The sequence below is a fragment of the Nocardia sp. GCM10030253 genome (assembly GCF_042675075.1).
In the GTDB taxonomy this organism is placed as follows: domain Bacteria; phylum Actinomycetota; class Actinomycetes; order Mycobacteriales; family Mycobacteriaceae; genus Nocardia.
In genome coordinates this window covers 509,197-624,539 of sequence record NZ_JBHTDL010000012.1, presented here as the reverse complement: position 1 = coordinate 624,539, position 115,343 = coordinate 509,197, and the positions used below count along the sequence as shown (strand labels likewise).

The window sequence follows — 115,343 nt, the reverse complement described above, 5'->3', positions numbered from 1 at the left end:
ACGTCCGGCAATGGGTGTCCGACGCGCTGGTCAATGTAAAAGCCCAGCTCGAGCAGCGAGTGGCGACCGCGCTGGTGGAATCGGAGACCGCGCTCGCCGATCGCGTCGTGCGCGCGAGCACTGCGCGAATGGTCGAAATAGATCGCCGAGTGGCCGAATTGGAGGCGCGTTTGCGCCGCACCGCGGCCGAACAACCCGGACAACTCGCCGCGTGTGAACGCGATATCGAGATCATCGATCGACGGATTTCGCCAGCGTGAATCGGTAACCGTTGGGTACTCCACGAGGAACCCGATCTGTACCCGATTCCGTACTGGTCGTCACATCGCGTTAACCTCTAATCAGGAACCTGGGCGTCCGCTTCGTCCATGTACGCCGTCCAGCCGGGACGCGCATTCGACTGGTCGTAGCGGGTGCCTTCCCGCCAATGGTGGCGCTCGGTGTGTTCGCGCTGGTCATGGGCCTAAGGGCCAGACGGAAGCATCGTAGAACCGCCCATCTCAGGAGAGTTTTCATGACCTCAGCGACCATTCCTGGTCTTCGTGGATCCGACGGCAAAACGCCGACCGAGCACAGCGAACTACTCGCCTGGGTACAGGAAGTCGCAGAACTCACTCAGCCGGAGCGAGTGGTCTGGGCGGACGGTTCCGATGACGAATGGGATCGGCTGACCAACCAACTCGTCGAGGCTGGCACGTTCAAGCGACTCGACGAGAAGAAGAAGCCGAACTCCTTCCTCGCACTCTCCGACCCCTCCGATGTGGCGCGCGTCGAGTCGCGCACCTACATCTGTTCGAAGACCGAAGCCGACGCCGGCCCGACCAATAACTGGGTCGACCCCGCCGAGATGCGCGCCACCATGACCGAGCTGTACCGCGGCTCGATGAAGGGCCGCACCATGTACGTGGTGCCCTTCTGCATGGGCCCGCTCGGCGCTGAGGACCCCAAGCTCGGCGTCGAAATCACCGACTCCGAGTACGTCGTGGTGTCGATGCGCGTGATGACCCGCATGGGTGCTCCCGCACTGGAGAAGCTCGGCACCGACCGCCCGTTCGTGAAGGCACTGCACTCCGTCGGCGCACCGCTGGCCGAAGGCCAGGCTGACGTGCCGTGGCCGTGCAATGACACCAAGTACATCACCCACTACCCCGAGGACCGCGAGATCTGGAGCTACGGCTCCGGCTACGGCGGCAACGCGCTGCTCGGCAAGAAGTGCTACTCGCTACGCATCGCCTCGGCCATGGCCCATGACGAGGGCTGGCTGGCCGAGCACATGCTGATCCTCAAGCTGATCTCCCCGGAGAACAAGGCCTACTACATCGCCGCCGCGTTCCCGAGCGCCTGCGGCAAGACCAACCTCGCGATGATCCAGCCGACGATTCCCGGCTGGCGCGCGGAGACCCTCGGTGACGACATCGCCTGGATGCGCTTCGGCAAGGACGGCCGCCTGTACGCGGTGAACCCGGAATTCGGCTTCTTCGGCGTCGCGCCGGGCACCAACTACAGCTCGAATCCGAATGCCATGGCCACCATGAATGCGGGCAACACGGTCTACACCAACGTCGCGCTGACCGACCACAACGATGTGTGGTGGGAAGGCCTGGAGGGCGAGCCCGATCACCTGATCGACTGGAAGGGCAACGACTGGCATCTCCGGGAGACCGAGACGCTTGCCGCCCACCCGAACTCGCGTTACTGCACGCCGATGTCGCAGTGCCCGATCCTGGCGCCGGAGTGGGACGACCCTCAGGGCGTGCCGATCTCGGCGATTCTGTTCGGCGGTCGCCGCAAGACCACGGTCCCGCTGGTGACCGAGTCCTTCGACTGGCAGCACGGCGTTTTCATGGGCGCCACCCTTTCCTCGGAGCAGACCGCTGCGGCCGAGGGCAAGGTCGGCACCGTGCGCCGCGACCCGATGGCCATGATCCCGTTCATGGGCTACCACGTCGGCGACTACCTGAACCACTGGATCAACGTCGGCAAGAACGCCGACGCGAACAAGTTGCCGAAGATCTTCTACGTCAACTGGTTCCGTCGCGGCGCCGACGGTCGCTTCCTGTGGCCCGGATTCGGTGAGAACTCCCGCGTGCTGGAGTGGATCGTCGGCCGCATCGAGGGCAGCGCGGGCGCCGAGAGCACCGCGATCGGCCATGTGCCGACCGCCGCGCAGCTCGACCTCGATGGTCTGAAGGTCGAGGCCGACGATGTCGACGAGGCGCTGAAGGTCGACGCGGACGAGTGGCGCAAGGAGATTCCGCTGATCGAGGAGTGGTTCGAGTTCGTCGGCGACAAGCTGCCTTCCGGTGTGCGTGACGAGTTCGAGGCACTGAAAGAACGTCTGGGCTGAGTTTTTTTGGCAGCGCCTTCGGCGCTGCGTGTTCGCGGCCCCCTTGGGCTCGCGTCCGAGCCGTCGAGACTCGCGCCTGCGGCGCATGCGCTTCGACGACTCGGACGCGAGCCGGGCCGCGAACTCTAGTGCTCGGTCTCGCTTCGCTCGAAAGGCGTTGTCGTGGCGAGTGGCCGGGTCGGTGGCGGTGCTTTCGACGTTGTTGGACGCGTCCGTCTCGCGCGAGGCGGACGTGAACGTCACTCGTCGTGAACGTCACTCGTAAGACTTGGTTCGTGGGGTCAGTGATGAATAGGCTGCCCGCACCGTGAATGGTGCGGGCAGTTTCTTTGTTCGGCGGTCCTATTCGGTGAACGGTGCCATCCGGAGCAGTTGGAGAAATCCGGTGCTGATCAGGAGTTCCATCCTGCCGTGCGGTACCGCCTCGGCGTCCGCTCGGAATGCGGCGGCCGCATGTCGCTTGAAGTCGTGCCGTGGGTGGCGGCGCAACAGCTCCTCGACCCAGGACGGATCGAGCTCGGACAGGCGGGCACCGATCACGTCCACCGAGGCGCCCGCGGAGACGAAGCCGCCCAGGTCGCCGAGATCGTTCATGACACCCGGCGTGATGTGCGCGGCGATGGCCGCACCGATGGCCTGAGCCTGTTCCGGCGCTGCGCCCGACCTGGCGGCGAACTCGGCGGCGCGCTCACCGCCGGTCACCGCGAAACAGCGGCCCGGAGTGGGGTGTTCGAGCTGTAGGTCGTGCAGTAGGCAGGAAACATAGGCCAGTTCGTCGTCGTAGTCGGCGCCGTCGAGGTCAGCGAGTACCCGGCCGAAGAAGTAACTCCGATACGAGTGCTCCAGCACGTGGATCGAAAGCGATTCGCGGGCTTCGGTTTCCGCCGCGCGGGCGAGTTTCGAGTCGGGCAATGGCAGGCCTGCGAACTCGAGTCGGCCGCGACCCCGGCGGCCGAGCGCGACCTTGACGCGGTTGGGCAGCACGCTCGGCACGGCGCGCGCGAGTTCGACGGAGAGTCTGCGGCGTTGTCTCTTGGTCAGCGTCCCACCGGTGCGGGTCGCCCATTCCCAGTCGATGCCTGTCGGCGCACCCACGGTGGTCTCCTTCGTCTCGGTTATGTCATCGAGTGAATCGTGCGGCCGGTGATCCGGCGAGTGGCGGAAATGCCAGTAATGCTCGGATTCATGCCAAACTGTTCGGGTGAAGAAGGTTGTCGCACTCGCGCTCGACGGCATCATCACCTATGACCTCGGGTGCATCGTGCAGGCGTTCCGGTACGGGCCGGGAAAGTTCGGTGCGCCGGTCGGATTCGAGCTGGAGACGTGCGGGGTGCGGCCGGGGCCGGTATGGACGCCGAGCGGATTCGACCTGACCGTGGCGCACGGGCTGGAAGCGATGGCGGACGCCGACATCGTTGTGGTGCCTGGCATCGGCTTGCCGACCTTGCCGCCGCCGGATGCGGCGCTTGATGCGCTGCGTGCCGCGGCGGCGCGCGGTGCGACCATGGTCAGTGTCTGTGTCGGTGCGTTCGTTCTGGCCAGAGCAGGACTGCTGGACGGGCGGCCTGCCACCACGCACTGGGCATATTGCGACACCTTCGCTGAGTTGTTTCCGGCGGTAAAGCTCGACCCTGCGGCGCTGTATATCGACGACGGTGATGTGCTCACCTCCGCCGGTTTATCCGCCAGCCTCGATCTGTGTCTGCATATCGTGCGCCGCGAGCTGGGCGCGGCCGCCGCGGCGGAGCTGGCTCGATGGAACGTGACACCGCCGCATCGGGAGGGCGGGCAGGCCCAATACATCCCGGATACCGTGAGCGACAACGGCTTCGATGGTGGATTGGCCGCGACGATGGCCTGGGCAGCGGCGAATCCGGCAGCCGCGCCAGATGTTTCGGCGCTGGCCGCGCACGCGTTGATGAGCGAGCGCACCTTTATCCGCCGGTTCAAGGCGGCGGTCGGCACTACACCTCGACGCTGGCTGGAGGCACAGCGCACGGCGCGTGCTCGCGAATTGCTGGAAGCCACCGAACTGCCGGTCGAAGTCGTTGCTGCGCATTCCGGATTCGGTAGCGTCACCGCGATGCGGGTACATCTGCGCGCGGCAACGGGCACGACGCCCGCTGGGTATCGCAGGTCGTTGCGTCGATGATCCGGCTCGGCCGCCGCGGTGCCGCACCAGTATTTACGAGCCTGCGCAATACAGGCGGGCGTCCTATGCGGATGCGCTAATGTCCGACTAGAAGTCGGCGATCGAGATCGCGCAGCAGGTCGAACTACCGCTGCGCGCGCTCGCGATCGTTCCGCTTGGTCGCGATGGCGATCTCTGGCTTATGCTGTGTGTGTTCTCCGTCTCATGTCTGATCGACTGAACTTCTTCCCTAATCGACTCGTGACTACGCGATACCCGCGGCGAACGATGAGATCGAAGCGCGAGAGGTGGTTGGAGCATGACCGATCTGGAAACCGGTGGGCCGGTGCCCCAGGTTGCCGGAATCGAGCTGGCGACCGTGAGCACGCCGCTGCGGCGGGCCTCGGGCCGGCTGCAGGCGGCGCTGCCCCCGGGCTGGCGCGTCGAGATCGTCGACGCGCCGGGTGCCAGGGGGAGCGTTCACCAGCCTGTCCTGCGGGTGGTCATGCCCAGGGCGTGATTACCCCGTCCAGCCGAGCGGCATGAGCACCGACTTTTGCTCGCAGAAGGAGTCGAGACCTTCGGGGCCGTTCTCCCGGCCGAGGCCGGAGCTCTTGTATCCGCCGAAGGGCGAGCTGGGATCGAACGCATACCAATTGATCGCGTAGGTGCCGGTGCGCACCCGTGCGGCGATCTCGGCGCCGTGCTCGACATCGCTGGTCCACACCGAGCCCGCCAGGCCGTAGACGGAGTCGTTGGCGATGGCGATGGCCTCGTCCTCGGTGTCGTAGGGGATCACCGACAGCACGGGGCCGAAGATTTCCTCCTGGGCGATGGTCGAGGAGTTGTCCACGTCGGCGAAGATCGTCGGCTCGACGAACCAGCCGCGATCCAGGTCGGCGGGGCGGCCGCCGCCGAGCACCAGCCGTGCGCCCTCTTCCTTGCCCTTGGCGATATAGCCCTCGACGCGCTCACGCTGCCGCTCCGAAATCAGTGGGCCGAGTATCACCGTCGGGTCGGTCGGGTCGCCGACCTTCATCGTCTTAACGTGCTCGACCAGTGCCTCGAGGATTTCGTCGTATCGGCTGCGCGGCGCGAGGATGCGGGTCTGCGCGACGCAGCCCTGGCCGCTGTTCATCAGGCCGGAGAAGGCGAGTACCGGGATGTTCGCGGCAACGTCCATGTCGGGCAACAGGATCGCGGCGGATTTGCCGCCGAGCTCCAGTGACACGCTCTTGAGCTGACCGGTCGCAATCGCGCCGATCTTACGGCCGACCGCGGTGCTTCCCGTGAAGGTGACCTTGTCGACGCCGGGGTGCGAGACCAGGTACTCGGCGGCATCCGCCTCGGCGGGCAGTACCGAAAGCACGCCCTCGGGCAGGCCCGCTTCGGTGAAGATATCGGCGATCTTGTTGGCGGTCAGCGGGGTCAGCGGCGCGGGCTTGAGCACCACCGTGCAGCCGGCGAGCAGCGCGGGGGCGAGCTTGTTGGCCGCGAGGAAAAGCGGGACGTTCCATGCGGTGACAGCCGCGACGACGCCACGCGGCTCACGGGAGACCCGGGAGGTGCCGAACACGCCGGTGCGAGTTTCGTTCCAGGGGAAGGACTTTGCCAGTCCGGCGTAGGCATCGAGCGCGGCGACCGCGGGGATCTGGTTGAGCGTCATGGCGATCATCGCCGGTGCGCCCATTTCCGCGGTGAGCGTGGCGAGCAGATCAGCGGATCGCTCCTCGATGAGGCGCGCGGCGCGGCTGAGCACCTGGGCGCGCTCCTCCGGCGGGGTGGCCGGCCATGGGCCGGAGTCGAAGGCGCGGCGTGCGGCGGCAACCGCGGCGTCGACGTCGTCACGAACGACCACCGGGACGCTGCCCACCGTCTCGACCGTGGCGGGCGAGATGACCTGGAGGCGCTCGGTGCCGGCTGGCGCGGTCCATTGGCCGCCGATGAACAAGCTGTCGTAGTGCATGAGAACACGTTACAGTTTTGTGGCCCACTTGTCTGTAACCTGTTCCAGTTTTCTGTTCGGCCGCCGCTCTGAGCAGCGTGAATTCCAACCTGTCGGTTCGCTTTTCAGAGAACGCACTATTGCGTTCTGTTGCTGGAAAGGGGATGCTGTAGCTACTGATCAGCTCGCTCGATTCATAGACCGATATCGCAGTTGGGGAGTCAGAGTCATGGCGGTGCAAGTGATCGGTCGGTCGCTGATGACGAGCGATCAGACCGAGCATCAAGCTAAGAGTGTGGGCGCAGGCGGGTGGGTCGTCTCTTTCCTGCCGGGGCGCACGCTGACAATCGAGCAAGCCACCGCAGCCATGCAGGCAGCAGAGGCCGTGGCAACCGTGGGGATGCTGGCCGACCTACTCGCACTCACCACCCTCGAGACTGTTGGCCTCGCCATTCAGGAATCGCCGTGGGTCGAATCGTCGTACGGATCGTGCGGCAGGCGCAGCTGGCGTCGGGGTTGGCTGGAGCGGCAGCCCTAAGTGCTCTTGGTGGCGACGACCACCAGGTTGCTCACCAAAATCTCGCGCAGCAATGGGATGCGGACCAGCCACCAGGCCCAGCGCGGGTGATACCGCGGGAAAATCGTTCGGACGTCGGCGGAAGTGCTTGCCGCCCAGCGCAATCCGTCCACCGCCGTGACGGCGAACATCGACTCGCCGAATCGGTTCTTCGGTTCCCGCCCGTGCTTGCGCCGATATCGGCGTGCCGCGTACTCCCCGCCCAGGTAGTGCCACGGCCCGGTCTCGTGCCCGCCGAACGGCCCGAGCCACACCGTGTACGAGAGCACGATCAACCCGCCCGGCCGAGTCACCCGCACCATTTCGTCGGCCATGACCCACGGGTGCGGCACATGCTCGGCGACATTCGAGGAGAAGCAGATGTCCACCGCGTCATCTCGAAACGGCAGCGCCATCCCCGACCCGCGGACCGCACCCGGCACCGACAACCCGGCGGCATGCATCTCCGACGGATCCGGCTCCACCGGGATATACCGGGCGCCGGTTCGGATGAACTCGTCGGCGAAATAGCCGGGACCGCCGCCGACATCGAGAATTGTCGCGCCCCGCAACCCGCGCCCGGTGACGTCGGCATAGAAGTCACCGATCATCGCCGCACTGTCGGCGGCCAACTCGCCGTAGAACAGCGCGGGATCGGTCTGCTCGAATCGGAAGCTGCCGAGTAACCGCGTCGACCGCCGCAGCGTGGCCCGCCGCGCGAATCGGGACAGGGCGCGCCCGCCCGGCTTACTTTCAGCTCTCGGCACGGCGGAGAGTCTCGCATAACGCCCGCAACTCACTCCAGCCGCTGTTGCCACCGGATGCGGTAATACGCCATAACGGGACCGGTGGGCAGCTTATGGACGCGCGCGCAGGTTAGGGTGTTGGGCGATATCCGACGTCCCTGATCGGGACATGCCGACCGAGAGAAGCTCCACCGTGCGCGAAGTCCTCCTGCTGTGCTGGCGCGACACCGGGCACCCGCAGGGCGGCGGCAGTGAACGGTATCTGGAGCAGGTCGGCGCCCAGCTCGCCGCGCGCGGCGTCAAGGTCACGCTGCGGACCGCCCGCTACCCGGGGGCGCCCAAGCGGGAAAGCATCGACGGTATCGACATCAGCCGGGCCGGTGGGCGCTACTCCGTGTATCCGCGGGCCTTGGCCGTGATCGCGCTCGGCAGGCTCGGTGTCGGACCCCTGCGCGGGCTGCGGCCCGACGCGGTGATCGATACGCAGAACGGGATCCCGTTCTTCGCGGCCGCCGCGACCAAGGCGCCATCCGTGGTGCTCGTGCATCACGGGCATCGCGAACAGTGGCCGGTCGCCGGTCGCCTGGTCGGCCGGATCGGTTGGTGGATCGAGTCGCGCCTGTCGCCGCGGGCGCACCGTCGCAACCAATACCTGACCGTCTCGCTGCCCTCGGCCGAGGAACTCGCCACGCTCGGGGTCGACCGGTCGCGAATCGCGGTGGTCCGCAACGGCGCGGAGCCGGTTCCGGCGGACGTTCCCACCGGCGCCGCGGCGACGCGCACACCGGACCCGCGCATCGTGGTGCTCTCCCGGCTGGTACCGCACAAGCAGATCGAAGACGCGCTCGCCGTCGTCGCGCGGCTGCGGACCCGCATTCCCGGCCTGCACCTGGACGTGATCGGCGACGGCTGGTGGGCCGACAACCTGAAGACCAGCGCGGGTGATCTCGGCATCGCCGACGCGGTCACCTTCCACGGCCACGTCGACGAACGCCGCAAGCACGAACTACTCGCCCGCGCCTGGGTGCACGTCCTGCCCTCCCGCAAGGAGGGCTGGGGCCTCGCCGTCATCGAAGCCGCCCAGCACGGCGTCCCCACCATCGGCTACCGCAGTTCCCGCGGCCTCACCGACTCCATCGTCGACGGCGTCACCGGCCTGCTGGTCGACGATGTCGCCCAACTCGCCGACTCCGTCGGCGACCTCATCGACGACACGGAAGCTCGCACCGTCATGGGCGAAAAAGCCCGCGCCCGCGCCAACGAATTCTCCTGGGAACAAACAGGAAACGGTGTCTATCAAGTCCTCGCCGCAGCCGCCCGAGGCCAGCACACTTCCGGCCTCATCCCGCCCGGCCCTTGACGATGCCCGGCCGGCGAGGGTATCGCGGCCGAGTGCTAGGCGATGTGCACGTGGTATCGCGCGAACCACGCGTCGAGTTCCAGCAAGTAGCTGACATGCTGCGTTGGTGTCCAGTCTGAGAGATCACCGTCGTGGCGGTCGAGGAATGCCGTCACTGCTGCGGCGTCGACAATGTTGCGCACGGCCGACCCTGGGTCAGTGAGCACCTCTCGTGCGCGTTGCCACAACGCGCGGTGGTAGCTCATTGTGATCGATGCCGGGTATCCGCTCTTGCGGCGCCACGCAATCTCATTCGGCAGGAGGTCCGCGATCGCGGTACGCAGTACACCTTTCTCGATTCCGCCGACCTGTTTCATCGACGGTGGGATGTTCCAGGTGTATTCGACAAGTCGATGGTCGAGATACGGAACCCGCACTTCGACTCCCGCCGCCATCGATGTCCTGTCCGCACGTCTGAGCAGGAATGGCAGATAATAGTCGTTGGTCAGTTTCGCCACCTCGCGTAGCCGTCGATCGTTGGTGGATTCTCCACCGGGCGGCAGCTTTTCGAGGGTTTCCCGGTAACGCGCAGCGCTGTACTCCATTGGCTTTATGTGGTCGACGGCGGTCTTGCTCATCAGATCGACAATCGGCCGGTAGGTGCGATGCCAAGGGAAGTTGTCCTGCGCATAGTCGGCGGGCTGGTGGTACCACCGGTAGCCGTGGAACAGCTCGTCGGCGCCCTCCCCGCTCAGGGCTACCGTGGCGTCACGACGTATCCGGTGAAAAAGCAGGCCGAGGGAAGCGTTGAGGGTGCTGTACGAAGGCAGGTCCATTGCCTCGAGCGTCGCGTCATGAGCGTTGAGCAGATCTTCGGTGCTGACTATCAGCGTATCGTGCTGTGAACCAACATGTTTGGCGATCAACAACGCATAAGCGTTGTCGCGTTCGACATGCAGTGCGGATGCTGAATGCGCGACCACGTCCGCGCCCTCCATGGCATGGTCGATGTCGAATGTGAGCAGGTTATGTGTTGAGTCCGAGATCTCGCGGGCGACGATGGCAGTCATCGCTGCCGAGTCGACTCCTCCGGAGTTCAGGGTGCAGAGCGGGACATCGGCTACGACTTGACCTTTGATGCTGTCGGCCAGCAAATCGCGGATTCGCTCGACGGTGGTGGCGAGGTCGTCTTCGTGGCGTCGCTCTTTCAGTTCCCAGTACCGGTGGATGCTCATGCCGCCGCGGTCGATCAGTGCCGTCGATGCCGGCACGAGCTCGTTGACATTGCGCAGCACGGCGCAGCCCGGTGAGGTCATCGGGACCAGCGCGGTCAGCTCGGCGAGACCATTCGCGTCGACTACCGCGTCGACGGCCGGATGCGCGAGAACCGCTTTGAGCTCCGAACCGAACACCAGGCCATTCGGCAACTGGGCGTAGTAGAGCGGTTTGATGCCGACCCGGTCGCGTGCGAGCAACAGCGACTGTTCGCTGGAGTCCCAGATTGCGAAGGCGAACATACCGTTGAACTCCTCCACACACCTTGGGCCCCACCGTAAGTACGCCTGCAGCACTACTTCGGTGTCGGAGCGGGTTGTGAATTCGTGGCCGAGTGCGGAGAGCTGTCGCCGTAACTCTGCATGGTTGTATATTTCGCCACCGTAAGTCAGTACCAGCGGTGCGCTGTTTCGATAAGCAAGCATGGGCTGCTTGCCGCCGGCCGGGTCGATTACGGCCAATCGAGTGTGCCCCAACGCGACATGAGTGTCTGTCCATACGGCCGAAGCATCGGGTCCACGGGGCTGCAAGGTTCTCGTCATTGCCGAGATTGTGTCGGTGTCCGGCACCCGTGTCGACCAATCAACATAGCCGGCAATTCCACACATTTAGTTGTGTCCCTTCAGCGCATCCGCATGAGGCGGTTCAATCAGCGCGGGCGGCGGTGTGCCCGCCCGTATGCGGTGTCGGGATGACGGCGATGCCTGCGGGATCAGGCTAAGCTGTTGCCGCGACTGGGAAGCGTGCTGAAAATCGCAGATGGACATGTGACGGCTTTATGCCGAAGCCATATTTGCCCGGTCGTGCCGCGCTCGGGCGATTGATTTCGTGAATGCGCCTGTGGGATAAACGATTACAAGACATTGGGCGACTCGGAGAATTCGGTCTGCATCGCCGCCTTTTTCGTATCGCCGCAAGTGCATATCGCTCTGCGGTTGCGGACCGCAGATCCGGCTACCGGTCCTTCTGGGGCAGAGGTGACGGGGCGGCGATCAGGAGGCCGCCGAGGAGTAGGGCGGCCCAAATGAGGTGGGCGCCTGCGGAGATGGCGCGACGGCGTGCGGTGTGGGATTCGTTTGCTCGGTCGGCGACGCCGGGAACTCGGTACAGAGCGAACTGAGTGTCGCTATATGTCGGATGCAGCTGGGCAAGAGTAGTTTTCGAATCGCCGAGCGGGCCCGGTGTTGTGCGCTCTACGAAGACCCAGCCAACGCCCAGCTCCGCCAGTTCCGTTGCCGACCCTCCGCGCAGCAGCAGGCTTTCCACCTCCCGCGCGCGGGCACCCTCACCGGCGACCGTCCGGCCGTGCACCGGAAGTTCGCCGGTTTGCAAGACATCACGAGGCAGCATTCGTGGCGCCGGATCCAAGACCGGCGCCCGACCGCTGTACGGGAACTTCCGGAACATCCCACCCGGCAGCACCGCCACGTCGCCGGGCCCATCGATACGCTGAGCGACCTGCTGCCACCCGATCGGGTAGTGCACCGGCCGCACCGCGCCGCCCACACCCCACGCGAGATCGAACAGCGGCAGCATCAGTAGTGCGATGAACACTGTTGCGGTCACCGACATTACGGCCGCAGTTACCTTGTTGTTCGATGTGAACCGCAGGGCGACAGCATGGCATCCGGCTGCGGCGCACAGCGCGTAGGCGGGCATCGCGAGCGCCACGTATTTCTGGGTGTCGCGGAGTAGGCCTGCGCCAGGTACCGAGATGACGAGCCACTCCAGCACATCCTTGCCCCACGGGGTCGCACCCAGCGCAGGTAGCGCGATGGCAATGACGGCCAAGACCAGCAGCCGCCGTCGAGTCTGCAGGCCAGCGCGTTCGACCTCGGCTCCGGTGCCGATGAACTGGGTGCCCGCAGCGGTGGTCCTGGTGGCGACGGCGCGGACGCCTGTTGCGACAAGCGCGAGTAGGAGACCGGTTCCGACTACGGCGAGCAGGGTGGTGCGGGAGTCGGGGACGGCATCGGAATTCCAGATGCCGCCGAGCCCGGCCAGGCTGCCCAGGGTGCCGAGGCCGGGTTCGGCACGGGCGGCGAATGCGGCGATCCCGGCTGGGTCGGAGGGTTCGGAACCGACATCGGACAATGCGGTTGCCGTCAACCACGGCGCGGACGCGGCCAGCAGGAGCATCAGCGTCCCCAGGATGTTCCGGCGACCGACCAATATCAGTGCGGTGCACCCGGCCAGTAGTGCACCGGTTGGCGTGAGCCCCGCAGCGGCGAAGCTCGCGGCCAACGCCGCCCATCGGCCCGCTGTGCCGAGCCGCGCGCTCACGGCACCCGAAGAGGTCCAGCCGACGACATCGGCCACCCGGCGGGGATCGCCTTGCCTACTGGGATTGTCGGGGTGGCTGGGATTGTCGGGGTGGCTGGGATTGTCGGGGCGACCGGGATCGCTGTGACGGTGGGGATCGCCCTGGTGCTGGGGATCGCGCTCGGGTCGAGGGTCGGTGGGGTGGCGATCGGCGCGGCGGTGGGGTCCGCGTGGTCGGCGCAGATTGGTGGCTGCTCGTATTCGGTAGGCGGCCAACGCGGTCCAGGGGAGGGCGGCATATCCGGCCAGCAGGCTCCAATGGCCTTGCAGCAGGCGCTCGGCTACGTAGGGGTTCCATAATGCGACTGTGGTGGCTACCAGTTGCGGCCCAGTTGTCAGCCGCAGCAGTTCGCGGGCCAGCATCGCCGCGCCGTATCCAGCTGCCCACAGCGCAACCAGCAGGATCGCTTTGACGACCAGTCCGCCATCGATGACCGGTGACAGCACCGCGATGAGCGCGTCCTGTGGTACTGCCCTCGGGGCGGCGTCGCCGAGACCTAGGGCGGAATCGGTCAGGTAGGAGCGCGGCGTGCTCACAGCATCGCGCAGGAGCAAGTACCCGGAGCCGAGCAGCGGACCGGCGATCAGCAGCGCCAATATCGCGCTGTAGCCGACAGGGACGATCGCCGCCCACCGGTCGCGCCGAGCCTGCCCGTCACTCACGCCTGTCGACCCTACGTTCCTATCGCAGAGTTGGGCGTTGCCGGGGGCAACTGGCCGCGAACCTCGCCGAGGGGCTTGCCTGTCTATGGACAAGCGACGAGCAGGGCCGTGCATAGGGAGCAGCGTGACTGGCAGTGCAGCGCCTCGTTCACGCTGGAAGGTGTTCTCGGTCTACCAACCCCAGCGCACGCTGCCCAGTTTTGGCTGCACCCCGTGGTTTTGTCGGGGGCAGTGCTGGGCGCGTCGGGTGCCGTACCCGGCTTGGTCTTCCGCGGCTTTTGCAGGCAGGCACACGGCTTCCAGCGTGAGGACTGGCTGTGGTTGCGCCTCGGGCGGTAGAGAAATCGTCCTGACACCCCTTCTTGTAGCTGTGCTCGGTCTATGAATTCGAGGGTGTGCACCCCAGTTTTGGTTGCAGCCCGGTGGTTTTGCCGGGGGCAGTGCTGGGCGCGTCGGGTGCCGTACCCGACTTGGTCTTCCGCAGCTTTGCAGGCAGGCACACAGCTTCCAGCGTGAAGACTGGCTGTGGTTGCGTTCTCCAGCGGTAAAGAAATCCGTCCTCACACCCCGTGTCGTAGCTGCACACCCCCCGTACAGCGTCCTCACACCCCGTGTTGTGACTGCACACCCCGTATACGGGGTGTGCAGCTGTGACGCGGGGTGTTCGGACGACAGGTTGGTCTTCGACCCCTACAGCTCTGGCTTACTCCGATGAGTTCCAGCGGGGCACCTCAGGCAGGCAAGCTCGGTTTACTGAACCCAGGGCGCGCACCCCAGTTTTGGTTGCCCCCGTGGTTTTGCCGGGGGCAGTGCTGGGCACGTCGTGTGCCGTACCCGACCTGGTCTTCCGCAGCTCTTCGAGGCAGGCACACAGCTTCCAGCGTGAAGACTGGCTGTGGCTGTGGCTGCGTCTCGAGCGGTAGAGAAATCCGTCCTCACACCCCGTGTGGTAGCTGTGCTCGGTCTATGAATCCGAGGGTGTGCACCCCAGTTTTGGTTGCAGCCCGGTGGTTTTGCCGGGGGCAGTGCTGGGCGCGTCGGGTGCCGTACCCGACTTGGTCTTCCGCGGCTTTTGCAGGCAGGCACACAGCTTCCAGCGTGAGGACTGGCTGTGGTTGCGTCTCGAGCGGTAGAGAAATCAGTCCTCACACCCCGTGTTGTAACCGCACACCCCGTATACCGGGTGTGCGGTTGTGGCGCGGGGTGTTCGGTTGGCTGATGGGTTGGCGGGGGGAGGACTGGCTGTGGTTGCGTTCTCGGGCGGTCGAGAGATCGGTCCTCACACCCCGTGTTGTAACCGCACACCCCGTATACGGGGTGTGCGGCTGGGACAAGAGGTGTTCGGTTGCGCTACTCGGTTTTTTGCGGTCGGTTAGGCCGCGTCAAGGGTCGACGGCTTCGGAGGTTTCGGTCAGAGCTGGTTGCTTCGGGGAGTTCTGGGCAGCTACGTGCTGGGCCGCTCGTAAGGAGCGGTGTTGGGTACTGGTCGTTTGCCGTCGCTTGTGGTCATGTCGGCGGGGCATCGCAGCGAATGGTTGGTGGGTGCGATGTTGTGGGTGGCTGGGTTGTTTGGTCTGGATGAGCTGGTCGGTCCGATTGGTATGGCGTGTGGGTGCGGCGGCGTGATGTGGGCTGGGAGGGGGTGTTGGGGTGAATGGATATGGTGTTGGACCCAGGCGCGGGCGGTCAGGTGGGGGCATCGGCCGATCTCGACGCGTTCGTCTGTCTCGGGGCGGGAACCGAAGGAGTAGATGGCGGGGCGGGGCGGGGGGATGGCTGGTGAGGTGGGATTATGGCTGCGTGCCTGATGTTCGTCGTCTTCCCGTGGTGGCGGATCTGACGTTGGTGACGGCGGGGGCGATGACCGCGAATGTGGCGGGGTATCTGCTGCAGTTGCTGGCGGGGCGGTGGCTGGGGGTTACCGGGTACAGCGAGTTCGCGAGTCTGCTCGCGGTGCAGTTGTTGTGTGCGGTGCCCGCGCTGGCGTTGCAGAACGTGGTGGCGCGGGAGTTGGTGCGGGGCGTCGGCGTTACCGCGCTGCGGGGGCTGCAGTGGCGGTGTGCGGTGATTGTCGCGGTGGTCGCGGCGGTGCTGGTGCCCTTGGTGACGGTGGCACTGAATGTTGGAATCGCGGCGTCGGCCGCCGCGCTCGGGGCGGCGCCTGCCTTGGTGGTGCTGTCCGGCGAACAAGGAATCCTGCAGGGCGGCAGACGGTTTCGGGCGTTGGCGGTTGTTCTCGGTACGGCGGGGGTGGCGCGGGTTACGCCTGCGCTCGCGGTGCTCGGGATGGGTGGCGGCGCGGCTGCCGCCTTGTGCGCGGCGGCGATCGGGATCGCCGTGGCCGCGGTTTTCGCGCGGTGCGTGGCCGGGTCACCGCTCGTGCGGTTGCGCAGTCACCACGATGTCGACCGCGATGCCGCCGCCGACGGCGCGAATTTCGTCGGCGTGCTTCCGGTTCTGCGGGCCGCACAGGCACAGGCGGCATTGATGGCGCTGTCGTCGGCGGATCTGATCGTCGCGCGGATCGTCTTGGGCGAGGAGGACGCGAGCCGGTACGCGCTCGGCGCTATTGCCGCGAAGATCGCGTTCTGGCTGCCGCAGGCGGTCGGCGTTGTGCTATATCCGCGGATGGCGCAGCCGACGCATTCGGCGCGTGCGATCAGGGACGCGCTCGCGGTGTTGTCCGGTATCGGCGTCGTCGCGGTGTGCGGCGCGGCGGTCGCGGCCCCGCTTGCCCCATTGTTCGCTGGGCAGGACTATGCGCCGATCGAGGGTCTGCTGTGGGTTTTCGCGCTGCAGGGCGCCATCCTCGCGGTGCTGCAAGGCGCGCTGTTGTCGGCGATCGCGGTTGACCGCACCGCTCTCGCCGCGGTGACCTGGGTGGGTCTCGCGGTCGAGGTGACGCTCATGCTGTCGCTGGCTCGCTCTGTACCGTCGCTGATCACCACCGCGGTATCCGTCGCGGCCGCGACTACTGTCGTGGTCGCGGTCGTCGTGCTGCGCACCGCCGACCACTCGGGACGGGCCGAGCCGCAGCACCTCGCTGGTTGAGCCGTAGGCGTGCCGCACTGCGCCGCCTCGAGCTCGACCCGACGCAACTGTCCCGCCACATAGCGTCCGATCGACGCTGCGTTCACCTACGATCGCCCCATGATCACCGCTGTGCACACCCTGGTCCATGCGGAAGATCCGGACGCGGCACGCGCGTTCTTCCGCGACGTTCTGCGCTGGCCGAATGTGGATGCCCATGATGGCTGGCTCATCTTCGGGACCGGGCCGAGCGAGCTCGGGGTGCATCCGGCCGATGGTCCACCGAGGCACGAGATTTCGCTCATGTGCGACGACCTGGACCACACTATTGCCGAATTGTCAGAGCGCGGAGTGCGATTCGAGGGCGATGTCGCGGAGCGGGGCTTCGGGCGTTGCATCGACATGCGGATTCCCGGAGCCGGGACGATGCTGCTCTATCAACCTCGGCATCCGGTTGCCTACCCCTTGGGCTCGCCGCTGCCCTGAATCCGAAACGAACTCGGCCCCCCGGTGGAATACCGGGGGGCCGAGTTCGAAGATGCTCGCTGTCAGCTACTTCCGCTGTCAGGGGCGCTTGTTGATATTGATCTGCTCGGTAGGTGCATCGTCGCCGCCGCGACGCGCGCCAGCACCGGTCGGTGCTGCACCGCCGCCACGCTGAGCCGGGCCGCCGCGCGGGGCGGTGGCGGGGCTCGAGCTGCCGCGGATGCCGAGGATCACGCCGACGATCAGGGCGATCGCACCGAGGATGCCGAGGATGATCGGCATGATGCGGCCGAACAGCGACAGCTTGTCGATGTTCTCCTTGGCAACGGAGATCTGCGACTCGACGGTGTTCTCGTCGAAGACGATGTTGCCCTTCAGTGCGGTGACTTCAGGCTTGTCGCCGCTGCGCGCGTAGTACAGGTGGAGCTGCTCGGCACCCTTGATCACGGTGCCGGTCTCCGGCTCGACCCACACATCGCGGGTGTTGGTGTACCACCGGGTCATGGTGACCGGCGCTTCACCGCCCTCGACGCCCCACTTGGCCGCCGGCAGGCTCAGCCTGTTGGTCGGTGACTGCACCACATCCCACATGTTCGTCACCGGGACGCGCTGCTGGAAGTGGTAGACCTTCATGCTGTTGATCTCGGTTTCTTCGACGAAGTTGATGTCGAAGGTCTTGCGCGCATTGATGTCGAAGTACGGGTAGGTCTTCTGCTCGGTACCGATCGGGAATCGGTACTGCAGACCGGTGTGCTGAACCGGGTCCGCGATGCTCTCGCCGTCCTTGTTGACCGCGACCGCGATGGAGCCGTTGGGCTCCTTGTCGACCGGCATGCCGGTCTTGCGGTCGATGGTGACCCGGTCGACCGTCGCGGTGAGCAGCCCGGTGTCGGCCTGCCTATCGATGCGACGCAGCGTCTGACCGGCCTGAATGGTCATCTCCGTGGCATCGGACGGCTCTTCGACTGTGAGAAACCGCTGCGAAACGAGCGGCACATTGGAGTCGACCTTTGCCGAGCCCTCCGGCGCTGTAAGCGACTTGGAGTCGAGTACAAGACTTTCCGAGCCAGGTTGGCTGGTCGCGATAGTCGTGATCTCGAGGTCGAGCGGAGTCTTCGCCAGTTTACTGACGGTGTACGTCGGGATCATCACCGCTGCGACAATCAGCAACGCGCCGAGACCCACGAGCAGGCAGGCCACCGTCCTTCTGGTTCCGGCACTCAGTGCCATGCAAACTCTCCTCGTCGTAGAACACCGGTCATTCCGGCGAGTACTGCGGGCGCGCCACGGCACTCGTGAGCCCCGACACTAACAGTCCGATGTCGTACCATGCGGTGCCGAGGCCGGAATCGACCAAGAAATCGCCTGAGTCTAGCGCGAAGTGTGAAACATGGGGTTCTCACCTGATTGAGTGGACAAGGCAGACTGGAACCTGATGACCACCACCATGCCCGCGCCGACCGCCGCCATCGCGACGGCCGCGCCCACCCGAACGCGTGGCTTCGTGCACGCGCTCGAAGGCATGCGCGGCATGGCGGCGTTGGGAGTCATCGTCACCCATGTCGCCTTCCAGACCGGCACCGCGGGAACGCCGGTACTCGGCCGGATCTTGGAACGCTTCGATATGGCGGTCGCGGTGTTCTTCGCGCTCTCCGGTTTTCTGCTGTGGCGTCCGCATGCCACGGCGGCGCGCGGTCTCGGCGACGCACCCTCCGTCGGCTACTACCTGCGACATCGCGCCGCGCGGATCCTGCCCGCGTACTGGGTGGTGGTGTGCGCGGCATTGGTGCTTCTGCCGAGTGCGGCCAGCACCGCGGGCCTGCGGGTGTGGGTATCGAACCTCGGCTTGCTGCAGGTGTTCGTGCCGCTGACGCTCACCGACGGACTCACCCAGATGTGGAGTCTGTCGGTGGAGGTCGCCTTCTATCTCGTGCTGCCGTTGCTGGCGTTCGCGATGGTCCGATTGCGCGGCGCCGCCGCCCGCTGGCGCGTGCCCGCGATCGCCGGTTTGGCGGTGGTGACGTTGAGTTGGAACTTCATTCCGGTACCGACTCCCGACGCGATTCACTCCGACAACTGGCTGCCCGCGTACCTGCCGTGGTTCGCGGCGGGCATGCTGCTCGCCGAACTCGCCGATAATACGAATTCGCTATCACTCTGGCGTCGGATCGCGGGCAATCAACCGGTGATGTGGGCTGTCGCCCTCACCGCTTTTCTGTTCTCCGCCACCGATCTCGGCGGCCCCGCCGGCCTGACCCACGCCGAGCCCTGGCAGTACGCGGCGAAAATGGCCCTCGGCGCCATCATCGGCTTCGGCCTGCTCGCACCGCTGGTGCTGCGCCCGCCGACCGCACGGCCGCACCGCTGGCTGGAATCCCGCCCCGCCGCGACCATCGGCCGCTGGTCCTACGGGATCTTCCTCTGGCATCTCGTCATGCTTTCGATTGTCTTTCCTGTTTTCGGAATCCTCCCCTTCCGCGGCAATTTCGCCTACGTCCTCGTCCTCACCGTCGCCCTCACCCTGCCCGTCGCCGCGGCGAGCTACGCCCTGGTCGAAGAACCGGTCCGCCGTTTCGCCCGTAGTCGGGATCGGGCCCGAGCAGCGGCTGATGCGGACAACCCTGGGGCCGGGGGCAATGCAGCCGAAGCCAGCGCGGCCGACGACACGGCTGGAGCCGACAGCGTGGTTGGAGCCGACAGCGTGGTTGGAGCCGACAGCGTGGCTGAAGCCGATAACGTGGTTGGAGCCGACAGCGTGGTTGGAGCCGACAGCGTGGCTGGAGCCGACAGCGTGGCTGGAGCCGACAGCGTGGCTGAAGCCGATAACGCGGTTGGAGCCGACAATGCGGTTGGAGCCGACAGCGTGGTTGGAGCCGACAGTGCGGTTGGAGCCGACAGTGCGGTTGGAGCCGACAGCGTGGTTGGAGCCGACAGCGTGGTTGGAGCCGACAGCGTGGTTGGAGCCGACAGTGCGGCTGAAGCCGATAACGCGGCCGATGCCGAGCGCAAACCGGCGTCTCAGTTCTCGAGTTGACGGCGCATGTCGAGCAGATGGTGGCGTAGTTCGTGCAGCGTGTGCATGGCGACCCAGCGCAATGAACGTTCCTGTGGCTCCGGGAAGAGGTAGATGATCGTGCGATCCCAGTCGTCGGTTGGCAGCCGGTCGAGCACGTTGGCGAACAGCAGCGCCGCGTCGGCGAGTTGGCGGGCCACGTCCGACGGTTGCTGATCGGCGTAGCCCTCGTGCTCGACGCGCTCGTCTCTGCCCATGTTCTGTGCCGTCGGCGTGTCCTCTCGGCGCGTGAGAAGCACCCGTTCGCGTTGTGCGAGAAGGACATCTCGCATGTGGCAGGCGTATTCCAGCGGTGACCACACCTCGGGCGCCGATCGTCGCCTGAGCTCCTCGCAGTCGGCGCGCAGCAAGGCGGCGTACTCCGCGGCATGGCCACGAGCCAGTTCCGGCACCTCGCAGGCCATGGTGAGGTCGTACACGAAGCCGCATTCCGCACAGTCGGTCACGCTGTCGAAATTAGCAACTGCTTACGTCATCCGCCCGAAGCACAAACGGGCGCAGGGACTGATGAGGTAGCCCGGGCCCGGCCCCGCCCGGCCCGATCCGGATCGGATCGGTCCGGATCGGCCCCGGCATGGTAGGGGGCCGTGCACCTCCCGAGCACCTCACGCGAGGTGCAATCGCGTGAGGGTGGGAAAGTTCCGCTGGTCTTATCGGTTTGCCCTGGGTTGACCACTCTTGCGTGGCGCAAGGGCGGCGACCCCCACTGCGATCACGGCGATCAGCGCGGGCAGCTGTACCCACAGTGAGCCGCCCATGTAGCCACCGGGTGCTCGCCACGGTCCGGTGGATAGTGCGGCAGCAGCGATGATGGTGCCCAGACCCGCCACGGGCGCAAGATATTTCGACACCACGCGGGGAGCGAAATGGACGCCTGCAAGGGCGGCGATGGTCAATACCGTTCCGACAGGTCCCGCGATCACGGTGGTGGCGGCGGTCAGCCCGACTGCCCCGAGGATGCGGTTTCTCCAGGTAACGGGACTGGCGTCGGAGGTGGGCCTGTCCTCGATGCGTGGAGTGCGGTCAGCCGAGGGGTCGCTGACGTCGATATCCGAGTCTGTGCGGTCGGTCGCGGAGTCGGTGGAGTCGATATCCGAGTCTGTGCGGTCGGCCGTGGAGTCGGTGGAGTCGGAGTGGTCTGCTGCGCTGGACGTGCCGAGGCATACATCGGAATCTGGCTGTGTACCAGAGGCTTTCGACCTCCGGCGCTTGCGCCATGGGATCGGGATCGCGAGGGCGGCGAGCGGAATCAGGAGCAGGAGCCCGCCGAAGATCCCGAGGCGATACCAGCGGTCTGCGGGGAATTCGATCGTGACCGGGCCCTTGGCGTCTGGAGGGAGAAGCCAGGCCTGCTGCCAGCCGTCGACGACTATGGGGTCGAGGACGCGTCCGTCCGCTGTCGTTGCCCGCCAGCCGACGTTGTTGCTCAGCGGCAGTACCAGTAGACGAGTACCGGGCATCGACGCTTCTCGACGTTGTGGGTCGGGCAGCGTATCGGTGTCGGTTTGCTGGGGGGTGGGCGGCTGCGGTGGGGTGCCGGTTTCGGTCTGCGAGGGGGTTTGGGCGTCGGGCGTTGCGGCGTTGGCGAGGTCCGTCCGGTCCAGCCGTAGTCGGTCGACGTAGAAGAGTTCGGTGGGCGCGACGGTTATGTCCGCTCGGCCGGGTGCGACCGCGATGTCCGAGGACTCGGAATCGAGCTGGGGTACTTCGGAATTCGCGCACACCTTGGCGGGAATCGGTGCGCCGGAGCGTAGTTCGTCGGCGGTAGCGGTGAGGGTGGTGTGGACGACGTGTCCGCCGAGGGCGATCGTGGGACCTTCCGCGCACGCGATGGTGAGCTGCCGATCGGGGGCGGCGGGTGCGGGGTAGTCCGGTCCGAGCACCGCGACCTCCGCGAGACCGGGTGGCTGGGTGACGGCGAAGCCGAGGGCCGTGCGGTCGAGCACCTGCTTCCAAGTCCGCACACTGAGTTCGATCCGGTCGGTGACGCTGGGGTGCAGCGAGATTCGGACAGGTGCGCCCGGCTCCTCCTGCTCGACCGCACGCACCTGCGGCCCGTCGCCCAGGTTCACCACCACCGAAGTGGGTGCGGCGGGCAGTCCACCCAGCGAGGGGGTCAGTTCCAGCCCGGTAACGAGGGCGGGCTCCGGCAGCTCGATCGTCAGGGTCGGCTTGCCTGCTGCCAGGTTGCGGACCGCGTCCTCCGATGCGGTCCAGCTGGTGCGCGGGTCACCGTCGGTGGCGGCGAATGCGGAGCCCCGCAGGTCGCCGACATCGGCTCGGCCGCGAGCCACCGGCCGCGTGTGGTCGGTGAGCAGTGCCTCCAGTGCGGGACCCTGCCGAGTGCGGACGGTCAGTTGCGGGGTGAGTGTCATGGGTTCGGGGACTGACAGCGTGCGTTCGAAGGTGCCGGGTTCCTCCGGGGCAAGGGCGAGCCCCTTGCTGCACCGCACCCGATCCGGCGCGTCGAAACAGGCGCTGCGGCCAGGGAATTCCTGCCCCAGGTCCCAGGCCTCGACCCGCGCGCCTGGCGGTGTCGCCGGTAGCACGGTCCGATGCCGGATATCGACACGCACTGGTTTGTCACGGACCGTGTAGTCGTCCAGGGTGAGTTCGCTGATGCCGAATTGTCCGCCCCACGTGCCGGTTTCGGTGCGGATAGCGGTGATGGTCAGCCAACTGGTCGGCCCGGCGGGCAGTGAGATAGACACCGGCGCACCGGGTTCGGGTATCCGAGCCGAGACGCTGCCGTTTGCGGTGCGCACCTCCACCCACTTCACCGTGTCGCCGATCGCGGCCGTACTGGTGGACAGGCGCAGCAGCCCGGAGCTGATCGGCTGGTCGAGGTCGAGTCGAAGCCATTGCCCCAGTGCGCGTTCGGTGCCATTGCTGATCCACGCCGTCGACGGATCGCCGTCGACCGCCGCCGCGGTGGAACTGCCCGGCGCGGCGCCGCCGAGCTGGGTGGCGTCGGCTGCCGAGCTGGAAGCGGTGATCGTTGCGCCCGACCATTCGCCACGCACCAACTCCGCGCCGGGTACCGGATAGTCGGGTACCAGATTGTGGGTGCGACGGGCGTCCTCGGGGGCGCGCAGCGCGGAATTGTGGTTGTCGACCCGGCCGAAATCAGCTTCCCGATCCATGGGAGTGTCCGTGACGGTCAACGGGCCGATCGGCAGCCCGGCCTTAGTCGCGTCGGATGCGAGAAGCGCGGGCGTATCGGCCTTTCCGCTATCGCGGCGCAGCCGTTCCAGCACCTCGGGCCCGCCCTGGACAACCGGCACCGCCTCCAACGGCACGGTGTAGGCGCCGGGAAACGATCGCGGTGCACCTGACCCGCCGCGGACCTCCGCGGGCGTTCCCGGTGGCCGCACGTCGACCCGGTAGATCTCGATCGCCGGATACGCGGGCCGCAGGTCGCCGTCCGCGACCAGGTCCTCGGCGATGACGGCCGCCTCGATGGAGTCGCCGAACTCGGCGACCTTCGTCAGCCCCGGCGAGCCGTCGAGCGCTTGGTGCGCCAGCATCGGCCGGGTCGAGCGTGAGGTCTCCGGGTCGAGATCGTTGCGCAGCACCAGGATTCCGATGCCCTGATCGGCCAGTGTCGCGGCCAGTCCGGTCGAGGGCCTGCCGTCGGCGATCAGTCGCTGCACCGAATCCATCGCGCGGATAGTGCCCGGCGGATTCAGCGGCACCGAATCCCGCACCGCCCACGGCGTGCTCGCGAGCGCCTGCAGTGGTTCGTCGCGGGTCAGTCCCCAGACCTGGCTACCGAACGGCGCGCCCGGCACGACAAGCGCGCGGGTATCGGAGGCGTTGTGCGCCAACCAGTCCGCGGTCTGCTGCCAATACGCGGGGACGTGGTCGTAGGAGCCGCGCGGCGCCAATTTCCCGGTCCATGCCAGCGAGGTGGACAGCGCCAACGCGGTGAGGATCAACGCGGCGACCGCCACCAGCCGATCGCGCTCGGGATGCTCGAAGGCGCTGCGCCACACCGGCATCGGCACCGAGGCCGGTAACGGCACCCTGGCAAGCAGGTGCGCGAGGCCGAGCACCAAGGGGAGCCGGATCAAAGGCTCCAACTTGTGCACATTGCGCAGCGGCGCGCCGCCGGAATCCAGGAAGGTCCGCACCGACTCCGCGAACGGGCCACTCAGCTCGCCCGCGTAACCGGCGCAGATCCCGACCAGGCCGACGAGCAGGATGAGCGCGAGCCGCCCCCGATACGGCATCGACCGCATCGCCAGCCCCGCCATCCCCGCAGCCGCGAGCAGTCCGGTGGCAAGCACGGCCGCGGGCTGAGTGACCAGCACCGCGCCCGCGATACGTTCCGGTGACACGAACGGCGTCCAGCTGTCGGTGCCGCGCAGTACCTCGCCGAGGGACGCCCACTGCGTGGTCACCCCGGAGGATTCGATGTAGTCGAGGAATGGCGGACTCACCTTGCCGAGCAGCAGTAGCGGCACCGCCCACCAGAACGTAGCGAGCATCAGCAGTGGAATCCACGCTCTGGTGAACCGCCACCAGTCCCCATCCGGCCGATCGGACGCCGGTCGCGCGCGGCCGAACGGAGCCCGCCCAGAGCCTTGCGCTTGGCTGAGAGGGGATGACGCAGGTGCAGATGGCGCGCTTTCGGACGCAGCGCGTCCAGAGCGCCGCTCCGGGTTGAACGCAGGAGAGGCCGCCGCCCACCACAACAGGGCGGGCAGGAATGCGGCGACGGTCGCCACCGCATTGACCGAACCCATCAGTGCGAGTGCGAGCGCGCTGCCCGCAGGAGAGGCCGCGCCGCGCCGCCGTCGGTATGCGGTGCCGAGTGCGGCGGGGCCGAGCAATACCCACGGTGCGAGCATCATCGGCAGCGTCTCCGAGGAGATCGAGCCGAGTGTGGTCAGTACTCGTGGCGACAGCGCGAATGCGACCGCCGCGACAATGCGAGATCCGCGGCTGCCGATGCCGAGCATCTCGCAGAGCCGGATGATGCCCCAGAACCCGGCGAGCAGCAGCAGCGCCCACCAGATCCGTTGTGTCACCCAGGCGGGCAGACCGAGTACATGCCCGGCGGAGAAGAACGCGCCGTGCGGAAAGAAGTACCCGTACGCCTGGTTCTGCACCTGACCCATCGGGGCCTGGCTGCTCCACAGATGAGCGGCGCGTTCGAGGAAACCCAGCGGATTCTGGGCCAGGTCGTACTTGGTGTCGGCGACCGTGCGGCCGGGCGCCTGCAGAAAAGTCAGCAGGAACGCCGCGACCACGGTCCCGGCGAACCACCGTCTACCGAGTGGGGCGGCACTGATCTCCATCTGAGCCGCGCCGCGACTACGAAAGTGCGACTGGCCGTGCGGCCCGCCGCGACCCGAGCCGCGCGGCCCGCCGCCATCGCGGCTCGTCGCCGCTGCGGAGGAACCGAGCGAGTCGGCGGATGAAGCGGAGGTCAGCGGCTGCCGTACTCAACGTTGTTGAGCAGCGAGGAGTCGGAATCACCGCTGCGGTCGATGTCCGGCCGCGAGTTCTGCTGCACAGCCACGGTGATGATCAACACCGCGATCGCGCCCAGCACGGCGCCGGCGACCGCACTCGCAACACCAGGGACAGCAAACTTCATCGCGGTACTCCAAATCATCGATGCAGGCACATTCTGGGTCAACCTAGCAGTAAGACCGCGCTCCGCGTGCGCTCAGCCCGCCGATTGCCCATATCGACAGCCGATCCCACCGAGATTCGCCGAGTGGGCCGCCTTCGAATGAGCCCATTTCCCGTGCAGGTATCACCGTGTTGGCCGCCTCGACTTTGTCTCGTCTGGTCTGGGCGCGACGTGACGTGTAGGTCGCGATGCCTATCGCACTGGTGTCGGGCGCGGTCGGGAAATGCGGCCGATGATGCGGGATCGCGCTTCGTTGCCTCACCCGTTGCGCCCGGTCGTCGTGGTTCGTGGACCTGCCGGTAGTGCGAGATCGCGCCAGGCCGCCGATGACAGCGAGCTACCTGCGCTGGAACCGGCTCAGCGTTCGGGGATCGCGCAGTGCAGGCTGCCGAGCAGGGTGCGGAGTTTGGCGGTGGTCTCGTCGAGTTCGGCGTGCGGATCGGAGGCGGCGACGATGCCACCGCCCGCGAAGGCACGCACCGAGCGGCCGTCGGCCGACAGTTCCGCGCAACGGATCGCGACCACCCATTCGCCGTCGCCGTTGCTGTCGCACCAGCCCACCGCGCCGCCGTAGAAGCCACGGTCCTCTTCCAGGTGGGTGATCGTGTCGAGCGCCAGGTCGGTCGGCGTCCCGCAGACCGCGGGCGTGGGGTGCAGCAGCAGCGCCAGGTCGAGCGCGGTCGTCGCGGAATCGCGGAGTCGACCGGTGATCGGCGTCGCGAGGTGCCAGACCTCGTGGGTGTTGATCAGCTCCGGTCCGTCGGGGATGCTCAGCTCCGCGCAGACGGGGGTGAGGATCTCCCGGATCCATTCGACGACGAAGGCGTGTTCGTCGCGATTCTTGGTGCTGGCCAACAGTTCTCGTGCTTGCGCCGCGTCCGCCTCCGGATCGGCGACCCGAGGCAGAGTTCCCGCGAGCGGGCGCAGTGTGACGGTGTTGCCGTGCCGCGCGACCAGCACTTCCGGCGTCGCGCCGACCAATGTCACGCCTGCTCGTCCCGCGGGCGTCAGATCGACCGCGAACACATTGGCGTGCGGGTGCCTGGTGAGCAGATGTCCGGCGACGAGCTCCGGATCGAGCACGCTATCTGCCTCGGCGAGTACCGATCTGGCGGCGACGACCTTGCGTAGCCGCTGCCCCGGATCCTGCAACTGCTCGACCAGCTTCGTCACCCGCGCGACATGCTCTGCCGGACTGGGTATCTCGGTAACCGCCGACACCGCGGGCAGTTCGGGGAGCGCGGCGGGCCGCCATGGTCCCGCAGTGTGCCGCGCCCGTTCGGGCACGCTCAGCGCGGTGGGCCGGCGCGGATCGAACGGCAACGCACCGACGACCAACTCCGCGGTTCCGTCGCGCAACGCCGCCACTGCCCGCGGCGCCTCGTCGAACGCCATCCGACTACCGGACGCACGAACAACTCCACCTGGCTGAGCGAGCAGAAAACCGTCCATGATCCCTCGACCCTAACCCCGCCACCCCGCACCGCACGCCCATCAGCGACCCAAATCTCACCCCTCGACTCCCGTCGGCCGTGCGGCGCGTGGACGCGGCAAAGGTCCACCGCCATGTGCCACTCGTCGAGCTATCGGCGGGGTTCCTTGCCTGGAGGCACCATGAGGACGGGGCGGTGGCAGTGCTTGAGGACGGCGTCGGCGACGCTGCTGTGCAGCAGGGCACGGATGCCGGTGGCGCCGCGGGTGCCTGCGACGATGATGTCGACGTCGAGATCGTCGGCGCATTCGACGATGGCGTTCCATATCGTTGTCGTGCACTCGGCGGTGCGCGCCTCGGCATTCAGACCGGCGAGTTTCGCCAGCCGGACACCCTCGGTATTGACGTTGCGGGCATCGACATAGGCGATGTCCTCGATCTCCTCGTCGGGCGCCCACTCCGGTTGCATCACTCCGGACAGGCCGGACAAGCGGGCGGCTTGGCGCACCATCGGCTCCCATGCGGTCAGCACCACGGCCCGGTTCGCGGAAAGGAACCGTCCGGCGTATTCGATGGCCCGCTTGGCATTCTCGGAACCGTCGTAAGCAATCAGCATCAGATCGCAGGGCACGATGACCTCCTGCTGGGAGTCACATGGCTACGAACTCAGGTTACTCCGGGCGAGCCGACCCCGTAGGTGTCGGCGCGCGCGGATAATCGGGCGCAAAGAGCGGATGAGCAGCGGAAACCAGACTGTGCGGGAGCGCCGATGGACGAAGCGATCGAATCAGTGTTCTTCGCCGAGCTCGAGGTCGACCCGCGAGCGCTGTTGTTCTTCGAATGGCGGCAACGACTCGAATCGGGCTATGCCGTGGGTGCATTCGAGTCCGAGGTCCGAGCGCTCGCGACAACCGAACGAGCCGACCCTGCCGAATGCCTGGCCTTGTTCGACCAACTGGAACGCGCACCACGCGATGTCGCGTGGGACTACGTCGAACCCGATCCGCCTGGCCCGCCCGCGCCGCTGCCGCAAACGGCCGGCTCCGGCGATTCGGATATGGCGAGTGCCGCGCGGTTTCTGTCCGACGCCGATCTCTTCGACCGCATCCATGGGGGTTGGCTGGGGCGGTGTGTGGGTTGCACGCTCGGCAAGCCGCTGGAGGACGGGTTCGTCTGGACGATCGAGCGCATCCGCGCCTATCTCGAGCGAGCACACGCGTATCCGCTGGCCGATTATGTGCCCGCATTGCTGCCACCGTCGCGCGCGTATCCGCTGAATCCGACCTGGACCGAGTCGGCCCGTGGCCGCATCGACGGCTGCCCGCGCGATGACGACGTCGACTACACGGTGCTCGGCCTGCATCTGCTGGAAAAGTGCGGAACGAATTTCACCACCGCCGATGTGGCCACCGCGTGGCTCGAGCACCTGCCGTTCCGGCAGACCTACACCGCCGAACGGGTCGCGTACCGCAATTTGGTCGACGGTCTGCAGCCACGGCACACGGCCCGATACCGAAACCCGTACCGCGAGTGGATCGGTGCGATGATCCGTGCCGACATCTACGGCTATGTCGATCCGGGCAACCCGCAGCGCGCCGCCGAACTCGCGGCCAGGGACGCGAGCCTTTCGCACACGACCAATGGTGTGTACGCGGCGATGTGGGCGGCGAGCCTGGTCGCCGCGGCATTCACTGCCGACGGCCCGCGTGCGGCCCTCGCCACCGCGCAGCAGTGCGTACCCGAGCGCTCTCGGTTGCGGGTCGCGGTCGCCGAGGTGATCGCCGACCACGAAGGTGGCCTGTCGTGGGAGGCAGCGGTAGCCGGCGTCCATAGCCGCCACAACCGGTACAACTGGATCCACGCCATCCCCAACGCCTGTCTGGTCACCGCTGGCTTACTCTGGGGCGCAGGCGATTTCACCCGCACTATCGGCTTGACCGTGCAAAGCGGTTGCGACACAGACTCGAACGGTGCCACCGCAGGCTCGGTCGCCGGAATCCTTTGTGGCGCCAACGCAATTCCCGCTCACTGGACCGAACCTCTACACGACCGTCTACATACGGCCGTCTTCGGCTACGACGGCAGCAAAATCTCCGACCTGGCCCACAGAACCCAAGCGTTGGCCAACCGCAACACATAGGCGGTGCCCTCGCCCGCGCTAGTCCAGCTCGAGATTGTCGGCGGACTCCGTCCGGCCGCGCCCGTTACGCGGTGTCCTCGGCTGCGCTCGTCCAGGCGCGAGATTGTCGACGGATTGTGTCCGGCCGCGCCCTTCGCACCTAGCACCCGAGCGCATCCGGGTCGGCCGCGCGCACTACCGTTGGCAACCATGCGGAAGACGCCTCTCGTCGTGCTCGCTGTCCTCGCCGCCGTTGCGACCTCGTGTTCCAACGGCGACACCAACACCGCTGCGACATCTCGGGCCCAGACGCCCGACGCATCGCAGGCATCGGGGTCTGCCGTGCCGCCCACCGCGGCACAGCGGGATTGTGGTGCGGAGTATCTCGCGCAATTCACGCCCCGGCAGAAGCTGGCGCAAATGTTGACCGTGGGAGTCACCGGCGCCGCCGATGCGGAGAACGTGGTACGTACCGAGCAGGTGGGCGGCATCTTCGTCGGCGGTTGGACCGAGCGGGCGCTGTTGGCCGACGGTCAGATCGGCCAGGTCACGGCCGCCGCCAAAGTCCCGCTGATGGTGACCATCGACGAAGAGGGCGGCCGCGTCTCGCGAGTCAAGGACCTGATCGGCGTCGCGCCGTCGGCCAGGGCCACCGCGCAGACCATGACATCCGAGCAGTTCCACGACGCCACGCTGACCAGGGGTAAAGCACTGAAGGACCTCGGTGTGACGGTGGATTTCGCCCCCGACGTCGACGTCAGCAGCCAGCCGGACGATTCCGTCATCGGCGACCGGTCGTTCTCCGATGATCCCGCGGTGGTGACCCGATACGCGGACGCCTACATCCGCGCCATGCATGAGGTCGGTGTCGGCACGGTGATGAAGCATTTCCCCGGCCATGGTTCGGGCTCCGGTGACTCGCACACCGGCGCGGTCCGTACCCCGCCGCTGGACCAGCTCCAGTCCGTCGATCTGGCACCGTTCCGCGACCTGATCGATTCCGGCGCCGCCGTCATGGTCGGCCACCTCGATGTGCCGGGGCTGACAACGCCTGGCGTGCCCGCGAGCATCAGTCCTCAGGCCATGTCCCTGCTGCGGGACGGCAGCGGATACGGTGCGGCACCGTTCCAGGGCGTCATCTTCACCGATGACTTGGGCGGCATGGCCGCCATCACCAGCCGCATGAGCATCGAGGAGGCGGTGGAAGCCGCGCTCGTCGCCGGCGCCGACAACGCCCTGTGGATAACCACCGACGCTGTGCCGCAAGTGCTCGATCGCCTCGAACAGGCGGTGGCGAGCGGCCGTCTCCCCGCTGCCGGCGTCGACGCTTCCGTGCTGCGTATCGCCCGCTACAAGGGTGCGTTGACCTGCTGATCAGCGGCCTCAGCGCTGTCGTCGCTCGCCGCCGTCCAGGCGCGTTCGGAGCTCTGGTCACGGCGTGCTGCGGTTTCCCGGACTCGATCCTGGATCGTGCCGGTGCCAACAGCGATGTACAGAGTCAAGTGACGGGACGCACCGCTTCCGGCATGATCACCGGGCCGACCAACTCCGGGTCGGTGGATCGCCCTGCTGTTGTGACAAATCACCACTTCTAATCGGGCGACTGGTGAGCAAATCCAACCCACGGAACTTACCTTGGAGTAATATAGGACCTTCACCATGTGGTAGGAGAGTGGATGGCTGGCGGAACGAAGCGACTTCCTCGGGCGGTTCGTGAGCAGCAAATGCTCGATGCCGCAGTCGAGGTCTTCTCGCGCAAGGGGTTCCACGACACCTCGATGGATGCGATCGCCGCCGAGGCGAAGATCTCCAAGCCGATGCTCTATCTCTATTACGGCTCCAAGGACGAATTGTTCCGCGCTTGCATCCAGCGTGAGGGACTGCGGTTCATCGAATCGGTTGCGCCTGCGGGCAACCCGCAGCTCTCCCCGCACGAGCAGGTCCGCACCGCCCTAGAGGGTTTCCTCGGTTTCGTCGACAGCAACCGCCGCTCCTGGCAGGTGCTCTACCGGCAGGCGATCGGGCAGCAAGCCTTCGCCTCGGAGATCGAGAACGCCCGCGAACGCGTCATAGAGCTGACCGCCAAACTCCTCGAGTCCAGCGCCAAACACTCCGAGCCAGGCACCAACTTCGACGTCGTCGCCGTCGCCGTGATCGGCGCGGGCGAGGCGATCGCCGACCGAGTAGCCAGCGGCCGCATCGAGGTCTCCGAAGCCGTAGACCTCCTTGACGACCTGGCCTGGCGCGGCCTAGCCGGCCGCAAAAAAACCGAGTAGCCCAACGGGCACGCCAAACCACCGAGCGCAGTGAAATGGCCCCCCAAACGGCCCTCCACAGCCACCATTTCACCACCGCCGACAACCATTTCGCTCGCATTGCCGTCCGAACCCGGCCCGATCTTCCGCAACCTGAGCAGGAAGGCACACGGCTTCCGGGGGTGGGGACTGGTTGTGGTTGCGTTTCAGGCACTTCGGCAACGAGGTGGATGTCACTTGGGCTTTGCTGGGGGTGCTCGGCTTGCCACGTTGTTAACGGGCTGAGAGAGTTCGAGAGATCACGAGGTATGGACCGGCTGATTTGGAACAGTCGGGGGAACGGGGCGGATTTGTTCGGGATGCTGCGGCCGTGTTCGCACGGTGCTGAGAAGTATGGGATCGATGCGGCTGAGTGGCGCACCCATATGTGCGGGTTGTGTTTGGGGTTGCGGGATGGGCATGGTCAGCTGGCGCGTGCCGCGACCAATACCGACGCGATTGTGCTGAGTGTGCTTACCGAGGCGCAGTTGTCGGCGCCGATGGAGCGGACCGAGGCGGGGCCGTGCGCGTTGCGTGGCATGCGGCGGGCGACAGTCGCTGCCGCCAACTCGCCAGGGGTGCTGCTTGCCTCGACCGCGTCACTGTTGTTGGGATCGGCGAAGATTCGCGATCACGTAGACGATGGTGACGGCTCCGTGCTGACCAGGCGTCCGATGGCAAGGGTGTCGAGCCGTTGGGCCGACCGGGCGCGGTCGCAAGCGAATCTGATCGGTCTGAACGTGGAACCGCTTGTCGCGGCGATAGATTCACAGACCGAACTCGAACGTCTCGCGGGTGCGTACAGTTCACCTCGGCAGGTCGAGGCGTCAGCGGTCGAAGGACTGACGCTGGACGAACTGACCGCGCCCACCCAGATCTGTGCGGCGGAATTGTTCGCGCACACCGCGGTATTGGCCGACCGCCCGGAGAACATCACCGCATTGCGTGAGGCAGGTAGGCATTTCGGCCGCATCGCACATCTCGCCGACGCTGTCGAGGACTTCGACGACGACCGGACCCGCGGCCGCTTCAACCCCCTCGCGGCCACCGGAACCACCATGCCGCAGGCGTACGACCTATTGCGGCAATCCGACTCGCACCTGCGCAAGGCGGTCACCGAGGCGGGGCTGGATCAAGTACCCACCATCCGCTGGATGCTTCTCGACCCGCTACACGCCCTGGTGCGGAAGGTCGGCCGCGGCGTCGGCGCAACCGCCCACGCCTGCAACGTATCCCGCGACAGCGCAACGATGCAGTACCCCGGCCCGCCGCACACCGGGCACCGTCCCCCGACGCGCCGCCCCGGCGTAGGTGAAGCACTCACCTTGATCCTGGGCGTCTACTGCACCGGTTACGCCTGCTGTGCCGACCACACCAGTCCCTGCTCCGGTCAGCGTAAGGATGCCTGGATCAAGAACTGTGATTGCAGCGGTTGCTGTGACGGCTGCAGTTGCTGTGGTGATTGCGGTGATTGCTGCGGCTGCTGCGATTGCAGCTGCTGACTCCGTCATTCTGGCGAGCGACGGATGCCAGGACGGCCGCACGTCAGGACCCGAAAAGACCGAAGCCGCACCCCGATCCGAGGTGCGGCTCGCGGTTGTCAGCTCGTGTCGGCGTCAGCGCAGTGTTGCCGTCAGGTGCGGGTAACCCTTCTTCGGGTTGAGCAGCGCCAGATCCCAGCCGCTCTCGACCTGATCCGCGTACACGTTCACCGTGGAAGGCAGCAGGATCGGCTTGCCGAACTTGACCGAGTAGGCCGCCTGCTCCGGGATGCGACCCTCGATATTGCCGAGGATGTTCGCCGCCGACCACATGCCGTGCGCGATCGCCTTCGGGAATCCGAAAGCCTTGGCGCCCAACGCGGAGGTGTGGATCGGGTTGTGGTCACCGGATGCGGCCGCGTACCGGGTGATCGTCTTCTGATCCACCCGCATCGTGCGCAGCGGTGGCGGCGGAACCTCGTCCGGCTTCGGCTCCGGCTTCGGGCCGCCCGACAGCGAGGTGCGCTGCTGGTGCAGGAAGGTGGTGACCTGGCGCCACACCAGCTCCCGGCCGACCTTGACTTCGGTCACCGCGTCGACGAGCAGACCCTTCGGGTGCTCGCGCAGGTTCTCGATGTGTGTCGTGAAGTCCAGCGGCTCGCTCACCGAGATCTCGCGGGTGCGCTCGATCAGGTTCTGCGCGTGCACCGCACCCACCGCGACGAACGGGAAGTCGCGGGCCACCACCAGCTGCATGGCAAGCGGGAAGCTCAGGATGAACGGGTAGGTCAGCGGCAGCGAGTCGTTGAACCGCAACCCGGTCGCCCGGCAGTACGCGGCAAGGTGGTCCGGGTCGACCTTGAAGCCGTCGAGCCGAACGGCCCGGTCCGGCAGGGTGGACTTGCGTGCCGAGACCAGTGGCACCGCGCCGAGCGCGGCCTTGAGGAACAGGCTGCTGTTCTTCGGCGGTTCGGTGAGCGTGATCATCTGCGTCATCATGCTCCGATCAGGCTCTGCCCGCAGACCCGAACAATGTTGCCGCTCACCGCATTCGACGCCGGGCTCGCGAAGTAGGCGATGGTCTCGGCCACGTCGACGGTTTGGCCGCCCTGTAGCAGCGAGCTCATCAGACGACCCGCCTCACGGGTGGCAAGCGGGATAGCGGCCGTCATCGCGGTCTCGATGAAACCGGGCGCGACGGCATTGATGGTGATGCCCTTCTCGGCCAGCTTCGGCGCCTCGGCGTTGACCATGCCGATGACACCGGCCTTGGATGCGCCATAGTTGGTCTGGCCGCGGTTGCCCGCAATACCGGCGATGGAGGACACATCGATCACACGGCCGCCCTCCTTCAGCGCACCACGAGCCACCAAGCCCTCGGTGATGCGGTGCGGTGCGGCAAGGTTCACGTTGATGACCGAGTTCCAGCGACCCTCATCCATATTCGCGAGCAGCTTGTCACGGGTGATGCCCGCGTTGTGCACGACGATGTCGATGCCGCCGAAACGCTCGGTGGCGAACTCGGCCAGCTTCTCCGCGGCATCGGGCGCGGTGACGTCGAGCGCGAGCGCGGTGCCGCCGACCTTGTTGGCGGTGACCGACAGCGCCTCGCCCGCGGCGGGGATGTCGGCGACGATCACGGTGGCGCCGTCACGGGCGAACACCTCGGCAATGGTCGCGCCGATGCCGCGGGCCGCCCCGGTGACCACGGCCACCTTGCCCTCGAGCGGGCGATCCCAGCTGGCAGGCGCGGCCGCGTCGTCCTTGCCGACCCGGATGACCTGGCCGTCGACGAACGCCGACTTGGCCGAAAGCAGGAAGCGCAGTGTGGATTCCAGACCGGTCGCAGTCGCGGCGGCTTCCGGGTGCAGGTACACCAGCTGGGCGGTGGCGCCGCGCAGCAGCTCCTTGGCCACGCTGCGGGTAAAGCCCTCGAGCGCGCGCTGGGCGATCTGCTCGTCGACGCTCGCGGTGAGCTCGGGGGTAGTGCCGATCACCACGATGCGACCGGACCCGGCGACGCTGCGCATGGCCGGCTGGAAGAACTCGAACAGCTGCGACAGATCCTCGATCGACCCGATGCCGGTCGCGTCGAAGACCAGCGCGCCGTACTTCGTGCCCTGGCTCGGGGCGTCGGCGAAGGTGTAGTCCGACAGCAGAGTGCGCACCGGCTCGGCGACTCGGCCCTTGCCGCCGAGCAGTACCGGGCCGGGCAGCGGCGGCTCGCCCTTGCGGTAGCGGCGCAGGTTCTCCGGCTGCGGCAGGCCGAGCTTACTCGCCAGGAACTGGCCGGGGGCGGAGTGTACGAACGATCCGTAGAGGTTGGGAGCACCCTTGCTCTTGTTCGCTGCCACTGTTTCTCCCTTTTCTGTGTCTCGTGAATGGACTCGACTCACCGGTGGTTGCGGCCGACCGGTTCTGCTCGTTCACCGCACGTCCCGAGGCGAATTACGCACTTGCGCGGGGTACTGTGTCGACAACAAACTTACTCCAGAGTAAGTTTAATGTAAACCAACGCGACGGAGCGCCGTTCCGCGCGGAGATTTCCGTGCGGGTACCGGAGCGCCGGACAACCCCCCGACGAGACCTGGAGACTCGAGTGACAACCAAAGCCCGTTCGGCGAAGAACACGGCCAAGAAGGCTCCCCGCCCGGTTGCGATTGTGGGCGGCAACCGGATTCCGTTCGCCCGCTCCGACAAGGCCTACGCCCACGCCTCCAATCAGGACATGTTCACCGCGGCGCTCGACGGTCTCGTCAGCAGGTTCAACCTGCAGGGCGAGCGCCTCGGCATGGTCGTCGGCGGCGCGGTGCTCAAGCGGGTCGGCGAGCACGGCATGATCCGCGAGAGCGTGCTCGGCAGCAAGCTCAGCCCTTACACCCCGGCCCACGACCTGCAGCTCGCCTGCGGCACCGGCCTGCAGGCGATCGTCACCGTCGGTGACGCGATCGCGGCGGGCCGCATCGAGGCGGGCGTCGGCGGCGGCACCGACACCACCTCGGACGCGCCGATCGGCGTCAGCGAGGGCATGCGCGAATGGATGCTCGACGCCAACCGCGCCAAGACCAACAAGGACCGCCTCAAGCTGGTCGGCCAGCTGCGTCCCGGCATGCTCGGTATCGAGATCCCGCGCAACGCCGAGCCGCGCACCGGACTGTCCATGGGTGAGCACGCCGCCATCACCGCAAAGGAATTCGGTGTTGCCCGCGAGGCCCAGGACGAGCTGGCCTACCTGTCGCACAAGAACATGGCGGCCGCCTACGACCGCGGTTTCTTCGATGACCTGATCACCCCGTTCCTGGGTCTGACCCGCGACGACAACCTGCGTCCCGGTTCGACTGTCGAGAAGCTGGCCACGCTGAAGCCGGTCTTCGGCGTGAAGGCGGGCGACGCCACCATGACCGCGGGTAACTCCACCCCGCTGACCGACGGCGCCTCCGCGGTGCTGCTGTCCAGCGCGGAATGGGCCGCCGAGCGCAACCTGCCGGTGCTGGCCAACCTGGTGGACTCCGAGGTCGCCGCGGTCGATTACATCCACGGCCCCGACGGCCTGCTGATGGCCCCGACCTACGCGGTGCCGCGCATGCTCGCCCGTAATGGCCTGACCCTGCAGGACTTCGACTACTACGAGATCCACGAGGCCTTCGCCTCCGTGGTGCTCGCGACCCTGCAGGCGTGGGAGTCCGACGCCTACTGCAAGGAGCGCCTCGGCCTGGACGGCGCGCTCGGCTCGATCGATCGCAGCAAGCTCAACGTCAACGGCTCCTCCCTCGCGGCGGGCCACCCGTTCGCCGCGACCGGCGGCCGCATTGTCGCCTCCGCCGCGAAGATGCTGGCGGAGAAGGGATCCGGCCGCGCGCTGATCTCGATCTGTGCCGCGGGCGGCCAGGGCGTCGTAGCGATCCTGGAGCGCTAGAGCTCTCCCGCCTCGCTCTCCCGCCTCTCCGCGTCTTCAGGCCGGACTGGGGTGCCGCAACGGTGGCGTTGGCGACCGGCGGTGAGGTGGCGGGTGAGTTAGCCGGTACCCGGTGAGTTACCCATGTGCTGTCGAAATCAGTTGTCGTGTAGACGACTGAAGCGGGCACACAACGGGGTATTCGGTCGTTTGTGCGACCGAATACCCCTCGTGTCGGTTTGATTCGAACCCTCAGCGGAATCGGCGGCGTCAGCGCACCAGATTGGCGCGTGCGGCGACGAAGCGGACAAGGCCGGGCGCGAGTCGCCCGAATATGTACTGCAGCCGCGCCTCTGGTGTCACCGGAACGACTTGCCGGTCCTTCCGCACCGCGCGCACGATCTGCCGTGCCACCTTCTCCGGGCCGTAGCCACGCAACTGGTAGAGCCGGTCGTAGCGCTCCTGCCTGCGTGCCTCCTCCTCGGCCGAGACGCCCGACATCCTGGTGTTGCGAACGATATTGGTGTGCACGACGCCAGGGCAGATCGTGCTGACTCCGATGCTGTGTTCGGCGAGTTCGGCGCGCAGGCAGTCGGAGAACATGAAAACCGCTGCCTTGCTGGTGGAGTAGGCGCTGAGTCCCTGTTGCGGCATGTATCCGGCCATGCTGGAGAGGTTCACGATGTGCCCGCCGAGTCCGCGTTCGACCATATGACCGGCAAAAGCGCGGCAGCCATAGACAACTCCGTTGAGATTCACATTCAGCACCCGCTGGAAATCCTCGGTCGAGGTATCGAGGAAGCGTCCGGCCTGGCCGATCCCCGCATTGTTGATCAGCACATCCGGCACGCCGTGCTCGGCGATCACCCCGTCCGCGTGCTTGCGCACCGCCTCTTCGTCGGAGACATCCAGTTCATAGGCGAAGCCACGGCCGCCCGACCGGGAGATCAGCGCGACGGTCGCCTCGGCGGCGATGATGTCGATATCGGACACCACGACCTCCGCGCCCTCACTGGCGAAGGCGAGTGCGGTTTCCCGTCCGATCCCGCTGCCGCCGCCGGTGATCACCACCAGCTGGTCCTCGAATGGCTTGCGCGGCACGCCCATTCGCGTGCGACGCAATGCTCGCGACTGCGGCTCGCCGATCACCGCATCGATCAATTCGACGGCCGCGGAGGCGAGCAGCTGTGGATGTGAGAACGGCAGCCAGTGCCCGCCCTTCACCACGCGCAGCCACACCTTGTCGACCCAGCGGTCCTCGTCGGTGTAACTCGATCGCCGCACCGCGGGATCGCGGGTGCCGATAATGATCTGCACCGGAACCGCGCTGTGCTGCTCGCGGCTGCGCAGTGGGTTGGACGCCCAGGTCGATCGGTAGATGCGCAGTCCGCTCGCCATGTCCTGTTTGAAGGTGGGAGCCAGGTGGATCCGCTCCGGCGCCGCTCCTTCGGCACGGGAAAGCCAGGTCCGCCAGCGCTCTTCGCTTATCGCGGTTGCGATCACGGCTTGCGGCAGCACCGGCAGTGAGAAGACACCCGAGTAGGCGAACGATCCCAATTGCGCCAACGGCAGCGCGATATTGCGTGGGGTCGGCCTGGCGAGCCTGCTGCGCGCCCAACTCGCGGTGTGCGCGAGACTCGGGCCCGACACCGAGGTGAACGAGGCGACAAGTCGCTCGGCATCGGGCCGCGCGATCACCTCCCACATCGCGATGCTGCCCCAGTCGTGCGCGAGCACGTGGACGGGCTCGCCCTTGCCGAGCTCCTCGATCACCGCGACGTAGTCCGACGCGAAATTCTCCACCGAAATGGCCTTTGTGCCAGGTGGGTTGGATGATTCGCCGTGGCCGCGGTTGTCCACGCTCAGCACCCGGAACCGGTCGGTGAGTTCCGGCACGACGTTGTTCCACAGGTGGTGGCTGTCGGGCCAGCCGTGCAGCAGCAGGACGGTCGGACCGTCCGGATTGCCCTGCTCGAAGACGGCGATGTCTACCCCGTCGTTGTGCACCACATGCTTCTCGACCATGGAGTCAACCCACCTTCCGGGACCGCTGCCAGCGGACTTCGTCGTCGTTTCATTGTGTCTGAGACGGTGCGTTTCGGGTAGCCCACTGATTACTTTTCCGGCAGCTCGTTGTGCCCGCCGAAGGACTTGCGCATGGCCGAAAGCATCTTGTCCGCGTAGAGCGATTCGCCGCGCGAGGAGAACCGCGCGAATAGTGCCGCCGAGAGGACCGGCGCGGGGACGCCCGTATCGATCGCGGCGTCCACGGTCCAGCGCCCCTCGCCCGAATCCGACACCCGGCCGTCGAAAGAATCGAGGTTCGGGTCGGCGTAGAGGGCGCCCGCGGTCAGGTCAAGCAACCACGACGCGACCACCGAGCCGCGCCGCCACACCTCGGTGACCTCGGGGATGTCGATCGCGTACTGGTAGTACTCGGGATGTTCCAGCGGAGTCTCCTCGGCGGAGAACCGAGCGTCGTGATTCGCGCCGATGTTCGCCTTGTGCAGGATGTTGAGGCCCTCCGCGTAGGCCTGCATGGCGCCGTACTCGATGCCGTTGTGCACCATCTTCACGAAGTGCCCCGCCCCGGCCGGTCCGCAGTGCAGGTATCCCTGTTCGGAGCTGGACGGTTCGCCGGTGCGTCCCGGCGTCCGCTCGGCGGCCTCGACGCCAGGTGCGATGGACTTCAGCAGCGGGTCGAGGTACTTCACCTGTTCGGCCTCGCCGCCGATCATCAGGCAGAAGCCGCGGGCAAGGCCGAAGACGCCGCCGGAGGTGCCGATGTCCAGGTAGTGAATGCCCTTGGGCCGCAACCGTTCGGCGCGCTTTATGTCCTCGTGGTAGCGGCTGTTGCCGCCGTCGATGATGATGTCGCCCGGCTCGAGCACCTCGGCCACCTGGTCGATGACCGCACCGGTGGCGCCCGCGGGGATCATCACCCAGACCACACGCGGGGTCTCGAGCTTGCCGACGAAGTCTGCCAGCTCGGTGGATCCCTGGAATTTCGTACTGCCCAGTTCGGCGGTCAGTTCGTCGATGCGCTTGGGCTTGCGTTCGTAGCCGACGGCGGTATGCCCGTCCTTGACGATGCGGCGCACGATATTGCCGCCCATCCGGCCTAGACCGATCATTCCCAGCTGCATACTCATCCATCTCCCTCGTGTATTCGAGCGCTGATAGCGAGAGTCATGGTCGATTGTCCCGCGCCGGTCCAGTCGCGTCGCGCTCGCGTATGTAACGCCCGGTGCGTACGGCCGATATTCCAATCGGCTCCGTGTAGTTGCCAGACCCCCGACCCGGCAACTACACGGGGCCCTTCCATGTGCCACGCGGCCGTTGCGCAAGGTTTGCTGCAGATTTGAGCTCTGCGGACCGCGTCGGTAGACACCACTATGGTTGACGGAGACTCGCAACCGTGCGAGGTCCCTTTTTCACCTCTAGCGGGGAGGACGGTTCGTGACGAGCGAATCGAGCACCGGGCATGGCGGTCGCGGCCGACACGAAGGCGGCGAGGTCGGACTACGTCAGCTCCTCGAATCGTCCAGCTCTCCGGTGCCGGACCCACCAACCGGCTGGGATGTCGACTCGGCGCCGACTCAGCCCTTGCGGACGACCGCACGGGTGCAGCCGCCCCGACAGCCTCCGGTCAGCGAGGCCGCCACCGAGCGCTGGAGCAGGCGACCCGAGCAGCAGCCACAGCAGAAGTCGGGCGGTCTGCTGAAATCGCCCATCGTCAAGAAGATCGGCATCGGGGTCGGCGCCTTTATCGCGGTGGCCGGATTCGTGTACGTGGCGGATCTGCTGCTGTCCTCGGGGGAGGTGCCGCGCGGCGTCGAGGTCGCGGGCGTCGAGGTCGGCGGCTTGGACACCGCGACAGCGGACACCAAGCTGCGCGCGGTGCTCGGCCCGCGCTCCGGGCACGAACTGCCGGTGCAGATCGCCGACATGCAGACCACGTTGCTCCCGAGTACCGCAGGGCTGGAAGTGGACTGGGCAGGCACTTGGGACCGGATCGGCTCGCAGCCGCTCAATCCGGTCACCCGCCTGACATCGCTGTTCACCACCCGCGCGGTGCCGATCGCCAGCACAGTCGACAACTCGGCGCTGGATCGGCAGCTCGCTGCCCTGCGTGTGCACGACCGGCCGACGGTCGAAGGCACCATCAGATTCGACGGTAGCAGACCGGTTGCTGTACCTCCGGTGCTGGGGCGAGTGCTCGACGGACCGCCTGCTCGCGCCGCATTGATCGACAACTGGATCTACGGCACCCTGATCGATCTGCCGGAGACGGCGGCACCCATGACCGTGCGTCCCGAAGCGGTCGATCGGGTGTTGCGCGAGGTCGCGGAGCCCGCGGTGCACGCACCGATTATGTTCGCCGGCAAAGGCGCGACGGCGAAACTGGAGCCGGAGCAGATCGCGACCATCCTGTCCTTCGCGCCCGATGGCCAGGGTGGACTCGCTGCGACCTTCAACCAGGAGGTCGCGACCGGGTTGCTGGCGCCTCAGCTTGCCGCCTCCGAGGTGGAGGCGAAGGACGCGACATTCAGCCTGACCGGTAGCACGGCGAAGGTTGTTCCCGCGGTCGTCGGCGACAAGATCAACTGGCCGAAAACGCTCGAACAGCTGCCGAATCTCGTTGTCGCACCACAGGAACGAACCGCCCAGGCCAGCTACGAGAAGGTCGAGCCCAAGCTCACTACCGAGGCCGCGCAGGGCCTCGGCGTCACCGACGTCATGGGCCAATTCACCACCAACGGCTTCAGCGGCCCGTCCGGCGTGAACATCCGCGTGGTCGCGCAGAAGGTCAACGGCGCCATCGTGAAGCCGGGAGATACGTTCTCGCTCAACGACTTCACCGGCCCGCGCGGTATCGCCGAGGGCTACGTCGAATCCGGCATCATCGACCACGGCCGCCCGAGCACCGCCGTCGGCGGCGGTATCAGCCAATTCGCCACCACCCTCTATAACGCCGCCTACTTCGCGGGTCTCGAGGACGCGGGCCACACCGAACACAGCTACTACATCTCCCGCTACCCCGCCGCACGCGAGGCCACCGTCTTCGACGGCGCCATCGACCTGCGCTTCCGCAATAGCACCCCCACTGGTGTCTACATCGAAACTCTCGCCACCGGATCCGAAGTCACCGTCCGCCTGTGGGGCACCAAGACCGTCGAGGTCGAGTCGGTCACCGGTGAACGCACCAAGCCGACGGAGCCCAACACGGTCAAACTCCCGAAGGGCAAGGACTGCATCGCCTCCGAGGGCGCCCCCGGGTTCACGGTGTCCGATACCCGCGTCATCACCGACCGCAAGACGGGTCGTGAAGTGTCCCGCGCTACTCGGACGGTGAAGTACGACCCGATCCCAATCGTCCAGTGCGAGTAGGTTAGCAGCGAACTCGCGGCTATTGGTTTCTGTGTCACGGGGGTGGGGCGGAATCAATGAATAGTCGTGTAACACGGCAACTTTGGAGCGTCGTTCAGTGCCAGCGTGACGAACTCCCGCATCGGGACTTCGAGCGCTTCACACAGGGCGTGGAGCGACCTGATTCCTGACGTGTCCGGCGCATCGTGAACGGCAACGCGAGGACTCGCGAACCGCTCTCGCATGACGCTTCAACAGCGAGTTGCTAAACATTTTGTGACCGGAATCACCGATTTTTGCGAGCCGGTGATGCGCCGATGAGCGATCGATCAGCTATCGCGACGACGGTCCTGATGCAGGCGGCCGGCAATCTGCCGCGCCTCGATGGATCGGCGAATGGCGAGCTGCGATGCCCGGCATGTCACAGCTGTCCGGCGCCGCACCGCACGCGGTTGCGCTCATGGTGATCCACGACCCTCGTGGTCTATGTGCCACCGCTCCAGATTGTCGAACGCGGTGGTATCGAGCACGGCGTCATCACGTCGGTCGATCACCCGATCGTCTACGTCGACTACGGCGGGCGTCACCAAGACGGTCACCAACGAGTGGAAGACGACGAACGTGTTCGATCAGGATGTCGAAGTCATCACGTGGTCGGACGGTTCGAAGACCAGGATCGCGCGTATCGGCGGTAGCGACGGCGCGGATAAGCCGCTTTCCTCGCGACGCTGGCACACGAGAGCGCTCAGCTGGAGAAGTTCCAAGAAGACGGTGACGACGAATACTTCCGGCAGTACGACCCGGACGGCGCGAATCCGGGCTATGGGAATACTAATTCCAACAACATCAACCCGTTGGCGGACGAGGGCGATTTCCTCGCCGTGACGAAAGCTGTCAACGGCGGCTACAACGGGCTCGCCGATCGCCAGAAGTACTACAACCGTGCGCTGCAAATATTCGGCAGATGAGATCGCCGCGGCTGCGGACCGGCAACGTCCGTTGATACTGCGGCGCAATGGATATGGACAAATTTCGCACTGAAGTGGCGAAAATACTGAAAGGCGGTGCGGTGATGGCACTGGAATTGAAGCTCGACCGACTGACCGCGGCGATCGAGGGGAAACACTGATGCGTATCAACAGGATTCCCGAACCCGCGTTGATTCGCTCGGTACTCGTCGCGATCACCGGCATCGTCGCCCCAGGAACCTCCCGAGGCCAGCTACAAGATCCCGCCTTCCCTCCAAGAGGAGATCTGAGTTGCGGGCAGCGGCGCTACCCATACAGTTCCAGTGGCGTGACTGTGCGGGAATGGCCCCGTCAATCGTGAAGTGCGCGTGGGTTGCTCGGATTGTGGCGGAGTAAAGGAAGTCGCTCACACATCTCCGTGAGCCGGAAAATGTTACAGGTAATATCTTGTGAAATACCTCTCAACATAACTTGTGGATAGCTGGGTACACCACAGTTCTATGGGCATGTCTCGCAGTTCGCTCGAGCCTTGCCCAGTGTGCGCATTGCACAAGGTCATTGGTGCAGCCTCGACGTGTGTCCGAGGTCGCGAGCGCTGTCGCGCCAGCTAGAGGGGCGATAGGCGGCGGAAAGGCGCGGCGGCTCCGCCGGTAGGCGCGGCATTGCCCGGTGGCTGATCGGCGCGATGCCCGTTTCTCCGAGGATTTCATTCCGAGTGACCCGCAACAGTGCCGCAACTTCTTGCCGGTTGGAAAGACCTCACGGGTGGTCGCTGGCTGTTGAAGCTTTGTGGTAGAACATCTTTCGTTGGTAGCAGTCGTGTTATCGACGCAGATTTTCGGCACTGACTTTTCTAGGGGTAGAAACTAAATGAGCAAGCTTCGCGTGTTCGGTGTGGCCTTCATCGCTGCTGCTGCTGTAATCGGTGCAGGCTCGGGCCTGGCGTCCGCGACCGTTGACCAGGGCATCACCCTGCAGGAAATCGACACCGTCGCCCCCGGCGAGCCGAACCCGAACGGCACTGGCTCGGCCGCGCTGCTCCCGGCGCTGGTGAAGGCGCTGACCGGCTCGGCGGGCACCACCGACCCCGCCGCGTAATTCGAAACACAAATTGCCCCATCTCGGACGAGGTGGGGCAATTAGTGTTTTTCGCAACAGATCCGGGCCGTGTGGAAGAACAAGTAACTGCCCGTTTCCATGGTGTTCATGATCATGTCGCTGATCGAAAATCTGCTGTGATAAAAATGCGCAGTCGATCGTAAACGCGGTCGGATGAGGCTTCAGGAAGAAGAGTTTCAATGCGCAAGATTCGTTTGCTCGGTGCCGCCGTTGCTGCTGCCGGAATCGTCCTCGCTGGTTCGGGCATCGCCGCGGCCGAGACCCCCGTCCCGGCTCCCACCGGCTCCGGTAACTTCGCCACCGGCCTTGCGAAGCTGCTGTCGACCGGCTCGGGTGGCGTCAAGCCGCTGCCGACTGCCACCGTGGCAGGCTGAGCGACGCCTGATTGCGCGTCAATACAAAAGCGGCCCTGAGAAATCCGGGCCGCTTTTGTTGTATTGCTACCTGTCATAACGGAGTTCGCATCAGGATCACGTTGTACCGACTATGCACGGTCAGCATGAAGTACAGGTCTCGCCCGGTTTGGTACGGAAAGATCATGGGCGCATAGGCGGTCGGCAATGTCGGCCCGCTGATGAGGACCTGCGGTTCGCTCCACGGCCCCTGCGGCGCGGACGCGGTACGCATGACAATGGAATTGGCCGGGTCGGTGGTCAGCATGAGGAACTTGCCGAGATAGTCGTTCCACAGCACCGACAGTTCGGCGACATCGCCGACGATCGGCGCCGCGGTCTTCGCGTCGCCGGGTTTCCAGGTGGCGCCGTCCCAGTACTCGTAGGCGTCGATATTCGCGATATCGGCTTCCATTGCCCGGGAAACGAACCCGGGGTTGTTGCGGCCACCTGGCGTGCCGTAGCGGTAGATGTAGCCCGCGTCCTTCAAGAAGGCGTTCTGCTGAAACTTCTCGTGGCCGTCCACATTCGCGCGCCGGGTGTTGGTCAGCTGGGCCCATGTCTGCCCGCCGTCGCCGGAGGCCGCGAGGGTGGCGAAGTTGGTGGCCCACTTGCCGTGGTTGCCCCACTCCCGCACCGACATCATGCTCATGAACTGCACACTGCCCACCGAGATGCCCGCGGTCGGGATCAGGCTGATCTCGATGCCGGGAATCTTCGGGCTGGGCAGGGGGTTGGTCACCGCACTGTCGAAGATGATGCCGTCGGCCGGGTCCTTGGTGGTGCTGCGGAACAGCACGTTGCTGCTCCAGGCCCAGATGCTGCCCGCGAGCAGGTTGGGAATGCCGAGACCGGCGCTGTCGCCGAAGGCGGTGATCATCCGGCCGCCGCCGTCATCCCACATGACACCGAGGTCGGTGCCGAGCACATTGACGTTCTCGGTGTGATTGGGGCTGTCCATCCCGGTCACCTGGAAGACCGCCTGTGTCGGTCCCGGCAGCTGCGGTAGTCCGCGCGGCTGCCCGTTGAGCCCCGGAATTGGATTCACATTGTTCGGATCGGCGACGGCAGGTCCGGTCAGCGCGACCGAGAGCGCAGTGGCGAGGACGCCGAATCGGGCAAGGGCGGGCATCGATCGGTTCATCCAGACGGTCCCTTCGTAGGCACGCGCGGCTTGCCTGGTCATTGTGCCCGCTTTCACCGCCGATGTCCGGCTGCTCATGCTGTGGACCTGGGCTTGTTTCTCCTGATGGGCGCAGGTGACTGGTATCGCAACACAGCGCGAAATGCGGGCCCGCGTGCCGCATCGCCTCCCCGGCCTGGTCAGTCGCACGGTGCTGCCTACCTACCCGCCGCAGGTCGAATACGCGCTGACCGAACGCGGTATGAGCCTGTCCGGCCCGATCTTTGCGCTGGTCGAATGGTCACGCGACAACCACGACGCAATTCTGCGCTCGCAGGCCGAGTTCGACGCCGAACAGGCGGAGCAAACCAACTAGCCAGCAGCGAAAAGCAAAGCGGCCCGGAGAATCTCCGGGCCGCTTTGTTGTATTCGGGCGATGCGCTAGCGCATCAGAATGCCGCTTCGTCGAGCTCCATGATGTCGTTGTCCAGGTTCGACAGGATGGCGCGCGTGGCGGTCAGCTCCGGCAGCACGTTGCGGGCGAAGAACTGCGCGACGCCGACCTTGCCGGTGTAGAACGCCTCGTCGGCACCGGTGGCACCGTTGTCGAGCGCCTTGATGGCGACCTCGGCGTGGCGCAGCAGCTGCCAGCCGATGAGCAGGTCACCGACCGAGAGCAGGAAGCGCACCGAGCCGAGACCGACCTTGTACAGCTCCGACGAGTCGGCCTGGGCGCCCATCAGGTGCCCGGTCAGCGTGGCGGCCATGGCCTGCACGTCCTCCAGCGCGGTCGCCAGCAGCTTGCGCTCGCCCTTCAGCCTGCCGTTGCCCGCCTCCGAGTCGATGAACTTCTGCACCTGGCCGGCCACGTGCGCCAGCGCGACGCCGCGGTCACGGGCGATCTTGCGGAAGAAGAAGTCCTGCGCCTGAATGGCGGTGGTGCCCTCGTACAGCGAGTCGATCTTGGCGTCGCGGATGTACTGTTCGATCGGGTAGTCCTGCAGGAAGCCGGAGCCACCGAAGGTCTGCAGCGATTCGGTCAGGTACTGGTAGGCCCGCTCGGAACCGACACCCTTGACGATCGGCAGCAGCAGATCGTTGACGCGGAAGGCCACGTCCTCGTCGGCGCCCGAAACCAGTTGCGCGATATTGGCATCCTGGTGCGCGGCGGTGTAGAGGTAGATGGCGCGCAGGCCCTCGGCGTACGCCTTCTGCATGGCCAGCGAACGACGCACGTCCGGGTGGTGGGTGATGGTGACGCGCGGGGCGGCCTTGTCGGTCATCTGAGTCAGGTCCGCACCCTGGACGCGCTGCTTGGCGTAGTCCAATGCGTTCAGATAACCGGTCGACAGGGTGGCGATGGCCTTGGTGCCCACCATCATGCGCGCGTTCTCGATGACGTCGAACATCTGCGCGATGCCGTTGTGCACCTCGCCGACCAGCCAGCCCTTGGCGGGCACACCGTGGCCGCCGAAGGTGACCTCACAGGTGGCCGAAACCTTGATGCCCATCTTGTGCTCGACATTGGTGACGAAGGCGCCGTTGCGGTCGCCGATGGTCTCGGTCTCGAAGTCGAAGTGGTACTTCGGCACGTAGAACAGCGAAAGACCCTTGGTGCCAGGGCCTGCGCCCTCGGGGCGGGCAAGCACCAGGTGCATGATGTTCTCGAACAGGTCGTCGGAGTCACCCGAGGTGATGAAGCGCTTGACGCCCTCGATGTGCCAGGAGCCGTCTTCCTGCTTGATTGCCTTGGTGCGGCCGGCGCCGACATCGGAACCGGCATCCGGCTCGGTCAGCACCATGGTGGCGCCCCAGTTGCGGTCGGCGATGATCTGAGCCCACTTCTTCTGCTCATCGGTGCCGTTGTTGTAGAAGACCTGCGCGAAGCCGGCGCCGGCCGCGTACATCTGAGCAGGCGGGTTGGCGCCCAGGATCATTTCGCCGAGCGCCCAGGTGACGGCGCTCGGTGCGGCGAGGCCGCCCAGCTCCTCACGGACGCCGACCTTGGCCCAACCGGCGTCTTCGAGCGCGCGGTAGGACTTCTTGAAGGATTCGGGGAGAGTGACGGTGTGGGTCGCGGGGTCGAAGGTCGGCGGGTTGCGGTCACCGTCGACGAACGAGTCGGCCAGCGGGCCCTCGGCCAGGCGGCGCACCTCGTTGAGCATCTCCTTGACGGTCTCGGTGTCGAGATCGCCGTATGCGTCGCCGTCGAGGAGCGAACCGAGACCGAGCACCTCGAAGAGGTTGAACTCCAGGTCGCGGACGTTGCTCTTGTAGTGGCCCATGTTTGTTACTCACTCTCCGTTGAGTTGGTGCGGTCGGTTGCTTGCCGTTCCCGCCCGTTGTCGCCACCGGGTAGCCATCCGGTTTTCCGCATGCTACTCGCGGGTAACTTATTCGCCATATTACCGGCCGGTAATGGGGAGGCAAAGGCTCGAGCGGGCAATGTGACGCGAAAAACACTCGAGAGCATTGCCGCGGCATCCCGGCTCGAGTAAGAGGCGGTCGCCGGACCCGATCGATGGCCTCGTTGCGCTCGCCGTTTCCGGGTTGCTGGAGCGCTACCGTTTGGGTGTGCGAATCGAGACGAGCGCTGGACCTGCCGAGATCGAACTCGACAAGCCGCGCAAGCCGGCGTTCCTGCTGCTGCTGACGCACGGCTCCGGTGGCGGCGTCGACACGAAAGATCTACTCGCGGTGCGGGATTGCGCGGTCGAGCTCGGCGGCGCGGTGGCCAGGGTGGTGCAGCCTTACCGGGTCGCCGGACGGCGTGCGCCGGGGTCGGCGGCGAAGCAGGACGAAGCCTGGCTAGAGATCGTCGCGTACCTGCGCAAGCGGGTCGTAAAAGTCCCGCTGATCCAGGGTGGCCGCAGCAATGGAGCTCGCGTGGCCTGCCGCACCGCGGTCGCCGCCGGGGCGAGTGGGGTGATCGCACTGTCGTTTCCGCTGCACCCGCCGGGTAAGCCAGAGAACACGCGGGTCGATGAGCTACGGGCGACCGGCGATATCGAGGTGGTGGTGATCAACGGTGCTCGCGACCCGTTCGGCGTGCCCGATGCCGCCGACGCCACGCAGGTGGAAACGATTGCCGGACAACCACATTCGTTTCGCACCGGGTTCACCGAAATTGTCGGCATCGTGACGCCTCTGCTGCGGCGGTGGGCTGACTTGCCCGCCTGACCCGATAACTGCTGCTTCTAATTCTCAGCAGAGGACCCGAACACGCGGTACGTCACCGCGTCAAGCGAAGTCGAGCGGATCCGGATTCGCTCGGCTGAACGGGCGCGAGTGGTAGGTCACTCGCCGGTCTGGGATTCCAGTTCTGCTCGATCCGGTGTCGCGGGCGACTTGGTCGCGAGGACCAGGGCATCGATGGCGTCGCGGTCTTCGGTGGGGCGCAGGATGCGGTCGGCGATGCGGACGCGGATGCGGTCGGATTCCGGGCTGAGGTCGGCGACGATGTCGTCGGGGGTGAAGAGGATCGACGGGTCCTGGGGACCGCCGTGGCCGTCGGTCAGGTTGGTGCTGTCGTGCCCGAGTATCAGCAGGGTGCCTTCGGGAGCGAGCAGATCCGCCGTGCGGCGCAGCAGGGTTCGGCGCTGCTCGGCGGGCAGGTGCAGGAAGACCATCAGGACCAGCTCGTACGGGCCGGTGATGCCCGCCGCGTCGAGGTCGGTGACATCGGCGCACTGCCAGGTGATGCGACTGCGCACCGAGCGGGAAAGGCGGGTCGCGACCGTGCGTCCCTTGTCGACCCCCACCTGTGAATAGTCGACCGCGTGCACCTGCCAGCCGTGCGTGGCCAGCCACAATGCGTTCCGACCCTCGCCGCACGCGAGATCGAGGGCACGCGGCAGGGCCGGCATATCGCCGTCCGGGGTGTCGGGCTGCAGCGGCGTGCGCCGCTCGAGCCCGTAGACGTGCTCCACCACCGTGCTGTTCGGCGGTGCGCCCCAGACCAATTCACCTTGCGCATACCGCGCGTCCCAATCGGGCGCATCCATACCCGTGAGTCTATTTGCGCGTGCAAGTCCACGTAGAAGGCGGGCAGGTCCACCTCGCCGAGCGTTGCGTCGACCAGACCGGGTGCGGGATCGGGCGCCACCGCCGTGCCGAGGTCGCCGTGGTGGAAGCCGATGGCCACCGATACGTACGCAACCAGTCACGCACAACGGCGGATTCGCCGGTGAAGCTGGATGCGGCGGCAGAAGTAGGCATGCGGCCAGCCTCATAGATGAAGTGGACTCGAGGTCAAGCCGAACCTCCGCGACAGCGAAAGCCGGGATCTATCGCTGGACTCCGGCTTGCGCCGAGCGACGCGTCGAATCGAGACGCGGTGTTACCGAACCGCCCGCACCCGTCACAAGGTGGTGCGCATCAAAACGACGTTGTACTGGTTGTGCAGCGTCGTGAGGAAGTACAGGTCACGACCGGTCTGGTACGGAAAGATCGACGGCGCGTACGCGGTCGGCAGTTCACGGGTGTCGATCAACACCTCGGGATCACTCCACGGACCGGTCGGCGATGGTGCGCGGCGCATCACCACCGAATTGAACGGATCGGTGGTCAGCGCGACGTACTGGCCGAGGTACTGGTTGTACATGACCGACAATTCGCCGACACCGAACATGATCGGCGCTGCCGCGTCGACGTCGCCCTTCTTCCATTTCTCGCCGTCCCAGTACTGGTATTCACCCAGGTCGGCGATGTCGTTCTCGGGCACACGGGCGATAAAAGCCGCGCGGTTACGACCTGAGCGGGTGCCGTATTCGTAGACGAATCCGCCATCCTTCAGGAAGGCGTTCATCTGGAAGTTGGCGTTGCCCCCGTCGTTTCCGCGGCGGGTTTGCGGCAGCTCGGCCCACGTCTCGCCGTTGTCGCCGGAGGCGGCCAGGCCGGAGAAGTTCGTGGTCCACTGCCCGACGTCGTCCCAGCTGTGTACCGACATCAGACTCATGTACTGGACGCCGTTGACCGCGATACCCGCGGTGGGGATCCGGCTGATCTCGATGAACGGAATCTTCGGGCTGGGGATCAGGTCACGTGCCTGCCCGAATACGTCGCGCACGACGCTGTCGAAGTAGATGCCGTTGGCCGGATCCTGGGTATGGCTACGCACCAGGATGTTGCTGCGCCACGCCCACATGCTACCCGCCAGCAAATTCGGGAATCCGAGCCCGGCGGTGTCGCCGAACGCGGTCAGCATTTCGCCGCTGCCGTTGTCCCACATGATGCCGAGGTCGGTGCCGAGCACGTTGTAGGCCTGGGTGTTGTTCGGGCTTGCCATGCCCGTCACCTGGAATACCGCCCTGGTCCGTCCCGCCAGGTTGGGCAGCCCGCTAGTGCCGTTGAGCACTGGAATTGGGTTGATCGCGTTTGGGTTTGCCGTGGCAGGGGTAGTCGCCGTCAGGAGCAAGGCCGTGGCACCCGCCAGCGTTGTCAGCAGGATCGAGCCAGTCTTGGTCAAAGTCTTTGAGCCCTCCTGTTTCTCGCCGAAGCATGCTCGATACACCGACCACCCGTCGTATGTTTTCGTGGCACATTTCGACTGGCTGGCAAATCGTTGGAAATGCTAACAGCGAATCCAGAGGAATTGGTGGCTTGCGTCCTTGATTGGTGAAAGTTAACGACTACTTCGTCGAGTTTTTGCCCCGCGACATGGCCATCCGCAGGATCAGCGGCAGCTGGGTAGCCCGCTCGATCGCGAAGGTGCGTCGCGCGGAGGCCTGCCAGGAGCGATCGAACAGGCGCTTGGCTGCGGCAACGGCGCGCGGGGGGCGGGTCGCGATGCGGTCGGCGAGCTTTTCGGCGGCCGCGACCGGGTCGGTGGTGACCTCGGTGATCAGACCGATGCGCTCGGCATAGGCGGCGTCGACGGTGTCGGCGGTCATGGTCAGCAAGAGCGCCTTGTCGATACCGATCAGGCTCGACAGTGTTGCCGCGCCGGTCATGTCCGGTACCAAGCCGTGCTTGGCCTCCATCACCGAGAATTCCGCGTCCGGCGTGGCGAATCTGAAGTCCGCGGCCAACGCGATCTGCAGGCCGCCGCCGTAGCAACGGCCGTGCACCGCGGCGATCACCGGGACCGAAAGTCGCCGCCACGCCCAGCAGGCTTCCTGGAAGGTGTTGGTGCCGCGCCATGGCAGCGGGATGAAGCCGCGCACGATGGCCAGCGGGTCACCGGTGGCCTTGGCGACATCGAGGCCACTGCTGAAGCTCGGGCCGTTGCCGGACAGGATGACCGCGCGCACATCCTTGCGGTCGGCAATGGTGTGTGCGGTCTCGACCAGCCCGCGGAGCATGTCGACGGTGAGGCCGTTGTGCTTGTCCGGTCGGTCCAGCGTGACGTAGGCGCGGTCGCCGTCGAACCGTAGTGCGATGTTGGTGCCCATTCTCGGATCTTACCCGTGGGTCAGTTCGAGTTCGTGGGTCATTGCCTGCCGGGGTGCGACCTGTTCTAATCGAACTGTAGTTACCGTCAATGCTGACGGTAACTGGAGCGTGAAGCGGAGGAACGCATGCTGCCAGCGGGAATGGACCCCCGAACACCGGTGATCGTCGGTGCCGGGCAGATCGTGCACCGGCCGGGTGAGCCCGGTCTGCCAGGGCCGGTCGAACTTGCCGCCGAATCCCTGCGCCGCGCGGGATCCGATAGCGGCACGGGTGACCGGCTGCTCCGCTCGGCGGATCTGATAGCCGCCGCGGCGCCGGTCAGTCGCCCCTATGCCGACCTCGGTGCCCTCGTCGCCGCCGAACTCGGTGCCACACCGAAACAGACGGTGCAATCCGCGCGGTTCGGCGGTGATGCACCGCAACGCATGCTCAACACCGTCGCGCAGGTGATCGCCGATGGGAAGTCCGACGTCGCGCTGCTCACCGGCGCCGAAGCCGTCGCCTCCTGGAACGCCGCCACTCGCACCGGCCGCACGCTCGATTGGCCCGAGCAACCCGAGGACGTGCGGCCGACCGAAGTCATCGGCTCCGAGCGCGGACCCAACACCGAGATGGAAACCGCGGCAGGGCTCTGGGGCCCGGTTTATTTCTATGCGCTGATGGAAACCGCGCTGCGCGGACGGCTCGGTCTGAGCGAACAGGCGCATCGGGAGCGGATCGGTGGCCTGTGGTCACGACTGTCCGCGGTGGCGGCGCGCAACCCCTATGCCTGGCAGCCCACCGAGCATCCGATCGCCGAATTGGTGACGCCGAGCCCTGCCAACCGCCTGGTGTCTACCCCGTATCCGAAGCTGCTCGTCGCGAATCTGTCCGTGGATCAGGGTGCGGGACTGATTGTGTGCAGTGCGGCCGCCGCCGACGCGGCCGGCGTCTCGCACGACCGATGGGTCTTCCCACATGGGGGTGCGACGGCTACCGATGAATGGTTTGTCTCCGAGCGCGCGGACCTGGCCGCCTCGCCCGCCATCGCCGCTGCCGGGCAGGCCGCATTGTCGGCGGCGGGCATCACTATCGACGACATCGCGCACATCGACCTGTACTCCTGCTTCCCGGTCGCCGTGCAGGTCGCGGCCGAAGCGCTCGGGTTGCCGATCGACGATCCCGCACGGCCGCTGTCGGTCACCGGCGGACTCACTTTCGGCGGTGGGCCCGGCAATAACTACGCCACTCATTCCATCGCGACGCTGGTCGGTCTCTTGCGTGACGACTCCGAGTCCTATGGGCTGGCAACCGCTCTCGGCTGGTACATCACCAAGCACGGTGTCGGCGTGTACTCGGCGCGTCCGCCCGCGCGGTTGTTCCGGGCCGTGGAGTCGGAAGTGCCTGTCGCACAGCGTGATACGGCGCCAGGCTATACCGGCCCCGCCACCGTCGAGTCCTATACCGTCGCCTACCGCAAGGGCAGCGGACCTGATCGCGCCGACGAGCCGGAGGCCGTGGTGATCAGCGCGCTCGAGCCCGACGGCGCACGCATACTGTTGCGGGTGTCCGATGCGGAAACCATCACGGCATTCACCGACGGCGACCCGCTCGGGGCGGCCGTCGATATCACTGCCGCAAACCAGCTCACCCTGCTCACCGAGAGGACCGTCCGATGACCGATCTGGTACTTGTCGAACGGCGGGATGCCATCACCCTGCTGACTGTCAACCGCCCAGCGGCCCGCAACGCCATCAACCTGGCCACCGCGCAGGCTATCGAGGCCGCCATCGACGAGTTCGAGGCCGACAATTCCGCACGGGTGCTCGTACTCACCGGTGCGGGCGGAACATTCAGCGCCGGAATGGATCTCGTTGCGGCGTCCAAGGGGGAGATGCCGATAACGCAGCGCCGCGGCCCGCTCGGTATCGCCGCGAAACCGCCGGTCAAACCGATGGTTTCCGCGGTCGAGGGTTTTGCGCTCGCCGGTGGTTTCGAGCTGGCGCTCTCCGGGGATCTCATCGTCGCGGCGAGTAACGCGCAGTTCGGCATTCCCGAGGTGAAACGCGGTCTGGTCGCCGCGGGCGGCGGCGTGCTGCGCCTGACTCAGCGCCTGCCGCGCCCGATGGCCGCCGAGCTCGCATTGACCGGCGGCCGGATCGGCGCCGAACGCCTTTATCAGCTCGGACTGGTCAACCGGGTCACCGAACCCGGTGGCGCGCTGGAGGGTGCGCTGGCGTTGGCCGCCGAAATTGTTGCGGCCGCGCCGCTCTCGGTTGCGGCGAGTAAGCGGATCATCGACGAGTCGCCGGACTGGACCGTCGCGGAGGGCTTCGCGAAGCAGGGCGAGATCGCTTTGCCCGCACTGTTTTCCAAGGATGCCGCCGAGGGCGCACTTGCCTTCGCGCAGAAGCGCGACCCGCAATGGCAGGGGCGCTGACCCGATGACCGAACGCGTCCGGGAGACGCAGGCGCAGCGCCGCACGCGCATGCGCACCCGCCTCCTGGACGCGGCGGTGGAAAGCTTGGTCGAGGTCGGCTTCGCCGGCACTACCACGCTCGAAGTGCAGAAGCGGGCCGGTGTCCCGCGCGGCACACTCCAGCACTATTTTCCGACAAAGGCAGATCTGCTCGCCGGTGCCGTCGAGCATGTCGCCGAGCGCCGATTCCTGCAATTGACAAGGGAATTCGAGGCAATACCCGCCGAATCCGATCGGCTGGAGACGGCCGTCGAGCTGACCATGCGGATGCTCAGCGGCCCTACCTTCTGGGCCGCACTGGAAATGTGGGTCGGCGCCCGCACCGACCCGGAACTGCTCGCCGCCTTTCTGCCGCTCGAGCACCGGCTGTTCGAGCTGATGCACCACAGCATTCGCGACAGCTTCCGCAAGGAATTCCCCGACGATCCGCGGGTGCCGACGATCACCGAATTCACCATCGAGATCATGACCGGTCTCGCGATGCGTGCACTGTTGACCGGTGATCTCGATCGCAACCGAATCATCCAGCACCGCTGGCGAAATGCGGTGCGCATCCTGCTCGGCAAGGCGGACCCGAACAGCCTCACCGAACCCCGCACGGCCCGATAAGACGCTACGGGCAACCGGCGATCGTGTCCCGCAGTACCTTCGCGCAGGCAGCCGGGTCGTCGTAGAACGGAGTGTGCCCGCTGCCGTGCAGCGTGATGTGCCGGGCATTCGGTAGCACGGCGCGGGCGCGGCGGCTCTGCGTGAGGTAGGTCAGCAGGATGTCTCGATTGCCCCAGGCGATCGTGACGGGAATGTCTGCCAGACTGCCGATTTCATGCAGCTTCGCATCGGCGAATGACGCGAGTGCGTCGTCGAACGCGGGTGCGTTGATCGCGCCGTCCGCGGTGTCGATGGCGACCTGAGCGGAGACCGCCCATGGCTTACCGAATACCAAACCGAGGAAAGCAGTCCGTCCGGCGGCGGTGCCGAGGATTCTCGGCATGGCGGAACCGAGGGGGCCTGCCAGCGCCTTCGACTTGCCCAGTGACTGCTGGCACCACACCCGACCGGCGGTATCCCAGAACCCGATCGGGGAGAAGGCCGTCACCGAGCGGGCCAGGCCGCGGGCGCCCAGGTTCAGCGTGATGAGCCCGCCCATCGAATTGCCCGCCAGGTGCGGTCGCTCGATGCCCGCGGCGGCGAGGAAATCGGCGAGCGCATCGGTGAGGGTGTCCACGGTGGTGTGCGGCAGCGGCGCGGAACCGGCGAACCCGGGCAGATCGACGGCGATGACCTCGAAGGATTCGGCGAGAGTGTCGATGATCGGTTCCCACACCTGCCACTTGCTGCCGATTCCGTGCACAAGGACCAGCGGCTCCCCGGCGCCGACTCGGTGGTGATTCAGCGTCGTCATCCGATCACAGTAACAGCGGTCACCGGCCATCAGTTTGTGTCGATCTGATCGATACCCGTTGACGACGAGCCGGAATGGGCTCGGATCGGTACGATAAAAGGTATGGCAACGCGTAAGGTCACGCTTTCGCTGGACGAGGCCTCCTGGTCATTCGCCGAACAGGCCGCGGCCAGGGCCGGTATGTCGCCTTCGGCGTGGATATCGAAGGCAGCGCGCCGTGAAGCCGTGCGTACGGGTGTCGGTCCGGTGCTGGATGTGACGGCCGATGCCGCCGCAGATGAGGCGGAACTGGCCGCCGCCGAGGAGGCGATGCGTGCGCAGGGGTGAACTGTGGATCTATTACCCACATGGTTCGCCGCCGCGGCGCCGCACCGTCGTGCTCATCAGCAGTGACGGCATCAACGAATCCTCGAGGCAGTGGCTGATCGCCGCCGAGGTGCTCGATCAGGATCCGCAGGACATTCTCGCGGTGTCCGTACCGCGGCACGGGTGGGTGCATGCGGGCAATATCGGTCGCATCTACCGCGGCTGGCTCGCCGAGCGGGTCGATGAAATGGGTACCGAGGAACTCGAACGGCTGGATACCGCATTGCGGGCCGCCATGGATCTGTGAGTGCCGCTACCGGACCGGAATTCGGTTCGAACAGCCACCGAGGGCGCGGTGCGGCATTATCGTTGCGGCGCCGCTGTGGTGGCAGCCCCATGTCATGAGCTAACTGAGAAGAGGAGTCAGGTGCGGATTTTCCTGATCGCCGCGGCCGTCGTCGCGCTGCCGATGCTGGCGGCGTGCGGTAACGACAAGGACGCGGCGCCGCCCGCGATTTCCCAGGCGGATCTCGCGAAGTCGCTGCAGGACAAGGGTTTGCAGGACCCGAAGCTTGCCGAATGCGCGGCGAAGGTCTATGTGGAACAGGGCATCTCGCAGGAAGGCCTGCGCAAGATGACCGGCAGTGAATACGACACCAAGGCTGTGGACCCGCAAACCCTCGGTATGAGCAAGGAAGACGCCGACAAGGCTCGGCAGGCCACCAGCAAGATCGTCAGCGAGTGCCTGACGCCGCACTGACCCGATACCGAACGTGCCCGGCGTGCACCGGAGAACGGTGGCGCCGGTGCACGGGACGAATCAGAGGATGACCACGAGTTCGATCCGCGCTGTGGATCCGGCCGAGAGCTGCTCTGCGATCCGCACCGGCTTCTTCACCGGCAGCACGTAGGTCGCTCGCGACTTCGCGGGAAACAGCGACGTCGACCAGCGGCTACCGCCGATGGTCACCTCCACCTTCACCGCCCCGAACCCACCGGCCCGGTGCGAATACATCTCCTCGATCTCATCGGCGATCCCCTCGGGCAGATCCACGAAATGCCACGACCCCTGCCCGCTGTGCTCCCACACTTCCGCCGTAAACGAGTACCGCGCTCCAGCCACGAGGTGACTGTAGCCAGCGGCACCGACACCCCCGCAGACATGGGCGATGGCGAGGGGGTGTCGGTTGCGCAGCGGGTTCAGGCAGGCGCGCAAGTGGGTGTCGTAGGAAGCGCCGAGGTGATCAGGTACTGGTCAGCGGCGGTGGTGGTGCAGGGGGTGCGGTTGTAGATGCCGTGGCCCCAGCCGGTGTAGGTCAGCAGGGCGGCGCGCGGGGTTTGGGCGGCGACCTGGGTTGCCCATTCGTGCGGGGTTGCGGGGTCGTGCAGGGAGTTGATGATCAGGATCGGCGGGCCGCCGTGGATCTGCGGGCGGTGTTGCGGGTTTTGCGGCGCTGTCGGCCAGCCTGAACAGAGAGTGCCTGCACCCCAGGCGAAATGGGCGCGCAAGGTGGGGGCGTTCGCGTTCTGTTCGTGCCACAGGCGCTGCCAGTCGTCCTGATCGCCGATGTCGAAGCGCCAGTCGGAGCACAGCGTTATCTCCGGCATGGCCGTCGGCTCGCCGGACCGCTTGATCGGTGCCGATCGAAGGGGGAGGTCGGCCGGTTGCTCGGTCAGTGTTCGTAGTTCGGTCGCCAGTCGTGGCCATTCGGGCGCATAGAGCCGCTGAGTGACCTTGCGGCTCAATTCGAGTGGACCCAATGGCATGTCAGGCCTATCCGCGTCTCGCAGCTCCCCGCGCTCGGCCCTGGCGAAGAGCGCACTGTAGGTCCGGTGGGCGTCGGTGCCGTGCAGGACGCACTGCTCGTCCCGTGCGCACCAGGACCCGAATTCACTGAAAGTGTCCTGGCCCGCACGTGCTTCGCTGGCCAGGAAGGCGCGACCGTCCAGGCTGTGATCGTCCACGCTGTCCATCAGTGAGGTGCGCAGCCGCTTCGGAAACAGCTCCGCGTATGCCTGCGCGGGCATCGTGCCGTAGGAACGGCTGTAGATATTGATCTGATCCTCGCCGAGTGCGGACCGCAGCGCCTCGACGTCCCTGGCGACGCTCACCGCATCGAGATGATCGATCAGCGGTCCGGTGTATTGACGGCAGCTGTCCGCGAGATCGCGTGCGTACGAGCGAACTTCATCGATCCGCCCGCCGGTGTCCGGCACCATATTCGGCCGATTCGCGGCGAGCCCCGAATCGCACTGAACCGAATGACTGCGCTTCACCCCACGCGGATCAATGCTGAGGATGTCGAACCGCGCCCGCAGCTCCGGCGAAAACTTTCCGCCCCGCAGGATCTCGTCCACCCCCGAAGTGCCGGGCCCGCCGGGCAGCGAAACCAGCGTCCCTACCTTCCGCGCCGCATCATCGGCCCGATCCCGCACCACGGCAATATCGATCGTCGAACCATCCCGATCCGACCAGTCGATGGGTACAGCCACTGTCGCACAGTCGAATTCCGCATTGTCCGAACAAGGTCGCCAGTTCAATACGGGCGCCGGATCAGCGGCGGAGGTGCAGGCGGCCAAGGCCCACGTGATCGATACGGACGCCATGGTCACGCCGAAAATCTTGCGACGGAGGTGCATACGGATGATCGTCGCCGCGCTCCCCAATCGGCCACATCACCCCAGCGAGCGATCTCGACTCACCCTCCGGTACTGCGAGGACCACGCACACATTTCGATGTGGCCTTTACGGCATGGTTTTGCCGAGACCGGGCCGTCGGGTACGGGTTTGGGTATGGCGCCGGGCGATAGAAAGAGGCCCCGAGCAGCATATGTGCTGGTCAGGGCCTTGTTTTGGGTGGAGCCGATGACGGGAATCGAACCCGCGCTGTCTGCTTGGGAAGCAGAAGTTCTGCCATTGAACTACATCGGCCTACGCGTGAGCGCGATCGCGAGCCTACCAGACCAGGCACTATGCGGTGCAAGTCCAGGTGTGTCGGCCTAGCGGGGGCCGAGCATGTGGACGGGCCACGCCGAGCTCGCTGAGCTCGGCGTGGCCGGTGCGCGTTCTACGTGATGCACGACCGGAAGGGGTCCATCCTCGAGGCGTACGGGTCTCGAGGTGTTCAGTCGGTCGGCTCGGCCGACTCCGTCAGCCGAGGGCTGCGGTGATCTTGCGGGTCATCTCGGCCAGGGTGGGGCTAGGCGCGCTCTGGTGGATCTGGGCGGCTTCGATGGCGACGAGGACGGTGCTGCGGAAGTTGTCGGCCTCTGCCGGATCCTGCTTCTCGAGCAGGCTGACCGCTGCCGTCAGAGCCGGCAGCACGTGGTCGGCGAGTTCGGCGACGGACTTGCCGTTCAGTTCGATGTCCTTCGACTTCGCGGCGAGCACGTGTCCGACCAGGCCGGTCGCGGAGTTCAGGGCGATGGTGCCGTTGGTGGCGGCCTTGTGGGGCTTGCCGGTGGCATCAGCGGCGGCCATCAGCGAGACGGCGCCGTACGCGGCGGTCCGCAGGGTGCTCTTGTCCTGGTCGGTGAGGGTGATGGACATGGTGGTTTGCTCCTTCGAATTTGTTTTGTCCGGGTCGGCGTACGTCGTGCTCGCCGAGCAGGAACTGATCACGGAAGCAACAATCGCCCGCCGTCCTGACACCGGACCGTCACCGTGCTGACATGGCCTCTGACACGGTGCTGCCTCGAGCTGAAACGGCGGTTCACGGGCATGATGACCTTGATCCGCAGCCTGTCCCGGAAGCCTGATTAGGCAAAGTGTCACCCGTCGGCGGGGCGTGGTGCCGGGCAATAGGGGCATCTGACGGATAGAGCCGGGAGTTGTTGTCTGGCAGCATGGCTGAGTTCACCTGGTGCAATGTGAGGAGTCGGTACTCGATGAGAAATCTTCGGAACTCTGTTTCGGTCGGGGTCGCGCTGGCCGCCGCCGGTTTGGTCTTGAACGCGCCGCAGGCGTCGGCCGAGATCGGGGTTCGAGTCGTGATCGCTGGGGGTGGGCTCAGCAATGGGTTCGGGACGGGCTGTGGCTACCAGGTGGTGGCGAACGGCAACACCGGTGCGGGCATGGATTTCTATGACAACGGCGTCTGGTTCGCCGCGACGGAGGGGAGTCCGAGCCCGAAGACGCACGTGGCCACATGGATTCCGGCGACGGCTGGGACGCACACCATCCTGGTCACCCAGAACGGGGATGCCAAAACTGTCGTCCATACGGTCGGCACCGGGATCAACGCGGGAAGTTCTTGCCTCGTGATCTAGCGGGCCACGCCGGGGCGGTCCCGCTACAGCTCGGCGAGATGTGAGGCCCCCTAACCGCTACCTCGAGTCAGCAAGTCCCCGGCCTGCCGACCTCGCAGGCTGGGGACTTGTGCCCTCCTCGTCAAAATATTCGTGAACGCTTTCGAAAGTGCTTATTTACTCACTATTTTCAGCCGGATTCAGTCGAATGCGCTGTTACACAGTGTGATCCGATGTGGGATAGCTCAAAGATCCTGGCGTGTCTGCCCCAGGTCGCACCTGTCATCAGGACCTCGACCTCGGAGCGGTCGGCGGCTGTGAGCCGCCGACCGTCCGCTCGCCTGCGTCGTCAAGGCTGGTCCAGGTAAGACCTGCGGCGACGCAGGCAACGACAGTTGCCGCTGCGCTCGATCTGCCTACGCTGACCGGACGGTGCTACTCGACACTTATGTCGTCGAAGACGATGGTGACTTGCTCGCTCGCCGGCCCGGCGCTGTGGGCATCGAGCGCAGGTCCTGTCCAACTGGTTGCCCAGCAGTCGAACAGGACAATCCGCCGGACGGGCTTTTTTTGGTGGTCCAACGCGGTGATGGTGATGTTCCGCCTTGCCGAGTCCACGTGACGGCTCATCAACGTCTTACTGATCCAGTCGGTGAACTGGGCGCTCGCATCCATACCCCGGGTGACGGTCACCTCACCGCTCTGCTTGCAGCCCGGCACCTTGCGAGGCACGAGCTGTCCGTCGGGTGTGGCCTGCTCGATCTCGATGGCGTCCTGCCCAATTCTGAGACCTGACACGGCCTGTGGCGTCTCCACCAGGAACTCGCCCAGTTCGATGCCGAAGGTGCCGGTGGTGATCTTGTCCTTGATTTGCACGTTGACCTCCTGGATTAACAACCGATGGTGGGTTTCTCTCTCATGAGGCACTGCCACTCGAGAATACGTTGCCCGCCGAGCCCCAGGAGGGAAGTCCCTCGACCTTCGGGCAGGTGCGGGGTCGACACGCCCGATATCCGCCACCCTGCCGGTAAGGCGGGAACGGTGCTGGGGGATCCGGATTGAATAGGCGAATGACGACGTCCTTGTTCGAGCCGTTGGCGTAGGGCTCCTTCGTGGTGCCTGGCTGGGGCTTGCGGGTGCGGCTGTGGGTTCGGCTGTCGGGTGCGGTGCTGCTCGGTGCGGTCGCGGCGATATCCGCTGGGACGGTGCACGCGGAACCGCAGGTCCCGAACTTCGCGGTGGGTTGGGATGCCTATCGGCGGCTGGACCGGTTGCCGTATCTGAGTGCCGGGGTGCAGACGTTGCAGTACTCCAGTTTCGATCGGGGCGGCGGCAACGGCGATGGTGACGGCGGCTGCCTGCGCGACGGGGGAGCCGGGTGTGTGGTGGCGGAGGACCGTGGGCCGGGGGAGATCGATTCGATCTGGTTCACCAGGGACGGGGGTGATGTCACGGCGCTGGGGAACATCAGGATCGAGCTGGACGGCAGCACCGTTGTCGATGCGCCGCTGCGGTCGGTAGTCGACGGCCTGCTCGGTGCGCCATTCGCGATGAGCGCGTCTATATCGACGACTCGTCGTCACCTCAGCTGTATGGCACCGGCACGGAGGACTTCTACGAGGGCGGCTGGTTTTTCCGCCACGGCACCCGCTACAGCCTGCCCCTCACCGGCCAGCCGAGCGTCCGCACCACCGACGATCGGTGCCCGGACTATTGCGCGAGCGCCTACCGACTGATGCTCGCCGAAGCGGTGGACTACCGATCCGGCCTGCGCTTCGGCATCGAGCACGGAACGGAGAACGAGGAACAGGCCGAATATGGTTCCGTCGCATTCCTTTACACGCAGACCACGACCGAAACCATGGCGCGCGGTGACGACGTCGACGTGCCCGACCCGGTCGACTCGGCCGAGCCCGAATCAACCGAGTATCCGCTGACCGGCAGGTACGAGGGCGACCTGGACGACATCGGCATTTCCGCCCACGTCCTCGCGACCCGACATCCGATCACTGTGCGGCTCCCGATTCGTCCGGACAATATCGGAGTGCTGTTGCGCCGCACCTCCGACCAGGCGATCGGCTACCAATCCGCGGCGGTGCTGGTCGACGGCGAGCCGGTCGGAACCTGGCTGCAACCACGGCAGAACCCTGTTCGGCAGTGGCTCGACGACACCTACCCGCTGCCGCGCAGGGTCACCGCGGGCAAGGATGTCATCAGTGTGACGTTCGTGCCGACCGCGGGTGCACCGCCGTGGACCGCTGCCCGCTACCGAGCCGACACCCTGCATCACTAATTACCACTGAGGTGAGTGGAGGACGTCCGAGGAGGACGGTGTCGGCCGACCTCGCCGGTTGAAAGACGCGCTGTAGTCTTCCTCGCGTGCTGCTTTCCGATCGTGACATCCGTGCGGAGATCGCCGCTGGGCGTCTCGGCGTCGAGCCGCTCGTGGAAACTCTGATCCAGCCGTCGAGTATCGACGTGCGATTGGATCGAATGTTCCGGGTCTTCGACAACACTCGCTACACCCACATCGATCCCGCGCAGCGTCAGGACGAGCTGACCAGCCTGGTCGAGCCCACCGAGGGCGAGCCGTTCGTGCTGCATCCCGGCGAGTTCGTGCTCGGCTCCACGTTGGAGGTGTGCACGCTGCCGGATGATCTGGCCGGACGTTTGGAAGGCAAGTCGAGCCTCGGCAGGCTCGGCCTGTTGACGCATTCGACGGCGGGCTTCATCGACCCGGGATTCAGTGGCCACATCACCCTCGAACTGTCGAATGTGGCGAACCTGCCGATCACGCTGTGGCCCGGTATGAAGATCGGTCAGTTGTGCCTGCTCCGGCTGACCAGCCCGGCCGAGCATCCGTATGGCAGCGCGAGCACCGGGTCGAAGTATCAGGGGCAGCGTGGTCCGACGCCGTCGAAGTCCTATCTGAACTTCCCACTGCCGAACTAGCTTTTCGGCGCGCTCGTCCAGCGAACTAGCTTTTCGGCGCGCTCGTCCAGCTCGAATTGCCGTGCACCGCACAATCGATCAACCCCGAGATCGGTTGTGCGGTGACCGTACGGCCCCGGACCGGGTCCACCCCTGTCGACTGCCAGGAAATAGGGGTGGGCCCGGCTCGGTTCGGCGCCGAGCGGCAGCGGGGATCGATGACGCAGAATCAATCCCCGCCGCCCGCTCCCACCGCGAGCGCCGTCGTGATGACGACGGAGAGCGGTGGAAGCGTGTCGCCCCGATTCGGCGGGCTGACCCAGAAGCACCCTTCCCGGGTCCACCGGCCGAGTCCGGTCGGCAACATCACGGCACTGCCGATGGCAGGTATACCTATGTCGAGACGGTTCAGTACCTCCAATACCTGTGTCCCCGGCCGGCTGTCCGGCTCGGCAAGGAAGCTCCATCGGATCTGCCTGGCCAGCATGGGGCCCCTCGTCCCCTGCTGTTCCAATGCCGCCCTGACCTTTTCGGCCCTTGCGGTCGGCAGATGTACGACGCACACTCGACCGGTGATCGGCAGCATCACGAACCCGCCTCGCTCGCTGACCGGTAGCCCGAACTCGTGCCGGTAGTAGGCCACCCAATCGTCGACTGTCCTGAGTCTGTCCACGTTCACGGCCAACTCCTTGCCTCCTGCTTCAAGGGTCCCGTCGACGGCGGCGATCCGGTATTGCCCGCGCGCCCGCTTTCCACTGCCACTCCGCTGCCTCTTGTCAGGCGGCGACCTCGGCTTCGCTCGGGCCGAGCGCCGGATTGGGCACGGACTGCGTCCGACCGCGCCGATAGCGAATTGCTTTAGTTTGTGGTCGAACTCACAAACCACTCGTACCCTGGGAAGAAGTTCGTTCGAAGGGATGACATCGTGGTCCGGCAGTGGTCAGGTAAGGAGGCCCGCGCCCTTCGCGATGCCAAGCGGATGAGTATTCGGGAGTTCGCGGCACATCTGGGTGTGCACGAACGCCTGGTATCGAAGTGGGAGGCCGGCGGCGCCCGGGTTCATCCACGTCCGATCAATCAAGCCGCTCTCGACACCTCCCTGGCCAGGTCCGACGATGTCGTGCGGGCACGGTTTGTGGCGCTGATCGATCAACCCATGGTTGATCGGTCTTCCGCGCCTGGATTCGAAGTGCCTGCCGGTGCCGCGGCGCACGCCAGTTATTCGAGCGACGCGGATCTGTTGGCTCTCATAGACGCCGGTGCGATGAGAGGTGATGCGTTAGCAGCGATTTCGGAGAGGGACCTGATCATGGCGGCTGCCCATGAGGCCAGCGAGCACGCCGGCCAGGCCGAGAGCACCAATGTGGGTGCAACCACCTTGGAACAGCTCGACGCCGATGTCACGCGCATCGCGAACGAATATGTGCGCATTCCGCCGGTTCCGATGATGGTGGAGATGCTGCGGGTGCGACGCCGGGTATACCGGCTGCTGGAGGGCCATCAGCGGCCCGCCGACACCAGTCATCTATATCTGTTGGCGGGCACCCTCTCTGGGTTGCTCGCCAACGCGAGTACCGACCTCGGCTACTACGACGCGGCCGGTGAACAGGCCAGAGCCGCCTGGGCCTACGCGGAGCTGTGCGGCCACAACGGGTTACGCGCTTGGACCCGCGGCATGCATGCGCTCATCGAATACTGGTCGGAGCGGCCGCGTCGCGCGGTGCTGCTCGCGCAGAGCGGGCAGGAGTTCGCCGAGTCGGCCACCGCCAAGGTGCGACTACTCAATATCGAGGCCAGGATCTGGTCTCGCCTCGGCAGTGACTCCGACACCGATCGGTGCATCCGAGCCGCGGACGATGCGCGCGAGGTCACCGAGACCGACACCCTGCACGACGAGGTCGGCGGCGTATTCGGCTTCAACGACGCGAAAGCCAGCTATTACGCGGGAGCCACCTATATCCATCTCGGCCAGGCGGCTCCCGCATTGGCGGCCACCGAGCGGACCATCGAGTTGTATTCGAACGGTCCGTCGGAGCAACGTTCCTACGGCGCCGAATCCCTGGCACGGGTGGACAGCGCCGCCGCGCACCTGATCAACGGCAGCCTGGACGGTGCGGCCGATGCCCTGCATCCGGTGCTCGATCTGGCCGAGGACAAGCGCATCGCCCAGTTGGAGGAGCGGCTCACCGGAGTGCGGCAGCGCATCGCAGGACCCGCCTTCCGCAACGCGGTGGAGGCGCGGTTCCTCGACGAGCGAATCGAGGAATTCTGCGGCGTCACCGCCGCCAAGGGGATTCCGCCGGGCAATTCGTCGACCTGAGCCCGCGACCACGGGTTTCGCCTGCGTCCCTGCTTTTGCCGTGGTGATGGTGGCACAGGTCTCCCGAGTGCGATGAGGCCGATAACCGCTTGCGGCGGGATGGCACCATTGGACGGGTGAGCCCGAGTCATCTACCGCATCACCCGCCGCGCGTCCTGGAGCAATCGACGAAGTTGCAGGACGTTCTCTATGAGATTCGTGGACCGGTACACGCGCATGCGGCACGGCTGGAGGCCGAGGGGCATCGGATTCTCAAACTCAATATCGGCAATCCCGCCCCGTTCGGGTTCGAGGCTCCCGATGTGATCATGCGCGACATCATCGCCGCGCTGCCCTACGCCCAGGGCTATTCGGAATCGAAGGGCATCCTTTCGGCCAGGCGCGCCATCGTCACCCGCTATGAGCTGGTCGCGGGCTTCCCCGAGCTCGATGTCGACGATGTATATCTCGGCAACGGTGTCTCCGAGCTGATCACCATCACCATGCAGGCCCTGCTCGACAATGGCGACGAGGTGCTCATCCCGGCCCCCGACTATCCGCTGTGGACGGCGATGACCAGCCTGGCAGGCGGCACCCCGGTGCACTATCTCTGCGACGAGTCCAACGGCTGGCAACCCGATGTCGCCGATATCGAGTCGAAGATCACCGAGAAGACCAAGGCTCTGCTGGTGATCAACCCGAACAACCCGACCGGCGCGGTGTATTCCGCCGAGGTCCTGCAGCAGCTCGTCGATATCGCGCGCAAGCATCGGCTGTTGCTGCTCGCCGACGAGATCTACGACAAGATCCTCTACGACGATGCCAAGCACATTTCACTGGCGACGCTCGCGCCCGACCTGCTGTGCCTGACGTTCAACGGCTTGTCCAAGGCCTATCGGGTCGCGGGCTACCGGTCGGGCTGGCTGGCGATCACCGGGCCGAAGGAGCATGCCGCGGGATTCCTGGAGGGCATCGACCTGCTCGCCTCGACCAGGCTGTGCCCGAATGTGCCTGCGCAGCATGCGATTCAGGTGGCGCTCGGCGGGCATCAGAGCATCGAGGATTTGATCCTGCCCGGCGGGCGGCTGCTAGAGCAGCGCGACGTCGCGTGGGAGCGGCTGAATATGATCCCCGGCGTCTCGTGTGTGAAGCCGAAGGGCGCGCTGTATGCGTTCCCGCGGCTGGACCCGAACGTCTATGAGATCCGCGATGATTCGAAGTTGATCCTGGACCTGTTGCTCCAGGAGAAGATCCTGATGGTGCAGGGCACCGGTTTCAACTGGCCGAATCATGATCACTTGCGGATCGTCACATTGCCATGGGCACGGGATCTGGCGGTCGCCATCGAGCGCTTCGGCAACTTCCTGTCCAACTACCGTCAGTAACCCTCATTAGGGGTCCAGCGTGTTCGGGGCAACAAAACCGCCCCGCTTCCGGACCAAAAACAGACTCACCGTATGGATATTTGCGAGTTTTCAAGACTAGCTAGCGCAAAAGAAGACCTTTTGTGTACAGTGGCTCTTGGCACTTTCGAGTGTCTGGTCGGGTTGTCTACCCCCCCTGGACGATCCGACCTCGAGTTCGGCTGCCTACCCCCCTGGGCGCCAGCTCGCGGGCGGCGGAGACATCCCCCTGCTCTCCGCCGCCCCCTCCAACTTTCTCCGCTTCGGATTCCGCGTCGATCGGCGCTTCGCCTCCGCCGTGCCGAACTTGAAAATGAAATCCTTTAAGCTCGGCACCGGACACGTCCGACAGGCAGGAGCCCGGTAAGTGAGCGCACCGACGACACAGCGCACGGCGGTTTCATGACCGACCATCATCACCACCACGATCATTCCGAACCCATCGCGATCGGCGCCAACGCCGCGCGCGTGGTGATCGGGCTACTCGCCGCCATCGGCGTACTGGTGGTGATCGCCGCGATCGTGCTGTGGCCGAGCCGTCAGCACGTCGACATCCCGCTGCCGATGCAGAACGCGGGCGGGGGCGCGGTGCAGACCGAGGCCGGGACGGTGATTCTGCAGGACGTCGGCGCGTGCGGCAGCCCCTCGATCGGCAAGGTCTTCGTCGACAAGCCCGAACCGCCACGCACCGCCGCCTATACCTGTCAGCGCAGCCTGATCACCATCGACTCCGGGCCGCACAAGGGCAATCGCACGCTGTTCGAAATCGCGCCGGGCCCAGGGCAACCCGACTTGCGCGCCGGTGACCACATCCGAGTAGTCCGGCAGACCGATCCGAACGGCACGCCGATGTACTCCTTCGAGGACTACTCGCGCGGGCTGCCGCTGACGCTGATCGTGCTCGCCTTCGTGGTGGTGATCATCGTGGTGGCGCGCTGGCGCGGGCTGCGGGCGCTGCTCGGGCTGGTGTTCGCCTTCGCTGTGCTGGTGATGTTCCTACTACCCGCGCTGCTGGACGGAAAACCCGCGATCCCGGTCGCGCTCGTCTCGGGGGCGCTGATTCTCTATGCCGTGCTGTATCTCGCGCACGGGGTGAACCTGCGGACCAGCTCAGCGCTGCTCGGCACGCTGACATCGATGGTGCTTGCCGCGGTGCTGTCCTGGGTTGTCATCGAGATGACGCAGCTGACCGGGCTGTCTGAGGAACAGAACACCAACGTCGCCACCTACATTCAGCACGTCAGCATTACCGGACTGTTGTTGGCCGGCTTCATCATCGGCTCGCTCGGTGTGCTCAACGATGTCACCATCACCCAGGCCTCGGCCGCGTTCGAGCTGGCCTCCCTCGACGAATCGGCCTCGCGCCGAGAGGTTTTCGCCGCCGCCATGCGGGTGGGCCGAGATCACATCGCCAGCACCGTCTACACCCTGGTGCTCGCCTACGCCGGTGGTGCGCTGCCGTTGCTGTTGCTGTTCAGCGTCGCGGGCCGCTCCATCCGCGATGTGCTGACCGGTGACGCGGTGGCCATCGAAATCACCCGCTCCGCGGTCGGCGGCATCGCGCTCGCGCTGTCGGTTCCGCTGACGACCTTCATCGCGGTCATGCTCGCGCGTCCGTTCGGCGGCAAGCAGAAACCGTCCGCGCCGGCACGGCATGCGAGGCATTCGAAGGGGTGAGTCGTGCCCTGATCCGATCGGGCCTGGCCTGCTACCGCGGTGGCGGGAACGGGAAGACCTCGGGTGGGATCGTCGGCACCACGATCGGCGGAAGCCCTGGCACGACAATCGTATTCGGGCCCGGCGTCGTCGGAGGCGGAGTCGTCGTGGTCTGCCGTCGTGGTGGCGGTGCGGCGACCGATTCCTCGGTCTCCGTCGTCGTGCCGGGGGCGACCGCGATCTGCGGGTCGAGAGTGGTTGTGCGCGGCGCGCTGGTCGGTGCGACCGAAGTGGAGCGTTCGCTGGTCTGGGAATCGCGTTCGAGTACTTGCGGTCCGTAACCGAGTCCGAGACCGATCGCGGCGACGACGGCCAGCGCGCTGACGGTCAGGACGGCGCCGTTTATCTCCCGCTTGCGACCACGCTTGGGTGGAGCCGATAGCCAGGCGGGCGACAGCTCGTCGTCATCCAACATCATCGCGCCGGGGGCAGCGGCAGGGCGGACCGGCCGGACGGGCCGGGCAAGCAGTGCCGCGCCGCGGGTGACCACCGTCTCCGGGCTGTCGGGCACGATGACCGGTACGCCCATCCACCGCTCGAGCACCTTGGCGATCAGCGGAATTCGCGCGCAGCCACCGATCAGGAGCACGCCGTGCACCGGACGATCGGACCGCACGATCACATCGCGTGCCATCCGCGCCGACGATTCGATCGCCAGCATGATCAGCGCTTCGAAGTTCTCCTGCGCCAGCAGCACCAGGCCCTGTTCGCTCGGCAGGGCGACAGCGGTGTTGGTGGATAGCTGTTCCTTGGCCTCGCGGCATAGCGCGTCCAACGCGGCGAGGCCCGCCGGATCCGGCGGGTGCGCGATCCGTCCCGACGCGATCTGCTGTTCGCGGATCAGCGAATCGAGGTAGTCGCCACTGATATCGCTGGTGCGTTCGCTGTGGCGGACCTCACGGGTCTGGGCGTCGACGACGCTCACCGAAAGCCCAGAGCTGCCGAGGTCGTAGACCACCAGCGAGGAGATGCCGCGGATATCCCCGGTGGACTGGGCGAACTCGATCGCCGCGATGATCTCCGGCACGAGTTCGTAATTGGTGAGCTGCTGGCGGGCCATCGATGCGCGGATCGCCCTGGCGTGCTGCTCGCTGCGGTAGGCGATCGCGGTGGCCTCGATACCGGGCGTGGCCTCCAGCGTCACGCCGATCGCCTCGGCGGCCAGCTCCTCTACCTGGTGCTCGCCGACCGGGATGGTCTGCAGGTCGAACGAATGAGGCGCGACGTGTCCGTGAGGGTTCGCGGCGTGTGGCCGCGCCATACGGACGGCGCCGGCCCCCACCGAAACTCCCAGAACCGAACTCATCAGCTACCCATCTCGTTTCACACTCCACGACATGCGAGCCCTTGCGCCGCCCGCCGGTGGATAGCCCGCTCACGGACAATACCGCCGACGATGGGCAATGCCTAAGGCAGGACTAATAGTCCAGCAGTCGCCCCCGCCTCGCCAGGCAACTCTACGGTGTGCCGAGTCCGGCGTACACCCATCCGGCGGCTCTCCAGGTGGCACGATTGAGACAGTTCCTGCCGTCGATGATCGAGCGGCTTCGTACCACCGGATCCAGGTCCTGCGGGCGCAACGCGACGAACTCGTCCCATTCGGTGAGCACCAGCACCACATCGGCGCGCTCGCACGCCTCCGCGACAGATGTCGCGTAGTTCAGGGTGGGAAACACACGGCGCGAATTCTCCAGCGCCTTAGGGTCGTACACCGTGACCACCGCGCCGTGCAGCTGGATCATTCCGGCCACGTTCAATGCCGGGGAGTCGCGCACGTCATCGGATTCGGGTTTGAACGCCGCACCGAGCACCGCCACATTGGCGCCGAGCAGCGAACCGCCGCAAGCTCGCGTGGCCATATCCACCATCTTGGTGCGGCGGCGCATATTGATGTTGTCGACCTCGCGGAGGAAGGCAACGGCATGGTTGGCGCCGAGCTCACCGGAGCGGGCCATGAACGCGCGGATGTCCTTCGGCAGGCAGCCGCCGCCGAAACCCAGTCCGGCATTGAGGAATCGGCGGCCGATGCGGGCGTCGTAGCCTAGCGCGTCGGCGAGCATCGTCACATCCGCTCCGGTCGCCTCGCAGACTTCCGAAACCGCGTTGATGAACGAAATCTTCGTCGCGAGAAAGGCATTCGCCGACACCTTGACCAGCTCGGCGGTGGCCAGATCGGTCAGCAGGAATGGCACATCGGCCGCGATCAGATCGGCGTAGATTTCCCGAACCAGGTCTTCGACCCAGATCGCGGCGTCGCGCTCGTTGTCCACTCCGAGCACTAGTCGATCCGGGCGTAGCGTGTCCTTCACCGCGAAGCCCTCGCGCAGGAACTCCGGATTCCAGGCCACCTCTACCTCGGTGTGCGTCAGCGCGCGAGCCCGCGCGCCGAGTGCCGCTGCGGTCCCGACCGGCACCGTGGACTTTCCGACGATCACCGAGGGACGCTCCAGCATCGGCGCGAGCGTATCGACCACGGCATGAACGTATTTCAGGTCGGCGGCGTACTCGCCCTTCTTCTGCGGCGTGCCGACGCCGAGGAAGTGCATTTCCGCGTGCGCGGCCGCCTCCGCGTAGGAGGTGGTGAACCGCAACCTGCCCGCATCGAGGTTTCGCCGCAGCACCTCCTCCAGACCCGGCTCATAGAATGGCACGACCCCATCGGACAGCTTCGCGACCTTGCCAGGGTCGACGTCCACCCCGATCACGTCATGCCCGAGTTCGGCCATGCACGCTGCGTGCGTGGCCCCGAGGTACCCGGTTCCGAAGACTGTGCATCGCATAATCGATTGATAGGCCCCGCCAATGGCCACACCGCGTCACCGAGGCAAGAGTCGTGGCAACAGCAGATGTACATGTGGCGACATGAATCCCAAACACCCATGCTGACCTGCGAACTCCTGGCCCGCGACACCCCAGCTACCATCGACATGGTGCGCCGCCACCGAGTAGCTCGGCTCCTATCGGTCCTCGCCGTGGCCATCGCCGTCTTCGTCGCCGCGCTCTGGCCCGTGTACGTCCACCCCCGCACCGGCCAGCCCGCGCAAGCCGACGCCATCCTCGTCCTCGGCGGCGCCCACGACGGCCGCGAACAATTGGCCCTGCGTCTGGCCAACGAAGGCTACGCCCCGCGCGTCCTTTTCTCCGACCCCTACGAATCCAGCCCGATGATCAATCGAATTTGTCACGGCGGCTACAGCTTCGAAGTCATCTGTTTCGACCCCTCCCCGCGCACCACCCGAGGCGAGGCACGCGAACTCGCCGAGCTGGCCCGAGCCGAGAACTGGCACCGAGTGATCGTCATAACCTTCACCCCTCACATTTCCCGATCCCGCTACATCCTCGAAAAGTGCTGGGACGGCGAACTCCTCCTCGTAGACCCCCGCCCCCAGCTGTCAATCCCCCGCTGGGCCTACAACTACATCTACCAATCGGCCGGCTATCTCAAAGCCTTCTTCGAACCGTGCTGACCATGCGGTACCTCAACCCCCGCCGTAGACGAGATAACTGCGGGCGGGTGGCGTCAGTTTGATTTCAGGGGTGAGACAGACGTACATTGTGTCTCGTGCGGGCCGACGGCTCGCACCGATGCAATGACGCGCACCCTCTGGGAGGGCAGATGGATTACGACTGGTCAGCGGCGGATTTGGCCTTTCGCGACGAGGTCAGGGACTTCCTCGACGCGAAGTTGACGCCCGAGCTGCGCCGGGCCGGGCGCCTGGCGACGAGTGTCTATCCGGACCACGAGGCGAGCATGGAGTGGCAGCACATCCTGCACGAGCGTGGGTGGGCGGCGCCGGCTTGGCCGGTCGAGCACGGCGGGTGCGACTGGAGCTTGACCCAGCACTACATCTTCAGTAGGGAGGCGACGCTGGCCGGTGCGCCCGCGCTGTCGCCGATGGGGATCCGGATGGTGGCGCCCGCGATCGTCGCCTTCGGCACGCCGGAACAGCAGTCGTTCTATCTGCCGCGCATCCTGACCGGCGAAATCTTCTTCTGCCAAGGGTATTCGGAGCCGGAGGCGGGTTCGGACCTGGCGTCGCTAACGATGGCCGCGGTCGATGACGGGGAAGATTTCCTGTGCACCGGCAGCAAGATCTGGACTACGCATGCGACCGAGGCGAATTGGATCTTCTGCCTGGTGCGCACCTCCCGCGCGGGAAAGAAGCAGCAGGGCATCACGTTCCTGTTGATCGATATGACCACGCCCGGTATCGAGGTGCGGCCGCTGGTGATGACCTCCGGTGAAGAGGTGCAGAACCAGGTCTTCTTCGACAACGTCAGGGTGCCGAAGCGCAATGTGCTCGGGCAGATCGACAACGGCTGGACCGTGGCGAAGTACCTGCTCGTGCACGAGCGGGGCGGCGCGGCGTCGCCGTGGCTGCAGGTGATGGCCAAGGACGTGGCCGACGCCGCGGTGAATCAGCCGGGACCGGACGGCAATCCGCTGATCGACGACCCGGCGTTCTCGGCCAAGCTGGCCGACGCGCGGATTCGCACCGAAGTGCTCGAGATCCTGGAATATCGAACGCTTTCCGCGATGGCGCAGGGCAAGAACCCAGGGACCGCCTCATCGATGCTCAAGGTGCTCGGCACCGAGCTGAGCCAGCGGATCACCGAGCTCGCGCTCGAGGCGGCGGGCCCGCGCGGGCGCGTCTATCAGCCACACGCCACCAAGCCCGGCGGTCCGATCGCCGAATTCACCCCGCCCGCAGATGGTTACCACAGCGGCGAGGACTGGCAGGCCGTCGCGCCGCTGCGCTACTTCAACGACCGGGCAGGCTCGATCTACGCGGGCAGCAACGAAATTCAGCGAAACATCCTCGCCAAGGCAGCATTGGGGCTCTGATGGACTTCACTCTCACCGAAGAGCAGGAACTTCTCCGCGACGCGATCGCCGGGTTTCTCGGTGCGCGCTACGGACTGGAGAAGAGTCGCGGCGCCGCCAAGTCGGATGCGGGCTGGCAGCCTGCCATCTGGCGCGGCTTCGCCGAAGAACTCGGGATCCTCGGCGCAACGCTGCCCGAGCGGGTCGACGGTATGGGCGGCGGCCCGATCGAGCTGATGGTGATCACCGAGGAACTCGGCCGTGCGCTGGTCGTCGAACCGTACGTCGATACGGTCGTCGTCGGCGCCGGTCTGCTGGATCGCTGCGGCGGCGAGCGGGCCGAGGAAGTGTTGCGGCAGATCGTGTCCGGCGATGCCCGCACCGCGTTCGCCGCGCTGGAACCGACCTCGGGCCCGACCTTCCACGACGTGTCGACCACCGCACGCAGGGAGGGTGACGCGTGGGTCATCGATGGTGCGAAGACCGTCGTGACCAGCGCACCGCTGGCGACCCATCTGCTCATCACCGCCCGCACGTCGGGCGACCGGCGCGACAAAGCCGGTGTGTCGCTGTTGCTTACGGAGTTCGACGCGGCCGATCCGCCCGCCGGTGTCGAGGTGCACTCCTACCGGACGATCGATGACCGGGTCGGCGCCGACATCACCTTCACCGGCTTGCGCCTGCCGGATGACGCGCTGCTCGGTGCCGAAGGCGACGCCTGGGACGCCATCGAAGCGACCGTGGACGAAGCGACAGTGGCCATCGCGTCGGAGGGCGTCGGCTGCATGCGAAAAGTCCTCGCGGACACTGTCGAATACGCCAAACAGCGCCAGCAATTCGGTGTGCCGATCGGTAGTTTCCAAGCGCTGCAGCACCGCATGGTCGACATGTACATGGAACTGGAACAGGCCATTGCCGCGGTGTATCTCGCGGTCTATTCACTCGGCGCTCCCGCTGCCGACCGTGCGCGGTCGGTCTCGGCGGCCAAGGTCACCGTCGGTCGTGCGGCACGGTTCATCGGCCAGAACGCGGTTCAGCTGCACGGTGCCATGGGCATGACCGAGGAACTCGCGATCGGCCACTACTTCAAGCGGCTGACCGTGATCGAAAGCGAATTCGGCTCCAGCGAACAGCATCTGGCCCGGTACGCCGCGCTCACGAGGCCATAACCGTGTCCCGCGGCGGGGCGGATTCGGTGCGGCTCGACGCGGAACCGGCCGCTGCCCGGTCGAAGCCGACGCGCGAGGACGTCATCGACCTGGCGCATCGGTGGTTTCTGGACGGCCGTCGCATCGACATGCAGCAACTCGCCCGCGAGCTCGGCATCGGACGCGCGACCCTCTACCGCTGGTGGGGCAGTAGGGAAGTGGTGATCGGCGAGGTGGTCTGGCGGATCATCGCCGACGCGATCGCGCGTGTCGAGGCACGCGGGTACGGCGGTCCCGTCGACCGTTTCGTCCGCAACTTCGGCAGGCTCGCCGACACCGTGCGCACCTTCGAGCCGCTCTCGCGATTCGTTGCCGACGACCCCGAATACGGTCTGCGCGTGCTGACTTCCGGCTACACCGTTGTGCAAAGCCGGATGATCGACTGGGCGGCATCGCGCTTGACCGACCTGCCCGATCTCGATCCTCGCATCGAGATACGCGATCTCGCCTACGCCATCGTCCGCATCGGTGAGGCTTTCGTCTGGAGCGACGTCATTACCGGCGACCCACCCCGATCCGACAAGGCAACGGCCATGGTCGAACTGCTCGTTACCGCTGCGTCCGGCACGCGCTGACCCTACCCGCCAGCGACTGCTTGCAGGTCGCTCGAAAATCCTCAGGAGTCGAATTGTCCTACAACACCATCATCTACAGCGTCACCGATGCCGTCGCGACGATCACGCTCAACCGCCCCGAGGCCCGCAACGGTTTCACCACCGAGATGGCCGATGAACTCGGTGCCGCCTTCACCACCGCCGATCGCGACGACGCGGTCCGCGCCGTCGTATTCGCCGCCGCGGGTAAGGATTTCTGCGTCGGCATGGACCTGACCGCAGGCGCCTCCGACGAGGACGTCACCGCACCGGACTGGGTCGAGTGGTCCACCCGGGTGGTGCGCCCGATGACCAACCTGAACAAACCCGTCATCGTCGCCATGCAGGGCGCCGCCGTCGGTGTCGGTCTCTCCATGACCCTCGCGGCCGACTTCCGTCTCGCCGCACAGGATTCCCGCTTCGGTTTCGTCTTCGCCCGCCGAGGTCTCTTCCCCGAAGGCGGCTCCCTCTGGTTCCTGCCTCGCATCGTCGGTCTGGCCCGCGCCAAGGAATGGATGATCACCGGCCGAGTCTTCGGCGCCGAAGAAGCACTGGCCGCGGGCCTGGTCACCAGCCTGCACGCCCCGGAAGACCTGCTCACCGCCGCGCAATCCCTGGCCAACGAACTCGCCACACAGGTCGCGCCGGTATCGGTCGCGGCAATCCGCCGCGGCCTGGTCGCGATGTCCGGCGACAAGACTCCCGAAGACGTCTTCACCCTCGACGCCCGCCTGATCTCCTACGCCTTCTCCAGCGCCGACCTCCGCGAGGGCGTCATGTCCTTCCTCCAGAAGCGCCCACCCGAGTTCACCGGCAAAGTCGCAACCGAACTGCCCGACCTGGATGATTGGTTGGCCTGAAGCGCGGGCCGGTCACCTGGTCTTCAGACGGTGATGCGGCTGATCGGTAATCGCCGCGATCGTTTGATAGTCGTTGTCTACATGAAGGACTGTCGCCCCGTGAATCTCGGCTGTCGCGGCGATCTGCGCCCACAAATAGATCGGCCCGGGTTCGCGATGCGTACCCGGGCCGATCGTGTTCAGGTGGTGCCGGTCAGTTCTTGCGGCCGGGGGCCTTGGCGCCGGACTTGAAGCCGAGGCCGCCGGGCTTGGCGGACGGGGGAGTGGCTTCGGGGGTGCCGTTGCCGGTCGTGCCGTTGGTCGGCTGATCGGGTTCCGGAGCTGAGTCCGCTGCCGGTGCTTCCTCGGCAGGGGCCGGGGCAGCGGGGGCTGCTGCGCCGGGGGCCTTGGGGCCGGGGCGCTTGAGGCCGGACTTCATGGCGAGGCCCTTGGCCGGGACGGATGGCTTGGCTTCGGCGGGGGCCGAAGCCGGTTCGGCGGCGGCCTTTTCCGTGGCCGGGGTGGCCTCGGTGGGGGCCGGTGTTGCCGGTGCTTTTGCGCCCGGTGCCTTGGCTGCGCCCTTCATGGCGAGGCCGGGGGCCTTGCCGCCGCCCTTCATCGCCAGACCCTTGACCGGCGCGGCCGCCGGCGCCTCGGCCGCGGGTGCGGCTTCGGCGGTGGGGGTCGGTTCGGCCTTGGCGCCGGGAGCTTTCGCCGCGCCCTTCATGGCCAAGCCCTTGCCGCCCGGTGCCTTGGCGGGGCCCTTCATCGCCAGACCCTTGGCCGGTGCGGCGGGAGCCGCGGTGGCCGCCTCGACCGGTGCTTCGGCGGATGCCTTGGCGCCGGGTGCCTTTGCCGCGCCCTTCATGCCGAGGCCGCCGCCGGGCGCCTTGGCGGCACCCTTCATGCCCAAGCCGCCCGGAGCCTTCGCCGGACCCTTCATCGCCAGGCCGCCGCCCGCAGGCGCGGCCTTGGCCGGTGCGATGGTTTCGGCGACGGGTGCGGGTTCGGGCTCGGCTTCGGGGACCTCTTCGACGGCAGGGGCTTTCGGCTCTTGCACAACGGTGAGGTTCTCGGTCAGTTTCGAGGCATCGACACGGTCGATGGCATCGAGCATGAGCTGGGCGACGTCGACGACCTCGACGCCTTCACCCTGGCCCTGTTCCTGCCGGGCGGTCACACCGTCGGTCAGCATGACCCGGCAGAACGGGCAACCGGTCGCGATCTTCGCGGGAGAAGTCGCCAGCGCTTCGTCGACGCGGTCGATGTTGATGCGCTTGCCGAGTTGTTCTTCCATCCACATGCGGGCGCCACCGGCACCACAGCACATGGAGCGTTCGCCGTGCCGGGGCATTTCGATGAGGGTGGAGCCGGAGGCTTCCATCAGCTCACGGGGTGCGTCGTAGACCTTGTTGTGGCGGCCCAGGTAGCAGGGGTCGTGATAGGTGACGTTCTGCGACACCGACGCGACCGGAATCAGCTGCTTGGACCGCACCAGCCGGTTCAGCAGCTGGGTGTGGTGCACGACTTCGTAATTGCCGCCGACCTGGGGGTACTCATTGTTCAGCGCGTTGAAGCAGTGCGCGCAGGTGACGACGATCTTCTTGCGGCTTTGTTCCACGCCGTCGAAGACGGAGTTCAGCACCTCGATGTTCTGTGCGGCGAGCTGCTGGAACAGGAACTCGTTGCCCGCGCGGCGCGCGGAGTCACCGGTGCAGGTCTCCTCGGCGCCGAGCACCATGAACTTCACCCCGGCCGTGGCCAGGAGTTCGGCGACAGCCTTGGTGGTCTTCTTCGCCCTGTCCTCGTAGGCGCCAGCGCAGCCGACCCAGAACAGGTACTCGTAGCCGTCGAAGCTGTCGGCGTCCTTACCGAAGACCGGGATCTGGAAGTCCATCTCGTTGATCCAGTTGAGCCGGTCCTTGGAGTTCTGACCCCACGGGTTGCCCTTGTTCTCCAGGTTCTTGAACAACCCGGCCAGCTCGGAGGGGAACTCCGACTCGATCAGCACCTGGTAGCGGCGCATATCGATGATGTGATCGACGTGCTCGATATCGACAGGGCACTGCTCGACACACGCACCACAGGTGGTGCACGACCACAGCACCTCCGGATCGATGATGCCGCCTGCTTCGATATCCCCGACCAGCGGACGTTCGGCCTCCGCCTTCGCCGCCTCGGAAATCTTCGCCAGCGCGGTTTCGTTCGGGTTGCCCTCGCCGTCGACCAGACCGACCTCGTCGCCACCCATGTCCTTGCGGCCACCGGCCAACAGGTAGGGGGCCTTCGCGTAGCCGTGGTCACGCAGCGACATGATCAACAGCTTCGGCGACAGCGGTTTACCGGTATTCCATGCCGGGCACTGGGACTGGCAGCGGCCACACTCGGTGCAGGTGGTGAAGTCCAGCCAACCCTTCCACGAGAAGTCCTCGATCCGCCCGGCACCGAAGGTGTCGTTGTCCGGATCCGCCGACTCCATGTCGACCGGTTGCCCCTTCGACATCATCGGCTTGGCCGCACCGAGCGCGACGCCGCCGTCGTCTTCACGCTTGAAGTAGATGTTCGGGAACGCCGAGAACCGATGCCACGCGACACCCCACGTGGTGTTGCGACCGACCAGGTACAGGAACGCCATGCCGGACATCAGCTTCACGAAGGCGAACAGCGCGACCATGGTGGTGTTCGCGGGCAGCACCTTGGCCACCTGCATGGTGAAGAAGTCGGTGGCCGGATTCGAGTGGCCGTAGGCGGCGATCTTGCCCGCCTTCACGAAGATCATGCCGAGACCCTCGAGCAGCACGATCGCTTCGATCACATACGCGGGCGCGAACTTCGAGCCGGTGAAGCGAGCAAGCCGCTCCGGCACCCTGGGATGGTTCAGCTGACGGATGATGATCAACGCCGAGATGCCGACCACGGTGCCGATGCCGAGGATCTCGTCCCACAGGTGGTAGATCGCCCAGTTGCCGATGATCGGCCAGTGGAATTCCGGATCGAAGGTCTGGCCGTATGCCTCGAACCACAGCATGAAGCCGCCGAGGAAGCCGACCATCACCAGCCAGTGTGCCCAGCCGACGGTGCGGAACTTGTTCATGCGGGTGTGCGCGATGAACTCCACGAGCATCTGCTTGAAGCGGGGGAAGAACGGTCGCCAACGGTCCGGCGCGCCTTGGCCGATCATGATGGCGCGGACGATATTCCGCACGCCGCCGAAGAACGACGCCCAACACAGGAGGCTGAGCGTCGCCCCAATCGTGCCCAGCGTCACTGTCAGGGCATTCATGTCGCGACCTTTCTTTTAGAGGCAACACGAGGTTTCGAGGACGGCAATGCGCCGCCCCGGTTGGCTCGTATCCTAACCGCCAGTAAGTTACTCGCCAGTAACAACTGGTGTCCATCGTACGATCGCCAGCTGGGCGGCGCCCCATCTTGCAGGGGCTTGACCCAAAATTCGGCCGTGATCAACATCACACAAAATCCAGCAATCCTACGGTGTCTAGTACCGACCACCACCGTAAACGTCGGCCCATGTGTTCCTGCAGGTAAGGACAGGCTTAGTCCTCTGTGTTCCCAGGGTTAGTAATGCATCTCGCATCTTGATGGCGGTTCGATTACGCTCACGTCGTTCTGTTTGCTGTGCCTGTCTTCACACTGCTCGGGGAGAGTCGGGGTCAGACCGCCTTGTGCTGAATGAGCTCTCGCGTGATGGAGACGGTTCGGGAACAACCTGATGATGGATTGGAAAACTGGATGAATCTCCGCAGAACCACTGCGGCTTCGGCGTTGGTCATCGGTGCGATGACTATCGGCCTCGGCACCGCACATGCTGAGCCCGCACCTGCGGCGCCTCAGCCCCTCAGCTACTCCGTCAAGCTGGTTGACAAGGTAGTTGTGGCGACCCTCAAGGGTGGAACCTTCTCGCTGAGCGAGGAGGAGGGGGCCACTCCCGAGGACCCGAAGACCACCCTGGTCGACATCAAGGACGACAAGGGCGCAACCGTCATCTCGTATCCGCTCGATTACAACATCGAGGGCACGGATATTCCGGTCACGCCGGAGCTGAAGAAGGACAACACCGTCCTCGAGATCACCCCGCAGAAGCCTGCGAACCTCTCGATCTCGCAGCCGCTCGCGGTCAAGCCGGCCGTCTCGGCCAAGCCGATCGCCTCGCCGACTGAGGACCAGCGCGCGATGAACGCGTTCTCCAGCCAGTTCGGCATCGCCACCGCGGTGGGCGGCTTCATCGGTACCGCACTCGGTTTCGTCGTCGGCGGCGTTATCGGCTGCATCGTCGGTGTCGTGATCGGGTGCCTGCCCGGCTTCACCGTCGGCGCCGGTATCGGCGGCATCCTCGGCACTATCGCCGTTGGTGGACCTACCCTGGTCGCGGTGGGTATCGACCTGCTCAACACCATGCAGGCCGCGCCCGGCACCAGCAAGTACGCGGACAAGCCCGCCGAGCAGCCGGCACCGGTTGCGCAGCCGGCACCGGCACCCGAAAACTGATTCGAATTCGCCAGGCCGTCCGGCCTGGCTCGTTCGGAATTCGTAACCGATCGGTCCGTTCCCCTCTGGGAGCGGACCGATCGTCGTTTTCAGGGTCAGTCCGGCAGTTCCACGGTGCCACTGAACGTAGCCGCCCCCGTGCGCTTGCCGAACCTGCCGAAGGATCGCTCGGCCATGTCGAACGATCCGTCCTCGCGCACCAGCAGCACCGTGCTGGCCCGCGTGCCGTGCAGCATGTGCGCGACGAACCTGGCGGACACCGCCCGCTCCAGCGACAGCGGAATCCCGGTGTGCGGCAACTGATCATCCGGCGCCTGGGTGCGGTCGGCCAGCACCTCGAAATAACGGTCGAGGTTGCCCGGATCTGTTTCGACCACGGCGCGCAGACCCAGGACGCCGTCGCCCATTTTGGGCCAGATGGGTTGGGGCGCTTCCAATGCCGCTGCGGGCCCCGGCGCCGCCGAGGCCAGAAATGTGCCGTTGGACAGACCGTGGAAGCCCGGCGTCAGCTCCCGCGGCGGGGTCGCACTGCGATTGGAATGCCACCAGAGCGATTCGAGGTCCGAGACCACCAAGTTGTACCCGTTGTAGTCGTCCGGTGCCGCAGCGACGTCCAGAACGTACTTTTCGGGGCCGGGGAATTCGCCGCTATTGGCTGCTTGCAGGCCGCTCGAAACAGCACCGCTGGCGGCTGCTTGCGGGCCGCTCGAAACAGCACCGCTGGCGGCTGCTTGCGGGCCGCTCGAAACAGCACCGCTGGCGGCTGCTTGCGGGCCGCTCGAAACAGCACCGTTCGGGTGTCGGTCGTCGGCACCGCGCAGGAAGTCCATCAATAGGGCCCCGCGCGAGCGGGCATCGACGCGTTCATCTTTCGGGTTGCGCACGTTGGTCACCGTGGCGAAGCGGTTGCGGCCCTGCGCCTCTCGCGTCAGTCCGAGCCAGGTGCCCGGCGGATCACCCACGGCCTTGCCGGTGGCCCCCAGATCGCGTCCGGCCAGCAGGCCCGCCACCTCCGGCCACCACCTCATCGATTCGGTCGGCCGGGTGTAGAACTCGTCGCGGTTGGCCGCCACGATCAACCGGTACTCCGGGTGTGCACGCCAGCCGATCAAAACCAAACACATGCAATCCAGGATGCCGGAACTTAGCGGACGCTCACAGTGCATTCATCCTCGGGCGGGCTATGGAACAGCGTAATGACAGCAAAAAGGCCGACAGCGGAGCGCTGACGGCCTTTTTGGGCACTCGTGGATCAGTTGGTGCGAATCCGCAGACCCGGGTTGTCCGAGAGGACCACGCTGACCGGCTGCGCGAACAGCTGCGGCACGTTGCCGGTGAGGGCGCCGATCAGATTGGGGATCTCGCAGATCGGGAAGTCGGCAACCGATGACGCGCTGGAGATGCCGAGTGCCATCCGGCCGGTCACGATCGGCCCGCCGCTGTCGCCGGGCAGCGCGCAGATGTTGGCCGAGAAGCTCTGGGTGAGTTCACGGTCGCCGACCTGCACGGTCTGATCGACGGCATTGACAACGCCGCAGCTGAAGCCGGTACGCGACCCGGACTTGCAGACCGGCGCGCCGACCACCGGCGTCGCGACGCCGTCGATCAGGACGGGCCCCCGGCCCGGCACCCGCACGCCGTTGTTCTCGAAACGATCCTTGGCCTGATCGTTGATTCGCACGATCGAGTAGTCCTGCGCGCCGAGCACCGACTTCTGGTACGTGCCGAGCTGCGCGCCCGCCTGGTCGCCCTGCAGCTCGAAAACGCCCGCCGCATTGGCACTGCCCGCGGAGGGCAGATCGGGGTTGCAGTGGCCCGCGGTGATGTTGACGGTGTTGCCTGCCCGGTCGGTGCCGTTGAAGCCGAACGAGCAACGCAGCGACATCCGCCCTGCGATCGAGGCGAAGCCGTCGCCACCGGCCAGCGCGCCACGCGGCACCTGACCGGCGATCTCGCCGGCCTGCGGGATGTTCGCGGGCTCGCTCGCCACCGGCGGAGCCATCACGATGACCCGCGCCGGATCGATGAAGCTCGGCATCGGCAGGCCGACCTTGTCGACCCGCACCGCGATGCTGTTGTTGACCGTGTCGATCACCGCGCCGCGCACCAGCGCGGACACCGCCTCGGGCTGACCGTCGAGCCACCGTTCGAACGCGCTCTTCTCACCACGCAGCGCGGCCTCGCTCTTGGCGACGTTGCGAACTTCGAATCCGGCCGAATCGGCGGCCTTGCTTGCCTCGTCGATGCCGGGTCCCTGCGCGAGCGCAACCACCGCGCGGCCCGCGTCGTCGAGCCACGAACCGGCGAAGACCTGTGGGTACTGACGCTGCGCCGTGGTGGCGAAGGCCGCGGCCTGCTGGGCGAGATCGGCGCGGCGCAGGTACTCCTCCGGCGAGATCTTCAGATCGCGTGCCACGGCGGTTGCCAGCTCGGGAGAAAGTCCAGCATTCGGGTCGGGTTGTGCCGTCGCTACTGCCGCTGTGGGACCGAACAGCAGAATCGCCGCCGAGGCGGCGATTACTGATTTTCGGACCCGGGTCTGTCGCGCAGCTGATCGGAAGTGACCTATACGGGGCAGGAGCATGCCCAGACTATATTGGGCTCCGGCCCGGTATGCCTACTTATCCCGGGGTGCAGATTTGCCAATGTGGACATAACCGACGCGAAGTCCGGTGCGGGCCGTCGGTGGCACGCCTACCCGGCGTTCTGCTTGGTGCGCAACTCGACCCCGCTGCCGAGTCCGCCACCCGAGGACGCGTCGATATCGGCGAGGATCGCACGGATCGGAATGCCGAGCGAGGCGGTGCCGCCGTACTGGGCGAGACCGACGTTCGCTTCGTCGCAGTTCGGCGCCTCGGCGGCGTTGGAACCGCTGGTGATGCCGAGGGCGAGGGTGCCGGTGACGATCGCGCCGCCGCTGTCGCCGCCAAGGGTGCACGCCGAGCTGGCGAAGCCGCGCACGGTCTTGCTCACGCCCTCCGCGGTGAACAGCTGTGTCTCGACCCGATCGGAGACGACGAACCCGCAGGTGAAGCTGGACGACTGCCCGGATTTGCAGACCGGAGCGCCGGTCACCGGATCGGCGGTGCCGGTGATGGTCAGGGTGGTGCCGTTGGAACCGCGCACCGACGGCTGATCCATGCCCGCCTTGACCGCGCGCTCGTTCAACTTGATCACCGAGTAGTCCAGTGCGGTCTCGCCGCCCAGTTTCGCCTGCATGAACGTGCCGAGCTCGGGGCTGCTCGGGATGTCCTTGACGTTGGGCAGATAGACCCCTGCCTGCTGATCGCCCTTGCCGAGATTCGGATCGCAGTGGCCGGCGCTGATGTTGAGCGCGTTGCCCGCGGCGTCCACCCCGTTGAAGCCGAACGAGCAGACATCGACGCTGCGCAGCGCGGCATCGCGCAGCGAGCTGGGCGCGCTGATGTAGGTGTCGCCGCCCATCGGGCGACGCTCGACCGGGCCGCCGCTGCCGGGCGACAGGATGACCTTGATATTGGTGACCAGCGTCGGCAGGTTCAGGACGTGGCCCGCCGGGGTGTTCGCGACGCTGAGGACCAGTTGGCTGTTGAGGAAGTCGATGGCGACCGAGTTGATCGCGGTGGACAGTTCACGCGGCAGGGTGTTGATCCACTGATTCAGCTGGATCATCGAGTTTTCCAGGGCGTTCGCGGAGACCGGAGCGAGGTGGGTCTGGTAGCCGTCGGCCGTGGCGATCCGGGCGGCGTCCATCGAGGTGACCGCGACGAACGGTCGGCCGTCGGTGCCGATCCAGGCGCCTGCGAAGGAGTCGGGGCGTTCGGATCGGAAGTCGCGCGCGTAGTCGCTGAGCTGCTGGGCACGGGCGGAACGTTCCAGATATTCCGCCGGTGTCATCTTCAGATCGCGCGAAATGGCCTGCACCAGTTCGGCGGGCAGGCTCTCGGCGCTCAGCTGCGTCGGGGTGGCCGAAGCGAAGGTGGTGCCGAAGAATGGAGCGAGGAAAACGGTCGCGGCGCATCCGATTGTTGCTGCCCTGACCGCGGCGCTGCGCGCCACCAACTTGCGCATGAAGTCCCTTCGTCGGCACCGATGTGCCAGCTACATCCGTGGGCCACAGCCTGAATACGTTGGCGCACAGTCCTCGTCCAGCAACAGACCGGTCATCGGAATTTTTCCGACAACACCGGTCAGCGGATCACTTTAGGGCACAAACCGGGGTTGGGCCCTACGAAATCAGCGAGGACGCGTGATCTCCGAGGTTGGCCGTCGCTGCCACTGCGTAGGCACCTCGTAGTGGAAGGGGTTGGTTCGGGTCGGCCGGGAAGTAGTCGTCCGCTGGGGGGTCGTCGTCGGCGACTCCTCGGTGGTGTTTTCCGGAGGCTCTGTAGTTGTGGTGACCGGTGGGGGCTCGGTGGTGGTTTCCGGCTCGACGGTCCTGGTGATGACCACAGGCGGTTCCGTAGTCGGCGGGGGCGTGGTGATGGGGATGGTCGGGAAAACCACCGGCGGTGCGGGCGGTGTCGGACTCACCGTCACCTGATCGGACTTGGCGTCACGCAGTGGTGGTACCGGGGTCGTGCCGGCGTCGCGGAACAGCACGGACACGCCGAAGCTGCCGAGTACCAACCCGATCAGCGCCGCTACCCCGATCAGCAACGGGGTGCCGAGGTTCTTCTTCGCGGCTGCCCCCGATGCGACGGGAGCCTCCGGTACCGCTTCGGTCGGCAGCTGCGCGAGGATCGGGTCGGCGATCGGGAGCGCCGCCGAATAGGCCTGTAGTTGTTGTGACGCGGCCGCGGGCACCGCGGGAATCACGTCGGTGTCCAACGTCGAATTCTCGGCGTTGCTCGGATCCGGCGGAGTGCTTCCGGCCGGCGTCGCCAGCACCGAGGCCAGTGCCGCGCGGGCGGCGTCGTAGGCCAGCGCCGCTTCCGGGTCTCCGATATCGGTGCCGGGCAGATCGCCCTCGCTGACCAGCACCACCGAGCGCAGGCCGAGATAGTCGAGCGAGTCGCGCAGCGCCTGCACGTGCTGCGCCGGCCAGTGGGCGGGATGGGTCGCGTAGAACTCGGCTGGGCCGTTCAGATATTCGGCCGCCAGATTGATCAGGCAGAACAGCGCGGTCGCGACCAGATCCTCGGCTCGGTAGGCCTCGCCGTCGTCGACCGGGATACCGGCCGGGTCGCCGACACGGGACACGAACTCGGTGATGGAGTGCGAGTGGCCGACCGGCGCCGGTCCGCCGAGGACGGTGTCGCCGTCGTCGGACATATGCAGGATCGACTCGCGGATGATGAATTGCGGTTCACCGGCGTCGGTGACAATCGCCGCGGTGCAATTGTTCTCGGCGATACGCAGGCCGACGCCTGTGGCCATCCTCATTACCTCGCTTCGGATCAGCCCGCGACCCCTCACACCAGCAGCGAGCCGTGTCCCATGGCGCGGAGCATCGACAATAGCTCCGAACGGGACCTGGCACCGATACGGCGCCGGATGCGGGCGACATGATGCTCTACCGTCTTCGCGGAAATGTACAGGCGTGCGCCGATCTCCCGATAGGTCAAACCTAGCAGCACGAGTTCGGCGACTTCCCGCTCGCGTTCGCTGAGGATCGCAGCGGCCTTGGTGGCCGGTGCGGACGCGGAACCCTGCCGACCGTCCGGCACGACCGCCGGTGCGGGCGGCCGGGCCGCGGGCTCCTGCGGGCGGGCGTCGGAGCGCACGGTGCGGGCCAGCTTGAGCAGCGCCGTCGCGGTTGCGGAATCGGCTGCGGCGAGCGCGGCCTCGCTGGCGAGCCGGGCGGCGTCCCAGGTCAGGCCGATCTCGCAGAGCCCGGCGACGGCGGCCCGCACCGGCGCGACCGCGACCTGCCCACGCAGCACGAGCACCCAGGTGCGGCCCGCGTCGGCGAGCACAGCGGCATGCCGGTCGCCCGCCTCGGCCGCGGCCTTGAGCAGTTGGGCATGCGGCAACAGATCCGCCGGACTCTCGTGCGCGATCGCGGCCTGCACGCCGTACCAGTGGAAGGCGTTCGCCCATGCCGGTGGTTGATCCAGGCGCCGCAGCAACGCGAGCGAGGCGTTCACCAGCGGCGCCACCCGGCGTTCGTCGCGCAGCCGGATGCTCGCGAGCCACAGCTCGCCGATCGGCAGCATGGTGAGCAGATCGGCGTCCACGTCGTCGAACAGCGGACAGGCCGCCTGCCAGGCCCGGGTGAGCGCGGCGTGATCGCCGCTGCGCCTGGCCAGGCCGACGGCGACACCGTGGGCCAGCAACTGGTCGCGAATATCGAGTGAATCCGGTTGCAACGCCGCGACTGTCGTCGCGGCCGCCTGCTCGTCGCCACCGAGCATCGCCGACCATGCCTGTAGTACTTGGAGCTGATGGCAGCGCATGCCACTGGCGGTGGCCCGCCGCACGGCATCTCCCGCACGTCCCGGTTCGCCGGTGCTCAGGCACAGCAGGGTCGCGATGGACACCGCGGTACACGGCAGGAATCGGTCGACTCCTGAATCGGCCTGTGCCGCCTGGACGAGGGCGGATGCCGCTGCGGCGGTGCCGGTTTCGTGGTCGACAATGGTCTGTCCGAGCGCCGTGGCGATCAGGCGGGCGTGCGCGTTGGCCGCGATCGGTGGCCACTGCGTCGCCGAATGCGACATCTCCGCGGCGGCGGGTACATCGCCCGCGAGGTACAGGACGGTCGCGCCGACCGCCCAATCCGCGCCGATCCGATGGGATCCGAGCCAGGAGTACAACTGTGCCGCGCGTCCGACCAGACCGCGCCGTGTCAGTACCGCTGCGCAAATCCGAACCGCCGCGGCGAGTTCCGGTGCGCTGACGCCCGAGCGGACCAGCACCGGCTCGGCGAGTCGCATTGCTGTCTCGCCGTCGCCGACGCGGGCGGCCGCCTCGGCCCAGCGCACCGCGATGAGGTCCGGGTCGGCACCTGCCGCCGCGGCCGCGGCGTAGTAGCGGACCGCGTCACGCCCTGCCTTTGCCGCGGCAGCACACAGGAATTCGACCAGCCGTTGGTCGCGGACGCCGGACTCGGCAAGGAGCAGGGCGGTGTGGTCCCGCATCAGGCCCGCGTCCAACCGCGCGGTCAGCAGCCTGCGCTGCACTGCGACGAATCGCCGGTCGCCGAGCAGAGTGCGCAGCGGTGCGACGGCAGGACCGAGCAGCAGGTCTGCGTCGGTAACCAGGGCGCTGGCCCTGGCCCGGTCGATGCGATCTTGCGCAGCGGCCGTTTCGATGCCGAGCACCTCGGCCAGCTCGGTCGCGTCCAATCCGGTCCCGGTGCTCGCGACGACCATGGTTTCCAGCAGGTCGGGCGCCAAGTTGTCCAGTGTGGCGCGTGCCCAGCTCGCGACCGCGCCGTCGACCGCACCGATACCCGCGTCGAGCCGAGCCGAGCAGGCTGCGGTCAGTGCGGCGACCACACCGCCGCGGATGCCCGCGGTCTGTTGGTGGATGTGCTGCGCAACGGGGCGCGGCACCGCCATGCCGAGTTCGCGCGCGAATGGAGCGATATCGCTCACCCCGAGGGCACGCAGGTCGACCACCCTGCCGCGACGCGCCACGGTGTCGGCGAGCGTGCGCAGGTCTGGGTCGTGTGGGCGGGGCTGAGCCGCGATCACCATCGTGTGCCGGCCGGATTCGATGGTTGCGCAGAGGTTTTCGATCTCAGCGTGACTCAGGGTGTGGGCGTTGTCGATGATCAGAGCGGGCGGCGCCTGCGCGGTATCCGTCGCGGACATGGCATGGGGCGAGCGGCTGCCGTTGCCCGCCGCGCCACCGAGCCCGGCACGCGCGCCGACCATCGAACGGACTCCGTCGACGGGACCCACCCAGACGGCCGTCGCCTCGGGGAGGGCGGGGTGATCCTGCAGCGCGATCCCGTGGGCCTGCAGCCTGGCGCGGATCACCGAAAGCAGCATGGACTTGCCGGTACCGGAGCGGCCGCGGATGAGGTAGACGACCGGCCGCTGATCGGCGGCGTCCAGTTCGCGGAAGATCTCGCGGGCGCACGGCAGGGTATCGAACGCGATGTCAGCCATCGGAGCCTCCGAGGATCTGGCCGGGTGCGCGCAGTATCGGGCCGAGGGTGCCTTCGACAGCGCCTTCGACCTTGTCGACGGTGTTGTTCAGCGCGTCGGTCGGCAGGCTCGGCTGGGCCGGCGGGGACTGCGCTGGTGGCGACTGCGCCGGTGGCGCGGATGGTCCTGGCGCGGGAGCAGGTGACTGTGGGACAGGCTGGGCGGCACCGGGTTCCGCCGGTGCCGGGTTGGCGGGTGCGGGCTGACCTGGAGCCTGCTGGTTCGCCGCGGGCTGGCCGGGGGCGGGCTGACTGTTCACCGCCGCCGACGTCGCGCCTGACGATGCGGAGACAGGTTGTCCTGCTTCGGGTTTCGCGTTGGCGCCGACAGTCGGATCCGCCACCGGCACGGCAGATCCCGGAGCCGGTGCATTGCCGGTTCCCGCGCCGGTGGCCGCCTCGGCCGCGCCGGTGGTGGTCTGTTCGGTGGATGCGGGATGGTTCGGCTCGGATTGAGCGCCGGTGCCGATCGCGACGGTGCCGGTAGCCAACAGCCCGATGACGACCGCCGCGCCCGCGACAACGGCGGCACGCTGCCTGCCGGTGAGCTTGCGGATACGCGATCCCGGGAGCGTCGCGGCCTTCGGCGGGGATTTGTCCTGCCGCGAAACCGCGGGTAACTCTTTGGTTTTCGCGGGGGCAACCGCCGCGATGGTCGCCGGTATCGCGAGTGGTGCGTGATCGACGGTGGCGGCCAAGAGATCCGCGGCGAGTACGGCGGCGCCGCGGGCGCTGGTGTGTCCCGGTTCCGGCGCGGCGACCACGGGGAGGCCGAACTCGGTCGAGATCAGCTCGGCCACCAACGGAATCGCGCCGCCGCCGCCGGTGAGCAGCACACGGCCGATGTCGCCGATTTCGAGTCCGGCGCGATGTACCGCATCCCGGATCAGATCGATCGAGGTCAGAAGCGGTCCGCGCAGCAGATCCTCTACTTCGCCGCGGACCAGCCGTATGTTGTCGGTGCGCCGATCGGACGGATCCAAGCGCACCGGAACCACGGTCGCGGTGTTTATGGAAAGCTCTTCTTTCGCATATCTGCAGCGATCACGCAATGCCGCCAATTCACGTTCGATGACCGGATCGAACGGATCGAATTCATTTCCCTGTAACGCGTTAGCCAGGACGTAGCGCATGGTCAGCAGATCGAATTCGGCGCCGGCCACGTCGGTGCTACGCACTGGCGTACCGAGCAGGGCTGCTTGTTCGCCGGTGCGGACTACCGAGACCGTCAGCCCAGTGGCGCCGAGGTCGTAGACGGCCACAATGCCGTCACCGAGCGGGCCGTGCGCGGCTTCGAGCCAGCGCACCGCCGCGGTCGGCTCCGGGACCAGGGTCACCTCACGCAGGTCTGCTCGATCCAGTGCGGCACGCTGCATATCGACGGTGTGCCGCGACCACCACGCCGGATGGCAGGCGACGGTGGCCGAGTTGTCTTGCGTTGCAGCCGAGTTGATCTCGTCGATCAGGCAGGTGATGGCAGTTGCCATCAGATCCGCGGCGGAGTGGCTGGTGCCGTCCTCTGCCAGGATGCCGACCGGGTCGCCGACTCGGGCCAGGAAGCCCTCCAGCACCACATCGCTGGAATGCCTGCCGGTGGAGCGGGCGTCGGTCCCGAAGGCCGGCGCGGTGTCCGCGGCCAGCCGCAGGACGCTCGGGTGCGTGAAAACAGTGCCGCTACCTGCGGGTCCGTCATCGCCGTTGCTGATATTGCCCCTCGTCGCCACGGCGACCGAATTAGACGCTCCGATAGTGATGCCGAGCGCCAGACGCTCTGTCATTCGAGAACCCCGTTCGAAAAACTGTGTGGTCCGGTGTCGCTGTTGGGTAGGCCCGCCGCTGCGGAAAAGGGCTGTGTGGATCTTGTGGATCCGTCTGTTCTGTCGGTTGCTGGCGGTCCGCCGTTACTGACCGGGGGCAGGTTCGGGGAAATTCCCCTAATGGACTTCGGGCCCCTAACGGGCATCGGCGGTGCACAGTAGGGGTCCGCCCCGTTTCGAAGTAACGCGTTCGGTCCCTAGCGTGAAATGCATTCCAACGACCGCGGATCGCAAGGGTCCGCTCATCCAGGAGATGATTTCGATGACACCCAACGCGATTCTGGAGTTCATTCTCAACCTGCTGCGCCACCAGGACGCCGCGGTGGCCTACTGCGCCGATCCGGGACAGGCGCTGGTCGCGGCGGGCCTGCCCGATGTGACGCCCGAGGACATCGCCGCTGTCGCCCCGATGGTCGCCGAATCGGCGTTGATCACCGGCGGTTCGCAACTGTCGGCGATCGTGGCGGCCGGTTCGCAGGCCGCCGTGAACGCGGTCGCCGCTACAGCCGTCACCGTCGGAGCGGGCGCCGCCGCCGACGCAGGGCTGGACCTCGGCGCCGGTCTGAACAGCGATATCGACCTCGGCCTGCAGGCTGGAACCGGGCTCGACCTCGATCTGACCTCCGGCCTGAACACCGCGATCGGTGCGGGCCTGCAGGTCGGCGCGGACCTCGGCGCCGGAGTATCCGCAGGTCTCGAAGGCCTTGCGAATGCCGGGGCGGACCTGACCGCCGGTCTAGGCGGCGCACTGGACACCGATCTCGGTGCAGTAGTCGGTGCCGGTACGCAGGTTGTCGCGGACCTCGGCGCCGGTTTGTCCACCGGCCTGCAGGGCGTTGTCGACGCTGGAGCGGGCCTCGGCGGAAATGTCGCGACCGATCTCAGTGGTGTGCTCGGTGGGGGTGCGCAGGCAGTGACAGGTCTCGAAGCCGGTCTCGGGGGCACACTCGGTGCCGGTGCACAGGTGGGGGCGGACCTGGGTGCCGGAGTAACCACCGGCCTCAACGGTGTACTCGACGCGGGCGCCCAGTTGGGAACTGGTTTGGAGACGGGCCTGTCCACCGGGATCGGTGGAGTGGTCGGTGCTGGTGCAGAGGTGGGGGCGGATCTGGGTGCCGGTGTGACCGCTGGCCTCGATGGTGTTCTGGATGCGGGCACGAACCTGGGGACGAGTATTGGTGGTGCTGTCGGGGCTGGTGCTGATCTGGGGGCCGATGTATCTACCGGGTTGAACGGTGCGGTCGACGGTGCGCTGCAGGCTGTGACCGGTGTGGAGACGGGCCTGTCGACCGGGATCGGTGGTGTGGTCGGTGCTGGTGCAGAGGTGGGGACGGATCTGGGTGCCGGTGTGACCGCTGGCCTCGATGGTGTTCTGGATGCGGGCACGAACCTGGGGACGAGTATTGGTGGTGCTGTCGGGGCTGCTGCTGATCTGGGGGCCGATGTATCTACCGGGTTGAACGGTGCACTCAACGGCGGGGCGCAAGCCGTCACCGGTGTCGAGACGGCGGTGTCGACCGGTCTCGGTGGTGCTGTTGGTGCCGGTGCTGATCTGGGGGCCGACGTTTCCACCGGGCTGACTGGTGCGGTCGACGGCGGGCTGCAGGCTGTGACTGGTGTGGAGACGGGCCTGTCGACCGGTCTCGGTGGTGCTGTTGGTGCCGGTGCTGATCTGGGGGCCGACGTTTCCACCGGGCTGACCGGTGCGGTCGACGGCGGGCTGCAGGCCGTGACCGGTCTCGAGACCGGGCTCAATGCGGGTGGACAGGTCGGGAGTGGGTTCGAGTCCAGTCTCTCGGCGGGGCTGGGTGGCGCGCTCGGGGCCGGTGCCGATCTGGGTGGCGGGTTGTCCACCGGGTTGGGTGGTGCGGTGGATGCCGGGGCGCAGCTGGGCACGGGCCTGGAGACGGGTCTGACAACCGGAATCGGTGGTGTTCTCGATGCCGGTGGGCAAGCGACGGCCGGGCTTTCGACCGGTCTCGACGCTGGTGCGCAGGCCGGTGCTGATCTGGGTGCGGGGCTGTCTACCGGCCTGCAGGGTGCGGTGGACGCCGGAACGCAGGCGGGCGTGGGTCTGACGACTGGGCTCGGCGGTGCGGTGGACGCTGGTGCTCAGGCGGGCGCGGGTCTGACCGCCGGACTCGGCGGTGCGGTGGACGCGGGGGCGCAGGCTGGCGCGGGTCTGACCGCCGGGCTCGGCGGTGCTGTCGACGCTGGTGCTCAGGCGGGCTCGAGTCTGACCGCCGGACTCGGCGGTGCCGTCGACGCCGGTGCGCAGGCGACGACCGGGCTGGAAACAGGGCTCTCCACCGGGATCGGCGCGGCAGCCGATGCTGGTGCCGGTCTCGGTGGTGGGCTGTCCACGGGGCTGGGAAGTGCCGTGGATGCCGGGACGAACCTCGGCACCGGTCTCGAGACGGGGCTCGGTGGCGCCATCAATGGTGGGGTGCACACCGGAACCGGGCTGGAGACGGGACTCTCGACGGGGATCGGCACGGCCGCGGATCTCGGCGGCGGGTTGTCCACAGGTGTTGGTGGAACTGTGCACTCCGGGTTGGAAACGACTGCGGGAGTGGGCGGTTCGGTAGGCGCCGCGGCAAATGGAGCGGTGGACTCCGGGGCGCATGGTGGCGTGGATGTCGGCGGTAGCGCCGGGTCGGCGCTCTCCGGAGCTGGTTCGTCGACGGTCGGCTCGACCGCGAATACCTGGTCCTCGCTGGATGTTTCGAATGCGTTCGGCTCGGGCTTCGACAGTTCGATCGGTGCGCACGATGACACTGGACTGTTCTCCGATACTCATGCGGGTGCCGACCTTGCCGGAACCGGTGACGCGGATCTGCACGGCGATGCCTTCCTTGGCTGAAAGAGGTCGACGACGCGATGGCGACACCCGCACCACAAGCAACACCACCTGCGGTACCGCTGCTTTCGGTACTCGGTGAAACCATCGCCGCGGCGCGCGCCGCGGGTCGCAACGACTTGGTCGGTCGCCTGGAGGCGGCGACCGATCGGGTCCGCGATCCGCGGCGGCGCATCGTCATTGCCGGACAGCTCGATCAGGGCAAGAGCCGATTCGTCAACGCGCTGCTGAATCTCGATATCTGCCCGGTGGGTGACGATGCGACCACTACGGTGACGACGGTGCTGTCCCATGGGGCCGAACCGCGTGCCGAGCTGGTCGTTACCGGTCCCGGCGGTGGCCAGGAGGCACGAATTCCGGTGCCGATCAACGAGATCGGTGCGATCACCGCGCGCTCGCCGCTGGCCGAGGGGCGCCGGATTCTCCGGCTGGAGATTCAGGTGCCCAACCCACTGCTCGCCGACGGCATCGTGCTGGTGGACACCCCCGGTGTCGGCGGACACGGAAGCTCTTATGCGGCAAGCGTGCTCGGCATGGTGCCTGCCGCCGACGCGGTACTTGTGCTCTCGGACGCATCGACCGAGCTCACCGAGCCGGAACTTGCCTTCCTCCGGCAAGTGCGCGAACTGTGCCCGACGGTCGCGCTCCTGCTCACCAAAACCGACCTGTACCCGCATTGGCGGCAGGTGCACGATGCCGATCGAGGCCACCTGGAGCAGGCGCGGCTCGAGGTGCCGATGATCCCGGTCTCGTCGTTGCTGCGCAGCCATGCCCTGCGGTTGCAGGATCAGCAGCTCGGCATCGAATCCGGCTTCGGCCTGCTCTATCAATTCCTGCGTGATCAGGTGGTTGCGCGCGACCTGGCCGAGACTCGCCTGGCGGTGGCACGTGATATCCATTCGGCCGCAGAACATTTAGCGCTCGCGTTGGGCAGCGAACTGGTCGCGTTGCGCGATCCGGAGCAGGGCGCCGCGGCGGTGCGTGAATTGCGGTCGGCCCGCACGGCAGCCGAGGACCTGCACCGGCGCACCGCCGCGTGGCAGCAGACGCTCGCCGACGGAATCACCGATCTGGCGGGCGATGTCGACCACGATCTGCGGGATCGGTTGCGCGTCATCGCAAGAACCGGCGAGGAGTGGATCGACGGGCACGATCCGGGCAGGCACTGGGGCCGGATCGCCGAATGGCTCACGGGCACCATCGATACCGCCCTCGGTGACAATCTGTTGTGGACGCATGCCCGCGCGGTGCAACTCGCCGAGCAGGTTGCCGAACACTTCACCGAAATCGGCGCCGTCGATCTGCCCGACGTGCACCCCGGCCTCAATAACGACGAGAGCCGCACCGGATCCGGCACCCTCGCCGACCTGGAGCCCGACATCGGTTTCGGCAGCAAGATCCTTGTCGGGATGCGCGGCTCCTACGGCGGCGTGCTGATGGTCGGTCTCGCCAGCACCTTCGCCGGGCTCGCACTGCTCAACCCGATTTCCCTCGGCGCGGGTCTACTGGTCGGCGGCAAGGCCTTCCGTGACGACAAACAGGCCAGGATGGCGCGGCGGCGAAACGAGGCGAAGGTAGCCGTCCGGCGGTTCGTCGACGATGTCGCCTTCCAAGCGGGCAAGGAATCCAAGGATCGGCTGCACCGCATCCATCGGGCCTTGCGCGACCACTACACCGGCGTCGCCGAACGCAGCCTGCGCTCGATCGATGATTCGCTGCGGGCGGCGCAGGAGGCGGCGACGATGGAAACGACGCGGCGCGCCGAGCGGTGCACGGTGCTCGAACGGCAGCTGCGCGTGGTCGCCGAGCTGCGTCGTTATGCGGATGCCATGCAAACCGAGGACGCCGCGCCGTCGAAAGGGCATGTCGGTACGGTGGGCCGATGACAACCGATGCCCGGATGGCGCCCGGGATCGTCGCCGAGGCGCGTCAGCTGGTCGGCGCGGCAAGGCAGGCGTTCGCCGGTGAGCCGCGGCCGCGCGCGTTGCTCGCCGACTGCGCACGGCGACTGGATCAGCCGCTGCGCGTCGCGCTGGCGGGCTCGCTGAAAGCGGGCAAGTCGACGCTGCTCAATTCCCTTGTCGGACAGGATATCGCGCCGACCGACGCGACCGAGTGCACCAGGGTCGTCACCTGGTATCGGTACGGCACGACGCCGAGCGTGACGGCGTACGCGCCCGATGGCGCCCGGGCGAATGTGGTGGTGCGGCGTGGCGGCGGAACCCACGGACTCACCTTCGATCTGGACCGATTGACCTGGGACGCGCCCGCACCACGCGAGGTCGACCATCTCGAGGTGGAGTGGCCGTCGGCCGCGCTCGCGCACACGACCATCATCGATACGCCGGGCACCTCGTCGTTGTCGCGGGAAGTGTCGCAACGCACCGCGCGGCTGCTCACTCCGGAAGACGCCGGACTTGATGCCTCCGCAGCGAACATCGCCATTCCCGGGGCCGATGCCGTTGTGTATCTGCTGCGCAGGCTCGATGCCGCCGATGTTCGGTTTCTCGAGCAAGTAGGAGCCGGTGCGACATCAGGTGATTCGGGCTTGTCCGGCCCGCTCGGCGTAGTCGGTGTCGTCTCGCGGGCCGATGAGATCGGCGCAGGTCGGATCGATGCGCTGCATTCCGCGCGCGATGTCGCGGTGCGATTCGCCGGGGAGCTCGAGCGAACGGGATTGTGCCAGGCGGTGATTCCGGTCGCCGGGTTGCTCGCGTTCGCCGCTGCGACGTTGCGTCAGCAGGAGTTCGCCGCGTTCGAGGCCCTGGCGGGTGTTCCGGTCGACGAGCTGAGCGCCGCCCTGCTCTCGGCAGATCGCTTCGCACGCGCCGATATCGCGCTTCCGGTGCCGCCCGACCTGCGAGCCCAACTCGCCGAGCGTTTCGGCATGTTCGGAATCCGGATGGCTGTCACGCTGATTCGACTCGGCGTGCGTGATTCGGCCACGCTGGCAGCGGAACTGACCAGCCGCAGTGGAGTGGATGAACTGCGCTCGGTGCTGGACGTCCAATTCGCCCAGCGTGCCGACCAACTCAAGGCGCATTCCGCCCTGACCGTCTTGGCTCGCGTACTCACCGCCTACCCGAGCACCGTCGCCGACCAGCTGCTGCCCCGAGTGCGCACCCTGCTCGCCGACGTGCACGGCTTCGCCGAACTGCGTCTCCTCGGCCGCTTGCGCACCGACGAATTAACGCTACCCGCAGACGATCTCGCCGAACTCCACCGCCTGATCGGCGGCTCCGGCGTCGCACCGCACCTGCGCCTCGGCCTCCCGATCGACACAGCACCGGATCAGCAGCGCGCGCACGCAGTCGCGGCCGTCCGCAAATGGCGCGCCCGAGCCAAGCATCCGCTCGCCGATCAGCTGACCATCACGGCTTGCCTCACCGCAGCACGCAGCGCCGAGGGCATTCTCGGGCCGCTGCCAGGCTGAACGCAGAACCCGCTGCGGGGCTGAGTTCAGCCCGCCGCGTCGCAGCAGGTCACCCGGTGGGTGATCGGGCTCACATCGCCTGCGGTCACAGCCGACGCGAATCCGGTGTCGAAACAGGGTGAAGGCAAGACAACCGGAAGGAAGCAGTCATCATGGCTACCGTCATCACACTGAACCCGCAGGTCCTCGGCCAGGCCGAGAACGCGCACCGCGCGCTGCTCGACCAGATCCTGCAGAGCCCGGGCATGACCTACCACCAGTGGGTCGGCCTCACCGTCGCCGCGACGGCCGGCGACCAGGTTCCGCTCGAGCAACTCATCGGTCGATTGACCGGCGCTTTGAAGACCGACGCCGACACGGTCCGAACCGCTCTCACCGAGCTGGCCGCTGATGGCCTGATCGAACAGGACCGCGCGAGCGTCCGTGTCACCGCTCTCGGGCGCACCCGCTTCGGCGGTGTTCGCTCGGATATCGAGGGCGCGATGAAGCAGGCCTACGCCGACATCCCGGCCGCGGACCTGGACACCGCGGGCCGGGTGTTAGCCCAGGTCACCGCCCAAATGAACGCGGTGCTCACGCCCGCGTGACGGACCACGGGATGTGACGGGCGCGGAGTCGATGCCCTCGCCCGTCATGGTGTGCGGTCCCCGTTCCCGGGTACGCGGTCGGTACCGAACGAGGGAGTGCGTGATGAGCCAACAGGACGTCGTGAATGCGTTGCTGGACCGAGTGGGCACCGGCTACGCCAAGGAGGCCGGCATCGCACTGGCCGACGAACCCGCCCCGCTTGGCTACGCCAAGGAGGCCGGCATCGCACTGGCCGACGAACCCGCCCCGCTGTTCCAGCTGCTCATGCTCGCCGAGCTGCTCAGTACCCGCATCTCCGCCGATACCGCGGTCGCCGCCGCCAACGAACTGATAAGCACGGGTATCGCACGCCGCAGCGCATCGCCGACGCGGATTGGCAGGAGCTCGTCGACGCATTCGGTCGGGCCAACTACAAACGCTACGACGAAAGCGCCGCGTCTCGCCTCGGTGCGAATGCCTGCCGAGTTCTCGACAAATACGACGGTGACCTGCGTAACTTGGCCGAGGAAGCGAATCAGGACCCGAAATGCGTGGCACGGCTGCTGCAACATTTCCAGGGCATCGGACCCATCGGCAGCGACATCTTCCTGCGCGAAGTCCAAGACGTATGGATTTGGGTGCGACCGCATTTCGACGAACGCGCCCGCCGCGGCGCCGAACGCATCCAACTCCCCGCCGACCCGGGCAGCCTGGCCGCCCTGGCTCCCGAGAACCACACCGCGGCACTAGCCGCGGCCTTGGTCCGGGTGGCTCTGGATGACGAGATCGCCGAACAGATCCGCACCGAAGCGCGCTGACGACGCGATGGGGCTTTTCGGCCACCGCGGCGGATCCGTGGCCCTGTACGACGAGGTGGCGGCGGTGTAGAAGTGGAAGGGTCGTGCCCACCGTCCCGAGCAGTGGTGCCGCGCGCACGGATGTGCTGCTTTCCTGGCCCGCAACCGAAGGTCGTGAGTCGATGACCGACAGTGTCGAGGAATCATTCGCCGAGGTGCGGCTGGCCGCGGGCGGGCTGTTCGTGCGCGGCGAGGAAGTGCTGCTCGTGCACACCACTTACGACGGCGGCTGGGAGATCCCCGGCGGCTATGTCGAGTCCGGCGAATCGCCCGCGGCCGCCTGCCGCCGTGAAATTCGTGAAGAACTCGGCATCGATCGCCATCCACAGCGACTCCTGGTGCACGACTGGGCGCCGAGTACCGACGACGGCGACAAGATTCTCTACATATTCGACTGCGGCGCCCTCGGCGACGAGAAAGCTATCGAGCTGCAGACGAGCGAGCTCGACCGCTGGCAGTGGGTTCGCGTCGACACCCTCGACGACTTCGTGATCCCGAGACTCGCCCGCCGTCTGTGGCACGCATTCCGTGCCCGCTTGGAGGGCCATCCCCTCTACCTCGAACACGGCCGAACCGTGCTGGCGCACCCAGGCACCGACGTTGCGCTCCCGTCCTGGCTCGACCGTCAGGCCGACCGCGACCGTCACCTCGGCTGATACTGCAACGGCACTTGTCTGTCGCCCGAGCATCGCGAGGGTGACGCCCGGAGTCCCCAACATCCGCCTCGCGGGCCGGTGTTGGGGACTCCGATGGACTCATCAGCCGCCTGTGGCCATGACCTCGTTGTGGTTCTTGGATATGGCGGCTTGGGCGACGGCGAGTCCGGGACCGAGCGCCACGATGGTTGCGGTCGAAGCGACGGTCGCGATGCGGCCGACGATTCGTCGCCGCGGTTCGTCGGGGTCATCCCGGGTCTTGGTGCTGTTGCTGACGGTCTTGCTCATCTCGACTCCTTCAATCGGGGATGGTGCATACTCCCCCCACACCATTCCCAGAGCCATCCGCACAGACCACAAATCTTGGGGCTTGAAATAGACCTCCTGCGGTCGTGAATTCCCATCCCTGGGGTGGGTCGACAAGCAGCCGTCCGATGGCCGCTGGAATCCCGCGCAGCGGTTTATCCACATCCTCGATGGCCGACAGCGTGGTGACCTCGCGCGCATCCAGCATGGTGACGGCTTCGTCGTCGGCAATCACGCCGCGGGCGGTGAACCCGAGTGATCGAAGCTGTTCGGTAGCAGTGTCCACGGTGCGTCGGCTGCGGCCGATGATCAGGATGTCGAGGCCGGTCACACGGTTTGCAGGGCTTCCTCTTCGGCGCTGCGGCGGTCGTAAGCGTCACGGGCGGAGGCGATTTCGTTCTGGTGTCCCTCCGTCCAGACGACCAGGGCTTTGATGGTGGCGTGCAGGCTGACGCCCAACGGGGTCAGGGCGTAGTCCACCCGTGGCGGGACCGTCGGATAGACCGTCCGCTCGACAAGTCCGTCGCGTTCCAGATGTCGCAGCGTGCGGGTGAGCATGCGCTGGCTGACGCCGTCGATCTTGCGCTTCAGTTCGGTGAATCGCAGGCTGCGCTGGTCGAGCAGGGCGATCACCAGCAGCGACCATTTGTCGGCAACGCGGTCCAGGATCTGCCTGACCTCGCAGTCGACGCGGGTGTCCCACTGGAGAACGTCGTAGTCCTCCTCGGTATCCCCGCAGTAACCGGGTGACTTCAAAGTGCCGTCTTCCATGGTTACCGATTCTGCCGAAGACTCATGGTCGGTATCAAGAGGGAACCGACCTAACTATCGGTAACCGTGTCTGTTGGGAGTCGTTCGATGTTGGAATCGAGACCCGCCGAGGTCTTCACCGAGATGTCCGGCCGCGCCTGGGCGGTGCTCGCGGTGCTGTGCGGCGCGATCTTCCTGGAGGGCATCGACGTGGCGATGCTCAACGTGGCTTTGCCGTCCATCCGGTCCGATCTCGGCCTGTCCACCGGGATGCTGAGCGGTGTCGTCTCCGCCTACGTCCTCGGCTACGGCGGGTTCATGCTGCTGGGTGGCCGCGCCGCCGACCTGCTCGGACGTCGGCGCATGTTCCTGCTCTGGCTGACGGTGTTCCTGCTGTTCTCCGGACTCGGCGGCTTTGCCACCGAGGGGTGGATGCTGCTGACGGCGCGGTTCGTGACCGGTGTGGCCGCCGCGTTCATGGCGCCTGCCGGTCTGTCGCTGATCACCACCAACTTCGCCGAGGGTCCGGCACGGAACAAGGCACTGCTGGTGTACGCGGGTATCGCGGCGGGCGGCTTTTCGCTCGGCATGGTCGTCGGCGGGCTGCTCACCGCGCTCGGCTGGCGCTGGGTGTTCTTCGCCCCGGTCGTCCTTTCCGCGCTGATCCTCGCGGCGGCGATCCCACTGGTGCGGGATTCCGGTGTGCCCGAGCGTGTCCGGGGCGGGTTCGATCTGCTTGGTGCGTTCAGCGTCACCGGGTCGATGCTGGTGCTCGTCTACGGTGTGGTCCGGCTGGAGCATCCCGGTGATGGCCCGGCACTGACCGCCGCGGTGTTCGCGGCGGGCCTACTGTTGCTCGCCCTGTTCGTGGTCAATGAGCGTCGCACCGCGAACCCGTTGGTCCGACTCGGCATCCTGCGGTCGGGAGCGCTGGTGCGCACCAATGTGGTCGCGTTGCTGTTCGTCGGCTCCTTCGCGGGCTTCCAGTTCCTTGCCACGCTGTACTTCCAGGAACTGCGCGGCTGGTCGACGGTGCAGACCGGCCTCGCCATGGCGGTGATCGGCGTCGACGCGGTGCTCGCACCGCTGCTGACGCCACGACTGGTGGACCGATTCGGCAATGCCCGAGTGGTTTTCGGCGGTGTCGTGCTCGCGGCGATTGCCTACGCCCTGTTCCTGCCGACCGACCTGGACCGGGCGTACGCGGCCATGTTCCCGGTAATGCTGCTGCTCGGCGTGGCCTTCGCCCTCGTCTACGGTCCGCTCACCATCGCGGGCACCGATGGCATCGCGGAAGAGGACCAGGGCCTGGCGAGTGGACTGCTGTACACCGCATTCCAGTTCGGTTTCGCGCTCGGCATCTCGGCGGTGACTGCGGTGAACGTCGCGGCTGTAGCTGCGGGTCACTCCGGGATCGACGCCGTGCGAACGGCATTGGTCGTGCCGGTGGTCGCCGCGGCTATTGCCGCGCTGGTCGCGGCATTCGGTCTGCGCCGTAGCGACCGACCCGCCGAGGATCGCGCATCCCATTCCACACCGACCCAACTCGCACAGGTCTGACAGGAGATTCGAAATGACCACCTCAGTACAGTCTTTCCACGATATCCGCGACGAGTTCGACGCCTACATCGGCGACATCGTCTACTCCACGATGGTCACCGTCGACGGCAAAGGCCGCCCGCGGTCCAGGGTCCTGATCCCGGTGTGGGAGATCGTCGACGGGAATCCCGTCGGCTGGCTGGCCACCTACCGGACGCCGGTCAAGGAGGCACACCTGGCCGCCAACCCGCACACGACGTTCTCGTACTGGACCAGGAAGCAGAATCAAGTGCACGCGGACGCGCTCGCCGACTGGGTGCCGCTCGACGACCTCCACACCAGGCAGCACGTCTGGGATCTGTACGAGCAGACCAGCCCGAAAGGTGCGGGCTACCCGCTCGGCAACTTCTGGAAAGGCATCGACGACCCGAAGCTGCACATCCTTCGGCTGTCGCCGTGGCGGATTCAGGTCATCCGCGGTCGCGACCTGCGCAGCAAGATGTGGAAGGCCGCAGCCGAAAGCTGATGGGCGGCACACGCAATGCCCGGCGTCTCCCTGTCGATCAGGTATGACGTCGGGCAGTTGCGCGTTTCGTCACCTATGCAGTGACGGAATCACCACCTCTTCGAGGTAACTCTCGATGCCTCGCCCGTTCCGCTCGGCCTCGTGCACGGTGACGCCGTGCGCTTGCGCCTGCTTCTTCAGCTGTTCTCGCGAATCGGGCTCCACCCCACCGCCGATGATCAGATGAGTGATCTCGCCAGTGTCGAGTTCGGCAAGGGCATCGTCATCGGCGGTTGTCCCCACTGCGACGTACCCGTGCGACTGCAATATCGCGACCGCCGTGTTTACCACTTCCAGTCCACGTCCGATGGCCAGTACTTTCATCGTCAGACTCCTGCCGGTGTGAGATCCGTTGGTTCCGTGTCGAGTTCATGAGTTTCTAGTCGAGCGTCCTTGGGCAACGCGAGGAAACCGAGGCACATCAGGGCCAGGATCGCGATGCCGTACCAGAGCGTGTAGTCGAAGGTATTCGCGAAGTTCACCGCATTGGCCTCTTCCCCGGCGCGGGTAAGCACCTGTGCCACACCGTAATCGCCGGAACCGGTCCGGCAGGTCTCGGGGACCACGGTCGGATCGACCTCTGCCGACCGGTCTCGCACGCAGGCAAGGAAATTCGCCAGGATCTCATCCTGTGCCGCGTTCGGCAGCCCCATCGTGCTGAGCTCGGCACGCACCTGTGGAGCGACCGTCTCGACGCCGCGCGCCGAATCATGGTCCAACTGACCGAAGAACACGACACCGACCAGCGCGACACCGAGCGCGGTGCCGAGCTGCTGTCCGGTATTGAGCAGCCCCGATGCCGAACCCGCCTCGCGCGGCGGTACCTGGCCGAGTAGCAGGTCGATGGTGGGTGCGACCACCATCCCGAATCCGATACCGGTGATGAGCAGCGGAATCACCATCTGCCACGAGGAAATCGACGCACCGTAGTGCGCGCCCATCCACCCGTAGAGCCCGAACCCGCCCGCATTGATCAGACCGCCCGCGATAAGCACTCGACGACCGAACCGCGGGGCCAGCACCCCCACCGAGACGCCCGCACCGATGCCAGCGCCGACCGCGAAGAACACCGCGGTCAGCCCCGCCCGCATCGGCGACCAGCCGAGGCCTGCCTGCATGAACAGGGTCCACACCAGGAAGAACCCGCCGAGCCCGATCCAGAACAGCAGCCAGCTCGCGAGGCCGATGGCGAACGGACGCGACCGGAACAGATCGAGATCGATCAGCGGCGATCCGACGGTCCGCGCCCGTCGCCGCTCATAGGCGACGAACAGTCCCACGGTCACCGCTGCGGCACCCATCATGAGGAAAGTCCAAGCAGGCCAACCTAACCGGCGACCCTCGGCGAGCGGATAGATGAGCAGCAGTACCGCAGAGATGGCGAGCGTCATCCCGATCAGATCCAGCCGCGGCGGCGCTGTGTTGTTTCGGGCGTTCGGTGAGCCATCGCCGGTGGTGTTGTTTCGAGCGTTCGGCAACCCATCGCCAGCGTTGTTTTGGGCGACCGACGAGCCATCGCTAGCTGTGTTGTTTCGGGCGACCGCGAATCCATCGCCAGCGTCCGAGCGGGAATCCCGCATGACAACCGTCGCCGCAACCAATGCGGCGATGCCGACCGGAATATTGACCAGGAAGATCGGTCGCCAGGCCAGATCGAAGAGGTCCCACTGCACCAGCAGCCCGCCGAGCGAGAGGCCGACCGCGGAGGCGGATCCGCCGACGCCGCTGTACACCGCGATCGCCTTGGCACGTTCGTGTTTCGGGAAGGTGGCTCGGATTATCGCGAGGATCTGCGGCACCATGAGCCCGGCCATCGCGCCCTGCACGAACCGCGAGGTGATGAGCATGGTCGGGTCCGAGCTGAGCCCGCAGGCGGCCGAGGCAAGCGTGAATCCGGCCATGCCGATCAGGAAGATCCGCTTGCGGCCGTAGATGTCGCCGAGGCGTCCGCCGGTGATGAGCACGGCGGCGAAGGCCAGGACATAGGCCGCGATGATCCATTCGATCTGCGAGTACTGCGCCCCGAGATCGGCCTGGATGCTCGGCACGGCGACATTGACGATGGTGACGTCGAGTAGGTCCATGAACCCCGCGGCCAGCACGACAGCGAAGGCGATCCAGCGGCGTGGGTCGAGGGTGGGTGGGGCGTCGGCGTTGGGGGGGATGTCGGTGTCCACGGGAAGCTCTCTTCGAATCGGTGCGGATGTGGCGACCTCTCAAACTATGCACTTGAAGTGATTATCAATCAAGATGGCAATCAATTCTCGTGCGTTAATTTCCGTTATGCTTGGTGGGTGACCGCCGCCGACCCGCCTCTCGTGCCGCTCTACGAGCACCCCGCCTTCCTGCTCGGACAGCTCGGATTCCATGTCACCAACCGCTTCACCGAACTCCTCGCCCCGCTCGGCATCAGCCCGCGCCACTTCGGCATGCTGCGCATGCTCGGCGCGAACGACGGCCAGTCACAGCAGCAGCTGTGCGAAGTACTGCGCATCCATCGCAACGTGATGGTCGGCCTAGTCGACGAGTTGGAGAAGCGTGGACTCGTCGAGCGGCGCAAGCACCCGACGGACCGCCGGGCTCACGCGGTGTATCTACAACCCGCCGGGCACAAGGCGATCGCCGAGGCCGAAGAGATCGTCGCCGGATTGGACGCCGAAATTCTGCGCTCGCTAGACCCTGCCCAGCGCGCGACGCTGACCGAACTGCTACAGCAAACGTCGGTCGCGAACGGCCTCCAGCCGGGCGTCCACCCCGGTCTAAGACCAGCGCACCGGGACTGACTGGGCTCTTCAAGCAGGTGTCGGTGGTGAATGTCTGCAGTCGGGCGTCTACCTCGGCCTCGGGCCAGCACCCCGCGACTGGCCGAGCTCCTCCAGCAGGCGTCGGTGGTGAACGGCCTCCTACCGGGGCGTCCCACCCCGGTCTAAGACCAGCACGCCGGGACTGACTGATCGGCCGCCCCAGCCCAGATGCGTAGCTCACACCCCGCGTTCGAACCTGACACTCGGTATACCGGGTGGGCGGTTCGAAGGCGGGGTGGTCGGAACTTATCCACAGCGGGAGGTTGTCCACAGTTGGGGGATGGGGGATGGTTTGGAGGCGGTGGGGAGCGAGAGGATCGGGGAGTGGGCAATCCTGTACCGGTCTCTCGGCGAGACGCTCTTGCTGCCGGGTTCACCGACTATGAGCTGAGCGGGAGCGCTTGGCGGCGGGTTCGCCGGGGGCACTATGTGGGGGCTGACTGCACCGCGGGGCTCACCGCGACGGGGCGTCACCTTGTGGCAGTCCGCGCCGCGGCCGCGTCCGTCAGCCCCGATGCATGCGTCTCGCATGTGTCGGCGGCGGTTGCACATTCGCTACCTGTCTGGTCAATTCCGTTGGCGCGGGTACACATAACCCGCAACCGCAGTTCTGGTGGGCGCACGCGCCGCCAGTCGGTGGTGCACACCGGCACGATCGCGTCGGACGAGCAGATCGAGCTGAACGGACTGCACGTGACCTCTGCGGCTCGGACCATCGTGGACCTCGCCCGCACGGTGCCGTTCGAGCAGGCGATCGTGGTAGGCGACGCAGCGCTGCGGATGAGTACGACCACCCGCGACGAGCTGGCCGAACAGCTGGACCGGGCGCGCCACCGATCCGGCAGACCTGCCGCGCAGCGCGTGGTCGACTTCCTCGACGGCCGTTCGGAGAGCGTTGGAGAATCGCGAAGCCGCGTCGCACTGCGACAGTCGGACCTGCCAGCACCCGAACTTCAGGCACGCATCATCGGACTTGACGCAACCACGATGGCCCGAGTCGACTTCCTCTGGCCCGAACTCGGAGTCATCGGCGAGTTCGATGGAATGGTGAAGTACCACAAGGAAATGCGGGGTGACCGCCTCCCGGAACAGGTCGTGATCGAGGAGAAAGCCAGAGAGGATGCCCTGCGCGCCCTCGGCTGGATCGTCGTCCGATGGACCTGGCAAGACCTCGAACACCCCAGCCCCTTCCGTGCCCGCCTCGCCGCCGCAGCCGACATCGCCCGCCACACAGCCCGCCTCGGCACATGGCGCTCCGCCCCCCACATCTGACACCGCCCCGCATTCGAACACCGCGCATACCTCGCCCATTCCGCCGCGTGGTGTCTGCCCTCCAGCGGATACCCGAGGGCTGACCCCTGCTCGACAGGAGTGTTTCTCGAACTCTCTGCGCCCGTTCGGCTCGCCAACACAGACTGGCCACGGGTGATTTCGCGCCCGCACTCGAGCTCGTCGAACGACCGGCCGGGGAATCGCCCCTCGTCGAGAAGGCTGCCTGAAATCCGGGACTGGCTGATGCGTCGTGTCCGATTTTGTCTCATGGTTAAGTGAGCGGATAACCCCAATGTCGGTACCTCGGGACGGTGCCGACCGAGCCGAGGTGTCGGACGATGCTCCACGACGAAACACCGGAACCAGACGGCGAAACACCAGAACCTGTCGAGTTCGAAGAGTGGTATGCGGTGTCCACCGGAGATCAGGTTGCGTTGCTGGAAGCGTTCGGCATGGTCGACGCGAGGCCGGTGACAATGCGCCGCGGTTTAGAACTGCTGGACGCCTGGTCGAGCGCTGGAGTCGCACTGACATACTTCAGCCCTGAGTTGGATGGCTGGACACTGGTTTTCGGATACCACCTGCCGGGCATCGACACGTCGTGGGAACCGCTGCAGACGTTCCTGCGCGACCTCAGCTGTCGGTTCGGCACCGCCTGTTGGTATGCGTCCGATTACGGGGTCGCTGGCTGGGCGCTAGCCGAAAATGGTGAGTTGACAAGGCTTTACGCACAAGGAGACCTCGGCCGCGACGAGATCGGCCCGCCGCATCGTGCCGAAGGCGACAGCTGGCCGTTCGCGCCATCGCCGGAGGAGCTCGAGAACTGGCCGATGTGCGACCCTGCGACGGTCGCCGAACGCACCTCGCTGAACCCGAAGACGCTCGGCTCGCACATCAGAGTGCGCGGCAACGCGGTCGTTGCCGTCACCGAGCAGGAGCGTGTACGGGGCTTGCCGACCGACATGTTGCCCGGCTGACCGAGTCGCAATGGTGTGAGGAGGCCCCCGAAACCTCCGATCCACAGGCCTCGACAATATATCGATGGACCGAACACCCGTTGTCGCTACTGCGCACTCGATGTATTGGGTGTCGGGTTAACGGACGGGGTGTGGGGTCGCCCGATAAACCCTTGGGGGGCAGTGGAACTGGGTTGTCGTTGTGTCGGTGAGTGTCAGATCAGGACGCCGGGGTTGAGGATGCCTGCGGGGTCCAGTGCGGATTTGGCCGCTCGCAGCGCATTCGCGAACGGGTCCGGACGCTGCCGGTCATACCAGGGCCGGTGGTCGCGGCCGACCGCGTGGTGATGGGTGATGGTGCCACCTGCGGCGGAAAGTGCCTCGGAGACAGCGGCTTTGATGTCGTCCCATTGGGCGAGTGTGCTGCCCCAGCGGCCCGTGGCGTAGATGCCGAAATAGGGTGCGGGACCGTCCGGGTACACATGGGTGAAGCGGCAGGTCACCACGCCGGTCGCGCCGACCGATCGGATGGCCTCGTTGGCCGCAGCGGTCACCGTTGCCTTCAGGTTGTCGAATTTGTCCCAGGTGCAGGCGGTTTCGAAAGTTTCCGTGATCATCGACTGGGCTGCGAGCGCGTCGCGCTGGTAGGGCATCCGCAGGAACGAGGAGCGCCAAGTGTCGGCCGCGCCCGCCCCGTCCTGATGCCCCGTCGACTCGGTGTAGCGCGCGGGCTCGGGAAGCGTGCCGCCGTGGTCGGCAACCAACTCCAGCGCGCGTTCCATCCAGGTGTGCGTTGGGTGGTCGGCGGATTCGAAGCCGAGCACGAGCACCCCGCCACTTGTCGCGGCGCCCGCGTTGAGGAAGGCCTCGGCCGGATCGAGCAGTCGGCAGTTGGTCGGGTACAAGCCGGACTGAGCGATAGCGCGCGTTGCGGCAACAGCCTTGTCGTAGTCGTCGAAATGTGCGGATGCCGTTGCCCGCCAACGTGGTCGATCCTGCAGCCGCATCCACGCTTCGGTGATGATGCCGAGCGTGCCCTCGGATCCGAGGAACATTCGGTCCGGCGAGGGGCCCGCGCCCGAGCCGGGCAGGCGACGCGACTCGCTGACCCCGGTCGGCGTCACCACCCGCATCGACTCGACGAGGTCATCAATATGGGTGTACAGCGTCGCGAAATGCCCACCGGCCCTGGTGGCCAGCCAGCCGCCGAGCGTCGAGAACTCGAAGGACTGCGGAAAGTGGCGCAGGCTCAGGTCTGCGCCGCGCAGTTGATCTTCCAGCGCAGGTCCGAATACCCCGGCCTGGATTCGCGCGGCGCGGCTGGTGCGATCGATCTCCAGGACTCGGTCGAGTGCGCCGAGGTCGAGGCTGATCGCACCGGCGAAGCCGTCGCCCACACCATGGGGATCGCCATTCGCCCCGACGGAGTCGCCATGTCTGCCGACCGCGTTGCCGATTCTGGGCTCGACCCCGCCGACCACGGAAGTGCCGCCGCCGAAGGGGATTACCGCGACATTCGCCCGCGCCGCCCAGTCGAGCACATCGACGATGTCGGCCTCATTGCGTGGCCGAACCACGAGATCGGGTGGGTTCTGCACATCGCCCAAGAGATTGCGTACTACATCACGGAACGCCTGCCCGTGCGCGTGTGCCGCGCGGTCGGCCGGTTCCGTCGAGACGAGCTCGGTGAGCGAATCGGGCATCGCGACACGGGGTTCGGGAAGCCCGAGCGATTCGACCGTGGGCGGCTCGTGCGCGGTGAGATCCGCGCCGGGCAGTATGGCCGCGACCCGCGCTGTCAGCGCTTCCCGCTCCGCGCCGGTGACCGCATCCTCGACGTTGCCCCAACCCCACCACGACCGCGTCTTCGTCGACACATGCACTCCTCTCGGCGACCGAAAGCTACCACGGGGGATTCGCCCCGGCGCTGGGATTTCAGGCCGCTGTCACGACTCCGGCGGCGTGAGCTCGACGCTCATCGTCGCGCGCAGCGCGGCCAGGAAAGTATCGAACTGCCGGAGGAGTTCGGGCGGGTATTCGGCCAGGATGTCGTCCTGCCTGGAGTTCACGGGGCGGAAGAAGTCGTCGGCTTGCTGCTTGGCCTGTCGGGTGCAGCGCAGCGTGACAATCCTCCGGTCGGTGTGCTCGCGGCTGCGGACGACGTAGCCGGCCTGTTCGAGGCGATTCAGCAATGCGGTCATCGCCCCCGAGGACAGGGCGATGCGCTTGCCGAGCAGTGCCGGTGACAGGGGCGCGCCCGTCTCCTCGGCGGCGGCGATTTCCATGAGGGCGAAGGCGTCGGTGGAGTGCACGCCGAGGACTTCGGCGAAGCGGCGGCCCAATTCGGTGAAGCTCGCGCCGTAGGCCATCAGCCCTTTCGCGAGTTGTTGCCGTTGCGACGCAATGTCGCCGGACGCCTGCCCCATTCGCCTACCTCCGTTTCCCGCCGGTCCTGGATTGACAACCTACCCTCGTCAAAAGTAACTTCACCATAAAGTTACTTTATGATGGAGGTAATTTGAAAACTGAAGCCGCCACTCCTCCGCTGCGCCTGTGGTTGGGTCTGATCGCTGTATCGCTCGGCGTCGCCCTGATCGTCGTGGACCTCACGATCGTGAACGTGATCCTCGCCCCGATCATCGAAGACCTCTCGATCACCTCGATCGAGGCCCAGTGGATCCAGGAGTCCTATGCGATCGTCTTCGCCGCCCTGCTGTTGCTCACCGGACGACTTGCCGATCTGTACGGTGCCCGAAAGCTCTTTCTCATCGGCCTGCTCATATTCGGTGTGACCAGCCTGCTCGCGGCGGCTGCGCCGAATGGCGAGCTGCTCATCCTGGCCCGGTTCCTGCAGGGCATCGGCGGGGCCATGATCCTGCCGACATCACTGGCCCTGGTGAACGCCACCTTCACCGGGAAGGCGCGCGGCCAGGCCTTCGCGGTCTGGGGGTCCACCATCGGCGCGGCAGCCGCGGTCGGCCCGCTGCTGGGCGGCTGGCTCGCGGATTTCTCCTGGCGCTGGGCGTTCGGCATCAATATTCCGCTGGTATTTCTGATCATGGCGTGCGTCGTGGTGTATTTGCCTGCGTCGCAACGTATGCGTGGTCGAGTCGATTGGCCAGGCGCGGTGCTGTCGGGCGTCGGACTCGGCCTGCTCGCCTTCGCGCTGATCGAGGGCCGGGCCTATGGCTGGCTTATCGTCACCGACCCGCTGACGATCGGCGGATTCGCCTGGCGCACCGGGCCTTCCCCCGTTCTCGTTGCCTTCGTCGCCGCAGCGCTCGTGCTGTTCGCGTTCTGGCGCAGGCAGGTGGCACTCACTCGCGCGGGAGCCGAACCACTCATGCACACCGGGCTTTTCGCTATCGGCTCGTTCCGCAAGGGTAATGTGGTGACGCTGATCGTCGGGCTCGGTGAGTTCGGCATCATCGCGGTGCTGCCGTTGTGGTTGCAGTTCACCCTGAACTACAGCGCTCTGCAGGCGGGTCTCGCGCTGGTGCCGCTCGCCGTGGGCAGCTTCTGTGCGAGCGGCGCGAGTTTTTCGATGACGAACACGATTTCGGCGCTGGGACAGGTGCGGATCGGCCTGCTGCTCGAGGCCGCCGGGCTGATGCTGCTCGGGTTGTGCGCCGCCGCCGACAGCAGCTGGTGGTCGATTGCCGTCGCGCTGTTCGTCTACGGCATCGGTGTCGGATTCGCGACAGCGCAGGTCACCAATGTCGTGCTCGCCGAAGTGCCGGTCGAATTCTCCGGCCAGGGTTCGGGAATCCAGAGCGCGGCAAGGGAACTGGGTTCCGCGCTCGGTATCGCCGCACTGACCACGCTGTTCCTCAGCTCGCTCGGATCCGGGCTACGCGATCGCCTCGCCGATACCGGAGCGTCGGGCCAGGATGCCGACCGGCTCGGCGAAGCCGTGACTGAGAGCGCGGGATCGGTGATCCCCGCACTCTCGGCCGAACCGGCGACCGCGGGCGTTGCCGCAGCCGCCCGCGAGGCAATGTCGAGCGGAATCGCGATCTCGAGTTATGTCTGTGCCGGATTGCTCGTACTCGCGCTCGCGGCAACGGCATTCGTCGCTCCGAGTACCACAGCCGTCGAAGAGCAGGTACGCGAGCCTCAGGCCTAGCGTCCGGACTTCGTCATTCGGAGGACCACGCCTGTGGAGGTGCCGGGGCGCTGCCTCAGGTGTGGAGTCCGGACTTCGTTGTTGGGTGTGGCGGCTGTGGAGAAGTTGGTGTGCGTGCTTCCGGTGCGGTGTCCGCTCCGTGCGAGCATGGCGAGAGCCCGCCGCCGAGCTGTGGTGCGCCATTCGGGTCCGAACGCGCGGCGCGGAAAGTCGTTCGGGGATAGGTGGCGAATTCCGTGCCGCTCGACCGCGAGCACCTACCGCAACGCGGCGTGGGAGGCAGATCATGTGGGAACCCCGGTAGATGTCGATCGAGCCCTGGCGTCGTCACGGAAGATGCTCTGCGGCATTTATGCAGGTGAATGCTGGTGCGGCTGAGTCATATCCGTGACGTCGGACAGAGGGAGCGGATCGGGTGTTCCAGCATTCTGCTGGAGTAGGTCGAATGAGCCTCACGAACCAGTCGTGGTGGATGTCACTGTCGGTTGACCTCTAGTGCGGTTGAGTTTCTAGCGTCGTCAGGGACGAAGGGAATTCACCGTGACGATCTTGGTAACGGGCGCGACCGGAAACACCGGTCGCCATGTCGTGGCAGAGCTGGTCCGCCGTGGGCAGCGGGTCCGGGCGCTGACTCGGAATCCGGCTGCCGCAGCCGCGAAGCTCCCGCCCGGTGTGGATCTGGTGGCGGGAACACACACCGCGCCCGACACATTGGACGCCGCGCTCGCCGGTGTGAGCGGGCTGCATATCACCGTGACAGCGGGGCTGGCCGCTGTCGGCGCCGAGTTGGTGCAGCGGGCCGTCGAGGCGGGGGTGCGGCGCATGACGATCGTGTGGGGCGGTGGGGTCGGGCCGGTCGAACAGGCCGTGGCGGCCTCCGGTGTGGAATGGACGCGTCTCGAGCCGCAGGAGTTCATGTCCAACACGCTGAACTGGATCGATTCGATCCGCGTCGAGGGAGTCGTGCGCGAGCCATACGACTTTCCCAGCGCCATCGTGCACGAGGCCGACATCGCCGCCGTGGCCGTCACCGCGCTATTGGAGGACGGCCACGCCGGGCGCGCCTACAACCTGACCGGTCCACAGTCGCTGACCCCACGCGAGCGGATATCGATCCTCGCTCGAGCAGTCGGCCGCGACATCACGTTCGCCGCCATCACTCACGAGCAGGCCATCGAACGACTCATGGCCACCGGCGTTCCCCGCGCTGACGCCGAGTACGTCATTGGCTGGTACGCCGCACCGACGGCGGAGGCGACCACGGTGGTCGACACCGTCGAGAAGGTGACCGGGCGCCCCGCCCGCACCTTCGAGGAATGGGCGAACGAACACGCGGACCGCTTCTAACGCAAAGCCACCGAAGGCCATCGACACCGCGACTCGCCGGGCTGGTCCTAGCAGTCTGATAGTCCTCCCGCCATGCGTTCCCGGCTCCGGGCCGCTGCGGCGGCCTCCGGCGGTAGGTCCGATAGGGTAGCGACCGGGGATGATTCGATCATCCCGTCCGGCGTCGGCAGGCAAGGAGTTCCAGCTGTGTCCACCCCGACCCCACCCGAACCGTATCGCGGGTACGCCCAGTCGGCACCGCACGCGGAATCGCAACAACCCCAAGGCAATCCGGCGATGGGCATCCCCAACCCCTATGCTCCGTCCCCCGGTTACCCGCCGCCGAACCCGTACGCTCCGGCCGCCCCCGGCTACCCGCCGCGCAACTCGTACTCCCCGGGCCCCGGTTTCCCGCCGTCCAACCGCCCTGCGGGGTCGGGCATAGACCGGGTGGCCGGGATCCTGCTACTGATCACCGCCATCATCACCGGAGGGTGGCGGCTGCTGGCCTCATTTGGATTCCACTGGAACGACGTCCCGCTTGCGCTCATGATCGTCATCGCCATTTCCGCCGCGATCGTCATGCTCACCGGGGCAGCCGCCCGCATCCCCGCACTGCGAGCCCTTGCCGCCGCCGGCGCGGGCATGCTGCTGGCGACCAGCTCCTCCGAGCTCGCACTACGCTCGGAATTGTCGTTCCTCTTCGAGGACCATGGTTGGCTGTCCATCCCCGCGACCATCGCCGCACTGGCGGCCACGATCACGGCGGTTCTCGCAGCAAACTCGACCCACCCCCGCGCGGCACAACCGCCTCAATTCCCCACCCAGTGGCAGCAGCCGACATCCGGACCCCCGCAGGCACAGGCAAACCCCTACCCCCTCCAAACCCCTTGGCCCCCACAGTAGCCAAAGGCCCTTCGACTCCGCGCGTACCGAACACCCCGCGTCACAACCGCACACCCCGTATACGAGGTGTGCAGTTGCGACGAGGGGTGTTCGGACGGACCACTACCCTGCGCGCAGACGAAAGCCGCCCCGGTCCGATGGATCGAGGCGGCTTGGTCGCGTTTGTCAGGCTTGCGGGCGGTTGAACTCGCCGTCTTGCACACCGCCTGTGAACGCGTCCCATTCGCTGGGAGTGAAGACGAGCGCGGGGCCGGACGGGTTCTTGGAGTCGCGCACGCCAACCACACCGCCTTCGAGGAAGGCGACCTCGACGCAATCGGCTTTAGAGGCGCTGCGGCTGCTCTTGAACCATTGAGCCCGGGACAGATCAGCAGTCATGTCTCTAGTAACTCCTTGTGGTCCTACGAACCGAGGCGGCTTCTTCGCGTTTCAGGCTTGCGGGCGGTTGAACTCGCCATCTTGCACACCGCCGGTGAAGGCGTCCCACTCACCAGGGGTAAACGAGAGCCGGGCCGTCGGGTTCTTTGAGTCACGAAGGCCAACGTGGTTTCCGTCAAGGAACACGACCTCTACGCAGCCTGTGGTGGCGTCGCTACGACTGCCCTGGAACCACTTCGCCCCGGATAGGTCAACGTTCACGCTCGTACTCCCTTGCTCCGCAGAGCTGGTTCGTTCCCGTTAGGCCGTCAAATCGTCGAACTCGCCTGCCTTGCAACCTTGTAGCCAGGCGCTGAACTCGTCTCGGGTGAAGGCAATTGTCCCAGCTTCTGGCGCGTTGCTGTTGCGAATCAGCACGCCGCCGGGTGTTGCGGCGACTTCCACGCAGGTTTGGGGATCGGTAAAGCTCGACTTCCGCCAGGTTAGTTCGCTCATCACTTGTTCCATGTCTCCGCTAGCTGCTGTATGTACTGTTGGGATTCCTTCGGAGACAAGGTGATTCGACACGCATGATCGAAGGCGAGACCGAAGTATCCCACCTCATCGGCATCGGTGATGAAGTAGGCACCACCATATCCCTCGATATGCACGCGCGGGTTGCCCCACGGATGCTCCATGATGACGAAGTCGCCCAATCGCCTGGCCTCATATTGACCCGCATCGTAGGTGGTGATCCGGAGCGTCACATTCGGCAACTCCGCCAGCTCCGCCATCACCCGAAGCTGCTCAGCCATCACGGAACCATCGCCCACCTGCAGGTGGAGGGCAGATTCGGGCTGAACCAGATCGAGCACCAAGTCGCCGTTGCGAACCCGTTTCTGCCGGTGAAATCTCTGGTCGACCGTGCGTTGAAGTTGAGTGTCGGATACACCCGAAACGCCCACGCGGCCAGCCAACTGTTCGACGTAGCGAGGCGTCTGGAGCAGCCCGTAGATGGCGCGAGACTCGTGCGCGCGCAGCGAGGTCGCTGACTGTTCCATGCCCAGATACGTTGTCAGCCACTCTGGCATTTCATTTGCCGCCGTAGGGATGCTGCTGAGCATTGCGTTCAGCTCGCCCATGCCCACTCCCAGAGCCTCTGCGTATTTGGCTCGCTGATGAGGGCGAGGCGTGCTCTCGTCTCGCTCCCACTTGCCGAGCGTCGTGCGATCGACGCCGACGAACTCGGCCACCTCCTCCTGCGTCTTTCCGGCAGACTTACGCGCATCAA

95 protein-coding genes, 1 tRNA gene and 2 pseudogenes (2 of these 98 only partly in view) are annotated in these 115,343 nt (G+C 66.3%); 51 read left to right on the top strand and 47 right to left on the bottom strand.

The window, feature by feature from the left end; genetic code table 11:
- Both ACFQZZ_RS29170 and ACFQZZ_RS29165 read left to right on the top strand, forming a co-directional pair.
- Nucleotides 1-260, top strand: the end of a protein-coding gene (locus ACFQZZ_RS29170) for a hypothetical protein (RefSeq protein ID WP_378687063.1). Its footprint begins 1,303 nt before the window's first position; the window shows 260 of its 1,563 coding nt (coding positions 1,304-1,563); its start codon lies off the left edge, out of view; the stop codon is at nt 258-260.
- 254 nt (nt 261-514) lie between these two features.
- Nucleotides 515-2,347, top strand: coding sequence for a phosphoenolpyruvate carboxykinase (GTP) (locus ACFQZZ_RS29165; protein WP_378687062.1), 1,833 nt, complete (start codon nt 515-517; stop codon nt 2,345-2,347).
- A 342-nt stretch (nt 2,348-2,689) separates the two neighbouring features.
- On the opposite strand, the gene ACFQZZ_RS29160 is transcribed toward ACFQZZ_RS29165, so the two are convergent.
- Nucleotides 2,690-3,442, bottom strand: coding sequence for a phosphohydrolase (locus ACFQZZ_RS29160; RefSeq protein ID WP_378687060.1), 753 nt, complete (start codon nt 3,440-3,442; stop codon nt 2,690-2,692).
- 106 nt (nt 3,443-3,548) lie between these two features.
- Here ACFQZZ_RS29160 and ACFQZZ_RS29155 point away from each other — a divergent pair, with 106 nt between their 5' ends.
- Together ACFQZZ_RS29155 and ACFQZZ_RS29150 are read left to right on the top strand one after the other, a co-directional pair.
- Nucleotides 3,549-4,499, top strand: a complete 951-nt coding sequence (locus ACFQZZ_RS29155; protein WP_378687058.1) for a GlxA family transcriptional regulator — start codon at nt 3,549-3,551, stop codon at nt 4,497-4,499.
- 298 nt (nt 4,500-4,797) lie between these two features.
- A complete protein-coding gene (locus ACFQZZ_RS29150; RefSeq protein ID WP_378687056.1) occupies nt 4,798-4,998 on the top strand; it encodes a hypothetical protein in 201 nt (66 codons plus the stop codon).
- Here the strand turns inward: ACFQZZ_RS29150 and ACFQZZ_RS29145 are convergent, their stop codons facing one another.
- On the bottom strand, nt 4,999-6,444 hold the full coding sequence (locus ACFQZZ_RS29145) for an aldehyde dehydrogenase (RefSeq protein ID WP_378687055.1): 1,446 nt from the start codon (nt 6,442-6,444) through the stop codon (nt 4,999-5,001).
- 208 nt (nt 6,445-6,652) lie between these two features.
- On the opposite strand from ACFQZZ_RS29145, the gene ACFQZZ_RS29140 reads away from it, so the two are divergent.
- Nucleotides 6,653-6,961 (top strand): hypothetical protein, encoded by a 309-nt coding sequence (locus tag ACFQZZ_RS29140; RefSeq protein ID WP_378687053.1) that lies wholly within the window; start codon nt 6,653-6,655, stop codon nt 6,959-6,961.
- Here the strand turns inward: ACFQZZ_RS29140 and ACFQZZ_RS29135 are convergent.
- Nucleotides 6,958-7,746, bottom strand: coding sequence for a class I SAM-dependent methyltransferase (locus ACFQZZ_RS29135; protein ID WP_378687051.1), 789 nt, complete (start codon nt 7,744-7,746; stop codon nt 6,958-6,960). The genes ACFQZZ_RS29140 and ACFQZZ_RS29135 overlap by 4 nt on opposite strands.
- 172 nt (nt 7,747-7,918) lie before the next feature.
- Here ACFQZZ_RS29135 and ACFQZZ_RS29130 point away from each other — a divergent pair, with 172 nt between their 5' ends.
- Complete coding sequence (locus ACFQZZ_RS29130; protein WP_378687049.1) at nt 7,919-9,085, top strand: glycosyltransferase family 4 protein; 1,167 nt, start codon at nt 7,919-7,921, stop codon at nt 9,083-9,085.
- A 35-nt stretch (nt 9,086-9,120) separates the two neighbouring features.
- On the opposite strand, the gene asnB is transcribed toward ACFQZZ_RS29130, so the two are convergent.
- Together asnB and ACFQZZ_RS29120 are read right to left on the bottom strand one after the other, a co-directional pair.
- Entirely contained in the window at nt 9,121-10,947 is a 1,827-nt protein-coding gene (gene asnB, locus ACFQZZ_RS29125; protein ID WP_378687048.1) for an asparagine synthase (glutamine-hydrolyzing), read from the bottom strand.
- Between the two features lie 346 nt (nt 10,948-11,293).
- Entirely contained in the window at nt 11,294-13,324 is a 2,031-nt protein-coding gene (locus ACFQZZ_RS29120; protein WP_378687047.1) for a hypothetical protein, read from the bottom strand.
- Nucleotides 13,325-15,184: 1,860 nt separating this feature from the next.
- Between ACFQZZ_RS29120 and ACFQZZ_RS29115 the strand changes: the two genes are divergently transcribed.
- The gene (locus ACFQZZ_RS29115; protein ID WP_378687179.1) at nt 15,185-16,375 is read left to right on the top strand and encodes a polysaccharide biosynthesis protein; all 1,191 of its coding nucleotides are present in this window, start codon (nt 15,185-15,187) and stop codon (nt 16,373-16,375) included.
- A 99-nt stretch (nt 16,376-16,474) separates the two neighbouring features.
- Nucleotides 16,475-16,840 (top strand): VOC family protein, encoded by a 366-nt coding sequence (locus tag ACFQZZ_RS29110; protein WP_378687045.1) that lies wholly within the window; start codon nt 16,475-16,477, stop codon nt 16,838-16,840.
- Nucleotides 16,841-16,918: 78 nt separating this feature from the next.
- Here ACFQZZ_RS29110 and ACFQZZ_RS29105 read toward each other — a convergent pair whose 3' ends face one another.
- Entirely contained in the window at nt 16,919-18,070 is a 1,152-nt protein-coding gene (locus ACFQZZ_RS29105) for a DUF3068 domain-containing protein (protein ID WP_378687043.1), read from the bottom strand.
- Between the two features lie 205 nt (nt 18,071-18,275).
- Here ACFQZZ_RS29105 and ACFQZZ_RS29100 point away from each other — a divergent pair.
- Nucleotides 18,276-19,457: pseudogene (locus tag ACFQZZ_RS29100) on the top strand (acyltransferase family protein); the annotation flags it as partial.
- Between the two features lie 401 nt (nt 19,458-19,858).
- On the opposite strand, the gene ACFQZZ_RS29095 reads toward ACFQZZ_RS29100, so the two are convergent.
- The 5 genes from ACFQZZ_RS29095 to ACFQZZ_RS29075 all read right to left on the bottom strand — a co-directional run bounded on the left by ACFQZZ_RS29095 (nt 19,859) and on the right by ACFQZZ_RS29075 (nt 27,620).
- Nucleotides 19,859-20,317 (bottom strand): DinB family protein, encoded by a 459-nt coding sequence (locus tag ACFQZZ_RS29095; protein ID WP_378687177.1) that lies wholly within the window; start codon nt 20,315-20,317, stop codon nt 19,859-19,861.
- 246 nt (nt 20,318-20,563) lie between these two features.
- The gene (locus ACFQZZ_RS29090) at nt 20,564-25,216 is read right to left on the bottom strand and encodes an alpha-(1->3)-arabinofuranosyltransferase (RefSeq protein WP_378687041.1); all 4,653 of its coding nucleotides are present in this window, start codon (nt 25,214-25,216) and stop codon (nt 20,564-20,566) included.
- Nucleotides 25,217-25,347: 131 nt separating this feature from the next.
- Complete coding sequence (locus tag ACFQZZ_RS29085; RefSeq protein WP_378687039.1) at nt 25,348-25,518, bottom strand: DUF2613 domain-containing protein; 171 nt, start codon at nt 25,516-25,518, stop codon at nt 25,348-25,350.
- 396 nt (nt 25,519-25,914) lie between these two features.
- Nucleotides 25,915-27,009: an isochorismate synthase MenF gene (locus tag ACFQZZ_RS29080; protein WP_378687037.1), complete on the bottom strand. Its 1,095-nt coding sequence runs from the start codon at nt 27,007-27,009 to the stop codon at nt 25,915-25,917.
- Nucleotides 27,010-27,140: 131 nt separating this feature from the next.
- Nucleotides 27,141-27,620 carry a universal stress protein gene (locus ACFQZZ_RS29075; protein ID WP_378687035.1) on the bottom strand — a complete coding sequence of 160 codons (480 nt, stop codon included), beginning with the start codon at nt 27,618-27,620 and terminating at the stop codon, nt 27,141-27,143.
- 138 nt (nt 27,621-27,758) lie between these two features.
- On the opposite strand from ACFQZZ_RS29075, the gene ACFQZZ_RS29070 reads away from it, so the two are divergent.
- The 4 genes from ACFQZZ_RS29070 to ACFQZZ_RS29055 all read left to right on the top strand — a co-directional run bounded on the left by ACFQZZ_RS29070 (nt 27,759) and on the right by ACFQZZ_RS29055 (nt 32,904).
- Complete coding sequence (locus ACFQZZ_RS29070) at nt 27,759-29,129, top strand: ADP-ribosylglycohydrolase family protein (RefSeq protein WP_378687032.1); 1,371 nt, start codon at nt 27,759-27,761, stop codon at nt 29,127-29,129.
- 189 nt (nt 29,130-29,318) lie between these two features.
- Nucleotides 29,319-30,482 carry a glycoside hydrolase family 3 N-terminal domain-containing protein gene (locus ACFQZZ_RS29065; protein WP_378687031.1) on the top strand — a complete coding sequence of 388 codons (1,164 nt, stop codon included), beginning with the start codon at nt 29,319-29,321 and terminating at the stop codon, nt 30,480-30,482.
- 302 nt (nt 30,483-30,784) lie between these two features.
- A complete protein-coding gene (locus ACFQZZ_RS29060; protein ID WP_378687029.1) occupies nt 30,785-31,384 on the top strand; it encodes a TetR/AcrR family transcriptional regulator in 600 nt (199 codons plus the stop codon).
- A gap of 287 nt (nt 31,385-31,671) precedes the next feature.
- Nucleotides 31,672-32,904 (top strand): DUF5685 family protein, encoded by a 1,233-nt coding sequence (locus ACFQZZ_RS29055; protein WP_378687028.1) that lies wholly within the window; start codon nt 31,672-31,674, stop codon nt 32,902-32,904.
- A gap of 114 nt (nt 32,905-33,018) precedes the next feature.
- Here the strand turns inward: ACFQZZ_RS29055 and ACFQZZ_RS29050 are convergent, their stop codons facing one another.
- Together ACFQZZ_RS29050 and ACFQZZ_RS29045 are read right to left on the bottom strand one after the other, a co-directional pair.
- Nucleotides 33,019-33,882 (bottom strand): MaoC/PaaZ C-terminal domain-containing protein, encoded by an 864-nt coding sequence (locus ACFQZZ_RS29050; protein ID WP_378687026.1) that lies wholly within the window; start codon nt 33,880-33,882, stop codon nt 33,019-33,021.
- Nucleotides 33,879-35,237 carry a 3-oxoacyl-ACP reductase gene (locus ACFQZZ_RS29045; RefSeq protein WP_378687024.1) on the bottom strand — a complete coding sequence of 453 codons (1,359 nt, stop codon included), beginning with the start codon at nt 35,235-35,237 and terminating at the stop codon, nt 33,879-33,881. The genes ACFQZZ_RS29050 and ACFQZZ_RS29045 overlap by 4 nt, the downstream gene beginning before the upstream one ends.
- 245 nt (nt 35,238-35,482) lie before the next feature.
- Here ACFQZZ_RS29045 and ACFQZZ_RS29040 point away from each other — a divergent pair, with 245 nt between their 5' ends.
- Nucleotides 35,483-36,799, top strand: coding sequence for an acetyl-CoA C-acetyltransferase (locus ACFQZZ_RS29040; RefSeq protein WP_378687022.1), 1,317 nt, complete (start codon nt 35,483-35,485; stop codon nt 36,797-36,799).
- 249 nt (nt 36,800-37,048) lie between these two features.
- On the opposite strand, the gene ACFQZZ_RS29035 is transcribed toward ACFQZZ_RS29040, so the two are convergent.
- Together ACFQZZ_RS29035 and gnd are read right to left on the bottom strand one after the other, a co-directional pair.
- On the bottom strand, nt 37,049-38,803 hold the full coding sequence (locus tag ACFQZZ_RS29035; RefSeq protein ID WP_378687021.1) for an SDR family oxidoreductase: 1,755 nt from the start codon (nt 38,801-38,803) through the stop codon (nt 37,049-37,051).
- A gap of 89 nt (nt 38,804-38,892) precedes the next feature.
- Nucleotides 38,893-39,924 carry a phosphogluconate dehydrogenase (NAD(+)-dependent, decarboxylating) gene (gnd, locus tag ACFQZZ_RS29030; RefSeq protein WP_378687175.1) on the bottom strand — a complete coding sequence of 344 codons (1,032 nt, stop codon included), beginning with the start codon at nt 39,922-39,924 and terminating at the stop codon, nt 38,893-38,895.
- A 313-nt stretch (nt 39,925-40,237) separates the two neighbouring features.
- On the opposite strand from gnd, the gene ACFQZZ_RS29025 reads away from it, so the two are divergent.
- From ACFQZZ_RS29025 to ACFQZZ_RS29015, 3 genes are all read left to right on the top strand, one after another.
- A complete protein-coding gene (locus ACFQZZ_RS29025; RefSeq protein ID WP_378687019.1) occupies nt 40,238-42,169 on the top strand; it encodes a VanW family protein in 1,932 nt (643 codons plus the stop codon).
- A gap of 1,817 nt (nt 42,170-43,986) precedes the next feature.
- A complete protein-coding gene (locus tag ACFQZZ_RS29020) occupies nt 43,987-44,214 on the top strand; it encodes a hypothetical protein (protein ID WP_378687017.1) in 228 nt (75 codons plus the stop codon).
- 200 nt (nt 44,215-44,414) lie between these two features.
- Nucleotides 44,415-44,609: a hypothetical protein gene (locus tag ACFQZZ_RS29015; protein WP_378687014.1), complete on the top strand. Its 195-nt coding sequence runs from the start codon at nt 44,415-44,417 to the stop codon at nt 44,607-44,609.
- Between the two features lie 73 nt (nt 44,610-44,682).
- Here ACFQZZ_RS29015 and ACFQZZ_RS29010 read toward each other — a convergent pair whose 3' ends face one another.
- Nucleotides 44,683-45,771 carry a DUF4185 domain-containing protein gene (locus ACFQZZ_RS29010; protein ID WP_378687173.1) on the bottom strand — a complete coding sequence of 363 codons (1,089 nt, stop codon included), beginning with the start codon at nt 45,769-45,771 and terminating at the stop codon, nt 44,683-44,685.
- A 115-nt stretch (nt 45,772-45,886) separates the two neighbouring features.
- On the opposite strand from ACFQZZ_RS29010, the gene ACFQZZ_RS29005 reads away from it, so the two are divergent.
- On the top strand, nt 45,887-46,126 hold the full coding sequence (locus ACFQZZ_RS29005) for a winged helix-turn-helix transcriptional regulator (protein WP_378687012.1): 240 nt from the start codon (nt 45,887-45,889) through the stop codon (nt 46,124-46,126).
- Nucleotides 46,127-46,199: 73 nt separating this feature from the next.
- On the opposite strand, the gene ACFQZZ_RS29000 is transcribed toward ACFQZZ_RS29005, so the two are convergent.
- Nucleotides 46,200-48,035, bottom strand: a complete 1,836-nt coding sequence (locus ACFQZZ_RS29000; protein WP_378687010.1) for an acyl-CoA dehydrogenase — start codon at nt 48,033-48,035, stop codon at nt 46,200-46,202.
- Between the two features lie 289 nt (nt 48,036-48,324).
- On the opposite strand from ACFQZZ_RS29000, the gene ACFQZZ_RS28995 reads away from it, so the two are divergent.
- The gene (locus tag ACFQZZ_RS28995) at nt 48,325-48,930 is read left to right on the top strand and encodes an alpha/beta family hydrolase (protein ID WP_378687009.1); all 606 of its coding nucleotides are present in this window, start codon (nt 48,325-48,327) and stop codon (nt 48,928-48,930) included.
- 116 nt (nt 48,931-49,046) lie between these two features.
- Here the strand turns inward: ACFQZZ_RS28995 and ACFQZZ_RS28990 are convergent, their stop codons facing one another.
- From ACFQZZ_RS28990 to ACFQZZ_RS28980, 3 genes are all read right to left on the bottom strand, one after another.
- On the bottom strand, nt 49,047-49,754 hold the full coding sequence (locus tag ACFQZZ_RS28990; protein ID WP_378687007.1) for a class I SAM-dependent methyltransferase: 708 nt from the start codon (nt 49,752-49,754) through the stop codon (nt 49,047-49,049).
- 356 nt (nt 49,755-50,110) lie between these two features.
- The gene (locus tag ACFQZZ_RS28985) at nt 50,111-51,217 is read right to left on the bottom strand and encodes a DUF4185 domain-containing protein (RefSeq protein WP_378687006.1); all 1,107 of its coding nucleotides are present in this window, start codon (nt 51,215-51,217) and stop codon (nt 50,111-50,113) included.
- A gap of 163 nt (nt 51,218-51,380) precedes the next feature.
- Nucleotides 51,381-52,130: a crotonase/enoyl-CoA hydratase family protein gene (locus tag ACFQZZ_RS28980; protein WP_378687171.1), complete on the bottom strand. Its 750-nt coding sequence runs from the start codon at nt 52,128-52,130 to the stop codon at nt 51,381-51,383.
- Nucleotides 52,131-52,268: 138 nt separating this feature from the next.
- On the opposite strand from ACFQZZ_RS28980, the gene ACFQZZ_RS28975 reads away from it, so the two are divergent.
- The 3 genes from ACFQZZ_RS28975 to ACFQZZ_RS28965 are packed head-to-tail and all read left to right on the top strand — an operon-like array spanning nt 52,269 to nt 55,211.
- Nucleotides 52,269-53,801 carry an acetyl-CoA acetyltransferase gene (locus tag ACFQZZ_RS28975; protein ID WP_378687004.1) on the top strand — a complete coding sequence of 511 codons (1,533 nt, stop codon included), beginning with the start codon at nt 52,269-52,271 and terminating at the stop codon, nt 53,799-53,801.
- On the top strand, nt 53,798-54,562 hold the full coding sequence (locus ACFQZZ_RS28970) for a crotonase/enoyl-CoA hydratase family protein (protein ID WP_378687002.1): 765 nt from the start codon (nt 53,798-53,800) through the stop codon (nt 54,560-54,562). Before ACFQZZ_RS28975 ends, ACFQZZ_RS28970 begins: the two co-directional genes overlap by 4 nt.
- A gap of 4 nt (nt 54,563-54,566) precedes the next feature.
- On the top strand, nt 54,567-55,211 hold the full coding sequence (locus ACFQZZ_RS28965; protein WP_378687000.1) for a TetR/AcrR family transcriptional regulator: 645 nt from the start codon (nt 54,567-54,569) through the stop codon (nt 55,209-55,211).
- Between the two features lie 4 nt (nt 55,212-55,215).
- Here the strand turns inward: ACFQZZ_RS28965 and ACFQZZ_RS28960 are convergent, their stop codons facing one another.
- Nucleotides 55,216-56,004, bottom strand: a complete 789-nt coding sequence (locus ACFQZZ_RS28960) for an alpha/beta fold hydrolase (protein WP_378686999.1) — start codon at nt 56,002-56,004, stop codon at nt 55,216-55,218.
- A gap of 102 nt (nt 56,005-56,106) precedes the next feature.
- Between ACFQZZ_RS28960 and ACFQZZ_RS28955 the strand changes: the two genes are divergently transcribed.
- The 3 genes from ACFQZZ_RS28955 to ACFQZZ_RS28945 all read left to right on the top strand — a co-directional run bounded on the left by ACFQZZ_RS28955 (nt 56,107) and on the right by ACFQZZ_RS28945 (nt 57,070).
- Nucleotides 56,107-56,331, top strand: a complete 225-nt coding sequence (locus tag ACFQZZ_RS28955; RefSeq protein ID WP_378686998.1) for a hypothetical protein — start codon at nt 56,107-56,109, stop codon at nt 56,329-56,331.
- Nucleotides 56,318-56,617: a hypothetical protein gene (locus ACFQZZ_RS28950; protein WP_378686997.1), complete on the top strand. Its 300-nt coding sequence runs from the start codon at nt 56,318-56,320 to the stop codon at nt 56,615-56,617. Before ACFQZZ_RS28955 ends, ACFQZZ_RS28950 begins: the two co-directional genes overlap by 14 nt.
- A gap of 120 nt (nt 56,618-56,737) precedes the next feature.
- Entirely contained in the window at nt 56,738-57,070 is a 333-nt protein-coding gene (locus ACFQZZ_RS28945; RefSeq protein WP_378686996.1) for a hypothetical protein, read from the top strand.
- Nucleotides 57,071-57,130: 60 nt separating this feature from the next.
- Here the strand turns inward: ACFQZZ_RS28945 and ACFQZZ_RS28940 are convergent, their stop codons facing one another.
- The 4 genes from ACFQZZ_RS28940 to ACFQZZ_RS28925 form a co-directional block, all read right to left on the bottom strand.
- On the bottom strand, nt 57,131-57,433 hold the full coding sequence (locus ACFQZZ_RS28940; RefSeq protein ID WP_378686995.1) for a DUF1905 domain-containing protein: 303 nt from the start codon (nt 57,431-57,433) through the stop codon (nt 57,131-57,133).
- A gap of 77 nt (nt 57,434-57,510) precedes the next feature.
- Nucleotides 57,511-58,803 (bottom strand): alpha/beta hydrolase, encoded by a 1,293-nt coding sequence (locus tag ACFQZZ_RS28935; RefSeq protein WP_378686993.1) that lies wholly within the window; start codon nt 58,801-58,803, stop codon nt 57,511-57,513.
- A gap of 365 nt (nt 58,804-59,168) precedes the next feature.
- A tRNA-Gly gene (locus ACFQZZ_RS28930) sits at nt 59,169-59,242 on the bottom strand.
- 219 nt (nt 59,243-59,461) lie between these two features.
- Entirely contained in the window at nt 59,462-59,860 is a 399-nt protein-coding gene (locus ACFQZZ_RS28925) for a hypothetical protein (protein WP_378686991.1), read from the bottom strand.
- Nucleotides 59,861-60,198: 338 nt separating this feature from the next.
- Between ACFQZZ_RS28925 and ACFQZZ_RS28920 the strand changes: the two genes are divergently transcribed.
- Nucleotides 60,199-60,579, top strand: a complete 381-nt coding sequence (locus ACFQZZ_RS28920) for a hypothetical protein (RefSeq protein ID WP_378686989.1) — start codon at nt 60,199-60,201, stop codon at nt 60,577-60,579.
- Between the two features lie 414 nt (nt 60,580-60,993).
- On the opposite strand, the gene ACFQZZ_RS28915 is transcribed toward ACFQZZ_RS28920, so the two are convergent.
- Nucleotides 60,994-61,434 carry a phage tail protein gene (locus ACFQZZ_RS28915; RefSeq protein ID WP_378686987.1) on the bottom strand — a complete coding sequence of 147 codons (441 nt, stop codon included), beginning with the start codon at nt 61,432-61,434 and terminating at the stop codon, nt 60,994-60,996.
- 667 nt (nt 61,435-62,101) lie between these two features.
- On the opposite strand from ACFQZZ_RS28915, the gene ACFQZZ_RS28910 reads away from it, so the two are divergent.
- The gene (locus ACFQZZ_RS28910) at nt 62,102-62,851 is read left to right on the top strand and encodes a DUF2961 domain-containing protein (protein ID WP_378687169.1); all 750 of its coding nucleotides are present in this window, start codon (nt 62,102-62,104) and stop codon (nt 62,849-62,851) included.
- Between the two features lie 86 nt (nt 62,852-62,937).
- The gene (gene dcd / locus ACFQZZ_RS28905; protein ID WP_378686986.1) at nt 62,938-63,510 is read left to right on the top strand and encodes a dCTP deaminase; all 573 of its coding nucleotides are present in this window, start codon (nt 62,938-62,940) and stop codon (nt 63,508-63,510) included.
- A 208-nt stretch (nt 63,511-63,718) separates the two neighbouring features.
- Here the strand turns inward: dcd and ACFQZZ_RS28900 are convergent, their stop codons facing one another.
- Nucleotides 63,719-64,168, bottom strand: a complete 450-nt coding sequence (locus ACFQZZ_RS28900; RefSeq protein ID WP_378686984.1) for a hypothetical protein — start codon at nt 64,166-64,168, stop codon at nt 63,719-63,721.
- Between the two features lie 300 nt (nt 64,169-64,468).
- Between ACFQZZ_RS28900 and ACFQZZ_RS28895 the strand changes: the two genes are divergently transcribed.
- The 3 genes from ACFQZZ_RS28895 (at nt 64,469) to ACFQZZ_RS28885 (ending at nt 68,868) form a co-directional block, all read left to right on the top strand.
- Nucleotides 64,469-65,809, top strand: a complete 1,341-nt coding sequence (locus ACFQZZ_RS28895) for a helix-turn-helix domain-containing protein (protein WP_378686983.1) — start codon at nt 64,469-64,471, stop codon at nt 65,807-65,809.
- 107 nt (nt 65,810-65,916) lie between these two features.
- Nucleotides 65,917-67,173, top strand: coding sequence for a pyridoxal phosphate-dependent aminotransferase (locus tag ACFQZZ_RS28890; protein WP_378687167.1), 1,257 nt, complete (start codon nt 65,917-65,919; stop codon nt 67,171-67,173).
- A 420-nt stretch (nt 67,174-67,593) separates the two neighbouring features.
- Entirely contained in the window at nt 67,594-68,868 is a 1,275-nt protein-coding gene (locus ACFQZZ_RS28885) for a YibE/F family protein (RefSeq protein WP_378686982.1), read from the top strand.
- A 31-nt stretch (nt 68,869-68,899) separates the two neighbouring features.
- On the opposite strand, the gene ACFQZZ_RS28880 is transcribed toward ACFQZZ_RS28885, so the two are convergent.
- Nucleotides 68,900-70,213: an Hsp70 family protein gene (locus tag ACFQZZ_RS28880; RefSeq protein WP_378686980.1), complete on the bottom strand. Its 1,314-nt coding sequence runs from the start codon at nt 70,211-70,213 to the stop codon at nt 68,900-68,902.
- A gap of 151 nt (nt 70,214-70,364) precedes the next feature.
- A complete protein-coding gene (locus ACFQZZ_RS28875) occupies nt 70,365-71,687 on the bottom strand; it encodes a UDP-glucose dehydrogenase family protein (RefSeq protein ID WP_378686979.1) in 1,323 nt (440 codons plus the stop codon).
- 192 nt (nt 71,688-71,879) lie between these two features.
- Between ACFQZZ_RS28875 and ACFQZZ_RS28870 the strand changes: the two genes are divergently transcribed.
- The 5 genes from ACFQZZ_RS28870 (at nt 71,880) to ACFQZZ_RS28850 (ending at nt 76,393) form a co-directional block, all read left to right on the top strand.
- Nucleotides 71,880-72,374 (top strand): YdcF family protein, encoded by a 495-nt coding sequence (locus ACFQZZ_RS28870; RefSeq protein ID WP_378686977.1) that lies wholly within the window; start codon nt 71,880-71,882, stop codon nt 72,372-72,374.
- Nucleotides 72,375-72,523: 149 nt separating this feature from the next.
- A complete protein-coding gene (locus tag ACFQZZ_RS28865) occupies nt 72,524-73,753 on the top strand; it encodes an acyl-CoA dehydrogenase family protein (RefSeq protein WP_378686976.1) in 1,230 nt (409 codons plus the stop codon).
- Entirely contained in the window at nt 73,753-74,901 is a 1,149-nt protein-coding gene (locus tag ACFQZZ_RS28860) for an acyl-CoA dehydrogenase family protein (protein WP_378686974.1), read from the top strand. Before ACFQZZ_RS28865 ends, ACFQZZ_RS28860 begins: the two co-directional genes overlap by 1 nt.
- Before the next feature lie 2 nt (nt 74,902-74,903).
- Nucleotides 74,904-75,515: a QsdR family transcriptional regulator gene (locus tag ACFQZZ_RS28855; RefSeq protein WP_378686973.1), complete on the top strand. Its 612-nt coding sequence runs from the start codon at nt 74,904-74,906 to the stop codon at nt 75,513-75,515.
- Between the two features lie 53 nt (nt 75,516-75,568).
- A complete protein-coding gene (locus tag ACFQZZ_RS28850) occupies nt 75,569-76,393 on the top strand; it encodes an enoyl-CoA hydratase-related protein (protein ID WP_378686972.1) in 825 nt (274 codons plus the stop codon).
- A gap of 193 nt (nt 76,394-76,586) precedes the next feature.
- Here ACFQZZ_RS28850 and ACFQZZ_RS28845 read toward each other — a convergent pair whose 3' ends face one another.
- The gene (locus ACFQZZ_RS28845) at nt 76,587-79,655 is read right to left on the bottom strand and encodes a (Fe-S)-binding protein (RefSeq protein ID WP_378686970.1); all 3,069 of its coding nucleotides are present in this window, start codon (nt 79,653-79,655) and stop codon (nt 76,587-76,589) included.
- 467 nt (nt 79,656-80,122) lie between these two features.
- Here ACFQZZ_RS28845 and ACFQZZ_RS28840 point away from each other — a divergent pair, with 467 nt between their 5' ends.
- Nucleotides 80,123-80,878: a hypothetical protein gene (locus ACFQZZ_RS28840; RefSeq protein WP_378686968.1), complete on the top strand. Its 756-nt coding sequence runs from the start codon at nt 80,123-80,125 to the stop codon at nt 80,876-80,878.
- 95 nt (nt 80,879-80,973) lie between these two features.
- Here ACFQZZ_RS28840 and ACFQZZ_RS28835 read toward each other — a convergent pair whose 3' ends face one another.
- The 6 genes from ACFQZZ_RS28835 to ACFQZZ_RS28810 form a co-directional block, all read right to left on the bottom strand.
- A complete protein-coding gene (locus ACFQZZ_RS28835; protein ID WP_378686967.1) occupies nt 80,974-82,002 on the bottom strand; it encodes an NRDE family protein in 1,029 nt (342 codons plus the stop codon).
- A gap of 128 nt (nt 82,003-82,130) precedes the next feature.
- The gene (locus ACFQZZ_RS28830) at nt 82,131-83,462 is read right to left on the bottom strand and encodes a S1 family peptidase (RefSeq protein ID WP_378686965.1); all 1,332 of its coding nucleotides are present in this window, start codon (nt 83,460-83,462) and stop codon (nt 82,131-82,133) included.
- A gap of 110 nt (nt 83,463-83,572) precedes the next feature.
- Nucleotides 83,573-84,928 (bottom strand): S1 family peptidase, encoded by a 1,356-nt coding sequence (locus ACFQZZ_RS28825; protein WP_378686963.1) that lies wholly within the window; start codon nt 84,926-84,928, stop codon nt 83,573-83,575.
- A gap of 165 nt (nt 84,929-85,093) precedes the next feature.
- On the bottom strand, nt 85,094-86,236 hold the full coding sequence (locus ACFQZZ_RS28820) for a hypothetical protein (RefSeq protein ID WP_378686961.1): 1,143 nt from the start codon (nt 86,234-86,236) through the stop codon (nt 85,094-85,096).
- Between the two features lie 35 nt (nt 86,237-86,271).
- Nucleotides 86,272-88,917, bottom strand: a complete 2,646-nt coding sequence (locus tag ACFQZZ_RS28815) for a LuxR C-terminal-related transcriptional regulator (protein ID WP_378686960.1) — start codon at nt 88,915-88,917, stop codon at nt 86,272-86,274.
- On the bottom strand, nt 88,910-90,733 hold the full coding sequence (locus ACFQZZ_RS28810; RefSeq protein WP_378686958.1) for an Hsp70 family protein: 1,824 nt from the start codon (nt 90,731-90,733) through the stop codon (nt 88,910-88,912). Before ACFQZZ_RS28810 ends, ACFQZZ_RS28815 begins: the two co-directional genes overlap by 8 nt.
- 301 nt (nt 90,734-91,034) lie before the next feature.
- Between ACFQZZ_RS28810 and ACFQZZ_RS28805 the strand changes: the two genes are divergently transcribed.
- The 6 genes and pseudogenes from ACFQZZ_RS28805 to ACFQZZ_RS28780 all read left to right on the top strand — a co-directional run bounded on the left by ACFQZZ_RS28805 (nt 91,035) and on the right by ACFQZZ_RS28780 (nt 99,145).
- A complete protein-coding gene (locus ACFQZZ_RS28805) occupies nt 91,035-93,635 on the top strand; it encodes an IniB N-terminal domain-containing protein (protein WP_378686957.1) in 2,601 nt (866 codons plus the stop codon).
- Between the two features lie 17 nt (nt 93,636-93,652).
- The gene (locus tag ACFQZZ_RS28800; protein WP_378686955.1) at nt 93,653-95,518 is read left to right on the top strand and encodes a dynamin family protein; all 1,866 of its coding nucleotides are present in this window, start codon (nt 93,653-93,655) and stop codon (nt 95,516-95,518) included.
- A 14-nt stretch (nt 95,519-95,532) separates the two neighbouring features.
- Entirely contained in the window at nt 95,533-97,065 is a 1,533-nt protein-coding gene (locus ACFQZZ_RS28795) for a dynamin family protein (protein WP_378687165.1), read from the top strand.
- Nucleotides 97,066-97,217: 152 nt separating this feature from the next.
- Nucleotides 97,218-97,652, top strand: a complete 435-nt coding sequence (locus ACFQZZ_RS28790; RefSeq protein WP_378686953.1) for a hypothetical protein — start codon at nt 97,218-97,220, stop codon at nt 97,650-97,652.
- Nucleotides 97,653-97,755: 103 nt separating this feature from the next.
- Nucleotides 97,756-98,450: pseudogene (locus ACFQZZ_RS28785) on the top strand (endonuclease).
- A gap of 161 nt (nt 98,451-98,611) precedes the next feature.
- Nucleotides 98,612-99,145, top strand: a complete 534-nt coding sequence (locus tag ACFQZZ_RS28780; protein WP_378686952.1) for an NUDIX domain-containing protein — start codon at nt 98,612-98,614, stop codon at nt 99,143-99,145.
- 102 nt (nt 99,146-99,247) lie between these two features.
- On the opposite strand, the gene ACFQZZ_RS28775 is transcribed toward ACFQZZ_RS28780, so the two are convergent.
- From ACFQZZ_RS28775 to ACFQZZ_RS28765, 3 genes are read right to left on the bottom strand one after another with little or no spacing between them, the layout of a single operon-like run.
- The gene (locus tag ACFQZZ_RS28775) at nt 99,248-99,433 is read right to left on the bottom strand and encodes a hypothetical protein (protein WP_378686951.1); all 186 of its coding nucleotides are present in this window, start codon (nt 99,431-99,433) and stop codon (nt 99,248-99,250) included.
- Nucleotides 99,434-99,443: 10 nt separating this feature from the next.
- On the bottom strand, nt 99,444-99,782 hold the full coding sequence (locus tag ACFQZZ_RS28770) for a hypothetical protein (protein WP_378686949.1): 339 nt from the start codon (nt 99,780-99,782) through the stop codon (nt 99,444-99,446).
- Nucleotides 99,779-100,222, bottom strand: a complete 444-nt coding sequence (locus ACFQZZ_RS28765) for a winged helix-turn-helix transcriptional regulator (RefSeq protein ID WP_378686947.1) — start codon at nt 100,220-100,222, stop codon at nt 99,779-99,781. The genes ACFQZZ_RS28770 and ACFQZZ_RS28765 overlap by 4 nt, the downstream gene beginning before the upstream one ends.
- A gap of 87 nt (nt 100,223-100,309) precedes the next feature.
- Here ACFQZZ_RS28765 and ACFQZZ_RS28760 point away from each other — a divergent pair, with 87 nt between their 5' ends.
- On the top strand, nt 100,310-101,761 hold the full coding sequence (locus ACFQZZ_RS28760) for an MFS transporter (protein WP_378686945.1): 1,452 nt from the start codon (nt 100,310-100,312) through the stop codon (nt 101,759-101,761).
- Between the two features lie 13 nt (nt 101,762-101,774).
- Nucleotides 101,775-102,266 (top strand): pyridoxamine 5'-phosphate oxidase family protein, encoded by a 492-nt coding sequence (locus ACFQZZ_RS28755; RefSeq protein WP_378686944.1) that lies wholly within the window; start codon nt 101,775-101,777, stop codon nt 102,264-102,266.
- Between the two features lie 69 nt (nt 102,267-102,335).
- Here the strand turns inward: ACFQZZ_RS28755 and ACFQZZ_RS28750 are convergent, their stop codons facing one another.
- Nucleotides 102,336-102,629 (bottom strand): hypothetical protein, encoded by a 294-nt coding sequence (locus tag ACFQZZ_RS28750; protein WP_378686943.1) that lies wholly within the window; start codon nt 102,627-102,629, stop codon nt 102,336-102,338.
- Between the two features lie 2 nt (nt 102,630-102,631).
- On the bottom strand, nt 102,632-104,482 hold the full coding sequence (locus tag ACFQZZ_RS28745; RefSeq protein ID WP_378686942.1) for an MFS transporter: 1,851 nt from the start codon (nt 104,480-104,482) through the stop codon (nt 102,632-102,634).
- A 117-nt stretch (nt 104,483-104,599) separates the two neighbouring features.
- Here ACFQZZ_RS28745 and ACFQZZ_RS28740 point away from each other — a divergent pair, with 117 nt between their 5' ends.
- From ACFQZZ_RS28740 to ACFQZZ_RS28730, 3 genes are all read left to right on the top strand, one after another.
- On the top strand, nt 104,600-105,088 hold the full coding sequence (locus ACFQZZ_RS28740) for a MarR family winged helix-turn-helix transcriptional regulator (protein WP_378686940.1): 489 nt from the start codon (nt 104,600-104,602) through the stop codon (nt 105,086-105,088).
- 660 nt (nt 105,089-105,748) lie between these two features.
- Entirely contained in the window at nt 105,749-106,381 is a 633-nt protein-coding gene (locus ACFQZZ_RS28735) for a hypothetical protein (protein ID WP_378686939.1), read from the top strand.
- 338 nt (nt 106,382-106,719) lie between these two features.
- Complete coding sequence (locus ACFQZZ_RS28730) at nt 106,720-107,358, top strand: hypothetical protein (RefSeq protein ID WP_378686937.1); 639 nt, start codon at nt 106,720-106,722, stop codon at nt 107,356-107,358.
- A 194-nt stretch (nt 107,359-107,552) separates the two neighbouring features.
- On the opposite strand, the gene ACFQZZ_RS28725 is transcribed toward ACFQZZ_RS28730, so the two are convergent.
- Together ACFQZZ_RS28725 and ACFQZZ_RS28720 are read right to left on the bottom strand one after the other, a co-directional pair.
- Nucleotides 107,553-109,214: an FAD-binding oxidoreductase gene (locus tag ACFQZZ_RS28725; protein ID WP_378686935.1), complete on the bottom strand. Its 1,662-nt coding sequence runs from the start codon at nt 109,212-109,214 to the stop codon at nt 107,553-107,555.
- Between the two features lie 69 nt (nt 109,215-109,283).
- Complete coding sequence (locus ACFQZZ_RS28720; protein ID WP_378686933.1) at nt 109,284-109,763, bottom strand: MarR family winged helix-turn-helix transcriptional regulator; 480 nt, start codon at nt 109,761-109,763, stop codon at nt 109,284-109,286.
- A 92-nt stretch (nt 109,764-109,855) separates the two neighbouring features.
- Between ACFQZZ_RS28720 and ACFQZZ_RS28715 the strand changes: the two genes are divergently transcribed.
- The 3 genes from ACFQZZ_RS28715 (at nt 109,856) to ACFQZZ_RS28705 (ending at nt 113,695) form a co-directional block, all read left to right on the top strand.
- Nucleotides 109,856-111,463, top strand: a complete 1,608-nt coding sequence (locus ACFQZZ_RS28715) for a DHA2 family efflux MFS transporter permease subunit (RefSeq protein WP_378686931.1) — start codon at nt 109,856-109,858, stop codon at nt 111,461-111,463.
- A gap of 540 nt (nt 111,464-112,003) precedes the next feature.
- Nucleotides 112,004-112,810 carry an NmrA family NAD(P)-binding protein gene (locus ACFQZZ_RS28710; protein ID WP_378686930.1) on the top strand — a complete coding sequence of 269 codons (807 nt, stop codon included), beginning with the start codon at nt 112,004-112,006 and terminating at the stop codon, nt 112,808-112,810.
- Nucleotides 112,811-112,996: 186 nt separating this feature from the next.
- Nucleotides 112,997-113,695 carry a hypothetical protein gene (locus ACFQZZ_RS28705; RefSeq protein WP_378686928.1) on the top strand — a complete coding sequence of 233 codons (699 nt, stop codon included), beginning with the start codon at nt 112,997-112,999 and terminating at the stop codon, nt 113,693-113,695.
- Between the two features lie 165 nt (nt 113,696-113,860).
- Here ACFQZZ_RS28705 and ACFQZZ_RS28700 read toward each other — a convergent pair whose 3' ends face one another.
- The 4 genes in view from ACFQZZ_RS28700 to ACFQZZ_RS28685 are tightly spaced (at most 51 nt apart) and all read right to left on the bottom strand, a layout consistent with a single transcriptional unit that may run on beyond the window.
- Nucleotides 113,861-114,073, bottom strand: coding sequence for a DUF397 domain-containing protein (locus ACFQZZ_RS28700; RefSeq protein ID WP_378686926.1), 213 nt, complete (start codon nt 114,071-114,073; stop codon nt 113,861-113,863).
- A gap of 51 nt (nt 114,074-114,124) precedes the next feature.
- Complete coding sequence (locus ACFQZZ_RS28695) at nt 114,125-114,334, bottom strand: DUF397 domain-containing protein (protein WP_378686925.1); 210 nt, start codon at nt 114,332-114,334, stop codon at nt 114,125-114,127.
- Nucleotides 114,335-114,373: 39 nt separating this feature from the next.
- Nucleotides 114,374-114,568, bottom strand: coding sequence for a DUF397 domain-containing protein (locus tag ACFQZZ_RS28690; RefSeq protein ID WP_378686924.1), 195 nt, complete (start codon nt 114,566-114,568; stop codon nt 114,374-114,376).
- Nucleotides 114,568-115,343, bottom strand: the 3' portion of a protein-coding gene (locus ACFQZZ_RS28685; protein WP_378686923.1) for a Scr1 family TA system antitoxin-like transcriptional regulator. Its footprint extends 19 nt past the window's final position; 776 of the gene's 795 nt are visible here — the last part of the coding sequence; its start codon lies beyond the right edge, outside the window — the gene reads right to left on this strand; its stop codon occupies nt 114,568-114,570. The genes ACFQZZ_RS28690 and ACFQZZ_RS28685 overlap by 1 nt, the downstream gene beginning before the upstream one ends.

Coding starts and splice junctions, on each gene's coding strand:
- ACFQZZ_RS28805 (WP_378686957.1), top strand. CDS start 91,035: ATGACACCCAACGCGATTCTGGAGTTCATTCTCAACCTGCTGCGCCAC.
- ACFQZZ_RS28750 (WP_378686943.1), bottom strand. CDS start 102,629: ATGAAAGTACTGGCCATCGGACGTGGACTGGAAGTGGTAAACACGGCG.
- ACFQZZ_RS29065 (WP_378687031.1), top strand. CDS start 29,319: ATGCGGAAGACGCCTCTCGTCGTGCTCGCTGTCCTCGCCGCCGTTGCG.
- ACFQZZ_RS28880 (WP_378686980.1), bottom strand. CDS start 70,213: ATGAGTTCGGTTCTGGGAGTTTCGGTGGGGGCCGGCGCCGTCCGTATG.
- ACFQZZ_RS28925 (WP_378686991.1), bottom strand. CDS start 59,860: ATGTCCATCACCCTCACCGACCAGGACAAGAGCACCCTGCGGACCGCC.
- ACFQZZ_RS28845 (WP_378686970.1), bottom strand. CDS start 79,655: ATGAATGCCCTGACAGTGACGCTGGGCACGATTGGGGCGACGCTCAGC.
- ACFQZZ_RS29150 (WP_378687056.1), top strand. CDS start 4,798: ATGACCGATCTGGAAACCGGTGGGCCGGTGCCCCAGGTTGCCGGAATC.
- ACFQZZ_RS28960 (WP_378686999.1), bottom strand. CDS start 56,004: ATGACGACGCTGAATCACCACCGAGTCGGCGCCGGGGAGCCGCTGGTC.
- ACFQZZ_RS28975 (WP_378687004.1), top strand. CDS start 52,269: ATGCTGCCAGCGGGAATGGACCCCCGAACACCGGTGATCGTCGGTGCC.
- ACFQZZ_RS29105 (WP_378687043.1), bottom strand. CDS start 18,070: ATGGCACTGAGTGCCGGAACCAGAAGGACGGTGGCCTGCCTGCTCGTG.
- ACFQZZ_RS28755 (WP_378686944.1), top strand. CDS start 101,775: ATGACCACCTCAGTACAGTCTTTCCACGATATCCGCGACGAGTTCGAC.
- ACFQZZ_RS28720 (WP_378686933.1), bottom strand. CDS start 109,763: ATGGGGCAGGCGTCCGGCGACATTGCGTCGCAACGGCAACAACTCGCG.
- ACFQZZ_RS28970 (WP_378687002.1), top strand. CDS start 53,798: ATGACCGATCTGGTACTTGTCGAACGGCGGGATGCCATCACCCTGCTG.
- ACFQZZ_RS29015 (WP_378687014.1), top strand. CDS start 44,415: ATGCGCAAGATTCGTTTGCTCGGTGCCGCCGTTGCTGCTGCCGGAATC.
- ACFQZZ_RS29115 (WP_378687179.1), top strand. CDS start 15,185: ATGACCGCGAATGTGGCGGGGTATCTGCTGCAGTTGCTGGCGGGGCGG.
- ACFQZZ_RS29020 (WP_378687017.1), top strand. CDS start 43,987: ATGAGCAAGCTTCGCGTGTTCGGTGTGGCCTTCATCGCTGCTGCTGCT.
- ACFQZZ_RS29035 (WP_378687021.1), bottom strand. CDS start 38,803: ATGGTCGAGAAGCATGTGGTGCACAACGACGGGGTAGACATCGCCGTC.
- ACFQZZ_RS28885 (WP_378686982.1), top strand. CDS start 67,594: ATGACCGACCATCATCACCACCACGATCATTCCGAACCCATCGCGATC.
- ACFQZZ_RS28820 (WP_378686961.1), bottom strand. CDS start 86,236: ATGGCCACAGGCGTCGGCCTGCGTATCGCCGAGAACAATTGCACCGCG.
- ACFQZZ_RS28730 (WP_378686937.1), top strand. CDS start 106,720: ATGCTCCACGACGAAACACCGGAACCAGACGGCGAAACACCAGAACCT.
- asnB (WP_378687048.1), bottom strand. CDS start 10,947: ATGTGTGGAATTGCCGGCTATGTTGATTGGTCGACACGGGTGCCGGAC.
- ACFQZZ_RS29000 (WP_378687010.1), bottom strand. CDS start 48,035: ATGGGCCACTACAAGAGCAACGTCCGCGACCTGGAGTTCAACCTCTTC.
- ACFQZZ_RS28895 (WP_378686983.1), top strand. CDS start 64,469: ATGAGTATTCGGGAGTTCGCGGCACATCTGGGTGTGCACGAACGCCTG.
- ACFQZZ_RS29070 (WP_378687032.1), top strand. CDS start 27,759: ATGGACGAAGCGATCGAATCAGTGTTCTTCGCCGAGCTCGAGGTCGAC.
- ACFQZZ_RS28760 (WP_378686945.1), top strand. CDS start 100,310: ATGTTGGAATCGAGACCCGCCGAGGTCTTCACCGAGATGTCCGGCCGC.
- ACFQZZ_RS29010 (WP_378687173.1), bottom strand. CDS start 45,771: ATGAACCGATCGATGCCCGCCCTTGCCCGATTCGGCGTCCTCGCCACT.
- ACFQZZ_RS29055 (WP_378687028.1), top strand. CDS start 31,672: ATGGACCGGCTGATTTGGAACAGTCGGGGGAACGGGGCGGATTTGTTC.
- ACFQZZ_RS29080 (WP_378687037.1), bottom strand. CDS start 27,009: ATGGACGGTTTTCTGCTCGCTCAGCCAGGTGGAGTTGTTCGTGCGTCC.
- ACFQZZ_RS28955 (WP_378686998.1), top strand. CDS start 56,107: ATGGCAACGCGTAAGGTCACGCTTTCGCTGGACGAGGCCTCCTGGTCA.
- ACFQZZ_RS29050 (WP_378687026.1), bottom strand. CDS start 33,882: ATGATGACGCAGATGATCACGCTCACCGAACCGCCGAAGAACAGCAGC.
- ACFQZZ_RS29145 (WP_378687055.1), bottom strand. CDS start 6,444: ATGCACTACGACAGCTTGTTCATCGGCGGCCAATGGACCGCGCCAGCC.
- ACFQZZ_RS28810 (WP_378686958.1), bottom strand. CDS start 90,733: ATGACAGAGCGTCTGGCGCTCGGCATCACTATCGGAGCGTCTAATTCG.
- ACFQZZ_RS28840 (WP_378686968.1), top strand. CDS start 80,123: ATGAATCTCCGCAGAACCACTGCGGCTTCGGCGTTGGTCATCGGTGCG.
- ACFQZZ_RS28780 (WP_378686952.1), top strand. CDS start 98,612: ATGACCGACAGTGTCGAGGAATCATTCGCCGAGGTGCGGCTGGCCGCG.
- ACFQZZ_RS28835 (WP_378686967.1), bottom strand. CDS start 82,002: ATGTGTTTGGTTTTGATCGGCTGGCGTGCACACCCGGAGTACCGGTTG.
- ACFQZZ_RS28965 (WP_378687000.1), top strand. CDS start 54,567: ATGACCGAACGCGTCCGGGAGACGCAGGCGCAGCGCCGCACGCGCATG.
- ACFQZZ_RS28700 (WP_378686926.1), bottom strand. CDS start 114,073: ATGACTGCTGATCTGTCCCGGGCTCAATGGTTCAAGAGCAGCCGCAGC.
- ACFQZZ_RS28990 (WP_378687007.1), bottom strand. CDS start 49,754: ATGGATGCGCCCGATTGGGACGCGCGGTATGCGCAAGGTGAATTGGTC.
- ACFQZZ_RS28825 (WP_378686963.1), bottom strand. CDS start 84,928: ATGCGCAAGTTGGTGGCGCGCAGCGCCGCGGTCAGGGCAGCAACAATC.
- ACFQZZ_RS29060 (WP_378687029.1), top strand. CDS start 30,785: ATGGCTGGCGGAACGAAGCGACTTCCTCGGGCGGTTCGTGAGCAGCAA.
- ACFQZZ_RS28790 (WP_378686953.1), top strand. CDS start 97,218: ATGGCTACCGTCATCACACTGAACCCGCAGGTCCTCGGCCAGGCCGAG.
- ACFQZZ_RS29165 (WP_378687062.1), top strand. CDS start 515: ATGACCTCAGCGACCATTCCTGGTCTTCGTGGATCCGACGGCAAAACG.
- ACFQZZ_RS29140 (WP_378687053.1), top strand. CDS start 6,653: ATGGCGGTGCAAGTGATCGGTCGGTCGCTGATGACGAGCGATCAGACC.
- ACFQZZ_RS28865 (WP_378686976.1), top strand. CDS start 72,524: ATGGATTACGACTGGTCAGCGGCGGATTTGGCCTTTCGCGACGAGGTC.
- ACFQZZ_RS29110 (WP_378687045.1), top strand. CDS start 16,475: ATGATCACCGCTGTGCACACCCTGGTCCATGCGGAAGATCCGGACGCG.
- ACFQZZ_RS28920 (WP_378686989.1), top strand. CDS start 60,199: ATGAGAAATCTTCGGAACTCTGTTTCGGTCGGGGTCGCGCTGGCCGCC.
- gnd (WP_378687175.1), bottom strand. CDS start 39,924: ATGCAGCTGGGAATGATCGGTCTAGGCCGGATGGGCGGCAATATCGTG.
- ACFQZZ_RS29095 (WP_378687177.1), bottom strand. CDS start 20,317: ATGGCCTGCGAGGTGCCGGAACTGGCTCGTGGCCATGCCGCGGAGTAC.
- ACFQZZ_RS29090 (WP_378687041.1), bottom strand. CDS start 25,216: ATGGAGATCAGTGCCGCCCCACTCGGTAGACGGTGGTTCGCCGGGACC.
- ACFQZZ_RS28815 (WP_378686960.1), bottom strand. CDS start 88,917: ATGGCTGACATCGCGTTCGATACCCTGCCGTGCGCCCGCGAGATCTTC.
- ACFQZZ_RS29085 (WP_378687039.1), bottom strand. CDS start 25,518: ATGAAGTTTGCTGTCCCTGGTGTTGCGAGTGCGGTCGCCGGCGCCGTG.
- ACFQZZ_RS28860 (WP_378686974.1), top strand. CDS start 73,753: ATGGACTTCACTCTCACCGAAGAGCAGGAACTTCTCCGCGACGCGATC.
- ACFQZZ_RS28830 (WP_378686965.1), bottom strand. CDS start 83,462: ATGCTCCTGCCCCGTATAGGTCACTTCCGATCAGCTGCGCGACAGACC.
- ACFQZZ_RS28800 (WP_378686955.1), top strand. CDS start 93,653: ATGGCGACACCCGCACCACAAGCAACACCACCTGCGGTACCGCTGCTT.
- ACFQZZ_RS28875 (WP_378686979.1), bottom strand. CDS start 71,687: ATGCGATGCACAGTCTTCGGAACCGGGTACCTCGGGGCCACGCACGCA.
- ACFQZZ_RS28795 (WP_378687165.1), top strand. CDS start 95,533: ATGGCGCCCGGGATCGTCGCCGAGGCGCGTCAGCTGGTCGGCGCGGCA.
- ACFQZZ_RS28775 (WP_378686951.1), bottom strand. CDS start 99,433: ATGAGCAAGACCGTCAGCAACAGCACCAAGACCCGGGATGACCCCGAC.
- ACFQZZ_RS28690 (WP_378686924.1), bottom strand. CDS start 114,568: ATGAGCGAACTAACCTGGCGGAAGTCGAGCTTTACCGATCCCCAAACC.
- ACFQZZ_RS28765 (WP_378686947.1), bottom strand. CDS start 100,222: ATGGAAGACGGCACTTTGAAGTCACCCGGTTACTGCGGGGATACCGAG.